A 115,343-nucleotide genomic window follows, 5' to 3' on the forward strand; every position below is an offset into this window, starting at 1 on the left:
AACATTCCTGTCTGCGCTAAGATTCCGTCTTAGACAAAAAAAGGGGCGCCTCGTATGATGGGGGTAGGGGAAATCGGAAGCCCTAATAACCCATCAGGAGGCGCTTACTATGAAGTCTACTGTAAGAAACGCAACAAATCAACGTATTGAACGAATTACCATGCAGCATGTTGTTGTGGGAATCGACATCGCCAAGGATGCGCACGCCGCGCAGATCACGGATTTCCGTGGACGTTCGCTCACTTCGAAACACCTGTCTTTCACCAATTCACTAGAAGGCTTTGAGAGGCTCCTCGATTGGATCAAGAAAGCGCAAGCGAAGCACAGTCTCACCTCTTTGCTTGTAGGACTGGAGCCAACAGGACATTACTGGTTCAATCTTGCAAACTGGCTTCTTCAGCAAGGGATTGAGGTCGTGCTGGTTAACCCGGTCACGACGCATCGCAATAAGGAAAATCGGGACAATAGTCCGTCCAAGAATGACCCTAAGGACGCCCTAGTCATCGCGGATGTAGTCAGCAGAGGCTATTACACCGAATATTCACCCCATGCAGCTGTGTTCAGGCGGTTAAAGACACTTATGAGTGACAGAGAATTTTGGGTAAAGCAGTCTGCCTGTTTTGCCAATCGCATCATTCGCTGGATTGACCTTTACTTTCCGGAATTCCGTCAGGTTTTCCCGAATTGGGCGACTCTCCGTTCACTGGCATCACTTAAGGCTTTCCCTTTGCCGAGCGACCTTGAAGGGCTGGATGTCGATGCTGTCATCGCCCAGTGGCGAGATCAAGGCATGAAGCGTGCCTCCGGTGTCAGCGGTAGAGCCAAGGCAGCAGAGCTTCTGGCGGCTGCAACGCGCAGCATTGGAGATAGACAAGCCCTGCAGGAAGCCAGAGATGACATTGACCGTCTGCTTGCTGCCTATGAGCATACGGCTGCCATGCTCGATGACATAGAACAGGCACTTGAGTTATTACTGGCAGACATCCCCTTAATAGAGCAACTGCGGAGCATCCAAGGGCTTGGCACCATTGCCTTGGCCGCCATTTTGAGTGGTACGGGCGATTTGCGTCATTACGCTCACGGTCAGCAAATACTGCGACGCGCCGGTCTCAATCTGGCTGAGCGAACATCTGGCAAGTTCAAGGGGCAGGTCAAGGTCTCCAAACGCGGAGACAGCACTTTGCGTAAACATCTATACTGGGGCATGTTGAGTTTGGTTCAGCGGCATCCTGACTTCAAGCAGTGGCATGCGAATAACCGGGCAAGGGGAATGAAGAAGCAAGCCTCACTTTTCAAACTAATCGGCAAACTGGCACGCATTCTCGTTGGTATGGCGCAACGGGGGGAGTCCTACCGTGAATGCGCAGACCTTGTAGCCGCTTAAAGACCGCAACCCACTACTAACCTCCAAGTTTCGCTTACGAGGATTGACTCATTCGCGGGATTTTCGGCATAACACGCACAAGAGAACCGAGTATGAGTTTCGGAAGGGCATAGACCCGTTATCTAAACGAGATCGGTCTCCACGCCATGGACAGGTATAACGAAGGAATGTGAGGGCATAGACCCGTCGAGATATGGGAGGGTGAACCTCCATGGGCCATGTGGGGTTGTGCAGGATAGCGTTTTCAAAGGGCACGTAAATCGCTGCCTCTGTTCCTGCATGTCCGCAAACCGATCCATGGGTCAATTGCCCCCCTCACGTCCAACCATCTAACCACTCCAAAACGTGAAATCCTGCGAATGAGTGAGCATTCGTGAGAAAACTCCTTAAATACGAGGGACGGAACTCAGCGCTGTTATTCGATCAATTTCTAGAGGATCTTTAATGATAAGAGGACATTAAAGCCTCTGAGTTCCGTAACAATTTATACATGACACTAATTCAATGGATAGCGTTTCTCAGTTCCGTTAAGAACTGCCTGCATGTAGCTGGTATGTACGATATCTCTTATTTCCTCCCGCCACCACCAGATGCGGCCCCTCCACCAAACCATGTCTGCTAACGGTTGGAACTAGCGAGTTAGTGGCCTGGGGGCCGATACAACGATGAAAGAATCCCCTGCTTTTGATGCAGTTCAGGGATTCTTTTTTTATTTTATATCGCTAGAGTGCATAGGAGCTGGACGGGACTTGCTGCTGCCAGTTGACCAACCGGCCAGGATGCCGGATTTTTGATGTTTATTGCAGAATTAGTGATGTATTTAAGCGTTTTCATGACGGATCAGGTGTGAGAAAATTAGGACCAGACAACGCATGGAAAGGGCTGGTTTCCTTATGTCGCTTACTCAGCGAACCTATGACCGCAAGCGGTTCAGCTTCAGCACCAAGCTGGTACTGACCCTAGCTGCCGCTAACCTGATTATCTTCAGTCTGGCAGGCTTCGCAACCTATCAGGTGCATCTCTCACTGTTCAATAAGGAGATCGGGCGCCAGTACAGCATGACAACCGAGCAGGTGCTTGCCAGGCTGGATTCCAGGGTCAACGACATGTACCGCATTACGGATTATATTACGCTTAACCCGGCGGTCGAGCTGGCGATCAGCGGGCAGGAGCCGAATGCCTCCTCCTACGCACGGATGAAGCTGGAAGAGATGCTTGACGATGAGCTGCGCCAGGTACGGCTTGATGCGCCTGAAGTTATGGGGATCCGGATTTATGATTTGAAGGGGAATGTCATCAATCTGGGTACAATGGCCAGTTCGTTTCACCGGCTGGACCCTTCGTTCCTTAATGATGCCATATATAAGCTGGAGGGCACAGGCGGGGAATATGTATGGATGCCGATTGACAAGGGGAGCTACGGGAACCCGGAGGAGGTGAACGGCATTCTCGCAGGAAGGCTGATGCGCTCCATTGATCTGGAGACCTACGGAATTATGCTGATCTTGTTTAATTCCTCCCTGTTCGAGTCCTACCTGAAGGATCTCAGGTCGCAAGGCGATTCGAATGCTTATCTGTTTGACCCTGGCGGCCAGCTGCTCTACACGATGGTGGAGGATGCTGAAGCGGGACAGCTGCCTGAGCTTAACCATTCGGGGAGCGTGATCCGCAGCGAGAACGGGATATCGTATTTGTATACGAAGCAGCGTTCTGACAAGGTTGGCTTCACGATGGTCAGCAGAGTGTCGCTGAAGCAGATCCAGAGCCGGGGCTGGGTGATTCTCCAGGTTGCAGTTGTCTCGGCACTGGCGAGCATTGTCTGCTCCTGGATCATTATCACCCTGGTCGGCAAGCGCCTGCTGCGCCCGCTCAACAGTCTGGTATTCGGCATGAAGCGGGTACGCGATGGTGCCTTCCATACCCGTGTAGATATTAAGACCCGTGATGAACTGGGTTTCATCGGAGACAGCTTCAACCAGATGGCCTCCCAGATTGAGACGCTGATCCGCGAGGTGTACCAGCGCGAGCTCAGCGAGAAGGAGGCGGAGCTGAAAGCAATTCAGGCGCAGCTTAACCCGCATTTTCTATACAACACGCTGGGCATGTTCTTCTGGAAGTTCTATGTCTTAAATGATGAGCCGTCAGCCAGGCTGGTCACTTCGCTGTCCGAGATGCTGCAGTATACGCTGGAGCCGGCCGGCAGGCTGACCACACTGCGGGATGAGGTGGCGCAAATGCAGAACTACTTCAATATCCAGCAGGCGAGATATCAAGAGGCTCTGACCACAACGATTGAGATTCCGGAAGAGCTGCTCGACTGCCGGGTCATTCGGCTGCTCCTGCAGCCCATAGCGGAGAACGCCTTCGTGCATGCTTTCCGCAATATGAGGGCAGACCGTCGGCTTATGATCCGCGGCTGGAGGCAGCAGACTTCCGCAGCAGCGCCAGCTTACCTGATGCTTGAGATTACGGACAATGGCTGTGGTATGGAGGAAGCTGCGGTTCAGCAGATATACTCGCAGGTACGCTTGGGGGAAGGCTCCCGGGAAAGGATAGGAACGAGCAGCGTCATGCGCCGTATTGCGCTCGTTCATGGAGAACCTTACGGAATGGACATACGCTCGGCAGTGGATCAGGGCACAACAGTGCTGCTTAGACTGCCGTATACAACTGCGGAGGAAGGGGATGCCGGATGATAGGCAGGCTGCTGTTGGTTGATGATGAGGGGTGGTTTCGTGAAGGCCTGAGCAAGCTGATCGGGAACAACCAGCTTGGCTGGGAGGTGGTCGGGGAAGCATCAGACGGGGAGGAGGCGCTTGCGATGATCGAGGCTGCCATGCCGGATCTTGTGATCACTGACATTAATATGCCAGTCATGGATGGGTTGGGGCTAGCCGGCAGGCTGTCTGGGCTGTACCCGGATATCATGGTTATCATCCTGACCGGCTACCGGGATTTCGAGTATGCACGCCAGGCCCTGAGGTACGGGGCGGTCGAGTTTCTGCTTAAGCCGCTTGCGTTGGATGAAACCTGCAGAGTGCTGCAGCAGACGTATGAGAAGCTTCGCTTGAAGGAGCTGGGTAAGCGGCTGCAGGAGAAGGAACGGCAGGCTTCGGTGCTGCAAGCAGCCCTTCTGCGGCTGCCCTGCAGCTCACCCGACATGGCGGCTTACCGTGCGGCCTGGGAAGGCTGCGAGCTGTGGCTGCTCAAGGTGGAAAGCTTCTGCCCGCCCGGTAAAGCCTATACGGATCGGGATGTTGGACTGCTGCATTATGCTGTATCCAACATGGCTGAGGAGCTGCTGCAGCTTCACAGGATCAGGGGGATTCTGCTGCCGATGAAGAGTGATGAATACGCATGTTTGCTTGCGTCTGGCAAGCCGGCCGCTGATTACCGCTCGCATGTAATGTCGGCAGTCCGAGAACTGATTGGTCTCCGCACGGTCTGGCTGGAAGGAGGCGTGGTTCGGCAGCTGGATGAAGCAGCAACTCTGTATGAGCGGATGCAGAACGCAGGAAAGGCTGACAGTCCTCCAGAGCATATAAGAGCGGGCAAAACCCATCAGCTGCGCGAAGAACTTCTGTCTACGCTCGCAACCGGCAACCTGCAGGGAGCCGGAGAACGGATTGAATCCTATATTAAACGGAGCTCCGGACTCGGCCTGCACGAGTGCAAGAAGGAGATTTATACCCTAATGACCGTCTTCTCGGATATTCTGATGACAGAATTCAAGCACTTGAATGCCAGCTCATATGAGGATCTGAATCCTGGATCGATTCTGCTGATGAGCTCGGTGAAGGAGCTTGCCGAATGGGCCTCAGCCAAGGGCCGGGACTTCATCGCCTTGTTTGCCGGGTGGATGCAGGAGAAGCAGGATAATGTGGTGCTGCGGGCGATCCGGTATATCGAGACCCATTACCGCGAGAGCTGCACGCTTCAAGCCGTTGCCGCCCATGTTCATGTAACTCCGAACTACCTCAGCAACCTATTCAAGAAGGAGACTGGCGTCGGCTTCACCAATTACGTCAGCAGATTAAGAGTGGAGAAGGCAAAGGCGCTGCTGTCCGGCAGCAGGCTGAAAATGATGGAGATCGCCGAGCAGACCGGCTTTGATAACGCCAGCTACTTCACCGCTGTGTTCAAGCAGCTGACGGGCAGGTCGCCCTCGGAATACCGCAAGGAGCAGTAAGCATAGTTGTGTAGAATTTCAATAGAAGAGCGGTAAATTTCAAATGTTTGGCTGCGCTTACATCGTTACAATACAACTAGGAAGCTTAAGGCCAAGTACATGAGAAAGGAGCCCGCCTATGAATATAGCCGAGACGGCTGTCCCCGAGCTTGCGCCCGAGCGTGCGGCGGAAGCGAAGCAGCGGCTCAAGCTGCAGAAGTGGCGGCGGTTCAAATCGAATGTTCCTCTGCTGATTATGTTTGTGCCAGTCGCTGTATTCTTCCTTGTCTTCCGTTACGCACCGATGGGCGGACTGGTCATCGCGTTCAAGGATTACAACTTCTTCGATGGTGTGCTTAACAGCCCCTGGGTCGGATTTCATTACTTCGAGATGCTGTTCCAGGACCCCAGGACGCTGGAGATTATCCGGAATACGCTGTTTCTCAGCGTGCTGAGCATCGTATTCGGATTCCCTGCTCCGATCATTCTGGCCATCATGCTTAATGAGGTCAGGAGTATGGTGTTCAAGCGGACGGTACAGACGATTGTGTATATGCCGCATTTCTTCTCCTGGGTCATCATTTCGATGATGGTGCTGACGGTGTTCTCGCTGGAGAACGGGGCGGTGAACCGGTGGGTGGAAGCCTTCTTTGGAGAACCGTATGCGTTCATGTACAACAAGGAGTCTTGGGTGGCCATCTTCGTTGGCTCCGGGATCTGGAAGGACATGGGCTTCAATGCCATTATTTTTCTGGCAGCGCTCACGACGATTGATCCAAGCCTCTATGAAGCCGCAGGAATGGACGGGGCCAGCAAGTTCAGGCAGATCTGGCATATCACCCTGCCGGGCATCCGCTCTACCATTATTCTGCTCCTGATTCTGTCGATGGGCCGGGTGATGGAGGTAGGGTTCGATCAGGTCTATATGCTGCAAAATTCCAATGTCAACGAGATTGCCGACGTCATCAGCACGTTTATTTACCGGACCGGTCTGCAGGGCGCACAGTTCAGCCTGACGACGGCGATGGGGCTGTTCGAGTCACTGGTGGCGCTGATCCTGATCGTAACGGCCAACTACATCGCACGTAAATTCAATGAGGGATTATGGTAAGGAGGGGCGGAGCTTGAGAGCTACGAGAGGCGAGAAAATCTTCTATGTCGTCAACTATATCCTGCTTATACTGGTTGCGCTGAGCTGCATTCTGCCGCTCCTGAACATTGTTGCACTGTCTCTAAGCGATGCCAAGGCGGTAATGGCGGGCCAGGTGGGCCTGTGGCCGGTGGATTTTTCACTCTTCTCGTATGAGAACCTGATTACCGGAACGCCTATCTTGAATGCCTTCTGGAACAGTGTCCAAATCACAGTCATCGGCACACTGCTCAGCATGGCCTTCACCATTATGGCGGCTTATCCCTTGTCAAGGAAGCAGTTTTACGCGAGGCGTTTCTTCACGATGGCGATCGTCTTCACGATGATCTTCAGCGGCGGGCTTATCCCGACCTATCTCATTATCCAGAGCCTGGGTCTTGTGAACAGCTACTATGCGTTATGGCTGCCCAGCCTTGTAAGTGCTTACAACATGCTGATCATGCGATCCTATTTTGCCAATATTCCATCAGAAATTGACGAGGCGGCCAGAATTGACGGCTGCGGGGAATGGCGCCTGTTGTTCCGCATTGTACTCCCGCTGTCTAAACCGCTGCTTGCAACCATTGCGCTCTTCTACGGCGTAGGCTTCTGGAATTCCTTCATGAACGTTCTGATCTACATCAACGAGACGAGCAAATACAATATGACGGTGCTGGTGCAGAACATGATTATGTCGAACTCGATGGTGCAGGATTTCTCCGATCCGGATCTAATAGCGAATCTGACGCCTGAAGGCATCCGGTCCGCGGCTGTTATTGTGATGGTGCTGCCGATTCTCGCAGTCTATCCGTTCCTGCAAAAATATTTTGTCAAGGGTGTCATGCTGGGTTCCATTAAAGGCTAACACGTGGACCCGCTTCCATTACTATGAAGAGAAAGAGGGTTGTATCATGCGTATGGGAAAATGGACGAAGCTGCCGCTGATCGCGGCGATGGCAGCAGGGCTGCTGGCAGGCTGCTCGGGCAACAGCGGGGGAACAGAGAATGGCGATACCCCGCAGACAGCATCGGACAAGGCGGAGAAGAAGGGCCATATTACCTCGACGATCTACGACCGGGGCAGCGTGCCGAACGGCATGGGAACCATTGAGGACAATATGTGGTCGGCGTGGATTAACGAGAACGGCCCTGCGAATGTGAAATTTACTGCTGTGCCGCGCTGGGAGTCGCAGTCCAAGCTTAATGTACTGTTCGCCTCCGGCAGCGCGCCCGATCTGATCTTCGAATTCGGCACCGGTCTGCGCAATACGTTCTTTGACCAGAAGCAGCTCATGCCGCTGGATGATCTGATCGCGAATCACAGCGTAGAATACAAGGCGCTGATGGAGAAGTTTCCGCAGCTGAAGCAGGCCGGCACGAAGACGGACGGCAAGCTGTACGAGGTCGGCCGGATTAATGAGGTGTATCCGCTTCTGAGCTTCTTCATTCGTGAAGACTGGCTGGAGAAGCTGAATCTTGAGGCGCCGAAGACTACCGAGGAGATGATAGCAGTTGCCAAGGCGTTCACCGAGAACGATCCGGACGGCAACGGCGTGAAGGATACCTACGGCATTGCCGGTCTGCAGTTCGGCGAGACGCCGGGCATTATCCGGTACATGTTCAACGCCAACTGGATTAACGTGAATGAGAATGATGAAATTGAGCTGGGGCTGCCTAATATGAAGGCGGCTGCAGAATTCAAGCGCCAGCTGTATGAGGCGGGAGTGGTTGACAAGGACTTCCTGACCGACAAGGACGGCGCGAAGACGAAGCAGGATTTTCTCAATGGCAAGATTGGCATGATCGGATGGATGACCGGAGACTACACCAGCTTTGCGACGAAGGAGCTCGATACGCTGCTGCATAATGTACCGGGTGCCAAGCTGAAGGTCATTGAACTTCCGGCAACACCGGTCGGCCACCATACGGTCGTGTGGAACAATCCGGTTCAGATGACGGCGGTCGTGAATGCCAGGGCGAAGGACCCGGAAACGGTGATGAAGCATATCGACTTCCTGACCCGCATCGAAACCGGCCGAATGTTCAAGCATGGCATGGAAGGCGTGCACTATACGAAGGGTGCCAATGGCTGCCCGGAAATTACCGACCAGGAGAAGTACAAGAACGAAGTGAGCTGGGCGGGAGATTACGCGATGCTCTACAGCAGGCTGGAGGAAGGCAAATGCGGCTATACGGAAACGTTCTTCAATGAATCGATACCGGTTCAGAAGGAAGGATTGCGCCTGTTCAAGGAAGCGCGTGATGTCTATATGACGGACCTGGTTGTCGGGGAGGGAATTACTCACTCCGAGCACATGCCTCAGCTTCCGAAGGAAATGCAGGTGAAGATGTCCAATCTGACGAAGGCCATTGACGACCTGTTTACACAGGCGATCATCGGCGGCAGCAAGTACACGGTCGAGCAGGCCATGAAGGATGCCGAAGCCAAATGGCAGAGCGGCGGCGGTGCGGAGATCGAAGCCTGGTACAAGGACTGGTGGAGCAGGGAGAAGGATAATCTGCTGCGGTGGGATGATTTCTATGAGATCTACAAGCAGCAGCAGGAGGAATTCGCCAAGGCTCAGTAATTCGCGTATGGAATATGACCGCTGATGGATGCGGACAGCGTGTTTCCCGGCAGGGTAGTTCTGGCCGGGAAACATGCTGTTTCATTCGCTTATTCGGATGCTGGAGGTGCGAAGGTGAGAGATACAGCTTATCCATTGGGGAGCTTGCGAACTGCACGGACGGAGGCGGCGCGGCTGCTGGCCAGCGGCCGTTCATGGAAGGAAGAGCGTGAGCGGATTATGAGGGAGGAAGCATGCCGCATCATGCTGCAGGAGCTGAAGACAGAGGCGGAAGTGATGCTGGAGGAGCAGGTGCCTATTCTTCCCTACTCGCTATTCCGGTTATATGGGGAGACAGGCTCCCGCAGCGAATATGAGGCCGTCTATTTCAAGAGACGGAAGAGGCTGACTGTGTTGGGTATACTCGCTTGGCTGGAGCCGGAGAACGCCGTCTACCGGGACGCGCTGGCCGATATCATCTGGTCAATATGCGACGAGTACACCTGGTGCCTGCCTGCCCATCTGCCGCAGCGGCCGGATTCGGAGCGGGGCAGCAGTATAGATCTAGATGACCGGTATACGATCGACCTGTTTGCGGCAGAGACGGCATTTGCGTTAGCCGAGATCATGATGATGAATGAGGAGAATCTGCCTCCGCTTGTGAAGCTGAGGCTGCGGGATGAGGTTGACCAGCGGGTGCTGTCGCCGTTCCTTGAACGAGGGCCGTATGGCTGGGAGCGGCTGCACAACAACTGGGCGGCCGTATGTGCCGGTTCGGTTGGGGCGGCGGCCATCTATATGCTGCAGGGAGAAACGGAGGCTGACCGTCTGACAGCCGTATGGGAGCGGGTGCTTCCGGCGCTTGACGCCTTCCTGGCAGGCTTTGCCGGGGATGGTGCCTGCACGGAGGGTTATTCTTACTGGCAGTATGGGTTCGGCTTCTTCGTCTATGCAGCTGATCTGCTGAAGCAGCGAACCGCTGGCGCTGTGAATTTGTTTGCATCCGATAAGGTCCGGTCAGTGGCATTGTTTCAGCAGAAATGCTTCCTTCATGAACGCAAGGTCGTCAATTTCTCGGATTCGCCAGCGGAATGCGGCGTGCTGCCGGGCTTAACCCATTATCTGGGTTTTCTATATAAGGACGTGCATATACCGGAAGCTTCGTTATATGCCGGTATGCTGGACGATCACTGCGGCAGATGGGCGCCTGCGGTACGGAATTTGCTGTGGGTTCGCTCGGAAGCAGCAGTAGGGCCGTGGCAGGAGGGCTCCTATTACTTGGCGGATGCCCAGTGGTTCATCGTGAGAAGCCGGAGGGGAGGAAGCGCTTATGCCTTCGCTGCCAAGGGCGGGCATAATGATGAGCCGCACAATCATAATGATCTTGGCCACTTCATATTAAGCGTTAACGGGGAGCAGCTGCTCTGTGATCTTGGCAGCGGCCAATATACGAAGGCCTATTTTGGACCAGCCCGGTACGACATCTTGTGCAACGGGTCCCAGGGGCATTCGGTTCCGGTTATTAATGGCCAACATCAACAGCCAGGCCGGCATGCGCAGGCTGTCGTTCAGACAGCGGAGGCCGGGGAGCAGCATGACCGGTTCAGCATCCAGCTGGCATCTGCTTACGAGGTGCCGGAGCTGGAGCAGCTGACAAGGTCCTTTCTGTGGTACCGGGAGGAGGCCGTCTTGCGTTTGCGGGACAGTTACAAGTTCAGTCAACGGCCTGAGTCCATTGTTGAGCGGTTCATATCAGCATATCCTCCGGTGGCTGACGGGGCGGGACGTTTAGTGGTTTCATGTCAAAGTCCGTTCATTCTGGCCTTTCGGGAGAATCAGCTGGATTGGCAGGTGGAGACGCTCGTACATAAGGGTCATTCCGGTGAAGAGCAGACCTATTATGCAATTGATTTTACGGTTAGAGAGGCTTGGCTCGAGCTTGATATGGAGCTGGAATTTACGTTACTCTCAGCGAGAGATTAAGGCGGTGATGGAAGTTACAAGCTAAGCCGGCGTCCTGGTGGACCGCAGGCTTCTGGCTGAACAGGTGAGTGGTACCGACCAGGTAAAAGATAAAGCAGCCCCTGGGAAAATGGATATAGGGACGGCCTTCGCTATTGTAACGGGCGATGGATTGATATACTAGATAGAGGATCACAAGTAATATATTCCCATTACTCTTCGTTTGCGATTTAAATAGATAGGAGGAGTATCAGATTGAGTCAAACCTATATCATTACTGGGGTATCCAGCGGTCTGGGACTCGAACTCGCAAAACAGCTGCTTGCGGATGGATGCCGTGTTATTGGCCTATCGAGGAGCAATAACGAGAACTTGCGGCAGTGTGCGCAGGAGACGGGCGGCGAATACAGCTTCTATCCTGTGGATTTGTCAGAACAAGATCAAGCATCATCTATCCTCGAACAGGTCATTGATGCCCTTGGAAGAGAAGCGTCGACCGGGAAAGCAGCGGAATCGAGCGATATCCTGCTTGTCAACAACGCTGCTGCCGTAAAGCCATTAAAGATGATTGAATCGTGTGTGCCGGAGGAGATTGCAGCAAGCATTCATCTGAATGTTATCGCGCCGATACAGCTTACAGCAAGCTTCATAAAATTAACAGAAGGCTGGAGCGGCGGGAGGAAAATTATTAATATATCATCAGGTTCAGCTAAGTATCCGGCACCGGGCATGAGTGTCTATTGCTGCAGTAAGTCGGCGTTAAATATGTTCTCGCAGTGCGTGGCAGCAGAGCAGGAAGGTAAGGAAAGACCGGTGCAGATTATGGTCGTCAATCCGGGGATGATGGAGACGGGCTTGCAGGATGAAGCCAGACATTCGGATATACCCGTTACGCCGTACTTCATCCAGGCCAAAGAGCAGGGTGCGCTTGCTGACCCGAGTGTTACAGCTGCGAAGCTGCTGTCTGCCATACGTTCTGCTGAACCAGCTGCTTATATGGAATTTTCTCTGTAAGCATCCACTCAAGATATTAGATTGCAGCCGGGGCGGGAAGGTGTCAGTTAAGGAGTATTATTCCCTGCTCCGCAATATCATTCAAGGTGGGTCGTCTTTGACCGAGCCTCGACCTAGCCGACCTAGCCTGGTTCGGACTTTTCCCGGGCAATGCCAGCCCCGAATCCGAATAGGAGTCAGCCTGCAGGCAGAAGCTAACTGCAAGCAATAGTGCAGTTACCGCAGGTGATTTTCTAGTCGAAACGGGGGTACTCACGTGATAAGACGAACAACGCTTGGTCTGGCAGCTATCCTCATCGGCGGATCGGTGCTGGCAGGCTGCTCGATGGAGCGGCTTGGCGATGTTGGAAACCGAAATATACGTCCGAACAGCGTACGCTTTGATGCCAATGGCAATCGGGTGATTGACAAGCGTTTTGCCAATGACCAGATGAATGAAATGAACCGTGTATACGGCCGGCACCTCAACAGCAACAATCTTATCGGCAATCATCAAAATTATCGCATCGAGCTTAGCCAGGATGTTGCCGAAAGGCTCAAGGGTATAACGGGTGTTGAGTCGGCAACGGTAATTCTGTCCAATGCCAACGCTTATGTTGGAATAGAGACGGCCGAAACATCAGGCGGTCCTGGTGCTAATGCAGATGGAAGCTCCAGAAGGAGCAACCGAATGGAGCCACAGGGTTATCCTTACATGCATGGGTCAACGAATCCGGGCAGGGATGCAGATCCCCTACGGAATGGCATGGGCTTGAAGAGCACGCGCACCGATACGCGGGATGCAAACGGCCTGCGGACACCGATTCAGGAGCCGGGCGGTTTGGATGTTCAGGGAAACAGGGACGAAGGGCGTAATTCAGCCTTGAGTCCTTCTCTCAAACAGCAGGTTGCAGCAGAAATCAAACGCATGGCCCCTCAGATTGAACGGGTCTACGTATCGTCGAGTCCAGATTTTCTGGGCAGAATGGACCGTTACAGAAGTGAAGGCGAAGGCGGCAAGCCTATCCAGGGATATATTGCCGAGTTCAACGCCATGGTGGAGCGGATGTTCCCGATTGATTCGGGACTCAGGATTAGTGATCGTGCCGACAGCTGGATCTACCGGTAACCCTTATAACACCGTACAAAAAATCCCCATACATGCCAATGGGCATCTGTATGGGGATTTTCCCGCTTTCGGTTTTATCGGATAGGTTTGTTCTTAGAGACAATTTCAATCTCTTCAAAATCCTCCGGCCAATCCATCTTGGACAGCGCTTTGGTGGCAGGTCCTTCAATGACATCACCGGTATAGGAGAAGCGTGAACCGTGACACGGGCAGTCCCAGCTTCTCTCTCCATTATTCCACTCAAGCTCACATCCCATATGCGTACAGGTCGTATCCACAACATGATAGTTGCCGTTCTCATCCTTGTAAGCGCCCGCGCGCTTGCCGTTCATGGTCACGACGGCGCCCTCGCATTTTTGCAGCTCGCCCGGATCGCGGTTGATGGTCTCCATCTTGCCTTTTACATAGTTCTTGGCAACATCCGCGTTTTGTACAACGAATGTCTTGATGTCAGAGCCGGCATGGAAACGGGATGGCGCAAACAGCTCGGCGTAGGAATTATCCCTCCCGGCAATCATATCGCGAAGCAAGAGTGCGGATAAGGTCCCATTGGACATCCCCCACTTGTGGAACCCTGTCGCGATATGAACATGAGGATGCTTGCCCGTAATAGGCCCGATATAAGGGACTCTGTCCAGTGTAACCACATCCTGTGCCGACCAGCGGTACGGGATGGCGATGTCTCCGAACTGTTCCTTCGCAAACTGCTCGAGCGCTCCGTACATTTTCAGGGTGTCCGTCTCGTGACCGGTCTTATGGCCTTCACCGCCTACGATGATAAGCTGCTGTCCGTTATACGCCGTACTTCGCAGCGAACGCTTCGGCTGGTCTGCGCTGATGTACATGCCCCCGGGATACGGGGTGTCCGTTGTCACGCCGACTACATAGGAACGCTCTGTATGCAGGCGGGAAAAATGCATGCCAAGGTTATCGCAGAAGGGGTAGTGCGTAGCAACGACGACGTTGCCGCAGGTTATCGTATGCCCCTGGGCCGTCTTGACCTTCGGCTTGTCCTCGTCGTCTGTATCGATGTCAACCGCTTTGGTATGAGTGAACACCCGCGCCCCAAACCGAACGGCTTCGTCGAGCAGCTTGTTCAGGTACTGCAGCGGGTGAAAGCGGGCCTGTCCGCTCATCTTGATGGCCGACTTCGCTCCAAGCTGCAGCGGAAGCTCCGGAAGCAGGGCGCCATTGATCCCCAGCTTGTCATAAGCTTTCATTTCCTTCTCGATCTTGCGGGTATATTCGTCAGTCGTTGCATAGACCACGTTATCTTCCTCATGCCAGTCACAGTCGATTTCATGCTGGGTCACGAGGTTCCGCATGAAGGATAGTGCTTCTTCATTGGCCAGGTAATACTGCTTCGCCTTCTCTTCCCCGAAGGTGCTAATCAGCTCATCATAGATCAGGTTATGCTGAGATGTAATTTTGGCCGTTGTATAGCCTGTTGTACCGCTCAAGATGTCTGCTGCCTCGATCAGCACAACATCCACGCCATCCATGGCAAGCACGTAGGCTGTGGTCAAACCGGCGATACCGGCTCCGACTATAGCTACTTCTGCACGGATGCTCTCCGACAGCGGCGGGAAGTCCGGCTGCACAGTGGAATCCCGCCAGTAGGATACGGAATGCTCGGGCAGTAGCGGCTTTAATGGATTGGGTTCATGCTCATGGTTCATGGTCTTAACGCTCCTTTCGAATGGCAAGCTGTTCTCATAGTCCATAATTACCACTTATTGCGAGCGGGAAACCATAATGTAGAACCAGCCATTTAACGGGGACCGGTGGCGTCCAGGAATAATTTATCTGAAGTGGAGACATTTTAATAGCTGATAAGGATCGGGAGGGGTGGATGAAGTGAGCGCGGATTCGAAACAGCCCATGCGATTTACCGGGGCTCTTGATGCGGACTGGGATATGATCAGGCAATCGCTGGACGGCATATCTGATGTTATCTACCGTGAACTCACAATCGGCGGCGTTCGCAGGGCTGTGCTCGTATTCATAAGTACGAATGTAAATACGGACCTGATCGCCAAGCACATCATTGAGCCGCTTCAGAAGCTTGACCGCAAGCTTGCTGAACAGCAGCAATCGTATGGTGTTTTTACTGGTATTCCGATTATTGATCCGGCTACAGAGCTGCGCCCCGCCATCATCGCCATCCTTTCCGGCAAGACCCTGATGCTGACAGAGGGACTGGCGGAAGCCTCCATCTTGAATACCAAGGGCGGGAAGCAGAGAAGTGTCCAGGAGCCAACCTCCGAGACGGTTGTGCGGGGCCCGAGGGAAGGTTTTACAGAGAGTCTGAATGTCAATGTGTCCCTGGTTCGCAATAAAATGAAAACAACGGCCTTTAAGACAACCTCCTTCTCCGTAGGGAGTCTGACGAAGACAAATGTGGTGGTCGGGTATCTGGAGCATCTCGCCGAACCGGAGATGATCAAGGAGATCAAGCGGCGCGTAGCCTCTATTGACATGGACGGTGTGTTGGAAACGGGTTACATTGAAGAGCTGATTGAGGATAATCCGCTGTCTCCTTTCCCGCAGTTCCAGTATACGGAGCGGCCGGATACTGCAGCGGCCCAGCTGCTTGAAGGGCGTTTTGTGATCTTTGTGGATGGAACGCCATTTGTGCTGATGGGTCCTGTTTCGGCCTGGCAGATGATCCAGTCCAGCGAGGATTATTATGAGCGAGCTTCGATCGGCACTTTCTTGAGATGGCTGCGTTATGGGTTTCTGATGATTGCCTTGTTTCTGCCAGCGATATATATCGCCACGATTACCTTTCATCATGATATGCTGCCGACCAATCTGATTCTGAGCATTGCCGCATCAAGGGAGGCGATACCTTTTCCCGCGCTTGTTGAGGCATTGATTATGGAGCTGTCCTTCGAAGCTCTCAGGGAAGCAGGTGTCAGACTGCCCAAGGCGGTCGGCTCTGCCGTCAGTATTCTGGGGGCACTGGTAATCGGGCAATCAGCCGTGCAGGCGGGGATTGTATCTGCGCCTATGGTTATTGTGGTCTCGCTCACCGGCATTGCCTCCTTCTGTCTGCCCCGATTTAATTTTGCAATCACCATCCGCCTGCTGCGGTTTCCGCTGATGTTTCTCGCAGGTATTATGGGACTTTACGGGATCATTGTCGGGGCAGTTCTGATTGCAGGTCATATGTGCAAGCTGCGTTCTGTAGGCGTCCCTTATCTAAGCGGAGTTGCGCCTTACAGGAAGTCGGATGAGGATGATATATTTGTGCGGTTGCCTTGGTGGAAGCAGGAGAAGCGTCCCACCTCCCTGACCAGCCGCAATCGCAAACGTATGGGCTCAACCACACAAATTGATAAACTGCGCAAGCGGGTACCGGGGTGGTGAACTGCGATGCGAAACAATTTTATCGGTGCAGTGATGATATCCTTGGTTGTGATCTTGACGACCGGCTGCTGGGACCGGAGGGAAGTCAATGATGTAGCGTTCGTCATGGGAACCGCATTAGATAAAGAAGGGGACAAGTACAGAGCCAGTATCCAGGTGGCGCTGCCTAGTCAGCTGGGCGGAAGCAGCTCGGGGGGAAGCGGCGGAGGAGGGGGAGGGAGCGGCAAAGCATGGGCGCTTTTCTCCAAGTCAGGGGAAACTATACGCATAGCCAACAATATGGAGCAGGCAGGCATACCCCGTCAGCTGTATTTTGCCCACAGGCGAACCTTTCTTGTTGGAGAAGACATGGCCAAGGAAGGAATAGCGCCGTTAATGGATATACTGGGCCGCTTGCCGCAGAACCGGCTGTCTGTCTTTATGGTTATAACTGAAGGGCCTGCTCTGCCTTATATGAAGGTAACCAGCGAGATCGAGCGGTTTCCCTCAGAGATTGTAAGGGAACTAGCGGCAGCTTATATGAAATCGCCGGCAATGGCCAAGACGGTTATCCATCGGCTGCTCTCTGAAGGGATGGACCTGGCCATACCCGCTGTGCGAATTGTATCGCAGGAGACCGGGCCAGGGGCTTCCGACAAGACAACCATCAAGATGGACGGCATGGCCGTGTTCAAGGACGACAAGCTGGTCAAACAGATATTCGGACAAGAAGCAGAAGCCCTGCTGCTTGCGATGGGTGAAGCTCAGATGGTTGAAGTCCCCATTAAGCCTCCAAGGGGTAAAGGGACCATTGTGCTTCGTGTTCAGCGGCCTAACGTCAAGCTGAACCCGAAGGTGAAGAGTCCTGATGATATCAAGTTCACCCTGACGCTGGAAGGCAATGTCTCAGTCGTAGAGAATGCTTCTGCATTTGATACGGCGAGTGACTCTCATCTGAACGAACTGGAGGAAGTGCTGAATACAGAGCTGGAAGGCCGCTTGAAAGATTTGATCAAGCAGCTTCAGACGGAATACCGGTCGGACCCGATTGGCTTCGCCCAAACGCTCTATTTCCATAAGCCACAGCTGTGGCGGCATATTAAGAACAAGTGGGAGATGATCTACCCGACTATTAAAGTGGAAGTCATATCCGCTATGCATATGGAGAATACCGGGACGGTATTAAAGCCCCTCGGCATCCAGGAGGAGGAGATGGTGGAATGAGCGGTTCTATAATGGCTATATTTGCCTGGCTGCTGTTCGTAGCTGTGGTAAATGGGCCGTATTGGGGCAGCACCAGCAGATGGAATCTATGGCTGTCTGTCCTGCTGTCGGGGGCGGCTGCATTGATTTGCTATCTGATGACTGCTCACCATGGCATGACAAGCCCGGCTGTCTGGATCATGCGAATGCTTAGTCCTCTTATGCCAAGCTCCTGAACAACTCTTCTGGGGAGGATACAATGGAAGAACGCTTATCAAAGCATCAGGTACTGCTCATTGGGATTTTGTACAGCTACACTAGTACCAATATTAGTGTGCAGGCACAGAGCGCCTACTATGTCAAACAGCATATCTGGCTGGCACAGATTATTCCGGCCGTGCTGATTCTGCTCGTGCTCTGGCTGCTGTCCTATATCATGAAGAAGTACCCTGACCATAACCTGTTCCAGATTTTCAAAATCAGGTTTCCAAGGCTGGGAAGACTGCTGATCGTCTGCTATATCCTGTTCTTCTTTTACGTGATGTTCCGGGATGTCAGAATGACCAGCGACTTTGTTAATGCAGCCCTGCTTCCAAGGACTCCGCTAATTCTGATTGGCTCTCTGATGGTGTTGACGGTTGTACTGATCGCAAGGGATGGAATTGTCCCGCTGGCCCGGATGACAGAGTTGTTCGGTTTCTCGATGCTCGCCATTGTTTTTCTGCTGCCGCTGCTGTTTGTGGGGGATCTACAATGGGACAACTTATTGCCCTTAACTGATGTGAATTTGGGGGATCTGTTCACCGGTACCTGGTACCTGATATCTTACACCGGCGAGATCATCGGGATTTTCTTTCTGGCAACCCATCGCAGCTTCCGGTTTCGGACAGCAGCCTTGGCGCTAGGGATTGCTCTGTACCAGCTGTTAAATATTGCGTTTCTCACTCTGCTGGTCCTGGGTGCTCCGATTATGGGCAGGATTGTGTATCCTAGCTTCGAGCTGGTAAGGCATATTCACCTTACAGACTTCCTGGACCGTATGGATCTCCCTATGGTAGGGATTTATATGCCTTCTCTGATCATTAAGATCGGCTACAGCCTTGTCATTGTATGCATGGGGCTGAAGGAGCTCTCGCCGAATATATCGGGGCGTATGATGACGGCGCCGGTCGGTTTCCTCGCCTTTTCATTTTCTTTCTGGTTTTATGAAAGCTTAATGCAGATGCTGAATTTCAATAGAACCTGGACCACGATTGCTTTGCTCTTCGAGGTTCTCATTCCCCTGCTTGTATTTCCCTTCTTCATTCCCAAGCACAAACTGGGCGCCCGCTAGCCGGGAACGCCCATTTTCTACTGCCAACCGCACCACCGGATGTCCCGGGTCATACTATATGTTGACTGTATCCCTGAACCTTGTAAACACCATAAAACCCGGCAAGGAGGGGTGACATCTTGAAGGGAGACGACCACAAGAGCAAGTTTTTACTGACGCATCGTGAACGCGAGGTTTTTGAGCTGCTGGTACAGGATAAAACAACACGAGACATTGCGCAGCAATTGTTCATCAGCGAGAAAACGGTACGCAACCATATCTCCAATGTCATGCAAAAACTGAACGTTAAAGGTCGTTCGCAAGCGGTTGTCGAGCTGATCAAGCTTGGTGAATTGAAAATTTGACCGGCGTTCGCCATCCGGCACTTCTAAACCTTCTGGCCGCTTTCGCAAGAAAGCCGGCGAGAAGGTTTTTTTGAGATGCGGAGGTGCTGTGGGGGATTTACTTTCTGAGAAACTTCGGTGGACTGGTCTGCTGGAGCCTCTGGAAGAAGACCGTTATCCAGACGGAGACGAGCATAATGACCATATACCCGCAGAACAGCAGCAGGTAATTCATCCATTCATGCAGCTTAAACAGCCCGATTGAGGTCATAATGGGCTTGAAAACAAAAGCGAAGCCTGCGCTCAGCAGGGTCAGGAACAGGTAGCGGCTCCTGCCATGATTAATGGCCCACTGATAGACAAGCATGTAGGAGACAGGCACGAGGGAGACATCAAGCATAAAACTGACCGGTGTAAAGGGGATGACCTGATAAGGGTACTCCCACAAGCCGTGAAGCACACCGTATGTGTCAATATGGGAAAACCACGTATGTACGTTAAACCCGAAGAAGCCGATGTGGAATGCCTTGCCCCGATCGATATATAGGTATACGACGATAAGAGGGACGATTAGAATTGCAGCGCAGAGCCAGAACTGCCATGTGCCTAGATGGGAGTAATTAATCCAATAATTAAGCAGTTCACTGGAATTGCTCTTGTAGCCTTGTCTTAGATGCTCAAGAATGCCCATCTGTTCCCGCATGCTCGACTGCCTCCAATTATCAGGATAATGTAGAGTATTTGCTTAGACAGTTAAGATCATTCACAAGAGCTTAAGCTGGCAGCGGTTACACATCGTAAAACCGCCGACGCCGGTCTTCACGGGAAATCGATGACAGGCGCGGCGGTTTTTCAAGGTCTTTCATCCTTTAGAGTCTGGTTTAACGGAGAGCTGCTCCTCCAGCCGGTCCAGCAGACGGAGATAAGGAAGGGGAGGACTGAGATCGGGCTTGCGCTTGCGCACCTCTTGAAGAGCGCGCTCTCTGCCGAGCCGGTAACGTACCATATAGAGGGCGGTCAGTACCAAGCCAGCCCGGTGTTTGCCGTTCGTACAGTGAACCAGTACAGTCTCACCTTTATCAAGCATCCTGTTAATCTTATAAACGAGATTAATCAGCCAGGGAAGCTTGGGCATCTGCCACATGGGAAGCGGCTCCCATAGAAGTAGAGTACCCTTCAGCCAATCCGGGGGCAGGTCCGGACGGAGACTTAAATTAACGACAACAGTCACCTGGCTGCTGACAAATTCCCAATCCTTGCCTCGCAGTGAGCCGCTGGCATACAGAATGTTATGAATCATTTCAGTCGCTGCCATGGTCTCCCTCCTGTTCGTATACTCTATAATATGGACACAAGCTGGCAGTGGTCTCCGCTCCCCGGCAAGAAGGGAAGGGATGGGCCAATGTCGGTCAACTGGATAGGGGAAAGAACAGGTTAAGGGGAAAGTCTGCGCTTCGGCCCCGGACTACAATATAGGTGTAGTCAATACAGCTAATAGAATATTCCGGAAGGGGCGGCTTGGATGGAGAATATAAGAGTAGGCATAATCGGGGTTGGCAATATGGGCTCCGCCCATGCTGCGCTGCTGGCTGAGGGACGGATTGAAGGCGCCGTACTCCGTGCGGTTGCCGACCTGCGCAAGGACAGGCTTGTCTGGGCGGCCGATAATTTGGGCAGCAGTATCAGGCGGTTCGAGCAGCCGGCAGAATTGTTCGGCTCGGGAGAGATCGATGCGGTGATTATCTGTACTCCGCACTATAGTCATCCGGCGCTTGCTAAGGAAGCTTTCGCGGCTGGCCTTCACGTGCTGGTGGAAAAGCCTGCCGGCGTCTATACGAAACAGGTGCGGGAAATGAATGAGGCGGCGGCAGCCAGCGGACGGGTATTCGGTATCATGTACAACCAGCGGACTAATCCGCTGTATGCCAAGCTCAGAGAGCTTGTTCAGGCCGGAGAATTGGGCGAGATCAGGCGGATCAACTGGATTATCACGAACTGGTACCGTTCCCAGAGCTATTATGATTCTGGAGGCTGGCGGGCCACATGGGCAGGCGAAGGAGGCGGTGTGCTTCTCAACCAAGATCCCCATCAGCTGGATCTGTGGCAGTGGATCACGGGCATGATGCCTTCGCGGATCCGGGCATTTTGCGGCTTTGGCAGGCATCGTGACATCGAGGTCGAGAATGATGTGACAGCCTATGCCGAATATCCGAACGGTGCAACCGCAGTATTCGTTACCTCCACCTTCGAGACGCCAGGTACAAACAGGCTTGAACTGTCGGGTGAGAAGGGGAAAATGGTGGTCGAGGATGGGAAGCTTACCTTCCATCGGCTTCGAGTCAGTGAACCGGAGTTCAACCGGACGTACACCGGCGGCTTTGGACAGCCGGAGTGCTGGACGATAGATGTGCCGGTCTCGGGGACGGCCTCTGATCATCCGGGCATCATCCGCAATTGGATAGAAGCCATCCGGCATGGCAGTCCTTTGCTCGCGCCAGGTGAGGAAGGGATCAAAGGCCTGATGCTCTCCAATGCAATGCTGCTGTCCTCTTGGACAGATGATTGGGTGACGCTGCCAATTGATGAAGAATTATTCTACACCAAACTGCAGGAACAGGTTAGAAATTCCTCCAGCCTCAAGGACAGCGGGAGCGCACGAACCCTGGATATTAGCGGAACCTACTAGTAATGATGTCGTGAAATTTAAGCCGGCCTTCGTTTTATACGGAGGACCGGTTCTTTTTTTTGCAAACTGGTTTCGAAAAGTGCACAAAGGTTGTATTTTTCCACTTGCTGGCCGATAAGAAGAATGACACCATTAATTGGGTTCTGAAAGTCTGGTGTACAAGCGCTCCATCCTGTCATACAATTTACAGACGACATAATCCGACAAGGCGGTTTCCGGCATGCCCAAACTTAATTTATTCACCAAGATCGTGACACTTATTGTGCTGATGGTTGTCCCCATTATTGTTCTGTATTTATATTCCAACAAGGTTAGTACCGATGTCCTTGCCACAGAACTGAGCAAATCCAATGCGGATCAGCTGTCTTTTTTTCAAACACAGGTAGACACACAGGTTGACCAGCTGACCATATGGCCGACGCTGCTCGTCCATGACCCTGACATTGCTGCCTTAAAGGAAGTACAGCTCGTTCAGCACTACCTTGATCTTGAACAAATATCCGTTATTAAACGGGTTCAGACCAAGCTGAGCATACAGGAGAGCTCTTCCAACTGGGACAGCGAATTAATCATCTACTCGCCTTCCATTAACCGTGCCGTTTCCATTAACGATGCAAAGCTTTATGACCGCGAGGATTTGAAGGCCCGGGTTCACCCGAATTGGCAGGTGCGCAAGGGTACGGGGGATGCTGAAGAGGAATTTGTGTTCTCAATGGTTACGGTTACGCCAATATCTACGTTGTACCGGCCGGATGAAGCAAATCTGATTATTGAGGTTCGTTTTGACAGCGGTAACATTGTAAAAATGCTCGATCAGTTTAAGAATGACGGGCGCCGTGATCCGATCTACTACAAGAAGGATACAGGCATCATCTACAACCGGACGGCTGACAAGGAACAGACCGCACAGATCATCAAGCAGCTGGAGCGGCAGAACAGCGGGTTAAGCGGCAGTCTGACGATGAATATAGATGGGGAGAAATATCTGGTTAATACGGTGATGTCCAGGTCTACCGGATGGTATTTGATTGATTATATGCCGCTCTCGGATATTTTACGTCCGATTCATAAGTCCAATGAGCTGTTTTATATTTCGGCCGGATCTCTGCTGGTGATGAGCTGCCTGGCGGCCTACCTGCTTTACGCTCAGGTGCAGGTGCCGCTGCGTCAGCTGGTTATAGCTTTTCAGCGGCTTAAGAATGCCGATTACAGCGTCAGGCTCCTGCCCAAGGGGCGGACGGAATTCAGCTTCCTCTTTGAGAGATTTAACTTGATGGTGGAGCAGATTCAGGAGCTGTTCCAGCACGTGTATAAGGAACAGCTGCATGTTAAGGAAGCCAGGCTGAAGCAGCTCCAGTCGCAGATCAATCCGCATTTCTTCTACAACTGCTTCTCCTTTATCTCCAGTATGGCCAAGCTTGAAAATCATCAGGCTGTTGTGGCCATGTCTCAAAGCCTGGCCCAATACTACCGATATACAACCAGACAAGAGAGGGACCTTGTGTCTCTCGGAGAAGAGCTGGATTTTGTCGACAACTATCTTGCGATTCAGAAAATGCGGATGAACCGGCTTCATTTTGAAATCATGGTTCCGGCCCGCTTAAGGCGCATAGAGATCCCGCCGCTGGTCATTCAGCCGCTGGTGGAGAATGCGGTGCTTCATGGCATCGAGCCCAATGCGGATGCTGGCGAGATCCGGGTTTTGTGTGAAGTTGACGGACAGCAGATCAAGGTAACGGTTGAGGACAACGGTAAAGGCATGACAGTAGAAGACAGAATGGCCCTGCAGTATAAGATGGATAAACCGATGGATGAGGAAATGGGCTGCGGATTATGGAACGTGCACCAACGGCTGCAGCTGGGCTTCGGCTCAGAGGCTGGTATCCGTTTCGAGCACTCTCAGCTCGGCGGCCTGAAGGTTACTCTGCAGTGGACTATACTAGATCAATGATGACATCACAGGAGGACATAGAGCTCAATGATTGAAATATTGCTTGTTGACGATGAATCCTACGTCACTGAAAGCTTGGCTAAGACGATTCCGTGGCAGAGCCTTGGTGTATCCAGTGTGCATCAGGCATCATCTGCCAAGAAGGCGATTGAGATATTAGAGGAACAGTCGGTTGATATTGTCGTTTCGGATATCCGGATGCCCGAGATGGACGGTTTGCGATTTATAGCAGAGATTACAGAGCGCTGGCCGAATATCCGGTGTGTGTTGTTAACCGGCCATGCTGATTTTGAATATGCCAAGAAAGCGATTCAGCTGCAGGTATTCGATTATCTGCTGAAGCCCGTTAATGATGACGAATTTATCCTTACCGTTACGAATGCGATTGAGTCGCTCAAGGATGAGTGGGAGCAGTCCGAGAAGTACGACAAGCTGGTACACAATCGTCATGCTGATATCGGTGTACTGCGTTCCAACCTGATGCATGATTTGGTGCTCGGACGCAAGCTTTCAAACCGGCTGATCAAACAGAAGCTGGCTGACTATGACATTCCGATTCCTGTAGAAGACCATGCTGTGATGCTGCTTATTCAGCTGGGCAAACCATTTTCGGCTGCCGATCATCACACACTGTCGCTTATGGAATATGCGGTTGGGAATATCGCGGAGGAAGTGTTTGGCGAGAACTTCTCGGTCTGGCACGCCAAGGCTCCGCATGATTGCCTGCTGTTGATTGTCTCGTTGAAGGCTGACAAGAAGGATGAGCTGGAGTTGTCCCGTAAGTTTGAAGCAGAACGACGGGAGCTGCTGGTTCAGACAGCCCATTGCCTGCGACAGAATGTCAGCAATTACCTGAAGGGCGATGTCTCGATTGTCATTACCGAATGGTTTACGTTCCCGGATGACATACCGCTAGCCTACCGGTCCGGTCTCAGCTCATTCTTCATGACCGAGCAGGACGAGGAGCGGCCTGTCGTATTTCTGGAAGACAAGCTGCAGGTTTATGGCACGGCGGTGAAATCGCTGGAGATTCTGTATAAGCCGCCCACACTGATTCATCTGCTGGAGTCCAAGCAGTGGGAAGCGGCCAGGGAGAAGCTGGACCATGTGTTCGCTGATTTCAAGCAGGCACGTTTCTCGCGCGAGCATATCTATGAAGTCTATCTGGTCATCACCAATGCCTTTATGTATATGGCCCATAAGCAAGGGGTGTACATGTACCAGATTGATCAGTCGGGCTTCGACCTATTAACGGATCCTAGTGTGATCTTGTCCGTCGACCGGCTCGAACAGTGGGCTTCCAGCATGATGGACAAGCTGCGTTCCGAGCTGTCCGAAAGCGATGAGCATACGAAGAGCTATATTATTAAACAGGTGCACGAGTTCGTCTCCAATGAGCTTGGGCAGGAAACCTCGGTGAAGACCATTGCGGACAAGGTGTTCCTTCACCCGGTATACCTCTCCAAAATTTATAAAGCAGAGACTGGCGAAAGTCTGGGCGACTATATCATCCGGATGCGTATGGAGCGGGCGCTGTATCTTCTAAAGCATTCAAATAAGAAAATCTATGAAATTACAGCAGAGCTGGGTTACCAGAATCCACAGTATTTTAGCAAAATGTTCAAAAAGCATTACGGGCTGACGCCAAATGAATTCCGGGACCAGTAAATGATCCATGATGTTGTAAAAGGTGCAGAAATGTTCGGTTTGTGTCATATGATCAACTTACGCCTCCGCCTATAATGTGAGTAAGACATACAACAAAGCATTAATTGAGGGGGAACAACATGAAGAGCAAGGCTTCGAAATCTTGGCTGACTATGCTGACGCTGACGCTTATCCTGTCACTACTGGCCGCTTGCAGCAACAACAGCAGTAGCAGCAATACAAACAGCGGTAACGCTGGGACAGCAGCTAACACTGGTAATTCCGAAAGCGTGTACAAAGAAAAATATGAGCCGCCAGTAACAATTAGCACGGTATGGGGCGTCGACCCGGCTCTTAAGTTCAAAAATGGCGAGTCCATTGAGAACAACGTTGCAACGAAGTGGGCACTCGATAAATTCGGAATTGATATTAAGTCACTGTGGTCCGTTACCGATACGAACGGCGCATTCGCAACAAAGCTTCGCCTGTCTCTGACCTCGGGTCAAGAGCTCCCTGATATTGTTGTGGTAGGCAACGACGATCCGCAGCTTGCCCAGGACCTCATTGATTCGGGTGCTTTCCAGGACGCTGGCGCACTGTTCGACAAGTATGCGAACGATACTTGGAAAGCTGCAATGGAGATGGACTCCAACGTGTGGAATCCTTACATCCGTGACGGTGTCCGTATGGGAATTCCGCTTCTGGACTATGCCTATAACCATGACTACCTGCTGTGGATCCGCCAAGATTGGCTGGACAAGCTGAACATGGAGGCTCCTAAGACAATTGAAGAACTGGAAGCAGTTCTCGAAGCATTCAAGAACAACAACCCGCAAGGCTTGAAGCCTGATCAGGTAACACCGCTGAGCATCGGCTTCAAGAGCTCGCTTAACACATGGATGGGCGATCCTTCCTGGATCTTTGGTGCATACGGAACCATCCCTGAGCAGTGGAACCTGGCTGCTGACGGTACGCTGGAGTATGGATCGGTTAATGAAGCAATGAAGCCGGGTCTTGTTAAGCTGAACGAGTGGTATAACAAGGGCTACATTCCTAGAGAAGCAGCGCTGTGGGACGAGAACAAGACAGCTGAGCCTGCCGTTGCAGGTACTGCTGGCATAATCCCAGGGCCTTACTGGATGAGCGGCTGGCCGCTGCTTGACACCGCGAAGAATGTTGAGGGTGCAGTATGGAAGCCGTATCCGATCCCAACTGGCCCGGATGGCAAAGCAGGCCGTCATGGCACACACTTCACGAACGGTGTTATCCTTATCAACAAAGACATGAAGCATCCTGAAGCACTCTTTACTTACCAGAACTATCTGTTTGATAACTACGCGAATCCGGCACCAGGCAGCGAATTTGACCTTGGTCTGTTCAAAGGCTATGACTACGACATCGACGAGAACGGCAACCCGGTGTTTGGCGATGATATTCCTGGCGGCCAGATTATCGCACCTGCACGTTACTTCCTGGTGCGTGACGGCGCCCGTATTCCTGATGCACAGATGAACGCATTGCTCGCGCTTGCTGATGGCAAAGAGCCTGAGACACGTCTTGAGAAGGACGTAGCAGTTAACTATGGTCCAGACACACCGGCAGCGGCTAAAGTACTGCTGTCTCAAGAAGATATCTCAATGAAGAATATGTTCACCGGCCCTACGACGCCAACCATGAAGATGAAGCTGGATTACCTGAACAAGCTTGAGCTTCAAACCTTCAACGAGATTATTTACGGCAAGAAACCAGTTGATGCATTCGATAAGTTTGTAGAGACTTGGAAGTCTTCCGGCGGTGCTGACATTACGAAAGAAGTTAATGAATGGTACCAAACTGTTAAGTAATAATAAGTGACAGGTTACATTTATGGCGGCTGCTTCGTGCAGCCGCTTTATTTTTTACATGTCATGAACGAATACTGCTGGTTGCATCTGCTGCATGAATGTAAGTGTTTACATTACTGTATTTGTACGTTTCAAAAGAGGTTGCAATAGTGCCATTTATATTGCTTTTGTTGGCTACTTGCTTTTTCGACATGTTGCTATAATCGCTTTAGAGATTGTAACTGGTAATAGGGGGACACATAATGAAGCTTTTAAAACGTAACTGGCCGTTTCATCTGATGATTCTTCCATCACTGATTTTCTTGATTGTGTTCAGTTATGTACCCATGGCATGGATTGTCATGGCATTTCAGGATTTCAAACCGAGACTCGGCATCAGCGGGTCGGAATGGATCGGGCTCGACAACTTCCGCTATCTGTTTGAACGGGAGGACAGTGTTCAGGTTATTATCAACACCCTGGTAATTGCTGTTCTCAAGATGGTGGCCAATCTGATTGCGCCGTTTACGTTTGCTATTTTTCTTAACGAGCTCCGCAAGATGTTCGTGAAGAGATTTGTCCAGACGCTCGTTTATCTGCCTCACTTCCTTTCCTGGGTTATTCTTGGCGGTATTCTGGTAGATATCCTGTCAACAGACGGCGGATTCGTGAACCGGATCATTACGAATGTGTTCGGTATAGAGCCGATCTTCTTCCTTGGAGACGGTACCTGGTTCAGGATAACAGTTGTCGTAACCGATATGTGGAAGGAATTCGGATTTGGTACAGTTGTGTTCCTGGCCGCGCTTGCCAATGTAAACCCGTCCTTGTATGAAGCTGCGGAAGTGGACGGGGCAAGCCGTTTCAAGCAGACTATGCATATTACGATACCATCAATGATTCCAATTACGATTGTTGTGGGTACACTGGCGCTCGGCAATATTCTGAACGCCGGTTTCGATCAAATCTTCAACCTGTACAACCCGCTTGTGTATGATAAGGGCGACATTATTGATACGTTCGTTTACCGCGCTGCCATCTTGAATGGACAGATGGGCTTCGGTACGGCAATCGGGCTTTTCAAATCCGTTATCGGCATGATTCTGATTGTCGTATCGTACCGTTTGGCCTACAAGCTTGCAGGCTATCGGATATTCTAAACTACGGGGTGAGCGTAAATGTATCATAAGACGTTATCATATCGAATCTTTAATACGCTCAATACGAGCGGCTTGATCCTGCTGGCTATCGTTTGTATCATACCTCTGTGGCATGTACTTGCGATTTCCTTCAGTGCCAAATCGGCAGCTGATGCCAACCTTGTCGGCTTATGGCCTGTCGATTTTACGACGGAAGCCTATAAGAAGACGATTAATAACCCGGTATTTCTCGGGTCAATCCTGGTATCGATCAAACGGACAATTATTGGTACAGCAATCACATTGGTGCTTGCATTCCTGGCAGCTTATCCGCTTTCCAAGGAAAGCACAGTGTTTAAGGCAAGAACGATCTATGCCTGGATCTTCGTCTTCACCATGGTCTTCAATGGCGGGCTGGTTCCCTTCTACATCGTGATACAGAAGCTGGAGCTGATGAACAGCTTCTGGGTGCTTGTACTTCCAGGCGCGGTCAATGTATACTTGACCATTCTGATGCTGAACTTCTTCAGAGGTATTCCGAAGGAGCTTGAAGAAGCGGCACTGATCGATGGAGCCGGCCATTTCCGGACACTATTTACGATCTTCCTGCCGGTTTCTCTGCCGGCGATAGCTACGTTGGCGTTGTTCAGCATGGTCTTCCACTGGAACTCCTGGTTTGATGGACTGCTCTATCTCCATGACGCCAAGAGCCAGCCGCTGGCAACCTTCCTGCAGACAGTCGTCATTCAACGTGACATGAGCACGATGAGCATGAGTCCTAAGGAAATGGAACTGCTGTCCCAGAAGACGGTTAACGCAGCGCAAATCTTTATCGGTGCACTTCCAATTCTGGTCGTATATCCGTTCCTTCAGAAGTATTTTGTCAAAGGTCTTGTTCTCGGATCTGTTAAAGAATAACGAAGATAGCTCACTAACAGCACGCGCCTCATGCTTAATGGATGGGGAGCGTGCTGTTATTTTGCGGTCGTATACTAAACGTTAATTGGAGTGAAAGGGGTAAGCCTGATGAAGAATCATGAAGGCTCAGCAGCACAAGCTCGTATAGCACCAAAATTTATTAACGGGATGGATGTTTCCTTCTTGGATGAAATAGAGCAAGGAGGAGGAACCTTCTCCGATCAAGGAGCCCAGGAAGACTGCATGGTTATCATGAAGAATAATGGAGTAAACTCCATTCGCTTGCGAATATGGAATGAGCCAGCAGGCGGATATTGCAATCTTGAACGAACGCTCTTGATGGCCAGAAGAATAAAGGATCTTGGCCTGCATTTCCTGCTTGATTTCCACTACTCAGACAAGTGGGCTGATCCGGGTCAGCAGTCGAAGCCAGCAGCCTGGGCGGAGCTTGGATACAATGAGCTTAAAGCAGCGGTCTATCAATATACCCGTGAAGTACTGGAGGCACTGCAGGCTCAAGGCACACTGCCTGACATGGTGCAGGTCGGTAATGAGATCACACCCGGCATGCTGTGGGATGACGGCAAGGTGGACGGGGATGAATATAACAATGACGCACAGTGGGAACGTTTCAGTGGATTAGTGAAATCGGGGATAAATGCTTGTAAAGACGTAGACGCCGCGATCAATGTAATGGTCCATATTGACCGGGGAGGCGACAATGCTTCCAGCATAGCATTCTATGACAGGTTTGAACAATTAGGGGTTCGGTTTGATACGATTGGGCTGTCATTTTATCCTTGGTGGCACGGTACGCTGGAGGATTTGAAGCATAACCTGAACGATCTGGCTGAGCGGTATGGCAAAGAAGTTATTGTCGTGGAAACAGCCTACCCGTGGACGCTGGACAAGACGGCAGGACATACCTTTGTGATGGAGAAGGAAGAACTGCTGCATGAAGGCTATCCGGCTACCCCGGAAGGCCAGACAAAGTACCTTCGGGACTTCATTACAATAGTGAAAGAAACAGCCGGCGGCCTAGGTGCTGGCTTCTACTGGTGGGAGCCAAGCTGGATTCCATGCAAGCAGGAGTGGTCAGTCGGCCATGAGAATAACTGGTCCAACCTAACGATGTTTGATTTTGAGGGCAGGAAGCTGCCTTCGCTGAAGTTCTAGCAGAAGTTCTAGCTGCAGTTCTGGTTGCAGTTCTGGTTGCAGTTCTGGTTGCAGTTCTAGGTGAAGAAACAGAGGTCTGGGTGGCATTGTCCCCTGGGCCTTTTACTTAATGTGCTAGTATGTACGAAAAGTGCCACGATATAAGTGGTTTCGCCTCATTTATGTGGTTTCTCCCCGTTTTGTGACTCCGATTACCTGAAGGCAGTACCGCAACTGTACTTGTCAGCAGCTGAATCTAATAAGCAGGCATAATCCCGACCAGCTTGGCAAGCAGAAGGCTCCAGCGCATCTTAAAGGTAGACCTCCGCATGATCCGGAAGTAGTACTCCTGACAATAGAGATGAAAATAACGCATTGTCACTTTATGCCCATAAGAACGCTTAACAAATTGGTGTGCCTGTCTGATAAAGCTATTTTGGGCTCTCCGGACAGCAGGTTCTAACTGAGCGGAAAACGCAGCATCCTTCCACCCGCTAACCGTGCTGGTGGGCTGCTTACTGCAGATATTACTGCTCACATTACTGCTCACATTACTGTATACACCTTCAGCCTGATCTACTTTAGTGGCAAGCTTTTCTTCGCTGTTCGCCTCACCAATTGAGCCGTCCGCTATATTGCCACAGGGAAGAGTATGATCAGGGTAATCAGGCGAACGGGTTTTATCGTGGGGAAGACTTGTGTCTTGGGTATTAGGGGGTTGCCTGTCTTGCATAATCACTGCTGAAACTCTTTCATTTGTTATGTATTGTAGAGATTTAACGCCATTTAGTTTACTCATCATAATTCTAGCGGTATGAAGCAGCCGGTAAGCGCTCCTATATTGAACGCCTAAAACCTTAGACAGCTCGGCGGCGGTGATAATATGCCCGGCAGCAATGTTGTGCACTACATACAGCCAATAGGACAGAGGCAGTCTTGTTCTATGCATCATTGTACCTGAAGTGACGGAGGTTTGGGCCCCGCATTCCAGACACTGATACAGACCGCGTGTTCCGATATAGTAATAATAAGAGAAGTCACACCGCGGGCAGCAAAAGCCATCAGGCCAGCGTATGCGTTCCAGCATACTGCGGCAGTTAGTCTCATCACCATATTCCTTCATAAACACGCTCAAAGATATCATACCCTGATTCCCCCGACAGCCCACTTTATACGCTTCACTAAACTATATAGGATCATATGTTCTCATTTATTATACCAAACAAACGTTCCTGTTTCAATGGGGGATCTTTCAATAATTTTTGCCGGAGGTGTAGATGCAGCGAGCAAATATGTGGTTGAACGCCGTCAAGTGACACCGAGTCTTAAGATTCGCTCATAATTGGTTTCTGAGCTAAATACATACTCTCTTTCTTTCGGAGTCAAGCGAAATTAATCGAAAGTTCTAGTTGCAGCTGATAGACACCGCCCGAATCTCAACAGCCCGGATCTCATCATCACAGGTCTCCAGTACAGATGAATTGATACGCTGCACAGGTTTACTGCCATCCGCTTAATTAGCGGAAATTAGCGCCAAGTTAGTCAGGGCTTCATATTTATTTACGGGCGGGTGGCGTTATCAATAGATATCCTCATCACTCATTTAATTTAGCAGCTGCTAGTAAGGCAATAGGCATTTAACTCAGAAGCATGATTGTGACATAATCGAAATGGTTATTGGTAAAATCTGGGTGTATGTGTGTGCTGATGAGGACTTCTAATGAGTTTTGTAAAGGATTACTGAAAATCCAGGATAGCGAGCGAACAGGTGAAATCAATCGGATGAGGGAGCGGAGGGCATATAGACTGGAACAACAGATAGACTAGAACAACAGATAGACTGCAACTACAGATGGACAGCAACATGCATATTGGAAAAAATGTACAGCAACATGTGGACTGTAAATAAAACAGCCGGGTTTGCCCTGAACAGGCGAGCCCGACTGTTTCGCTGTTATACGAATAAAAGTACATGCTTATTTGATTGTTAACCGTTAACGACAGTACCGCCATTCAGATGCAGGGTTTGACCGGACATGTAGGACGAATCGTCGCTGGCCAGGTAGACATAAGCGGCTGCCAGCTCGGAAGGCTGTCCTGCTCGCTTCATCGGGGTGCTGGCTCCGAACTTAGCAACCTGCTCCTTGCCAAAGGATGCCGGAATGAGTGGTGTCCAGATTGGACCTGGCGCTACTGCGTTAACGCGGATGCCTTTTTCGACTATGCTGTTCGATAATGCCCGTGTAAATGAGAGAATGGCACCTTTAGTTGACGAGTAATCAATCAGCATCGGGTTCCCCTCATAAGCAGTGATAGATGTCGTATTAATGATCGAGGCGCCCTCTTTCAGATGCGGCATCGCAGCACGTGTCAGATAGAACATGGAGAAGATATTAGTGCGGAATGTTCTCTCCAGCTGCTCGGACGTAATATCTTCAAAGTTCTGCTGAACATGCTGCTCAGCCGCGTTATTGACCAGAATATCCAGCTTGCCGAACTCCTTGATGACTTGGTCGATGACTTTCTTGCAGAAGGATTCATCACCAAGGTCACCGGATATCAGCAGGCAGCGCTTGCCAAGTTCTTCGATCCGCTTTTTGGTCGATTGGGCATCCTTTTCTTCGTCCAGGTATACGATCGCAACGTCTGCGCCTTCCTTCGCATAGGCAATGGCCGCTGCATGGCCAATACCGCTGTCCCCACCGGTAATAATGGCTGTTTTACCATTAAGCTTGCCTGCAGCTTTGTAATTCGGAGATTCAATCTCCGGCTTCGGGTTCATCTTCGTTTCGAGTCCTGGCTGCTTCTCCTGATGCTGCGGTGGAAACTTCTGTTCCTTAGTGCTTGTGCCTGTAGCCATAGTTAATCCCTCCTGAATTAGTATCAGTTTGTGATAACCAGCTTCATAAGCGTCAGCTTAGAACCTAGTTTAGGTTTACCCCTATTCTGGTATAGAAAAACAAGTTTCATGCATGGCTGCATTAGAAAACCATCATCTTGGAGATGGAAAGCCAGCGGTCTTTTGATATGCCTGACACAGCGTGTTAAAATGGCATAGTACATAAGGAGAAAGTGGGAGGGTATCGGATGAAATACAGACTTCTCGGAAAAACGGGCTTGAACGTTTCGGTTGTTGGCATTGGTACTTGGCAGTTCGGAGGCGAGTGGGGAATTAATTACACTCAGGAAGAGGCAAGCGCTGTGCTTCGCAGAGGCAAGGAACTGGGCATCAATTTAATTGATACAGCGGAATGCTACGGCGATCACCTGTCCGAGCGTCTGATTGGCGGTTACCTGAAGGAAGATAAGCGTGAGGACTGGATTCTTGCCACCAAGTTCGGGCATCACTTCCATGCGAATTTTACCCGTGATGATCGTGCTTCTACAGAAGACGTGCTCAAGCAGCTTGAGGATTCCCTTATTGCGCTGGGTACTGACTATATTGATCTCTATCAGTTCCATTCGCTGCCCAACGAGGCATTTGATAACGATGAGTTGTGGACGATGCTGGATAAGCAGAAACAGGCAGGCAAGATCTGCCACCTGGGAATTTCGATCGGATCAAACGAGAATATCCACCAAACCGACAGAGCTACAGAAGTGGGCGCAGATGTTATTCAGGTTGTCTATAACCGTCTGGACCGTAAACCGGAGAAGGAAGTTTTTCCTTCCTGCGAACGTCAAAATCTTGGCGTACTGGCCAGGGTACCGCTGGCCAGCGGATTCCTTAGCGGAAAATATAACAAATCCTCCGTATTCCCGGGCAACGATGTTCGCTCCCGTGCAGCAGGAACGGCGGAGCGCGAGCGCATGCTGGAGGAAGCGGAGGAAATTGCAAGAACAGAAGTGCCTGCTGGCGTGCCTATGGCGGAGTGGGCGCTGGCATGGTGTCTTCAAAATCCTGTTGTCAGCTGCGTTATACCGGGCTGCAAGAATCCAGAACAGGTGGAATCTAACGCTAGGGCTGCAGAGCTGTTGAAAGATTAAGATGCACTGGAATGCTGAAATGCATATAGCCTGACTTTTTCTGTTTATGGTACAATTGTGATTATGATTTCATGAACAGGATGGCGGTAGAAATATGTTCAAATTATTGTCGTTTGGCTTTCTCTGGTACTTTTTCGGAAATCCGATCATAGCCGTACTGGTGCTGCTGGCCATTCTTTATTTGCTTGACCGCAGGTTTGTAGGCTTGTCACCGAGCCTTGTCAAGCCGTTAAAACGGCGCAGCCGGATTGCAAAGCTGAAGCAGCAGCTGCTCCTTAATCCCAATGACAGGTCCTCCCGTATGGAGCTTGCTCATCTTCTAATCGAGAAGCGTTCTTATAACGCGGCCGGAAAAGTGCTCGCGGAGCTAGGTGATTCGATGGAGCATTCGGCGGAATACTGGGATGACCTTGGAAATGTATACCTGCATACCGATGAATTGGAAAAGGGTGAGGAAGCGGTGCTGCGCGCGTTGTCCATCAACCCGCGTGTTAAATACGGACAGCCGTATTTAAGACTGGCGGCTGCCTCGGCGAAGCGGGATACGGGGAAAGCATTGACTTATCTGAATGCGTTCCGGGACCTTCACTCCTCTTCCTGCGAGGCGTATTATCGGCTTGGCGTTATATACAAGCAGATGGACCAAAAGGATGAGGCAAAGCACGCTTTCCGTGAAGCTCTGGACATCTACAGAAGCCTTCCGAAGTATAAGAAACGGCAGGAGCGCGCATGGGCGGTTCGCAGCTTAATCAGCAGAGTGCTGCTAGGTTAGAGGGCTTGCTAAGCGCTGTTTGCTACAACAGAAGACCGGTTCCGGCTTGCCGGGGCCGGTTTTTTTAATCGAAAACATAACAGTGGTTTGTGCGATTGTACCCATTGTATTAAACTCGTAAATCGATGATAATTGAAATAACTGACAGAAAGTGTCGAAAATAAGAGTTTAGAATGTCGGGGGCTGGCGATGAATAAAAACATTTGGCTAATCGCCGCCGTTTTGCTGCTTCTACTGCTGGGAATCAACAATACGGTTTATTATTTCTACACTAAGAAATCGCTGGAGGATAGTTTAAGTCACGAGCTTTTGTCCGTCGCCAAGCAAATTGAGCTGTCCGTTGAGCAGTCCCGGTTGGGAGCGGAACGCTTTGAGGAGCAGATCGGACGGGAGCTGCGGGCGGCCGCTATAGCTGCTCAATTCGCGCTGGATCCCGATGTGGAGCTGGTGACCAATGAACAGCTAATGGAGCTGGCAAGAAGGCTCGATGTCTTGCATATCACTCTGCTCAAGGAAACAGAAGACAACATTGTGCTGTACCGCTCCTCTGATCCGCGGGAGATCGGGATCAAGACCGGCACCTGGCGTCCATGGCATCAAGCCTTCAGGCAGCTGTTTGAAGAACACAATGTATCCATTGACTGGGGGCAGTCACTGCCGAACTTCTGGACAGGACCTTACGATTTTGCTACATCTGACACAAGTAAATTGCGTAAATGGGGGTATTATTACGACGGCTCGACCAACTACATTATTGATCCCTATGTGAGCTATGAAGCTCTCCAGGCTTATGAGGAGAATACCGGAGTAGAAAGGCTGATAAGGAAAACACTTGAGGAAAACTCCTCCCTGCTTGAGATAGCCGGTATTAATCCAGTGATCTATGAGACAGGTGCCGTTCAGACGATCACTTTCTCAGGAGAGACACTGGATCACGAGACACAAAAGCCGGTAATTTTCGGAACGAACAATTACAAGACAGCCAAGGACCGCAAGGCTATCAGGAGAGCGTACGAAACTGGAACGAGTGTGACGGTTGATGGCCGGGTCAATGGTGTGCATGTTATGAAATCATTCATTCCCGTGGATATTGACAAGGTAACGAGCATCCTTGACGATGAGGGGCAGCCAATAAACCGGTACGTGCTGACGATTGTGTCCGACTACCAGGTTATTCAGTCCAAGCTGGACCGCCAATTCACCGGGATCGGTCTCGTCATCGGAGGTCTGACGCTGCTTAGTATTGCAATAGTATGGATCAGCATGCGGCTGCTGCAGCGCTCTAGAGAAAGAGTGGCGGCTGAGGCGCAGCGTACTTATGTAGAAGAGATTAACCAGATGTTCAACATGATCCGCGCGCAGCGGCATGATTTTCTGAACCATGTGCAGACGATCCATTCGCTGGTTCAATTGAACAAGCTGGACGCATTGAAACGGTATGCACAGGAGCTGATCGGCGAGATACGCCTGACTAACGATATCATCAATATTGGAAACCCTGCCATCGCAGCACTGGTTCGCTCCAAGCTGTCTCAAGCTGAATCTAACAAAATCACATTTGAGTGCCGTTTCAGCGGTCTGGAAAAACTGGATCTTGGAATGAAGTCACTCGATCTGACCCGGCTGATCGGCAACCTCACCGATAATGCCTTCGATGAGGTGTTGAAGTATCCTGAAGACGAGCGTTTTGTAGAACTGCATGGCTCTCTGGAAAGCGGACGACTCGTATTTACGATCACCAATACGGCCAAGAATGCCAAGGCGATTAGTGAAATGCCGCTCTTTGCCTCTGGTTATACGACCAAGAATGAAGGCGGGCATCAAGGGCTCGGACTCTCGATCGTGAAATCTATCGTTGAACATTACAAGGGAAGTGTTACGGTTGAGGCAGCGGGTGATGACCGAGTTTCGTTTATTATTGAAATACCGAATTAATCAAGCATTTGATTATATAAGCTGCCGCTGCTTGACTCTTCAGCCGTTTTTCCTTCGGCAGGAGAGTCATTTTTTTGTTATACTGTATGAATGACATAACGGACGGGGTGGGGGTAGATTGCGCAATGAACCGACTGGCGGATGAGCAAGTGGATTTTTTGCAGAGCGCGATTGCCACGCTGATCGTTCCAACCATAATGGAACGAGGGTGGGACTACTACCGCAAGCGGAAGGTAATGGTTACAGAGGTGGTCGAGGGAAACGCGGTATACGGCGCTGTCAGCGGTGAATCCGTCTATGGGGTCATGCTGGATGCCGATGATTTTGCTTACAGCACTTGTACTTGCCCGTATAAAGGTTACTGCAAGCATATGGCTGCTGTCTTCTTCCACTACTACGAGACGACAGGGGAGAATCCTGAGACCTGGTATAGGGACTATAAGGATCGGAATCTACCTGCAGGCATCAAGGGTAAAGCTGCTCTTGAAGCGGCTGCCTCCAGGGTGGAGGATGTGCCGGATCAAGAGTCGGGACCATCTGCATGGCGGGATTTTTTTGCGAAGGACTACGGGGATATATGGCGCCAGTGCCGGCACTCCCTTCATCCGCTCCAGCCAGTGCTGCAGGAGCTCAAGGGCAAGTCCAAGCTGTGGCCCGAGCCGCTGCGCCGGGTTCACTGGCTTCATGTTATCTCATTCGTGCTTGAGCAGGTTGAACTGGCCTATGCCTCAACGGATGCTTATAACCGTTATTATTATGAAATGTCGTTCAGCCGTTCGGTTGACCCGTGGATTGCTCATTTCAACGATCTCGTTGCGGAACTGAAGCCAACGGAAATGGCCGCAGGGGAACAGGAATGGATCGACAGCCTGAATCATGTGCTGCGTGAGAATGCACTCCGGGTGTCTTTCGTCCTTCTTAGATGGGATTATATGCTTCATGTGCTGTGGAAACAGCTTGCCGGAAACCCTGTGCTTGCGGCTGAAGAACGTGAAGCGCTTAACAAGCTGGCAGCAGCCGGAGATTGGGATGACAGGCAGCTCTCCGTGCTGCAGGCGGCTAAAGCGCAGCTCAGCTTCCGCGAGGGCGATGATGCAGAGGCGATTAAGCTGCTGGAGGACACACCGTTTGAACGCACCTCACTGTTCATTTACGAGTTTGCGGAGCAGCGTCTGGGAGCCCGCCATAAGGAAGGGTTGATCCGCTGGCTTGATTTTATTGGAAGCAAGCTGGCGGATTGCCGCAACTCTACAATGCTGCGGCCATTCATGAGGCTTTGCCGGGAAGCGGATCTGAACTGGCCGGATTCGGGACGCTGGCTGGATATGATGACGCAGCATCTTCCTTATTCTTATGCAGAATTGTCGGCTCATCTATTGGAACGGGGCAAATACGAAGAATGGGCGGATCTTCAGCTTCTGCTGACCATCCGTCCTGATGAGCTGGATGTACAGGATATCCGGCAGGTGGCCAAGTCGGCACCGGCTTATCTGCTTCCGCTCTACCATCAGGCGGTTGATGACTCCATTCAAACGCGCAACCGCCAGGGTTATAAGACAGCAGTCAAACTGCTGAAACGTCTTGAGAAACTGTACACGTCAAGCGGCCGAAGCGTCGTATGGAAACGATATATAACTCAACTGCATATGAAGCACTCAAGGCTTAGGGCGCTGCAGGAAGAGTTGAAGAAAGGGAAGCTGGTGCCATGAACGGGACGACAAGTATCCGGGCATGCAGTCTGGATGGGATCTGGCTGGCAGGAGAGGGGTTATGGCTCACTGCCGATGACTGGCATGGAACGGTTGAACGGCTGAGGAAGTCACTGTTTGGCTGGCACAGCGGCTCTTGGTTTGGCGAACAGATAACGAAAAAGGTTAATAGGCATACTGAAGGGCTTCTGCTCAGCCCCTTGATGGCGGTTGATTATATGTCGGAACCAAGACCGGTTCACCTGCTCAAAGTGGAGTGGAGTGAAAGGCTGGCGGTTCTTAGAGATGCAGCTGCCTGGATTCGCACTGCCATGATGCTTGGATGGTTTGCACCCGACCTACGGTATTGGTCGCAGGGGGAGAGAGCCTGGAAACCGTCGCCTCCGGAGAGCGATCCTGCGGCGGCGGAGCAGTGGCGGGAGCTTCTTGAGCGGGCTGATGCGCTTAAGCTGGAAGGCTTGGAGCAATGGCTCAGCGAAGCGCTGGAGGAGCTGTTTGCCTCGGATGAAGAAGCAGGTGAGGCGCTTCGCAGCCTCCTGGTTCGAACAGGTGCGGAGCTTTCGGGCAGGTCCGCGGCGGATGAAGAGGATTGGCTGGTCTCCATCGGCTGGAAGTCCGACGATACTCCGTTTCGAATTGCTCTGCAGCTGCTGGAACCGGATGAAGAACATCAATGGAAGCTTGCCGTACATCTGCAGGACAGGGAGTATCCTGAGCAGTCGTTTGTACTGCGTGAACGAACCTCTGCTGTGAGCGGGGCAGCCGGCACGGATAGCTGGCCGGGACTTGACGATTGCCCGCCCTCCTGGGAGCCATGGCTGTCACAACGGCTGGCAAAGGAAGAAGACAAGTGGCTCGCTGTGCTGCCCGAGATCGAAAATCCTGCTCATCCCGGTACAATCCGGCTGGCTGTAACAGAGCAGGAGGCATGGGAATTCCTTCAGCATGGAAGCCTTAAGCTTTTGCAAGCCGGCTGTGCCGTCATGCTGCCATCATGGTGGGAGGCGGTCCGTACAAGGCGTGTCCGCCTCAAGGCAAAGGTCAAGTCATCTGTCGGCTCCGGCGCGCAGCCGATGTTTGGATTGAATCAAATTGTACAGTTTGACTGGAAGCTCGCTGTTGGAAACCTTGACCTGACAGAAGAGGATTTCAGCAGGCTTGCTGAGGAAAACCGCAGGCTGCTCAAAATCGGCGGCGAATGGGTCCATCTTGATCCGAAGGACATCCAGCTGGTCAAGTCCTGGATTAAGAAAGCCGGTAAGACGAAGGGCATGACCTTCCGTGATGTGCTTGAGTGGCATCTCCGCGGCGAGCATCCGCTAGATGCAGGGGAAAACGCTGAAGATAATGGCATGGCAACGGCAGTCATTGAACTTAACGAGCATTTGGCTGCCTGGATTGACCAGCTGCAGCATGCTGCGGGTCTGCCGCCAGTGAACAAGCCGCAATCCTTCATGGGCGAACTCCGGCCTTACCAGCTCGAAGGTGTATCCTGGCTGGCCTTCCTCCGCAGGTTTGGGCTGGGAGGCTGTCTGGCTGACGATATGGGGCTTGGCAAGACCGTTCAATTTACTGCTTATCTGCTGCATATCAAGGAGCAGAATGAAGCAGCGGGGGTTACGGAATCCCACCCCTCACTCCTCATATGTCCTACCTCGGTCATCGGCAACTGGGAGAAGGAGCTGGAGAGATTTGCCCCTGATTTGACGGTATATGTGCACTATGGACCGCGGAGGACTAAGGGTGAGGCCTTCCGGGAAGCGGTACGCGGCGCGGATCTAGTCTTGACCTCATATGCGCTCGCACCGCTTGACGAGGAAGAGCTTACGATGATTGAGTGGGACGCGCTCTGTCTGGACGAAGCCCAGAATATCAAAAATGTGTATACGAAGCAGTCGTCCGCTATCCGCAGACTGCCTGCCCGCCACCGGATCGCCCTTACGGGCACGCCGATGGAGAATCGGCTGACTGAGCTCTGGTCTATTCATGACTTTATGAACCCCGGTTATCTCGGGAGCCTGGGGGAGTTTCGCAGCCAAGTCGTGCAGCCGATAGAGCGTTCGCGTGATGAAGCACTGATCCGCCAGCTTCAGCAATGGGTGAAACCATTCATGCTGCGGCGTCTGAAGAAGGACCCGGCTATACAGCTGTCTTTGCCTGATAAGAACGAAGCTAAGACCTTTGTCTCATTAACGGCCGAGCAGGGTGTCCTGTATGAGAACACGGTCAATGAGCTGCTCGAAGGTCTGGATGATCTGTCGCCGATGAAGCGCCGCGGCCTGATTCTCGCAACCTTGACGAGATTGAAGCAGATATGTAATCATCCGTCTCTGATGTTAGGCGATATACCAGGAGGTCCGGCCTCTTGGGAGGCAGGCCGCTCGGGTAAGGTAATCAGGCTCCTGGAGATGGTGGAGGAGCTGGCGGCCGAGGGAGACCGCTGCCTGATTTTCACCCAGTTTATTGATATGGGCGCCATGATCAAAGCCAAGCTTGAAGAGCAGCTGGGGATGCCTGTTCCCTATCTTCATGGCGGGGTGGCGAAGAATGAGCGTGATGCCATGATTCAGAACTTCCAGGACACCTCGAAGCCGGGCTGTGCGTTCGTGCTCTCCCTGAAGGCGGGGGGGACCGGGTTAAATCTGACAGCAGCCAATCATGTCTTTCACTTTGACAGATGGTGGAACCCGGCAGTGGAGAACCAGGCTACAGACCGGGCGTTCCGGATCGGCCAGACGAAGGATGTACAGGTTCATAAATTTGTTACCATCGGGACACTTGAAGAGCGGATTGACGATATGCTGACCCGGAAGCAATCGATGAACGACCAGGTGGTCGGACAGTCGGAAGGCTGGATAACGGAGCTTGGCAAGGATGAGCTGAAGGCATTGTTCACACTGCGCAGAACATGGTTCGATGGCTAAGTCCGTTGGCTAAGGTCAGGGAAGGCGAGGTGCCGTATTGATGAAGGATACAGATCATAGCGGGGATGTCCGGGCGGCTGGCAAACAAATCCCTGACCGGCTAAGCAGCCGGAGCAAGGAAGGAAGCACAAGCGCCACAGAAACGGAAACGAATCCGGCTCAGGGGAAAACGATAGAGCCTGCCGCTAGGCCCGGTGCAAGCGAGGATTGGCAGAAGCTGTTCGCAGCTGTCCGGAGCGGCTTGGAGCGGCTTCGCGAGTAGGGAGCAGCAAATAATAAGAACGGCAGGACTGGACAGGTAAGATGTCCGGGCTCTGCCGTTCTCTGGTTTAATGAAAGCTATCCCAGGCTTGTTTGCCGATTAGCGTGATGGTGACTATGATGAACAACGGACGGATATACGAAGCGCCCTTGCGGATCGCGAGCCGGGAGCCGGCCAGTGCTCCTGCTATCATGGCGATCCCCATGATGATGCCATACATATAATTGACCGAGCCCATCAGAATAAAGGTCATCAAGCTTGCCGCATTACTGGTGAAATTCAGCACTTTCGCATTGCCGGCAGCCGTTACAAAATCAAACCCCAGGAAAAGAAAAGCGAAAATCAGGAATGATCCCGTCCCCGGTCCGAAGAAGCCGTCATAGAAGCCGATAGCAAAAGCTGCTATGATGCTCAGCGCACGGGTCTTGTTCGTTAAGCCGGTATACGTCGAGATGCTCCCCCAGTCTTTCTTCAGCAGGGTATAAATGGTGACGCCAATCAGCAGAACAATGACGGCGGGCTTCAGCAGTTCTACCGGGACATGCCTGACCGTATAAGTGCCCAGCACCGCGCCCGTTAACGAGAAGGGGATAAGATACTTCACGACACTGTAATCGATTTTGCCCGAACGCGCGAAAGCGATTGTGCTTGTAAGGGAAGACATCGTAGAGGCCAGCTTGTTCGTTCCAAGCACCACCGGCACCGGCAGTCCGGTCAGCAGCAGTGCAGGAACCGATATCAACCCGCCTCCTCCGACCACTGAATCGAAGAAAGCAGCTAAAAATCCAAGAAGAAAGATTAATACAATGATCTGCAAACTTATATCATCCATGCGGGGACCCTCCGGCCTTAATACTCGGATAACTCGTCCAGCGTTCGGCCGAAGCTTGGTGCCATATGAGTTAAGAACCATTCAATTTCGGGCATGTCTAAATTTTGCAAAGCCAGCTCCGTCTGACCCTTGGCAACGGCGAATTCGCGGTTGCCGGCCGACAGCTCGGACATGCATTTCAAGTAGGCATCCAGCAGATCGGCGGCCTTAAGGTAGACAAGCAGCTCTGCCATCTCCTTATCATACCGCCCCTCAGCCTCCAGCTGCTTCGCACACAGAAGAGGCGAGTATGCCGGCTGAAGCGGCTCGGGCACCATGGCGAGCAGTCGTTCGGCGGCGAGCGCTTCGATTTCCCTGAAGCTCGTCAGCATCTTGGGGTTATGGTGCTTGACGGGGGTAGGAATGTCCCCTGTGAATACCTCTGTGGCATCGTGGAACAGGGACATCGTCACCACGCGGTCGGCGTTCAGCTGCTTGCCGAAAACACGATTGCCGATCTCACACAGCATGTGGGCCAGGAGGCCGACATGGTAGGAATGCTCAGCCACTGATTCACGGGTTGTGTTGCGCATAAGACTCCAGCGTTCAATGTAGCGGAGCCTGTACATATAAGCATAAAAATGGCTTTCCAAGTTATCGCTCCTTCTTGCGGACCCTTTCAAGGAAGGGAAACAGTAATGCGGATAAACCGCTTTCTATGCTATTATATAGCTAATGAATGGATGCGACCAGAGAGGAGCCAGCCGTAACGTGATGCAAAATTTTGAACAAAGCGTTTACAAGCTCATTGTAGAGACGTCCACAAACCTGCCGGGCGATGTCCGCCAGGCGATCAAGCGAGCGCAGGAGGCAGAGGACCGGGCAACCAGGTCAGGTTTGTCATTGTCCACCATAGCCTCGAACATCGAAATGGCGGAGACGAAAATTTCTCCGATCTGTCAGGATACCGGAATGCCTACGTTTGTCGTACACACCCCGGTGGGGGCGAATCAGCTCGTCATGAAGCAGCAAATCCGCAATGCAATTGCGCAGGCAACGAAGGACGGCAAGCTGCGCACGAATTCCGTAGACTCGCTTACCGGCGGCAACACCGGGGACAACCTGGGTCCCGGCACACCGGTCATCCATTTTGAACAGTGGGAGAAGGATACGATAGATGTCCGCCTGATTCTGAAGGGCGGCGGTTGTGAGAATAAGAATATCCAGTACAGCCTTCCGGCCGAGCTTGAAGGCCTCGGCAAGGCAGGAAGAGATCTGGATGGAATCCGCAAGTGCATCATGCATGCGGTATATCAGGCTCAAGGACAAGGGTGCAGCGCCGGATTTATTGGTGTCGGCATTGGCGGTGACCGGACGACAGGCTATGAGCTGGCGAAGCAGCAGCTGTTCCGGCGGACGGATGATACCAACCCGATCCCGGAGCTGCAGAAGCTTGAGGATTACGTAATGGAGCACGCTAACCAGCTGGGCATCGGCACGATGGGCTTCGGCGGACAGGTGACACTGCTCGGCTGCAAGGTAGGCGTTATGAACCGCCTGCCGGCAAGCTTCTTCGTATCGGTAGCCTACAACTGCTGGGCCTTCCGCAGACAAGGCGTGCTGCTGAGCGCGGAGACCGGCGATATCATCGATTGGGTGTACCCGCAGGGCAGCGAGCTGCCGATGAAGGATGAATCGGCTGTGAGCCAGGCGGCGGAAGCTGCGGCTTCCATGGCATCAGAGTCTTCGGAGCGCCGCGAAGTGCGGTTGAAGATGCCGCTTACCGAAGAGGAGGTTCGCTCGCTTCGTGTTGGCGATATCGTCATCCTGGACGGCGAAATGCACACCGGCAGGGATGCGCTTCACAAGCATCTGATGGATCATGATTCTCCGGTCGATCTGAATGGCGCTGTTATTTACCACTGCGGACCGGTTATGCTTAAGGACGAGCAGGGCTGGCAGGTTAAGGCGGCCGGACCGACGACCAGCATTCGCGAGGAGCCTTATCAGGGCGATATCATCAAGAAATTCGGTATTCGCGCCGTAATTGGCAAGGGCGGTATGGGAGCCAAGACACTGGCTGCCCTTCAGGAGCATGGAGCGGTTTACTTGAACGCAATAGGCGGCGCGGCGCAGTATTATGCGGAATGCTTCAAACGCGTCAATGGCGTTGATTTCATGGAGTTCGGCATCCCCGAGGCGATGTGGCATCTGCAAACCGAAGGCTTCGCAGCCATCGTGACGATGGATGCTCATGGCAACAGCCTGCATGCCGATGTCGAGAAAGATTCCTTTAACAAGCTTGCGCAGTTCAAGGAACCGGTCTTCACATCTTAAGCATCATGGAATTTGCCATAGAGAAAGAAGTGATCGGATGAGACGGTTCGGGCTGGCCTTCAACCGTAGATTTGAACAATGGATGTTTCTATTGATCCCTGGGACCCTGGTCCTGGGATTTCTTTTTGCCGGGGAGCTGCTCAGGTTCGTGGAGACGGTCCCTTATCTCTTTGCCTTCGTCACGTTCACAATGGGTCTTGGCTGCGGCTTCAAACAGCTGGCCCATGTGTTCCGCAGGCCGCTGCCGATGGCATGGACGCTGCTGATCGCGCATCTGGCCCTGCCGCTCGCCGCTTATGGACTCGGCAGTATGCTGTATGGAGCGGACTCGCCGTATGTCGTTGGCCTGGTGCTGTTTGCCCTGATTCCGCTGGGCGTTTCGTCTGTTATCTGGGTGGGCATGTCCGGGGGCAGTGTGCCAATGATTCTGAGTCTCGTCGTCATTGATTCCCTGCTCAGTCCGCTTGTCGTACCGGCAGGCATCCGTCTGTTCTTCGGTACGGCAGTCGATGTACATACATCCCAAATGATGATGGATCTGCTGCTCATCATCGTGCTTCCTACTGCTGCGGGCGTTCTGCTGAACCAGCTGACAGGAGGGCGAATTACACCGGCTGTCAAGCCTGTTACGGCCCCGGTCTCGAAGCTCTGCTTTGTCGCTGTAGTAGCGCTTAACGCTGCAGCGATTGAGCCCCACGTTTCGGCGCTTCAGTCGGACATGCCAAAGCTCGTGCCTGTAGTGGTGCTGCTGGTGGGAATCTGCTATGCCGCGGGGTATTTCGGAAGCAAGCCGCTCGGCAGCCGAGAGCTGGAAGCGACGGTTTCCTATGCGACAGGCATGCGCAACATCTCCCTTGGGATCGTGCTTGCGCTTGGATATTTCAGCCCGCTGGCCGCTGTACCGGTTGTACTGGCCATTCTGATTCAGCAGCCGGTTGCCACTCTTCACCATTACGCTTTACAAAAACTTCACAAAGTGAAATCTGGCGAAACTGTATCCCGGCAGGTACGATAGAACGAAGGCAGTGTCACTGGAATCAGACAGTGTAACTAGAAGAAGGCAGGTAACCAAAGGATGAACAGCTTTCGTGCAAGACTTGCAATCATTATGATCGTAACGGTTGGACTGGCCGTCTTCTTATCCGGTCTGTTCATGGCCAAGTCGGTGGAACGCAATTATTTAACGTCGAAGCAGGACAATATGGTCAGGGAAATGCGGCTGGTACTGGATGCCATGGAGTGGAGGCAGGGGCAGCCCGAGGAGCTGTATTATTATTTTACAAAAGAAGCGAACCGCATTAAGAATATTACCGGCTCGCGGGTAACGTTCATACGGGGTGACGGGACTGTGCTGGGCGAGTCCGATGAGGACCCGAGGAAGCTGCTTAATCATGCCGGCCGCCCGGAAGTGCTGGAGGCGAAACGGGATGGAATCGGCCGGGATATCAGGAAGAGTGAGTCCGTTGGCCATAATATGATGTATGTTGCCCTGGCGCTTGAGCCGGGCTCCGATAACTCAGACATTATTCGAATGGCTATGAGCATCGAGGATGTGGAAACCAGCATTCGGGAGCTGTGGTTCTTTCTGATTATGGGGCTGCTGGTGCTGTTCTTCGTCTCCGCGGTGGTCAGTTACCGGGTTGCTCTCGGATTGACACGACCGCTCGAACAGATTACCCGGGTGGCGAAGCGCATCCGAAATTCCGAATACCAGGCGAGAGTCACGGTGAGGAAGCAGGATGAAATAGGAGAGCTGGGTACGGCTATCAACGCGATGGCTGAAAGCCTGCAGGAGCATATGAAGCAGATCAGGCAGAAGGAAGGCCAGCTGGAGAGCGTTCTTGACAATATGATCAACGGCATTGTCATGATTGACCGCAAAGGCAAGATCTTGCTGCTGAACCGGATGGCGGAGGAAGTGCTTGGGTTCTCGGCACGCGAGCTTGTCGGCAGGCATTATGCGGAGGCAAAGCAGCAGTACGAGCTCGCGCAGATCATCCAGGAAGGCCTGGTCAAGAGGCAGCATCTGCATGATGAGATCACGTTTTATTTCCCGGAGGAGCGGCTGCTGGAAATTAACCTGGTGCCGGTCTTCCATTCGGTAGAGGAGTTTGGCGGAGTGCTGCTCGTGCTGCAGGACGTCTCGGCGATCCGCAGACTGGAGCGGATGCGCAGTGAGTTTGTTGCGAATGTGTCCCATGAGCTTAAGACGCCGATAGCGGCTGTTAAGGGATTCGCCGAGACACTGCTGGGCGGAGCTGTTAATGATCCTGAGGTCGCCAAGTCATTCCTGCAGATTATATACGATGAGAGCGAGCGCTTGAACAGGCTGATCGGCGATATTCTGGAGCTGTCCAAGGTGGAATCCAGGCGGGTCCCGCTGCAGTTCTCGCCAGTTGAGCTGTCGAGCTTTACGGCGAAGACTGTGGAGCTGCTCTCTGCGCAGGCTGCCAGTAAAGGGATTACGATCGAGACGGATGTTGAGAATGACTTGTACCTTGAGGCGGATGAGGACAGGCTCCGGCAGATTGTCATGAATCTTCTAGCCAATGGTATTAACTATACGCCGGAGGGCGGCAAGGTGACGATGAAGGTTGAGGCCGTATCCTTGGGCAAGCCGGCGCCAGTCCCGGATGGAGTAGAGAGTGATTATGACCATGTGAGAATCTGGATTACGGATACCGGAATTGGCATACCGAAGAAGGATCTGCCGCGTATCTTCGAACGCTTCTACCGGGTAGATAAAGCCAGGTCGCGCAGCTCAGGCGGCACGGGTCTGGGATTATCAATTGTAAAACATCTCGTTGATCTTCATAAAGGCTCAATCACGGTGGAAAGCACCGTTGGTGTAGGTTCGACCTTCATGATTGAGCTGCCGGTCATTCAGCAGTAAAACGGTCTGCACTTTTAGTCCTGAACAGGGACTGGAAGTGCCTTTCCGGCTGCCCAATTATTAAGATATTGTATAGATTTCGACTTTTTTTACAATACGTTTACCCTTCTCTAACAAAAACATGCTATGATGAACGTATCATAAATGAATATGCGGCCTAAGACGGTCCGCAAATCCTCGGGGGTTTTCATGTCTCATAAGATACTGGTTATAGAGGATGAACCGACATTAGCACGTCTATTGTCCTACAACCTGACACAGGAAGGCTATGAAACGACGGTCGCCGATCATGGCGCTGAAGGACTCCAGATCGCACTGCAGCGCCACTTCGATCTGATCATTCTCGACATTATGCTGCCGGGAATGAACGGGTTCGAAATTTTAACGAAGGTTCGTCAGAATGGCGTCAGAACGCCAATCATTATCTTGACGGCGCGCAATGCAGAAGAAGAAGTGGTGCAGGGCCTCAAGCACGGAGCGGATGACTACATTACGAAGCCGTTTGGCGTAGCTGAGCTGCTCGCCAGGGTATCGGCCGTTCTGCGGCGTACCCACAATGAGGACGTGAGGACAGCGGACGTATCAGAGAAAGTGATAGCTGTCGGTGAGCTGGCGATTTACCCGGAGAAGTATGAAGTGGTTATTGGCGGTGAGACCGTGCCGCTTCGGCCGAAGGAATTCGAGGTGCTGCTGTATCTGGTTCAGCGGCCGGGAATGGTTATCACAAGAGACGATCTGATGAATGTGGTATGGGGGTTTGACTACATAGGCGGCCAGCGAACGGTCGATGTGCATGTAAGCTCTCTGCGCAAGAAGCTGGAGCTCAGCCAGCAATCTGTTCAGATAGAATCCATCCGAGGGGTCGGATACAAGCTCGTTATGCCAAAGAAGCTCGGAGCACCTAAATAAAGGTGAACCGAGCTTCTTTTATTTGCGGTTCCAGGCCAGCATCCGCTTCTGATATTCCTTGGGGGAGCAGTCATTGTATTTCTTAAACATCTTGTAGAAATGCGCCATGTTGGGGATGCCGATTTTCTCGCCGATCTCGGAAATGCTCCGGTCCTCGGTGAGCAGAATGCGTTCAGCCCATTTGATTTTCCGGTAGTTCACGTATTCGGTGAAGGACAGCCCTACAGCTTTCTTGAAAAATTTGACGAAATAGTAATAGCTCATATTAGCCAGCTTGCAGACGTGATCGACATGAATGCGGCTGGTAAGATTCGCTTCGACATAATCGAACACAGGCTTGAGGCGTATGCGGTCGAAGTCCTCACCCTCCTCAAGGGCATGCTCGGGGTCATTGCGGAGAAGCAATAGCAGAATGTTCTTGATCAGGATGTTGACGGCCATCTCGTATCCGGGCGGCTTGGCTGCCGCTTCTTCAAATATCTCACGGATATAGCCGGCTACCTTTTCTTTGACATGAGGCCGTTCTTTAAAGATATAATTAATTCGGCTGAGCGGTTTCTTCGTTTCGGTAAAAAAACGGATATACTGCATCGTACTGTGATCAAAGAACTGGTCAATGTCAAATTGGAGCACATAGTAGTCCAGCGGTCCAGAGGTGCTCTTATCACGATGCAGCTGAGAAGAGCCGATCACGACGATATCTCCCGGAGTCAGATGATGGTATTCATCCTCTATATATACATCCAGTTCCCCTTGGTCGATCAGCAGCAGTTCAATTTCCCGGTGATAGTGCCAGCTGATGAACAGGTCATCCTCACGGATGCTCCGGAAGATCCGCAATGACAAGAGAGGGTTTTCAAAATCGACTTTCTCGTTGTAAGCTTCCACTCGTGCACTCCTCACTAACACAACATTGCATAACGTTCAGCGTCAATGCCGTCTGATAATAGTTAGACATTTACCTATTCTTTATTCTATGGTGATTGCCCGGTAAGAATCAAGTCCGAAGATGATTTTCCATCGATTCCAGCAGCAGGGAGGGAACAGTATGAGAAACCAGAGGGAGAGCATGAGCAGCAGACGGCTTGGCATCAAAGGGATTCTGCTGGTACTCGCAGCTGCCATCCTGCTCGCGGCGGCCGCCACAGCTTGCCAGCCGGACAGGACGGCTGGTTATAGAACGGCTGAATCAACCCGGCCTCCGTCGGAAAGCCAGCGGGAGCATACGCCGCAAGAATCAGCCGCAAGGGGGATTGTTGTCGAGCTGCGTAATCAAGCAGGCAGGCCTCTTGCCGGACTGTCGCTGCAGTATCCCGGCGGTCTGCTGGCCCTTGCGCCAATTGCGGCGGGAGAAGGCATCGAGGTGACAGTTATGCCTGACTTGGAGCAGGGAGGAGAACTGCGGCTCTTGTACCGCAATTCAGCGGATCAGGTGAAGTCGCTGGCACTGCCCGGACTCTTGTCACGGGAGACAGAGGGACCGGTCAGGCTTTCCATTCATGCTGACGATCCGGACGGGCTTCGGCTGCTCACTGTTTCGTGATGCCATCCATCAGACGCTGGAGGCTCTACTCGAAAGCCCGATTGTAAATATTCCATGAAACAGGTTGTACTTATCCGCCGGAAGCATTTACAATCTTGGGGAGCGGTAAGACTAACCGATGTAAGGAGCATATACTATGATAGCAAACAGCGGAGAAATTCCCCAGAATGGGAAGAAGGGCAGGCTTGCTTCATTATTAGAGGTGCTGGCTGTCTCTACCAGACTGGGCCTTACTTCCTTCGGAGGCCCAATTGCACATCTTGGCTATTTTCACGGAGAATACATACGTAAACGCAAATGGATGGATGAGCGGAGCTACGCGGACCTGACAGCTCTTTGCCAATTCCTTCCGGGGCCTGCCTCGAGTCAGGTGGGCATCGGGATTGGGATTGTAAGAGCTGGCTTGCTTGGCGGGCTTGTTGCCTGGCTCGGTTTTACCCTTCCCTCTGTTATCGCACTGGTTGCATTCGCTTACCTGATGCAGGGACTGGATATCGGAAGCGCCGGCTGGATTCATGGATTGAAGATAGCAGCTGTCGTGATCGTTGCGCATGCGGTTATGGGGATGGGACAAAAGCTGGCGCCGGACCGTGAGCGGATGACGGTGGCCGTCATAGCGGCGATCGTAACCTTGTCCTGGCAGACGACCTACAGTCAGGTGCTGACTATTCTGGCAGCAGGTGCGGCAGGACTGTGGATATACCGCCGAAAGCTGGTAGACCCGAGTCCGGCTTTGCCGATTGCTGTAAGCCGCTTAACAGCTGTAGTCTGCCTGGCTCTGTTCGCTATCCTGCTTATTGGCCTTCCGCTGCTCAGGCAGTGGAATGAAGCGCAGTGGCTTGCCATGTTCGACAGCTTCTACCGTTCGGGTTCGCTTGTATTCGGAGGCGGACATGTTATGCTGCCCCTGCTCGAGCGTGAAGTCGTTCCTTCCGGCTGGGTCAGCCAGCAGGATTTTCTGGCCGGCTACGGCGCCACACAGGCAATCCCCGGACCGCTATTCACCTTTGCGGGCTATCTGGGGGCGGTCGCTTCCGGAATCTCAGGTGCTGTGGTCGGCATAACCGCCATCTTCCTGCCGGCATTTCTGCTTGTTGTAGGAGCGCTCCCGTTCTGGAATGCTCTGAAGAGCAGTCCAAGGGTGCAGGGAGCCTTGATGGGCATCAATGCGGCTGTAGTCGGGATCCTGCTGGCTGCTTTATATGATCCGCTCTGGACGACAGCCATCCTTGCGCCGCTTGACTTTGCCCTAGCGCTGCTGCTGTTCGTTATGCTGGTCTTCTGGAAGCTGCCGCCGTGGGCTATCGTGCTGGCTGCTGCAGCCGGAGGCGTTCTGCTGGGTTATCTATAATTTACCGCTTATGAGCGAGCACCCGCCGGTCTACATTTCCCGGCAGCTTCTCCATCCAGCCGTATTTGATCAACAGCTCCGCACCTTCGTCGGCGTATGAACCAATTTCGGCTGAAAGTCGTGCATATGAGGCTGAGATATCACGCCGCATAGAGACGGATAGAGCTGCGCCATAGTTCGTCAGAGCAGCTGCATTTAATCCTGTGATATGGAAGAGCATGAGCTTGTCGGAGAAAGGCGCTTCTGTGGAGGCCATCACATCGGAATCCCAGGTCATCGGCGCTGGCAGATCCTCGTCACGCAGGTACGAAGAGAAAACCTCGATCTGCTTGTGGGCAATATCCTTGCCGCGCAAGAAATAGCCGCGGATTTCCTCCGACTGGGCGCATTGGGCGAATCCAGCTATGAATGCTTTGCCGAAGGCGTTGGTCTGGATATTATTATAGAGATGGTTGATTTCCGCAGCATTCAGCGGTCGCCTGTCCCCCAGCAGCCCGTTCAGGAAGCTGTCCTTATGGACGTATTCTACTGCTTCAGGTGTCGGAATATAAGGCGCACGAATAAATAATCCCTTCCGCAAGAGAACGTCAACCACTTTGTTGAACAGCTCCGCTGTGCTGGTCAAGCATTTGGTGAAATATTCCCTTACGTCGTCGCGGGCACAGCTTGCAAGTGCAACCGCATATAAGGAAAGCCCATGCTTTGCTGCATTTTTAAGGTAAATCAAAAACGCGGTATCCGAATACAGGCGCTCAGCATTCAGGTTCACATCATCGTCAGTAAAGCCGTGTGGAACCGGGTAATTGTCGCTGCGGAACAGCTCGGGCATCAGCTTAAGGTGCTTCTCGCTGATCCTGCGGGCAAATTCGAGGATATCCCTGACCTCAGTGTCTTCGACCTTTTCGAGGAAATAACCTAGCATACGGATTGCCATACTATCCCCCATATAGTTGGCCCACAGCTGGGCAATCTCAGCAGAGGTCAGCCGAATATTTTGCTCTGTGTACGACAAGGACATATCCCCCAGACATAATATTTTCCTATATCGTTCACACTTTATTCAGAAACTATACGGCTGTCATCCGGCTCATACAAAAAGACACCGGCCCTTCTGCAAAGCGCAGAGCAAGCGGGTGTCTTCTTGTGCTGTTCTAGTTGAGCGGGTTACTTGGAATTGCCTTCAGCTTCCTCAGACAGCTGGTGCAGTGATTTGATTTTGCCGTGAGGCTTCTGGTCCTGCTTTCGGATCTTCCACGCATTCTCCCTGCGGTTCTTGGATGAACTCATTGGCAGCTCAGCTCCCCTGTAATTAAAAATAACTTCAGCTATATCGTCTCCAGGGAAGGGCTCTGTTATGAGCGGATGTGAATGCCGGGCTACCAGTCTACAGGTTCAGCTGGTTCAGCTTGTCATTAAACAGCTTGCCCTGCTGCAGAAGATGAATGAAGCGCTGCAGCCACTCATAATATTCAAGCGCGTGCAGCAGTTTATGGTAGACAGCAAGTGCCTCCTTCCGCACCTCATCATTGGTGGATACATCCAGAATCACAGCCTGCACTTCAGGCAGGGCTTGTTCAGCAGCGGAGCGCATGACATCGACTTCACGCTGCAGCTTGGTAGTAAAGAAGGACTGAAAAGCTTGATAGAAATCTGTCTCCGCCTTGTAGAGAACCTTGCGCTCAAGCTTCTCATCCAGCTTGTGCACCATCCGCGAATCAATCAGGGAACGGACGGCATAGCTCATGCTGGACTTGCTCATCCCCATCGTATCCTTCATCTCCTCCAATGTCATCGGACGATCCTCGAAGAACATAATACCGTATAATTCCCCAACGGAAGGGGTGGCGCCGTATAAATCCATCGTGACGGATATCGCTTCAATCACGGAGCGCTTAAGCCGCTCCAGCTTGACCTCGCTGCTCGGGATGTCAGTCATCGTCATTATTTCCTTTCCCGGTAATAAATCTCAGGTAATAGTATACAGGTTTGCGGCCCAGGTTGATAGAACCGCGGGTCGTTTTTTTGCCTGCCGTCATCTTCGTTCTTAAAGAAATCAACATATGGCGTTAACACAGCGTTGACCTTTAAACTCGCAATCGAATGTACAATTATTTTTGAACACAGAGGTGTTTTTCTGAATATAGCAGGAATATACCAATGAAATTGACATCTGTTCAATAATTAATGAACGGTTGGGAGGAGTTAGCTTGAACTGGCGTAAAAAGCTCGGCGAACCCGCCGCATACGGCTATCTGCTGCCGGCTCTGATCCCGCTGGCCTTATTCTGGATCGCGCCGATGCTGTATGTTGTGTATCTCGGGTTTACGGACTGGGACTTCATGAGCCCGGACAAAACCTGGATGGGTCTCGAGAATTATAGAGAGCTTCTGCAAAATGAAGATTTCTACAAATCACTGCGCGTTACCCTGTTGTTCGGTCTCGGAACGGTGCTTCCCGTAATGGCCGGAGGCTTGGTGCTGGCTTCCCTGCTCCAGGGCAAGCTCAGAGGAAAAGCCATCTATCAGGCGATTGTCTTCTCGCCGTGGATCACAACCACTGTAGCAGTCTCCATCGTATGGTCCTGGATCTTCGAGCCGCGTGTCGGACTGGCCAACGGGGTGCTGAGAATGCTTGGGTTCGATGGAGTGGAATGGCTGCAGAGCTCGGTGTGGGCGCTGCCGGCTGTCATCATCGTCAGCGTATGGCAGAGCATGGGCTGGGCGATGGTCTTCTATCTGGCTGCCCTGCAGCAGGTGCCGCAGGATCTCAAGGAGGCGGCGGCGATTGATGGAGCGGGCAGATTGCGAACCTTCTGGAATGTGACGATTCCGCTCATATCGCCAACGTCCTTCTTCCTGTTTATCATTCTCTGGATTCAATCGTTCCAGGCCTATGACCAGATCAGCATCATGACGCAGGGCGGACCGGCAGGCTCGACACGTACCCTGCTGTACCTGTACTACCAATCGGCTTTCGAACGCTTCGATGTGGGCGAGGCATCGGCGGTTGCACTGGTGCTTGTGGTTCTGTCCGCGGCGTTCTCCCTGCTGTCCGGGTGGGTCAGCAGGCGGTTCGTCCATTATACGAATTAGGAGAGAGATTGCAATGAGAGAAACCGCTCTATGGGTCAGACCGCTGCGGCATCTGTTCTTGACTGCTCTGTGCAGCTTGATCGCCTTCCCGTTCTTCTGGATGATCACCAGCTCACTGAAGACTAACGACGAGATTTGGAGCGTGCCGCCTGTGCTGTGGCCGGAGGAGCCGCTTTGGGGGACCTTCCTCGCAGCATGGCAGGCGGCGCCATTTGGACAGTACCTGTTGAACAGCATTATGGTAGCAGCTGTTATTGTTCTGCTGCAGATGGTTAACTCCGCGATGATGGCTTACGCATTGACGCATATGCATTTTCCGTTTCGGGGCGCGCTCTTCGCGATCATTATCGTTACCTATATGCTCCCGGCTTCGGCAACCTACCTTCCGGCCTATGTCATCTTGTCAGAGCTTAACCTGATTGATACTTATGCCGGACTGATTATCTCGAATGCGGTCAGCGTGTTTGCGATCTTCCTGGTCAGACAAGCTTTCCTTCAGCTGCCCAAGGAGCTCGCTGAGGCCGCCAAGATTGATGGGGCACCGCATTGGCGGATTCTGTGGACGATTATGGTTCCGCTGACCCGTTCGACCTTTGTGGTCATGGGCCTGATCACCTTTATCGGGATGTATAACAACTATTTCTGGCCGTCGCTTATAACGAAGAGCCCGGAGCTTTATCTTGTCTCTGCCGGACTGCGAAGCTTCTTCGTTGAGGGAGGGGCGTACGGGATGAACTGGCCGCTTATTATGGCGGGCAGCACGATTACGATTTTACCGTTGCTGATCCTGTTCCTGTTCGCCCAGCGGCTGCTGATGAAGGGGGTGAGCCTCTCATTCGGTGTGAATAAATAGCGGCCGTGCAAGAGGTACAACATTGCGCCTAAGGGAGATATTCAGTGTTTACGTGCAATACCGGAAGACTTGTAGTGACAATATCGATATAAGGGAGAGAACAATGCAAATGAATTGGGTACGCAAGCCGCTCGTCATGATTATTATGCTGTCCGCCATGCTGGTAACGGCATGCTCGTCAGGCAATAACGGTAACCAGGGCAGCGGTAATACGAATGCAGGCAGCGCTGTGAACACAGCGGGAGCAAACGGATCCGCGTCTGCGAAGGAGCCTGTTCACATTGAGTTCTGGTACGGGCTGGGCGGCAAGCTTGGCGAACAGATGGAAGCGACCATCAAGGCATTTAATGAATCACAGGATGAAGTAGTTGTGAAAGGTGTCGTTCAAGGCAACTACACGGAAACCCAGCAGGCGCTGCAGGCTGCAATCGCCTCCAAGAAGGTGCCTGCCGCAGCGCTGATTCAGGAGAATTCCTGGGCGAGCAAAGGCTATTTTGCGCCGCTTGACGACTTCATTGCCGCTGATGCCGGGTTCAACAAGGATGACTTTATTCCGGCATTCCTGGAGCAGGGTGTCGTAGACGGCAAGCAGTATTTCCTGCCGCTGTATGGCACCACTCAAGTGCTTTACTACCGGAAGGACATGCTGGAGAAGGCGGGTTTGACACCCGATGCGCTGAACACGTGGGAAAGCTTATCCGAAGCGGCTAAGACGATGACAGTGGCAGACAGCGGCAAGCCGTCCGTATATGGCTGGATGCCCATGTGGGGCAGGGAAAATATGATTGATGCCGCACTAAGCCGCGGAGGCAAGATGGTCAGTGAAGACGGCAAAACCCTGCTTATTGACAGTCCCGAATGGATTGAGACATGGGAGCAGTTCCGCAAATGGATTCATGAAGACAAGATTATGGCCATCCATTCAGGCGGACAGGGCTGGGAATACTGGTATAAGACAATTGACGATGTAATCCAGGGCCGTGCAGCAGGTTATACCGGTTCAAGCGGCGATCAGGGCGATCTTGATTTCTCTATTGTAGCCGCTCATCCGCAGCCTGGCTGGGAAGGCCATCCGGCTGCACCGGTCGCTTCATCGCTTACAGCTGCCGTTCTGGCAGCGGCTCCGGCAGAGCAGCAGGAAGCGGCATACAAGTGGCTGACCTTCTTCTCTAACACATCCAATACAGCCCAGTGGTCGATTAACACAGGTTATATCGCTGTCCGCAAGTCTGCGCTTGACGATCCGGAGTTCAAGGCGTTTGCCGAACAGAATCCGCAGATCAGGGTACCGCTGGAGCAGGCGCAAACCGCTTCAAGCCCTTATATTGATCCGACAGGCGGCAAGATCAACGATGCACTGAAGATCGCAGCTGATAAAGTTCAGATTGAGAATATACCGGCTGAGAAAGCGCTGAAGGAAGCCAAGGAAAAGGCGCAAAAAGAGCTGGATAAGGTTACAGGAGCGTAACCGGATGAGCATGCAGACGAAGCTGGTAAAGGCTTCGGTTCGGGAAGAGCTGGTTCTTCCCGAACCGAAAGCCGTCTTCTATCCCTTTGAGGTAGAGGAAGCGGCAGAGTGGGTTCAGCTGACGGTCCGCTATGAGCATGCACTGTGGCTGCAGATATATGTGCGGGACCCGTTTGGAAGAGTGAGGATGCAGGTCATCGGCAAGAAACGTGCAGCTGCTGTTGTGCTTGGCCGGAAGCAGGAGCACTGCTCGATCGGCTCGGTGCCGGGACCGCTTCCCGCTGGCGCCTGGCAGGTTGAGCTGGTGTCCTATTCACGGGACGGAAGAGTAACGGTTGAGCTGGACTGGTCGTATGGCAATGGAGAACCGCCGTCATCAACAGAGCCTTTGCTGGACGGGAGCCTATGGATAGCTGCCGGGGAAGCTGGCAGCCTTGAGGAGCCGGAGTCTTTATACAATTGGCAGCAGGTCACGTCTGAGGGGGCAAGGTTTTACAAGGGAGACTTTCATATGCACACCCTGCTGTCGGACGGCAAACAGACACCAGGACAGCTGCATGATCTGGCTGCCTCGCGGAGCCTCGATTACATCGTTGTGACCGAGCATAATGCCGTGCATGCGGCTTGGCCGCAGGACAAGGAGCTGCTCGTGGTGCCGGGAGTAGAGGTAACGGCCTTTCGTGGACACTGCAATCTGCTGGGGCTGCACCGCAGCATTGACCTGCATGACCGGGGATCGGGTGCACTGATCCTGGAGGATGGCAGCGGGATCATGGCGATACTGAAGGAAGCCCGCAATCAGGGAGCAGTATGCAGCCTGAACCATCCTTTCCTGATGCCCTGGCATTGGCAGTTTGAGGATACGAGAATGGTCTTGTTCGACGCCATTGAAATCTGGAATGATCCGACATATGATGGTAATGCGGAAGCGGCAGAGAAGGCTCTCGCAGCCTGGGACCAATGCTGGACGCATGGCATCCGGCTGGCGGGAATCGGAGGAAGCGATACCCACATGCTCCCGGATGAGAGCTATACGGAAGGCGGTCCTCCGTCTATCGTAGGCGATCCGGCAACAATGGTCTGGAGTGATGGACTCACCCCGTCTAGTCTGCTGGATGGTGTACGCAGCCGCCGCTGTTATGTGACGAGGGGAGTCTCGCTGGAGCTGGAAATTCTAAGCGGCGGGGTTTCGTACCTGCCTGGTGATGAGCTTCAAACGGCTGCAGAGGGCAAGGAACGGGATATAACATTGGATTATGCCGTGCGGGCAGCACAGGAAGACGGTCCGCTTATCGCGGTCTGGATCGAGAACGGCCAAGAGACCGGGCGGCAGCAGCTTGCAGCCTGTGAAGCCCCCGAAGCCGATTGGCGGCAGCCCGGCATCACTGATGATGCTGGAAGAACTGTACAGGGCAGTATGCAGGAAGCCCAATTCACATGTGCCTGGCCGGAAGGTGATTACCGCTGGCTGCGCATGGAGCTGCGCCGTCCGGACGGTGAACTGGTCGCTTTTGTCAATCCGGTATTCGCCTGGCCGAATGAGGCCGATCAGACGATGACCTGGGGAAGGATACGGAAAGGGATTGCATAATGATGATAAACTTATACAGCGGATCGGCCAGCTGGCCGGTCCGCGGCATTATTTTTGACAAGGATGGAACTATACTGGACTTTCAGCATATGTGGGGCAGGTGGACCCAGATTCTGCTTGAGAAACTAACGGGATTCGGGGGAGAACCGGACTGGCATGCTGCATTAGGCATAAGGGCGGCCGGGGATACCGTGGTCCATGATCCAGACGGCCCGCTGGCCATGGCTTCAAACGAGCAGACAATCGCCATTCTTGCCTGGCATCTGTACCGTGAGGGCTTGCCGTGGAACCGGGCGGTGAGCCTTGTCTCGCAAGCGGTTATGGAGACCAACCGGGAGCTGGAGGAGCTGCGGCCCGTTCAGCCGATGCCGGGTCTGCTGTCCTTTCTCGAGCGCTGCAGGGAGGCGGGCATCAAGATGGCGGTTGCTACCTCCGACGATACGGCTATGGCCGAGCAGCATCTAGAATGGCTCGGCATCCGCCGATACTTCCAAGCGGTGGTTGGCGCTGACCGGGTGAAGCGGGGCAAGCCGCATCCCGATATGGCAGTGCTGGCCTGCCTGGAGCTGGGACTGCAGCCGGAGGAAGCGGTCATGATCGGAGACACGAAGGCGGATATCCAGATGGCTGCCGAGGCGGGAATGAAGGCGGGGATTATGATCGGCGGAGCAGACAGCAGCGGAGCGAGTGCGCATATCCTGTCTTATGACTCGCTCGGGATTAGCGGGGGAGGCGAGGAGAATGGATGATGCGGTCATGAGAGGCTGGCTGCTGCTGCTTGTCGCCATTGTTCTGGAGCTTTCAGGCACGGTTGCCTTAAAATATTCGGACGGCTTCAGCAGGCTGCTGCCTTCCATTCTGATGTTCGTCTTATACCTGCTGAGCTTCAGCGCCTTAAATCTAGCGGTTAAGACGATTGACGTCAGTATCGCTTATGCGGTATGGTCCGGCCTTGGCACGCTGCTGATCAGCATCGTTGGCTTCATGTGGTTTCAAGAGCATGTGACACCGTTCAAGGTCTTATCCATTGCGATCATTATCATAGGCGTGATCTGCTTGAACCTGGCTAATTCCGCCGCTTCCAAACCGGTGGAAGCGGGGGCGGATAGCCAGGAACAGCAGGTGCTAATGAAATAAGTGCAGCCGCTTGTCATTATTGGCCGTACAGCTCAAGCGGCAATCCGTCCGGATCCTTGAAGAAGGTATACTTCCTGCCGGTTACCGGATCAATTCGGACGGGCTCTACTTCTATTCCCTTATTCTGCAGCCAGTGTGCGGCGGCATCGACATCCTCCACAGCAAACGCTAGATGCCGAAGCCCTGCGGCTTCCGGTGCGTTCGTGCGTGCCGGCGGGTCAGGGAACGAGAACAGCTCGATCTGGCTTTCACCAATCTGCAGATCAAGCTTGTATGAATCCCGCTCTGCCCGGTATGACTCGTGAATGACAGGCAGCCCGAGCAGCTCCACGTAAAAATGTCTGGAACGTTCATAATTGCTGCAAATAATGGCCGCATGATGAATATGATTCAGCATCTCTACCTCTCCTTATCAAACTCCGAAATAGTTATCATTTCACTGCTTCAAAGCTTACTACCGATTGTAGCACAGTCCCTAAGCTTTGGGACAACCTGAAACGCAGGGCTTGCCGTCTATCAGCTCTTCCATTTCCTTGCTGTCCCATCTATTCCTGGCGTGGTATATTCTGATTAATGGTTCTTCGGACCTAATTACATACTACATCTTCAACAGGGGGAACAGGAAGGATATGGAGAACAGGGGTTGGCTTTTTGGAATCATTGTAACGGTACTCGCTTTATTATTGGGTTATTCCGCACCGCCTGCGTTTGGCGCGGCAGGAGCCAAGAACGGCTGGAGCGCAGTAGATAATCCGGATTTTGCAAGTACGGGGCATGCGGTAACCTACACTTCGGATGGCGGATGGCTGATGACGGGCAGCAAGGACCGTATGATCCACGTCAAGAAGGTTAGCGGGAAGGGCCAGGTTGAATGGGAACAGCAGTTTTACAATGGGCTGGCAGGATTTTCGGTTATTGAGACGCAAGACGGGGGATACCTGGCTGCGGGTCAGACCCGTTTTATATCCGATGAAGAAGGCGTACAGGCCTATATGGTCAAAATGGATCAAGAGGGCATGATGGAATGGGAGCAGATACACGGCGGCAAAGGCTTTGACAAGATCAACTCGGTAGTCGAGGTGCCGGAAGGCTATCTGCTCGATGGTACGCTGATGAATGAAGATAAAAGAATTCTGCTGGTCACAGACAAGGAAGGCGCTGTTCTAAGGCAGCTGGATATGTCTGCTTATTTCAAGAAGGGCCAAGGCTATAGTCCGGCGGTTATCAAGACAAGTGACGGCGGATTTGTCATTACAGGCGGTAATGATACGCTGTACCCCGATAACACAGTCGTTGCTGGCACAAGGATAATCAAGCTGAGCAAGAACTATACCAAGCAGTGGACCAAGGATGTGAAAGGGACTGTTCTGGATGGAGAGGCAGCAGGCAACGGTGATGTTCTGCTGTCCATGCATGGAGGCCAGGGCTCACTTCTTGTGTACCGTCTTGATGCACAGAAGGGTTCTATAAACTGGGAGAAGAAATTCTACTCTCCTAAAAAAGCCTATATCGAGGTGCGGGGCTACGATATTGTTGCAACCCTTGATGGAGGCGCGTTGATTGCCGGGGATCTTGGCGGTCTCAGCTCACAAATTGCATATGTGCTGAAGCTTAACGCTGCAGGCGCCAAGGAATGGGAGCAAACCTTCTTCTCGAACAACTCCTGGTTCACGGGAGCAGCTGCTGCAGAAGGTAAGGGCGAGTACCTGCTGACAGGTCATACCTACCCCCTTGGGACAGATAAACCGAAATCGGTCATGGTACAGCTGACGACCGGAGAGCTGCCGCCAGTGCAGGTGTGGCTGGACGAGCAGCAGCTCAAGCTCTCCCAGGATCCGGTGGTTATCTCGAACACGACCATGCTGCCGGTACGGGACATCTTTGCAGCGATTGGCGCGTCCGTTACGTATCAGTCTTCCACGAAGACCATCCGCGCGGTGAAGGGCGAGCGGACTGTGACGATGACGCTTGGAAGCATGCAGGCCACTATACAGATCGGACAGCAGACGGTGAGGGTGGCGCTTGCAGTGCCTGCGCAGGCCATTCGCGGTGTGACAGTTGTGCCGCTCCGTTTTGTTGGTGAAGCATTCGGCAATGAGATCCGGTGGGACGGGAAAGCAAGAATCGCGACCATTGTGACTGGAGCTTGATTGAATAGAAGCTTGTGTAAGCTATAGTTGGAAGCACGGCTGGACCATAGGTCCGGCCGTCTTTTTTTGCGATACAGGACTATCGGGGTGAAGGATGATTTCCGGATTGGAATGAAACGAAACTGTAAAATTGTCGTATTACCGCTTATATCTGGATATTATTTGGGAGGGGGCAGGAATGGAGACCTTCTTTTGGGCCTGCTTTGCCGGAGGAGTCCTGTATACGATTGTGGCGGTTATATTGGGAGATCTGATCGGGCAGGCCTTCGATGGACTGCTGGATTTTCTGTCACTGGATGGTGTGGATTGGCTGCAGCCGATGACGCTGGTGGGCGGAATCACGGTATTCGGCGGTGCAGGCATTGTCCTGCTGGAATACTCGCCCTTTAGTCAGGTTGTCATTCTGGGGCTCTCCGCCCTGACTGCAATCGCGGCCAGCATTGGTGTGTATTTCCTGTATGTCCGTCCCATGAAGAACAGTGAGAATTCTAGCGGATTCTCACTGCAGGATCTGTCAGGCAAGCTTGGCGAGGTATGGGTTGCGATTCCTTCCGCGGGCTATGGAGAAGTCGTTGTGAAGGTAGGGCCTGCCGGTGTAACGAGCCAGATTGCGGCCAGCTATGACGGCCAGCCGATAGCTGAAGGCAGCAAGGTGGTAGTCGTAGAGGTGAAGGAAAGCACATTGTATGTGGCGGCTGTTGATTTAGGAGAATGAAGATGAAGAATGAGGAGGAAATCTTATGCCGGAGTTTATGATTGTCCCTGTTATTGTAGTCGGTGTTATCGTGCTGCTTGGCTTGGCATTCTGGGCGCGCTACAAGACGGTAAGCCCGGATGAAGCGATGATTATTACGGGGTCATTCCTGGGCACGCGAAACGCGCTGGTGGACGAAACAGGACGCAGGATCAAGATTGTTAGAGGCGGGGGCGCATTCATTCTCCCGATCTTCCAGAAGGCGGAATTCTTATCTCTGTTATCCCATAAGCTTGATGTGTCAACGCCAGAGGTCTATACGGAGCAGGGCGTGCCGGTGCTGGCCGACGGGGTGGCAATCATTAAGATCGGGGGTTCGGTGGAGGATGTGGCGACGGCGGCCGAGCAGTTCATGGGCAAGCCGATTGAAGCCCTGAAGGGCGAGGCTCAGGAGGTTCTGGAGGGGCATCTCCGTGCTATTCTGGGGTCTATGACCGTAGAGGAGGTGTACCGCAACCGGGATAAGTTTGCCCAGGAGGTACAGGGGGTAGCGGCCAAGGACCTGAAGAAGATGGGTTTGCAGATCGTTTCCTTTACCATCAAGGATGTCCGTGACAAGCATGGTTATCTTGAAGCGCTTGGCAAACCGCGGATCGCAGTCGTGAAGCGGGATGCGGATATTGCTGAAGCCGAGGCGATCCGGGATGCCCGGATCCAGAAGGCGAGAGCCGAGGAGGAAGGCCAGAAGGCGGAGCTGCTGCGCGACACGAACATAGCCGAGGCTACGAAGGAAAAGGAGCTGAAGGTGGCATCCTTCAAGAAGGACCAGGATATGGCGAAGGCGGAAGCGGACCAGGCGTATTCGATTCAGGAAGCGCGTGCCAAGCAGAGTGTGGTTGAGGAGCAGATGAAGGTAGAGCTGGTCCGTAAGGAACGGGAGATTGATCTTGAAGGCAAGGAGATTCTGCGCCGTGAGAAGCAGTACGACGCGGAAGTGAAGAAGAAGGCGGATGCCGACAGGTATGCGGTTGTCCAGGCGGCTGAAGCGGATAAGGAGAAGCGACTCAGAGAAGCTGACGCGCTGCAGTATCGCATTGAGGCAGAGGCGAAAGCCCAGGCAGAGCAGAAACGCCTGGAGGGTCTGGCCACAGCAGACGCGGAGCGGGCTAAAGGTACAGCAGAAGCAGAGGTTATCCGGCTGCGCGGTCTGGCAGAGGCCGAAGCGAAGGAGAAGCTGGCAGAAGCGTTCGAGAAGTTTGGCGAGGCGGCAGTGCTTGACATCATCGTGAAGATGCTGCCAGAGCTGGCGGGCAAAGTGGCAGAGCCGATGAAAGGCATCGGCAAGCTGACGGTTGTCGATACAGGCCACGGTGAAGGTGCGGCGAGAGTCAGCAACTATGTTACGTCTCTGATGGCGACTGCTCCCGAGATGCTGAAGAATGTATCGGGAATAGATGTCGAAGGATTGATCAAAGGGCTGACGGCAGGTAAACAGACTTCAGCTGTCCGGGAAGGAATGGCGCCCCGCCCCGCCAGACAGACCGTGCAGGAAGTGAGCGCTGCTGCCGAAGAGGACATGAACACTTAGATAAAGCAAGTACCCGAATAAAGAAGGGCTGTCCCGTAAGTCGTTACGACTTATGGAACAGCCAGTTATGTGTGCCCATGATTGTTACACGATTGCCTTAGTAGATTTGCTCGAATTGTAGGTATGGTCATGGAGAGTCCGGATAATCCGCAGTGACTTGAGCGGTGTATTCTCCGGCTTCCTCGGCTTGAAGGTCATGCTGATAAAATCGCTGATGTCGACATCCAGCCCCGCCTTGCGGAAGGCTTCAGTAAAATCACCAATTGTCGGCTTCTTTCCAAGTTCTGCGTAGACGGTGAATTCCTTAATCGTTCTTCCGTACCGGTCGATGTGCTCTACAGTGGTGTAATAACGTTCTCTCATGTGTGTTGCCTCCTGTTCGATACAAAGTATAACCGCTTGATGGAACAGGTCCACAGCGATTGGCAGCTCAGCCGCCCTGGACAATTAGAGTTGTTGTCTGTAGGCCTGTCAGCTTTGCGTCTCCGCCTTTCAGCGGGTTTGCCTTTGTCATTCGTCTGATATAGGTATATCGTACTACAAGATTCGACAAAATTATAGTTTTTATGACGCAAAAACAGTTGCACAAAGTTAAGCAATTTAGAGGCTTGCACATGACTTAAAGGGCTGTCACAAAAGAGCGATTAATTGGGGAATTTTAAGTCCCGTCATCTTTTTAGCAGCAAAAATAGCGCCACTGGGTCCTTGTCCCAGCGGCGCTTTTCTCTGTTTGAATCAGCTTATGATTTACATCGTCTGTGTAAGAGACAGATAGGCAACCTTATCGTCCTCAAAGTATAAATGGAACTTCAGATAATCCCCGACTTTGTAGCTCCACTTTGTTTCCGTCGACAGGTTAGCGGGTCCTAGAATCTCGGTTACTTCTTCGCGGGTTGTACCAATGCCAATGCCATCGGGTGTGCGGTAGTCCTCCGAGGTGAAGATGATCTCAAGGGACAAGGTGAGAGCCCCCGCAACAAACCGGATCTGCTGAACCTCTCCGAGCAGATCATTATAGTAAGAGACCGTCCATTCAGCAGCATCTGCGGACTCGGCCAATTCTTTGGACCAACTCTCGTAATCCTTGCCGCCTACGGTCAGCTGTTCAAAATCATACTGGAAGGACTCATCGACCGAGCCTCCCTCGTTCGACTCCTGCTCCAGCCGGGCCTTCTCCTTGACCCTGTCCCATGCGGCGAGCGGAGATTCGAGATCAAGCACGTTATGCATCATCATCAGCACCGCATCATTAGCATAAAAGCGCTGTCCGGAGATGTCATACGTATTGGTCTCAACGTCGTATGGAATATCCCAGCTCCTGCCATTCGATGTATGGATGCGAAATATCGTTTGAGGGTTTCCGGAGGCTTCCGTCCTTGCCAGGGTCTTGTCAAGGTTTACCCAATAAAGGTCGTTGATGACCGTATACTTGCGTTCCACGGGTATTGGAATAGCAGCGGACTCCGCCGAATGGAGCCATTCCACTTCTGTCACGTCTTCACTCTTGAAAGGCAGCAGCTCGCCAAGCGTTCCCTGCGGTTCTCCCTCTGGAAAGTCAATTTCGAGCAAATTGCCAGCGGGCTGGTCTATGACAGGCGGCGCAATATCATCAGGATGGTCGACAGGCGGTCTATTGCCTCCGGGCGGCTGATTGCTCTGCTGCTCCAGGATCGGAAACACAAAGATCAAGAAGACAGCAGCACTTACCAGTGCCGCGGCAGGCCATAGGAGTAGGGATCTTCGGCGAGCCTGTCTCTTTCCTCCGCTGGCTGCAAGCAGCTCAATTTGTCTGATTTTTTCCGGTGTAAAGGTCTTGCGGGCATGCGGGTTCCCCTTAAGCCTGGTGTACCACTGCGGGTTAGGTTCCTTCAATGTGCTTCGCCTCCTTCCACTCGGTGTTCATTTTGCTGCGGGCCCTTGACAGGCGGGATTTCACCGTACCTTCCGGCAGCTCCAGCAGCTCACTTATTTCTTTGGTGGAGAGCTCATATTTTGCATGCAGAACAAGCACTTCCCTCAGCTTAAGCGGAAGCTTGAGCACAGCCGCCCATATCTCCTCGGACAATGCATGCTCCATTGCTGTATGCTCGGCCGATGGAACCGGGGTCTTGGGAGCCACGATATCCATAAGCGTCACCTTACGCATAAAAGCGGCGCGCAGCACATTAATAGATCGGTTGCGGGTTATGCTCAGCAGCCATGTCTTCATAGAGGAATGACCTCTGAAGCGGGTAATATTCTGGTATACATTCAGGAATACATCCTGGGTGATATCATCTGCCAGTTCATGCCGCCGTGTCAGCACGAAGGCAAGGTTCCATACATCCTGGCCGTAATCATTCATCAGCCTGCGGAAGCTCTCCGGGTCTAATTCGGTCAGGTATGAATAATAGGAATGCTCCACAATTTCACCTCCAACATATTAGACAGTGAAGGCTCGTATTGAGTTCCATTTTTGCACAATAAATCTTCGAGCATTCAGACAGGCTTGCGTTCTGCTTGCGGGGATAGCGGGTTGAAGGTAAGATAAAGGATATTTTCGGCAGACAGGCCGAACGGATTAGGGGAGTGGAGCAGATGCTGAAGAATGAGAAAATTAAAGCCAAAGAGGTACAGCTGACAGGCGTGGATGGAGAGGACCTGGGGGTGGTGTCAACCAAGGATGCCCTTGCGATGGCGAAGGAGCTGAAGGTTGACCTCGTCTGCACATCGATGATGAGCAGTCCGCCGCCATGCCGCCTGGTCCGTGCAGGTGCCGCCAAGGAAGAGGCGCAGCAGGCCCGCAAGCGGGAGAAGGCGCCGAAGGTGAAGGAAATCCGCCTGACGACGGGCATCGAAGAGCATGATTACGAGACAAAGAAGCAGCAGGCAGAGCGCATTCTGCAAAGCGGGGACGCCGTACTGCTTGTCGTTAAGGTGCAGGGCAAGGAAGGAGCACGGGCGAAGGAGCTGCTGGAGGAGCTGCGCCGTGACCTGAAGGCGTCCGGAACGCCGGCAACGGGCATTCAGGTCAGCGGCAAGCAGGCCGCTGTCCAGCTGAACCCGCTCACATAACCGGGTCTGTGGGTTAGCGGGGGATTCAGGTACTGCAGGCCAGCAGGTCTTCCACCTGGTTAACCCAGTGTCCCTCTGGATCGGCCAGAAGGGTACGCCAGCCGAGTGCGGCTGCAGGGAGCAGATTGCGCTCTGCATCATCGACGTAGAGCGTGTTCCGGCCAGGCAGCAGCTGAACCGCCGCCAGCCGGTACAAGGCAGGATCTGGCTTGCAGCAGCCCGCTTCACTTGAAATGGTAAGAGAAGTCAGATAGCTGCGGTACTGGGAAAGCCAGGGACGAAGCCATTCCGCACGATGGTTGCTCAAGATATGTATATCCGCTATACGATGCCAGCGCGGAAGCAGCGCAAGCGCAGGCAGCGGCTTCAGACAGTTCTGAAGCGCTGCCTGCGCTTGTTCGGTTTGTAGCAGCGGACAGGCTTCCGCAAGCCACTCCCAGAACGCCGCTTCACTAAGCTCGCCTGTCCACAGGCTGGTTCTCAGCTCTTGCTTGTACCGTGCCCGCAGCTCGTTGTAGGACATCCCTGCTGCGGAGGCTGCACTGGTCCAGAAATCCGTCAGATTGGCGGCTAGTACGCCGCCAACATCCAAGATGAGCTGGGGACGGCGGGGCTGTTTGCGGTCTTTCCCTTTCAGCTGATCAATGGCCCGTTCATGAGTTGTATCCATATCTAGTTCTCCTGTTACATCAGATGGTGACACGAATTACTTCTTCTGCAGCCAGGATGCTATTCCTTTTCCGGGATCGTAAATTATTCCATGTTTTTCAGGAAGATATTCGATGTCGCTTAATTTAGATAGCGCTTACAATTCAGATATAGCAATTGCAGGTCTATTAAACGACAGGTCAATTCAACATAACGAGGTGGTTTCAATGGACATACCGCTCGTCTTGATGGAAGGGATCGAGAAATCCTTCCCTGGTGTTCACGCACTGAAGAACTGCCGGTTCGAGCTTCGGGCAGGGGAGATCCATGCTCTTGTCGGTGAGAACGGCGCAGGCAAGTCAACGCTCATGAAGGTGCTGACTGGTGTTTACCGCAAGGACGCGGGCACCATCAGGTATAAGGGCAAGGAGGTTGAGATTCCAGATACGAAGGCGGCACAGCAGCTTGGCATCGGAATCATTCACCAGGAGCTGAACCTGATGCCTGATCTGACAGCTGCGCAGAACCTGTTCATCGGACGGGAGCCGCGCAAGCTGGGCGGACTGCTTCTGGATGACAGAAGACTGTATAAGGATGCTGAAAAGCTGTTCCGCCAGCTGAATCTCAATTTCAGCCCCGACACGAAGGTAGGAGACTTGACGGTCGCAAGGCAGCAGATGGTCGAGATCGCCAAAGCCTTGTCCTACAATTCTGAAGTGCTGATTATGGATGAGCCGACGGCTGCGCTGACAAGCGCGGAGATTGAGGAGCTGTTCCGGATGATGGGGCAGCTTCGGGAGCAGGGGGTTGGAATTGTCTATATCTCGCACCGGATGGAGGAGCTGAAACGGATGACGGACCGGATGACCGTCATGCGCGACGGCAGCTACATCGACACGCTGCAGACGGCTGACACCTCTATAAACCGGATTATTTCCCTGATGGTGGGCCGGGAGCTGTACGTGAACACGAAGCAGGCTGCTCCCCGGCTGAATGCCGACACGGTGCTGGAGGTGAAGGGGTTGTCCCGGGGCCGGGCAGTCCGGGATGTCAGCTTCAGCTTGAAGAAGGGCGAAATTCTAGGCATTGCCGGCCTGATGGGAGCCGGAAGGACGGAGACAGCCCGGCTGATCTTCGGTGCAGACCGGCCAGACGCTGGAGAGATCTTCGTACATGGACGCAAGCTTGTGATCCGGGGGCCGCATGATGCGGTCCGGCACGGAATCGGGTACCTGTCCGAGGACCGTAAGCGCTACGGGCTGATGACGGAAATGGATGTGCGGACGAATATCGCCGTGTCCTCCTACGGCCGATTCCGATCGGCGGCCGGCTGGATGCGGGATGCCAGCATGGATGAGAATGCCGAGAGGTATGTGGACTCGCTCCAGATCAAGACCCCCGGCGTCCACCAAATTGTAAAGTTTCTTTCCGGAGGCAATCAGCAGAAGGTCGTCATCGGCAAGTGGCTGACGCGGGACTGCGATATCCTGATCTTCGATGAGCCGACCAGAGGTATCGATGTTGGAGCGAAGACGGAAATTTACAAGCTGCTTGATGAGCTGGCCGCGCAGGGCAAAGGAATCATTATGATTTCGTCCGAATTGCCAGAAATTTTACGGATGAGCCACCGGATTCTCGTCATGTGCGAAGGCCGTCTCACGGGAGAGCTCAGCGGCGAGGAGGCCACCCAGGAGCTGATCATGAGATATGCCACCATGCGGATTACGGAGCCGGATGCGAAGCATGCATAACAGGCATAGGCCCTGGGACTGTTATACAGGCAGCTGTCTATATTGTCATTTCGAACAGGAGGGTAAGCGATGAGTGCTGTAACCGAAACGGCCCAAGCGGCCAAGCCGGCCCGTACGGTCTCGCTGCGCGGCGGCGCGACACAGAAGCTGCTCGCTTTTGCAAGCTTGATTCTGCTGGTGCTGTTCTTCTCTCTGGCATCGGAAAACTTCTTCCGGTTTGATAATTTGATCGGCATTATGCTGTCCACAGCCGTAATTGGCGTGCTGGCGCTTGGTTCAACGTTCGTCATTATAACCGGCGGGATCGACTTGTCGGTCGGTACCGTGATGACTTTCTCAGCGGTCATGACAGGTGTCGTGATCTCATTCTGGGGACTGCCGATCCCATTCGGGATAGCGGGGGGCATATTGACCGGCATGCTGTGCGGCTTCATCAGCGGCTGGTTCGTCGCCCGCATGCAAATTCCGCCCTTCATTGCGACGCTTGGCATGATGATGGTGACCAAGGGGCTGGCGCTGGTTGTGTCCGGAACAAGACCTATTTACTTCAATGATACACCGGGCTTCTCCAAGCTCGCGATGGGCACAATCCTCGGTATCCCCTATGCAGTCTTTGTTTTCTTCGGGCTTGCGATCTTGGCAGGCATCGTGCTGAACAAGACGATTATCGGGCGCTACAACTTTGCACTTGGCAGCAATGAGGAAGCAACCCGCTTATCGGGCGTAAACGTCCGCAACTGGAAAATCGCGATCTACGCGATGACCGGCATTTTCAGCGGCATAGCCGGTATTCTAATGGCCTCGCGGCTGAATTCCGCCCAGCCGGCACTGGGAGCGGGCTATGAGTTGGAAGCCATTGCAGCTGTTGTCATAGGCGGAACTTCCTTGAGCGGGGGAAGAGGCTCAATTCTGGGGACGGTAATTGGCGCGCTGATCATGAGTGTCATGACGAATGGCCTGCGGATTCTGTCGGTGCCGCAGGAGTGGCAGATCGTGCTCGTAGGTCTGGTAGTTGTACTCGCTGTGTACGCGGATATTCTGCGGCGGCGCAAGAAATAGCAGGCATCTACTATACGATAAGGGGAGATTGGAATGAAGAAGCTGACAGGATTCAAGCTGCTGGCAGTGTTTGCGGTAATGCTGCTCGCGGCATGCGGGAACGGGAACGGCAGCCCGGCGGATAAAGGTGGTACAGCTGCTGCAGGCAGCAATGCCGGTGCGGCCGATAGTCAGGGCAAACCCTATATTCCGGTTATCTCGAAAGGCTTCCAGCATCAGTTCTGGCAGGCGGTCAAGCAGGGGGCGGAGAAGGCGGCACAGGAGCTCGATGTGACCATTACGTTCGAAGGGCCGGAGACCGAATCGCAGGTCGATAAGCAGATTGAGATGCTACAGGCTGCGCTTGACAAGAAGCCGAGCGCAATCGCCTTCGCAGCGCTGGACAGCCAGGCTTCGCTTCCGCTGCTGCAGCGGGCACAGGAAGCCGGCATTCCAGTGGTCGGCTTTGACTCGGGCGTGGACAGTGATATCCCGGTAACAACGGCAGCGACGGACAACAAGGCAGCGGCTGCTCTCGCGGCTGATAAGATGGCGGAGCTCATCGGCGGTTCTGGCGATATTGCCCTTATTGTGCATGACCAGACGAGCCGGACGGGTGTAGACCGCCGGGACGGCTTCAAGGAACGCATTGAGTCGCAGTATCCGGACATCAAGATCGTGGATATCCAGTACGGCGGCGGCGACCAGCTGAAGTCTACTGACCTTGCGAAGGCGATCATGCAGGCGCATCCGGACATCAAGGGTTTCTTCGCGGCCAATGAAGGTTCGGCGATCGGAACCATTAACGCCGTGACGGAGGCGGGGAAGACCGGTGAAGTCACCATTGTGGGCTTTGATTCGGGCAAGCAGCAGATGGAGGCGATCAAGAGCGGCGTAATGGCAGGTGCCGTAACGCAGGACCCGATTGGCATTGGCTACTGGTCCGTCAAGGCCGCCGTGCAGGCTCTGAACGGAGAAGAGGTTGAGAAAATGATCGATACCGGCTTCCACTGGTATGACGCAGCAAATATGGATTCGGAAGAGATTAAGCCTCTGCTGTATGAATGAGCGAAGATAAGAGGGCTTGCCAGGAAGGAATAAGAGATTAACAGGGGGGCCGGCCGCTTCAGGCTGGTCTTTCCCGGCTTCCATGATTTGCGTTCTCCTTCTGTTCTGTAATATGCTCTTATTGGGATGCCGATCAATATAGAGTAGAGAAGGCATCTGGGAGGAGAGCAGGACATGAGCTTACATTATCCGATTGAGCAGTTCAAGCAGTTTAAGGAAAGCATCACACGGTTCATGATGGTATACAAGTTTGCGCTCGATGAAATGGAAACGAAAGTGAAAATCTTAAATGAGGAATTTCACCTTCTGCATGACTATAATCCGATTGAGCATACGAAGACCCGTATCAAGTCACCGGAGAGTATTATTGAGAAGCTGGTGAGGAAGGGCTGCGAAATGTCGCTTCCGAGCATTAAGCGCAATATTCAGGATATCGCTGGCATGCGGATTACCTGTTCCTTCGTCTCCGACATCTACCGGATCAGCGAGATGCTCGGAAGGCAGCATGACCTGAATATTCTGGAAGTAAAGGATTATATCAAGAATCCGAAGCCGAACGGCTACCGGAGCCTGCATCTGATTCTGGAGGTGCCGGTATACATGTCCGACCGCCAGGAGCATGTCTGCATGGAGGTTCAAATCCGGACGATTGCAATGGACTTCTGGGCGAGCTTGGAGCATAAGATCTTCTATAAATATAATCAGTCCGTGCCTGACCGGCTGCTGGATGAACTAAAGGCGGCCGCCGAATCATCGGCGTCACTGGACCTGCAGATGGAACGCCTGCACAAGGAGATCAGTGTCATGCGGGAAGAGCAGTCTGCATCTGAGCTTAACCTGATGGAACGCATCGTCATCAACAATCAGCAGTTCACCATTCCAACCGCACTGCTCGAGATGATCCGGGAAGACAAGTAATTCGCCTGTCGTTATTTCATGTCCGATATAAGCAGACTTACATAAACCTGTCCAGTTACCTGGTTCCCCGCACTGCTGTCATTGGTTGTGGCTCCCCAGCCGGCCGGAAATACGGCTGCCGGCACTGATCAGGCAGGTTTGTGCTGATCAAATTGTAAACGTTTACATTTATTCCTAGTCATAAAATGCCAGCAGGCAACAATACTTGGCCCGCAGGGATGGCTGAGGGAGGTGCGCGGAAATTGTATACGATTATGCTGGTGGATGATGAGGATGAAGTCAGGGAAGGCATGAAGCTCAAGACGGACTGGGAGGGTGCCGGGTTCAGGCTGGTGGGCGATTATGCCAACGGTGTTGATGCGCTCGAAGGGTATGAAGCGCTGAAGCCGGACGTTGTGATAACCGATATCTGTATGCCCTTCATGGATGGGCTCGAGCTGTCGCGGCGCATATTGGCACAGTCAAAGGATGTGAAGCTGGTTATAGTAACCGGCTATGAAGATTTTGAGTATGCGAAGCAGGCCATCAAGCTCAATGTGAAGGATTATCTGCTGAAGCCGGTGAACCTTGCAGAGTTTACAGCTTTCCTGGGTGGAATCAAGCAGGAGCTGGATGCTGACAGGGCTCACCGTGAGGATCTCAGTGCTCTGCGGCGCAAGCTGAATGAGAGCTTCCCGCTGCTGCGTGAACGGTTCCTTGACCGGCTGTCCATCACCCGGCTGTCTGCGGATGAAGTGGCGCGCAAGTTCGCTTACTTTCACCTGTCGCTGCCGGGGCCAACTTACCTGGCGCTGGTTGCCGACCTGGATGAGCCGGCGGGCAGAGGTAGCGAAGTGGAGAATGGAAGGGAAACAGCGGATGGCGAACTGCTGCGCTTCGCAGCTGCGAATATTTTCAAGGAGTGGTTCGAGGGAGATTTCGGCGGGATTGTATTCCAGACAAGGGAGGACCGGATTGCGGTCTTCGCAGGGGGTCTGCCGGGGCGTCTAGAAGCAGAAGCAGGTGCGCTGGCGGAGCATGCCAGAGACAGCGTGGCCAAGTATCTTAAGCTGTCTGTTACAGTGGGCATCGGGAGCCTGTGCGAGTCGCCCTGCCTGCTGTCCGATTCCTTCCGGGAGGCCTCTGCAGCGCTGGATTACCGTTTTCTAATGGGGCGGGGGGCTGTTATCTCCATCGGCGACCTGGAGTTCGGCAGAGGGAACGGACGCACCCAGGGGCAGTGGGAAGCAAGCCTGATTGCCGCCGTGAAGAGCGGGCAAATCATACAGGTTACGGATATAACCAGCCAGTGGATTAGTGAACAGAGACGCTCCGGCATGCAGGTAACCACCTGTATGCAGGGGCTTTACAAGGTGCTCGTCGCCTTAATGAACTGGGTAAGCGAAGCCGGCTTTGACGAGCAGGCGGTGCTGGGAAGTGATCCGTTCAGCCGTGTCCGCAGACTGCAGACGCTCGATGAGGCGGGAGAGTGGCTGCTGCAGACCTGCCGGCAGGTGATGGAGCATGTGACGGAGAAGCGGTCGCATGTCCATACCGGTCAGATTGAAGCGGCGCTCCATTATATTGAGCAGCGTTACACAGACCCGGCATTCTCACTTCAGGAGCTGTGCGGCCACCTGTACTTAAGCGTCAGCTATTTCAGCAGTCTCTTCAAGCAGGCAACCGGCGAGACATTCGTCGAGCGGCTGACACGGCTGCGAATTGAGAAGGCGAAGGAGCTGCTGGCCTTTTCCGCACTCAAAACCTATGAGATCGCAGGCAAGGTGGGCTATAACGATCCGCAGTATTTCAGCGTGCTGTTCAAGCGGCTCACAGGCGAGACGCCAAAGGCATTCCGCGCGTCCCGCAGGGGAAGCGTCCGTCTATGAAGCCGCTGCGCTGGTTCCAGTTCAAGAGTATCCACACCAGTATAGCGATCGCCTTCTCACTGCTGATCATCTGCACAACGCTGGTGCTCAGCTACAACACATACCGGGTCTCCTCAGGTGCTGTAACAGATAATTCCCTGCAGTATACGGCTCAGCTGGTGGAGCAGGTCAGCATGAATATCAATACGTACATAGCCAACATGCAGAGCATCTCTGAGCTTGCGGCCCGGCAGGAACCGCTGCGCCGGCTGAGCATGCTGGAGGAGGCTGGCGGGGGCGGAGCCGCGCGTCTTAAGGAAGAGACGGAACGGCTCTTCCAGTCCATTGTATCCTCGCGCAGTGACATTGCGGCCATCATGTTCGTGGGATCAAGCGGGATCGTTGCCAGCAGCAGGGAAGACGCTGTACCGAAGTCCTACAAGGAGCTGAGTGGTCAGGATTGGTACAGGCAGGCTATAGAAGCGGACGGGGAGACGGTGATTTCATCCTCCAGGGTCCAGCATCTGTTCGAGCAGGAGTACCGCTGGGTCGTGTCGCTCAGCCGCGCCCTGCCCGGGACAGAGAAGGGCATGCCAGGCGGCGTGCTGCTCGTAGATCTTAATTTCAGTGTTATTAATGACTTGTGCAGCCGCATTCATATGGGGAGCCGGGGGTATGTGTTCCTGCTGGACCCCGAAGGCAGCCTGGTTTATCATCCGCAGCAGCAGCTTGTCTATTCCGGCTTGAAGTCAGAAGCGGTGGATGCAATTCTGGCGTCCGATGACCGGACATTCGAGTTCGAGGCGGGCGGCGTCCGTAAAATCTATACGGTCCATTCATCCGGCTACGGATGGAAGACAGTCGGTGTCAATGATCCGGATGAGCTGGGCGGCAGCAAGGGCTATATGCAGCGGGCGGCTGCTCTCTGGGGCATCCTGTGCCTGGCTGTGGCGCTGGCCATCTCAGTTATCCTGTCCAGGCGGCTCATGAAACCGGTGAAGGCGCTGAACAGCAACATGAAGCTTGTGGAAAAAGGTCATTTCGACACCCGAACCGACTTTGACAGCCCGAACGAGTTTGGCCGGCTGGCGCGAACCTTCAACCTGATGACAGCCAAGATCAAGGAGCTGATGGAGCAGGTGGTGCAGGAGCAGGAGGACAAGCGGGTCAGCGAGCTGAAGGCTCTCCAGGCTCAGATCCATCCGCATTTTCTCTATAACACGCTGGACTCGATCATCTGGATGGCCGAAACGGGGAAAATGAACGAGGTGGTCCGCATGACCTCCGCACTCTCCAAGCTGCTGCGCACGAGCATCAGCAAAGGGGAGGAGAGGGTGCCAATCCGCCGTGAACTCGCTCACATTGAGCATTATCTCACCATTCAGTCCATCCGCTACCGGGACAAGTTCACGTACGAGGTGGATGTCGATCCGGATATTCTGGACTGCCTGATTCTCAAAATTGTGCTGCAGCCGCTGGTCGAGAACGCCATCTATCATGGCATCAAGAACATGGCTGACCCGGGCCATATCCGGATCAGCGGCTGCGCAGCTGGAGAGGATATTGTGCTCATCGTGGAGGACAACGGGACAGGAACCGATGCGGACCAGCTGAACCGGATGCTTGCACAGGCGGAAGAGGCGGCATCACGCACTGCTGCTGCGCCAGCTGGCGTAGGCGGCCAGGGCCAAGGCGGGGGCTCAACCGCAAGTAAGGGAGGCAGCGGAGGAGTAGGGCTGCATAATGTTAATCACAGGCTGCGGCTGAATTACGGCGAGGGCTACGGATTAAGGTTCGAGAGTGAATGGGAAGAAGGAACTACCGTCTATGTCCGGATCCCCCGGGTACCAAGGCAGGAGGAGTAGATGCGGAATATGCGTACAGGCAGAATACTTGTCATCGCAGCTCTGCTCGCTGCCGCAGCAGCCGCTGTGTGGTGGGCAGGCCAGCATTGGAGGCAGCAGCCGGCGCCGGTTATCTGGTTCATGCCGAAGACTGCAGCTCCGGAAATGGAATTCTGGCAGGTGATGCTGCAGGGCGTTCACACGGCTGCAGCAGAGGTCGGGGCGGAGATTCGTGTGGCGGGTACTGCGGAAGAAGCGGATGTGGAGGGCCAGATCACGCTGCTGGAGCAGGCCGTGCGGGAGAAGCCGCAGGCCATCATACTGGCGGCCACGGATTATAATCGCCTGATGCCGGCTGTCACACAGGTTAGAGAAGCAGGAATCACGCTGGTCACGGTTGATTCGGGTGTCAGCGGAGAGCCAGCCGCAAGCTTGATCGCAACCGATAACTATGAAGCGGGCCGCAAGGCGGGTGCGGTGCTTGGCAGCATGCTGGAGCCGGGTGATACGGCGGCGGTTATCAGCTTTGTGAAGGGGTCTACTACCGCCATGGAGAGGGAAGCGGGCGTCCGTGACAGCATGAGTGAAGTCAGCGGTCTGCGGCTGCTGGAGACGCGCTACAGTGACTCTTCAATCGAGCAGGCTTATCAGCTGACAAGAGATCTGCTTGAACAGGAGCCTGGCATAAAGGCAGTAGCGGCACTTAACGAGATGACGGTCGTCGGGGCAGCCAGGGCCATCGAGGAGGCTGGGCTGGCAGGCACTGTCCGGCTGGTCGGATTCGACAGCTCAATGGATGAGATCGCCTATATGGAGCGCGGCGTGCTTGATGCCACTGTCGTACAGCGTCCATTCAACATGGGCTATCTCGCCGTGCGGACGGCAGCATCGGCAGCCGCAGGCGACCGTGTGGAACCTTCAATTGACACAGGCTCAGTCGTCATTACCCGATCGAACATGTATACACAGGAGAACCAGAAGCTGCTGTTTCCGTTCGTGGAGTAGAGCTGCTAGTCTGCTGCAGGTGTCAGCCGCTTGACCGACCGGCGGATGAGCAGGTCTGCGGGCAGAACGATTTTGTTCCAGGGCGATGCCATCTCCCTTGTGATGATCCGGTCGATCAGCAGCTGTATGCCCAGGTAGCCGAATTGATAGGCCTGCTGGGCGGCTACCGTGAGGAACGGATCGATTTCGGCAAATGGTCCCAGGTCATCGAAGCAGACGACGGACAGGTCATCCGGCACCTTCAGCCCGCGTTCGCGCAGCAGCCGGATGATGGCCATCGCCAGTACGTTGTTGCCGGCCATGATGGCGGTTGGCTGCTCGGCAAGCCCTTCAAACCAGCATTCGATTCCGCGCGGGTCATGGGAAGGGCCGAAGCCTGCTTCGAACAGGTAATCGTCACGGTATTCGATCCCGCCGAGCTTGAGCGCCTCCTGGTACCCTTGAAGACGCAGCCTGGCGCTCGAGATGGAGGAGGACCCGTTAACTAGAGCGATGCGCTGGTGGCCCTCGCCTATGAGATGCTCGACAAGACGCCGGGCCCCGTCCTTGCTGTCGCCAAGCACAATGTCGCATTCAATGCCGGGCACCTCGCGGTCCAGCAGGACGAACGGCACATTGTGCTTCTTCAGCGCTTCCAGGTGCGGAAGGGAAGGGTCGCCTGCAGGAGCAACCAGAACACCGTCCACACGAGTTGTCAGAATGGTCTGGACATAATCGGCCTCCTTGGCCAGATTCTCATCGCTGTTGCCGAACAGCAGACGGTAGCCGTTCTTGCGTGCTGCATCCTCGGCTCCCCTGGCCAGTGTCGTATAGAACGGGTTCGCAATGTCCGTGATCAGCAGGAAGATGCTGCGGGTCTGCTGAAGCACCAGGCTGCGGGCATTGTGGTTCGGCACGTAGTTCAGCTCTTCCATCACTTTGCGGACCTTGGCCCGTGTCCGGTCACTGATTTTTCCGGTGTTATTGATAACCCTTGATACAGTCATGGCCGATACATTTGCCTTGGCCGCTATGTCGTAAATGGTAACCATGGTTAGCTCTCCTTGTCTGATGCTGGTTGTGTCTATCATACCGAAAAGAAAGCGTTGACATCAAGGGATGCTGTTGTTATGGTAAGGTTATCGGTAACATTCTTATGGCATCTTCGCAGGCAAGTCAGGCATTCTATCATTCTTCAGAACATTCGGGAGGGATTTGGAATGAACAAGGGTCAACAATCACGCTGGCTGGGGGGCTTCCCCAAGATCGGCATCCGGCCGACAATTGACGGCAGGCGCCAAGGGGTTCGAGAATCACTGGAGGAGCAGACCATGCGGATGGCGAAGGCGACCGCTGCGCTGCTGACAGAGCATCTTCGTTATCCAGACGGCACGCCGGTGGAATGCGTCATCGCCGATACAACAATCGGGGGCGTGGCAGAAGCGGCGGCCTGCGCGGATAAATTTACAAGGTCGGGAGTAGGGGTATCGATAACCGTAACGCCATGCTGGTGCTATGGTACGGAAACGATGGATATGGACCCTTCAATCCCCAAGGCGGTATGGGGCTTTAACGGCACCGAGCGGCCGGGAGCGGTATATTTGGCCGCTGTGCTCGCAGGCTACGCGCAGAAGGGGCTTCCGGCTTTCGGCATCTATGGGGAAGAGGTGCAGGATGCGGACGCAGACGGCGTGCCGGAGGATGTGAAGGATAAGCTGATCGGATTCGCACGGGCAGGCCTGGCGGCAGCCTACATGCGCGGCAAATCTTACCTGTCGATGGGTTCTGTCTCCATGGGCATCGCTGGCTCGATTGTCAGCGACAGCTTCTTCCAGGAGTACCTGGGCATGCGGACGGAGTATATTGACATGACCGAATTCGTCAGGCGGATGGATGAAGGCATATATGATCATGACGAATTTTCGAAAGCGCTGTCATGGGTGAAGGAGAACTGCAAGGAAGGACCGGACAACAACCCGGAGGAGCTGCAGTCCTCGCGTGAGCGCAAGGATCAGAATTGGGAGACGGTTGTGAAAATGACGATGATCGCGCGCGATCTGATGGTCGGCAACCCGCGGCTTGCCGAGCTGGGCTTCGGTGAAGAAGCGCTTGGCCATCATGCGGTCGCGGCAGGCTTCCAGGGGCAGCGCCAGTGGACGGATCATTTTCCCAATGGCGATTTCATGGAAGCGATGCTCAGCTCGTCCTTCGACTGGAATGGCATCCGTGCGCCATATATTGTGGCCACGGAGAATGACAGCCTGAATGCGGCAGTGATGCTGATGGGCTACCTGCTGACGAACACAGCCCAGATATTTGCTGATGTACGCACGTACTGGAGTCCGGATTCGGTTGAACGGGTGACCGGGCACAAGCTGGAGGGTGCGGCTGCGAACGGGCTGCTGCATCTGATTAACTCGGGGCCGGCTGCGCTGGACGGAACAGGCCAGATGATGAGCAGGGACGGCAGGCCGGTGATGAAGCCGTTCTGGGAGATTTCCGAGCAGGAAGCGCAGGCCTGCCTGGATGCCACGCAGTGGCGGGCGGCCACAACGGAATATTTCCGCGGCGGCGGCTACTCATCGGATTATCTCACTAAAGGCGGTATGCCGATGACCATGTCCCGCATCAACCTGGTGAAAGGGATCGGGCCCGTACTGCAGATTGCGGAAGGCTATTCGGTGGATCTGCCTGAAGACGTGCACGACGTGCTTGACAAGCGTACAGACCCGACTTGGCCGACGACCTGGTTTGCCCCGTCACTGACGGGAGAGGGCGCCTTCAAGAGTGTTTATGACGTGATGAACAACTGGGGAGCGAACCACGGCTCAATCAGCTATGGCCATATCGGGGCCGATCTGATCACGCTGGCTTCCATGCTGCGGATCCCCGTCAACATGCATAACGTTGCAGAAGAGAAGATTTTCCGGCCGCGTGCCTGGTCGCTGTTCGGAACAGCTGATCCAGAAGGTGCGGATTACCGGGCGTGCAGCAATTTTGGACCTTTGTATAAATAAGTGAGCGGGACAGGAGAGGAGAGGAATGGCAATGAACAGCAGCAGTATTCGTGAGGAGCTCTGCAAGTATGCGCGCAAGACGGTCGCCAACAAGCTGGTGGTCGGTCCCGGCGGCAACCTTAGTGCGAGATATGAGGGCTATATGTATCTGTCGCCAAGCGGTTTTGCGCTGGATGAGATTGAACCGGAGCAGTGGGTAGAGGTGAACATTGAGACAGGGGCTATAACGGACATCGGCCTGCGGCCTTCTTCCGAGGTGCTGATGCATCTGTATGCGTACCGGGCTAACCCGGATATCGGAGCGATTGTGCACACCCATCCGCCATACTGTATTGCGTTCACGCTGGTAGAGAAGGAGCTTCCGGTGATGTTCCCGGACCAGGCGGCGCTCGTCGGGCGGACGGTCTATGTCCCATACGTGCTGCCGACAACCGACAAGCTGGCGGATGCTGTTGTAGAGAAAGTAAACGAGGCCAGCTCCATTCTGCTCGGCAACCATGGACTGGTAACGACCGGCCGCAATCTGCGTGAGGCGTATTACCGGACCGAGGTGGTAGAGGAAAGCACGAAGATCTATCTGATCGCCAGTGCTATTCGCGAGCCGAAGGTGCTGACGAAGGAAGAGTATGAGGAGATTGCTTCACTCGAGAGTGAGGCTTACCGGATTGAGCTGCTTCAAAAGATGAAGTGAGATTGCAGGCAGATCACAGCCGAAGGGGATGGGGACGATGGGCAACACAGCAGCCGTTCTCGCCTTCGATCTGGGCGCGGGCAGCGGCCGCGCTCTGATCGGGGAGCTGCGAGAGGACGGAACGGGCGGGCGGCGGCTTGAGGTGACGGAGATTCACCGCTTCCCGAATCAGGCGGTAACGGCAGGCAGCCATCTGCATTGGGATTTCCTGCGGCTGCTGCATGAGGTGAAGACCGGAATCCGGCGGGCATTCCAGGCCGGGTATGCGCCGGAAACGCTTGGCATTGACACATGGGGTGTGGATTTTGGGCTGCTGGATGTGAACGGCGAGCTGCTCGGCAATCCTTACCATTACCGCGACTCGCAGACAGATGGCCTGGTTGAAGAGGTGGGGGAACTGGTCGGACCGGAGGAGCTGTATGCTCAGAGCGGCGTTCAGTTTATGCCGTTTAACACAGTCTATCAGCTCTATGCCATGCGCAAGGCAGCCTCACCCAAGCTGGACGCGGCCGAAACGCTGCTGCTGACGCCCGATCTGCTGGCTTATTATCTGACCGGCAGGAAGGTGTGCGAGTTTACGATGGCGACCACTACAGGGCTGTACAATCCGCTGGAAGAGAGCTGGAACAAAGAGCTGATGGGGCGGCTAGGCATCCCAGCAGGCATGTTCCTTGATCCTGTGAAACCGGGAGAGCTTGTAGGCCCGCTGACTGAAGAGGTGCGGGAAGAACTGGGTGTGCCTTCTACGGTAACGGTGGTGGCGGTTGGCACCCATGATACGGAATCGGCGATTGCAGCGGTTCCCGCTGTGAGCGGTGAGCCTTTTGCCTATCTGGTATGCGGCACCTGGTCACTGCTAGGGACCGAGCTGGCGCAGCCGAATGTGACGCCGGAGGCAAGGGCGCTGGATTTTTCCAATGAGGGCGGCGTAGGGAACACCTATCAGCTGCTGAAGAACATTATGGGCCTCTGGATTCTACAGGAATGCAAGCGGCAGTGGGAGGAGCGCGGCGAGTCGGCTGATTATCCCCAGCTCGTTGCTGAAGCCGAGTCTGCGGCTCCGTTCCGAAGCCTGATCAAACCGGATGACGCCCGGTTCTATGCACCCGCTGATATGCTTGCTGAGCTAAATGCCTATATGCGCGAGACCGGGCAGCCGGAGCTGCAGACGCGGGGACAGATGGTCCGCTGTATTCTGGAGAGCCTGGCCCTTCGCTACCGGGAAGCGCTGGAGCAGACCGAGCAGCTGACAGACCGCCGGTTCGGCGGGCTGCATATGGTCGGCGGCGGCATCCAGAATGAGCTGCTGTGCCGCTTCACAGCAGGAGCGCTGGGCCGGCCGGTATGGGGCGGACCGGTGGAAGCCAGCTCGATCGGCAATATGCTGGTGCAGCTGATGGCGGGCGGGCACTGTGCATCGCTTCGGGAGGCGAGACAGCTGGTTGCGGACTCTTTCGTTATTCGGACCTATGAGCCGGAGGAGACGGAGAGCTGGGAGCGGACGTTTGAGTCATACAGCAGGCTGTAGCTTGCAGCTAAGCCGGCGCTTGATTGGCATTCCTTGGGCTGCTGGAGGGGGCTGCAGGAGCAGCAATAGGAGGCGCTGTTGGCAAGCGGTGCTTCAGGCTGCGGGGCAGGCAGGCAAAGCTCCCAGAGCACGGTGCTCGACGTCACAAGACGGGGTCAGCCAGAGGAGCAAGCAGGCGAAGTCCCCGGAGCGCGGTGCCCGGCGTCACATGGCGATGCGAGCGGCAAGCGAAGGCATTTCGCGGGACAAAAGCCTGCGATTCTGCAGGTATTTTACGACCGAAGCTGAGCAGTGCCACAATGCCTGCAGAAGTGCAGGTATTTTACCTCGCGCAGCCCCAAGGCCTCCATAATCAGCGCAAAGGATGCACATTCGCAGGTATTTCACCCAGTAAGCTCTGTGAGCCCAGAAAAAGGCTGCACATTTGCAGGTATATGTACCTCTACCATTAAAAGGGGGAGTCGATGACATGCTGCATGGGATACCGAAGGTAATTTCACCAGAGCTGTTGAAGGTTCTTATGGAGATGGGGCACAGCGACGAGATTGTGCTGGCGGACGGCAATTTTCCCGCTGCGAGCCATGCTGTGCGCCTGATCCGCTGTGACGGTCACCGGGTGCCGGAGCTGCTGGACGCGATATTGCAGCTGCTGCCGCTGGATCAGTATGTGGATAAACCCGCATGCCTGATGCAGGTTGTGCCGGGAGATACGGCGAAGACGCCGATCTGGGAGGAGTACGGGCGTATTATCGCCAGACGAACGGGGCTGCAGTCTCCTTTCGAAGAGGCGGAACGGTTTGCGTTTTATGAGCGGGCGAGGAAGGCTTATGCGATTGTGGCAACCGGCGAGAGCGCCTTATATGCGAATCTGATTTTGAAGAAGGGTGTTATCGCTGAAGAGCAAGTAAGTGGATAGCCCGATGACAGGAGGCAGAATGAGGGAGTGTCCCATAAGTCATCGACATGACTGGGGCACCCCCTTAACACGGTGACTACAGGACTCAAAAGTCAAAGCTAATGAACCTTTGAAGCTCCCTTGCTTGCGGTCAGGCAGCCGCTGCAGCGTTACAGCCGCCGCTAGCTGTTGCCGGAAGACTTCTTGAACAGTCGAGCGGCCCGTTTTGCGAGATAGAGAAAGCCGTAAATGACGGTATAGATAACGATAAGAGCCAGAAGACTCTGAGCCCAATCGACCCAGCCGGACGGCAGTACCTCCATATCCCTGTACACTTTCCTCCAGCCTACATAGAGTGCGAATGCAATGAAGAATGTGACCTCATCGTGACGCTTTTCCTTCAACTCATCCGGTTCCAGCAGATCCTCGTCACGAATCCTGAAGCTTGTGTTGCGAATATATACGTACAGAATGAAGACCACAAAGACAGCAGCACTGAAAGCCCATTCCGACAGCGGCCTGTCAAGGAATACGCCTCGTATCACCATGTCGAGGAAGCAGATGACGGCTACCAGGAAGCCCGCCTCCGCATAGGATCTGTATTCCAGCGCCTGCACGCGTTCATCCTCGTGCTCCGTAATCCGCAGCCATTTTCTCACATTATCCTTCATGATGTCTTCCCTCCCAAAATAATTCATCAAGCGTCTTATCCAGTGCCTCTGCCAAATCGATGCACAGCTTCAAGGTAGGATTATAGCTGCCTGATTCAATTAAGCTGATCGTCTGTCTGGTGACATTCACCTTGCGCGCCAGCTCAATCTGAGTAATCCCCTTCTCCAGCCGGGCGAGCTTCACTTTACTGATAGGCATATCTGCTAGCCTCCATGTAAGTAAATTAAACCTTGCATATGTAAGATATAAATTACATCTGGTAGATATAGATTACGTTGCAGGTGGTGGAAATGTCAAGACTTTCCTTGGAGACCGCGGTATGTTTTACTGGCAGGAGGAAGATTCAATGTGTTTCAGCCTGAATGGCATGCTGTATGTGGTGCAGCCTGCAGCAGACAAGGTTGGAAGTTTTTGCTGTGAAATGGGGAGGAGCAGGAGATGATCCGGTCAGAGGAGCAACTATTGGAGGATATACTGGCAGCTTGTCAGCATCTCATTGGCAGGCAGCTGGATGCTAAGCCGGTTAAGCGCGGCTGGTTGAATTTGAAGTGGAAGGTTGTGACGGACTCAGGCACCTATTTGGTCAAGCAGTATAATCCCGAGAGGTACAGGCTGTATAAACAGGACAAATTATTGCTTGCGCTGAATGAGCAGGTAAGGCTGCATGCGGCAGGCCTGGCCTGCCCGCGGCTGCTGACGGAAGACCAGACGATTATGTTTGCATCAGAGAAGGGTGACTTATTCATTGTCATGGAGTACTGCAGCGGGGAGGTGATTCCGGCAGGCCAATCGAATGCCCGCCAGCTGTATGAGCTGGGCAAGGCCACAGGCAGAATGCATCGTCTCTTGAACGATGGAGCCCTTGGAAGCATTGCCTTACCGGTATTTGAACCTCCGCGGAAGCAGGTGCGGATTGATCATTGGAATACCTTGACGAACAAGCTTCCAGCGGGCATATCAAGCCATCTGGCAGATGAATTTGAGGTGCAGCGAAGAGCGACTGAAGCATTTAGCACGAAGTTGTTGGCAAGCTATCAGTCTGGTTGGGCGCATCGTGACCTATGGGCGGATAATTTATTGTTTGCAGGAGACAAGCTGACAGCAATTCTGGATTTTGACAGACTGGATTATGATTATCCGCAGGCGGATGCCGCCCGGGCAGTCATGTCCTGCGCATGGAATGAACAGGAGCTGGATATGCGGCTGGCTTATGCATTTATGGAGGGCTATACGGAAGAGAGGCAAACTGCAGAAGGGTACCTGACCAATGGCCTGCAGCTGCTGTGGTATATGGAAAGCACGTGGTGGATCACAGGAGACATGGACAACCACAGCGTGCCGCCTGCGCGTTTTGCCAGAGAGATGCGGTGGCTGGCCGAGAATATGGCATATCTGCCCGATATGCTGGATGGCCTATAAGTTGACTATAACATAGCAGGAAGTTATGGTGAATACTGGATGAGTGTTGTGTTGTATTAATTGCCTCACAGGAAAGGGGGAGCGGAATTGCAGATAAGGAAAGCTGATGAGACAGATTACGAAGAGCTTGTGCAGATTTGGCTTGAGGGGTCAATCGATGCACACCACTTCGTCGATCCGGAATACTGGAGGTCTATGTCGGAAGAGATGAGAACGAAGTATCTTCCCATGGCAAGCACTTATATAATCGAACAAGATGGAGCAGCGGCAGGGTTTGTGTCGATGGTTGACGATTATTTGGCCGCATTGTTCGTGGCTGCGGAATACCGGAATCAAGGATATGGAAGAGAGCTGATCCACCATGTCAAGCAGCTGTATGATCGCATTGAGTTAAAGGTCTATCGGCGGAACGATACGGCCCTGAATTTTTATAAACGCAGCGGATTTATAATCGGAGAAGAGGGAACCGACGAGCATACGAAGGAACAGGAATATGTGATGCTATGGCAAAAGAATAAGGCAGGAGGGGTTGCAGGATGCAGCAAGTGACACTTGGCAAGCCGGAGAGCTTTGAACGTTTGCCGGCGGAGGTAACAGTAGAGGGGCGCGAATATTATTTGACCCGCCATGAGGGAGCGTACGTGCTGTTATCACGCAGGTGCCCGCATGCGGGCTATACAGTAGAAGTGGAGGGCGGGGAGCTGTTCTGCCCGCTTCACGGCTGGACCTTTGACATGGAGAGCGGGCAATGTCTGAACGTGAAGTCTGCCGCTCTGGCTTCCTATAAAGTAGCGGTATGTGACGGGGTGCTCGTGGCTGAATTGGAGGAGCGCTGACGGCAGTCTGAGAAAAACGCTCCTCCCCGGTGTCATGATTCCCCCGCCGGGGAGGCAGTCTTACCCTTCAAGCCCGCCCTTCACCCGTTCGAAGAAACGGCTGATGGCATAGTAGGCAGCTCCCCGCACAGCTGAGCGCTCCTGCTGCTCGGCAAACAGAATCTGCATGCCGCTGCGGTGGTAAGGGAGTGTCCGCCTCGCTACGGTCTCCCGGACAGCTTCCCCAATCCAGCTTCCGGCCAGGCTCATCGTATTCCCGATAATGACGGCATCCGGGTTAAATACATTGACGATGTTGGCGATGCCGATCCCCAGGTACTGGCCTGTCTGGCTGAGCAGCTGGAGAACCTCAGGGTTGCCAGCCTCGGCTTCCGCGAGCACCGCTTCCATCGACTCAAAGCCAAGAGGGGCCGCGAGCTCAAGCAGCGCGTTCTCGGAGGCGTAGAGCTCCCAGCATCCCTTGTTGCCGCACCTGCACTGCTTGCCTTCAAGGGATATGGACAGATGGCCAAGCTCGCCGGAGAAGCCGGATGCTCCTTTGTACAGTTCTTTATTAATAATAATCCCCGTGCCGATGCCGATGCCGACACTGACATAGATTTGATGGGCGATGCCGCGGCCTGCTCCGTATTTTTGCTCCCCTTGGGCGCCTGCATTCGCTTCGTTATCAATGGTAACCGGCAGCTTGAACTCTTCCTCAACCAGCCGACTGAGCGGTGTCAGCTCCCATTCCAGATTAGGCGCGAACAGAATTGTTCCCGAGTCGTCCACGATCCCTGGAACGCCAATGCCAATTCCTATCACACCATACGGACTGGCTGGAGCGCTGCTGATTAATGACCGGATGCTCTCAGAGAGGCGGGGCAGCACCTCTTCCTGGCTTATGCCCGGAAGCTTAACGCGTCTTTCATGAATGATTTCCCCGCGAAGGTCAGTCAGGACACCCCGGATATAATTAACCCCGAGGTCGATGCCGACGGCATACCCTGCCTGGCTGTTGAACAGCAGCATGACGGGCTTGCGGCCGCCGCTTGATTCCCCCATGCCGATCTCCAGCACGAGATGGCTTGCAATCAGATCCTGGACAAGGCTGGATACCGTTGCTTTGTTCAGACCCGTTTTCTCGGATATTTGCGCTCTGGACAGCGGGGCGTGGGTGAGTACGCATTCCAGTACGATAGCGGTATTAATCTTCTTTATGAGTGCTGCGTCTCCTGTTGACTTCTGCATGGAATGACGTCGACCTCCAGTTAGGTAAGCTAGGACTAATATTCAGATAAAAGGCCATCTTAATAGTGTAGCATGACAGCTATGCAGCAACCAGTGAATATTGAAGCTCGGGCATTAGCTGATTTGAAGGCGGGGCCTGTAACAATTATAACACAAAAAAACTTAGTTTGTTTAGTAGACAAACTAAGTTTGGTGATGCTACAATACGGGTGAAACGTTTTCAAAACGTATATGACGACCATTTTAAATCCGGGAGGCGTGTCAAACTTATGGCATACTTTGATAATGTGGGCAAGATTCAGTTTGAAGGTAAAGGCTCCGATAATCCGTTTGCGTTCAAGCATTACAATCCGCAGGAAGTCGTTCTCGGCAAAACGATGGAAGAGCATCTCCGCTTCGCAGTTGCCTACTGGCATACCTTCACAGGCGAAGGCTCCGATCCGTTCGGCGTAGGCACGGCTGTCCGCAACTGGGACCGTTACAGCGGCATGGATCTGGCGAAAGCTCGCGTGGAAGCTAATTTTGAGTTCCTCGACAAGATCAACATTCCGTACTACTGCTTCCATGATCGTGACATCGCGCCTGAAGGCGAAACCCTGCAGGAGACGAACAAGAATCTCGATGTTATCGTCAGCATGCTGAAGGACAACATGGCCTCATCCGGCAAGAAGCTCCTCTGGAATACGGCAAACATGTTCACGAATCCGCGGTTCGTGTTCGGTGCTGCAACGGCTGTGAATGCGGATGTATATGCTTACGCTGCAGCGCAGGTGAAGAAAGGCCTAGAAGTCGGTAAAGAGCTCGGCGCTGAGAACTATGTCTTCTGGGGTGGCCGTGAAGGCTACGAAACGCTGCTCAACACGGATATGGCGCTGGAGCTTGATAACCTGGCCCGCTTCTTCCAGATGGCGCTTGCTTATGCGAAGGAAATTGGCTTTGACGCACAGTTCCTGATCGAGCCTAAGCCGAAGGAGCCGACAAAGCATCAGTATGACTTCGACGCAGCGACAACGATCGCATTTCTGCAAAAATACGGCCTGGCAGATAAGTTCAAGCTGAACCTGGAAGCAAACCATGCCACACTCGCTGGGCATACCTTCGAGCATGAAATCCGCGTAGCTGCAATTAACGGCATGCTGGGCTCGCTGGATGCGAACCAGGGCGACCTGCTGCTTGGCTGGGATACGGACGAATTCCCGACTGATCTGTACTCTACCACACTGACCATGTTCGAGATCGTGAAAGCCGGCGGCATCGGCCGCGGCGGCATTAACTTCGACGCTAAGGTTCGACGCGGCTCGTTTGAGCAGGACGATCTGTTCCTGGCTCACATCGCAGGCATGGACACTTACGCATGGGGCCTCAAGGCTGCAGCGAAGCTGATCGAAGAGCGTGTGCTGGACAGCATTGTGGAAGACCGCTATCGCACCTTCCGCGAAGGCATCGGAGCCGACATCGTATCCGGCAAGGCGACGCTTGCCAGCCTGGAGCAGTATGCACTTCAGAACAACCCGATCAAGAATCAATCGGGCCGCCAAGAGCGCATCAAGCTGATGATCAACGAGATCATCTACAGTGTGTAAACAATAGAGGCATATCATGGCAGGCATTAACAGACCTGCTGCAGCCAACCAACATGAACAGCCGGTCGCAAGGCCGGCTGTTTATGCCTTATTTTAACGCTTTCGGGAGGATGGCATCAGATGAGCTATGTAATCGGAATAGATTTAGGTACCAGTGCAGTCAAGGCACTGTTAATCGACCGTGACGGGAAGATCCGCGGTGAAGCTTCGGTAAGCTATCCGCTGTTTCACGAGCATTCCGGCTGGAGCGAGCAGAGGCCGGAGGATTGGGTGGAGGGTACACTCCAGGCGATTCGGGATGCGGTTGCTGCAGCCGGTATTGAGCCTTCGGAAGTGGAAGGCATCAGCTTCTCCGGACAGATGCATGGTCTTGTGCTGCTTGATGCTGACCGCAAGCCGGTACGCAATGCGATTCTCTGGAATGATACGCGGACAACCGAGCAGTGCCGGGAAATCGAGCGGACGCTTGGTGAAGATCTGCTTCATATCGCCCGCAATCCGGCGCTGGAAGGCTTCACGCTGCCCAAGATTCTGTGGGTGCGCGAGCATGAGAAGGAAGTGTTCGACCGTGCGAGCCTGTTCCTGCTGCCGAAGGATTATGTCCGTTACCGGCTGACTGGCGAGCTGCATATGGACTACTCGGACGCAGCCGGCACCCTGCTGCTGGATGTGGCGGGTAAAGTGTGGAGCAGGAGAGTGCTGGAGGCGTTCGATCTGCCGGAAAGCTTCTGCCCGGCGCTTATCGAATCGCATGGGCTTGCGGGCACGATGCTGCCGGACATTGCCGGGCAGTGCGGACTGACGCCTGTGACGAAGGTCTATGCCGGCGGAGCGGATAATGCCTGCGGCGCCATCGGCGCAGGCATTCTAAGCGAAGGCTTGACGCTCTGCAGCATCGGAACCTCGGGCGTCATTCTGGCTTATGAGAACAACAGGGATTCCGATTACAGCGGCAAGGTCCACTTCTTCAACCACGGCAAGGAAGATGCCTATTATGCAATGGGCGTTACGCTGGCGGCGGGGTACTCGCTCAGCTGGTTCAAGCAGACATTTGCCGCTGAAGAGTCCTTCAATGAGCTGCTTAAGGGAGTTGCCGACGTGAAGCCGGGCTCCGGCGGACTGCTCTTCACGCCGTATATCGTCGGCGAGCGTACGCCGCATGCGGATGCCCAAATCCGGGGCAGCTTCATTGGTATGGACGGCTCGCACAAGCGAGATCATTTTGCCAGAGCGGTTATGGAGGGTATTACATTCTCCTTGAATGAGTCGGTTGCTGTTTTCCGTGAGGCGGGCAAGACGGTGGATACAATCGTATCGATCGGCGGCGGGGCGCAGAATCCGGTCTGGCTGCAGATGCAGGCGGATATATTCGACGCCAGAGTCGTTGCGCTCGAGAACGAGCAGGGGCCAGGTCTTGGGGCAGCTATGCTGGCGGCTTATGGTGCAGGCTGGTTTGCAAGTCTGGAAGAATGTGCAGACAGGTTCGTCAAGCATGCTTCTGCTTATACGCCTAATCCGGATGCAGTTGAAACGTACAAGGGGCTGTTCGGCATCTATCGCGATGTCTACAGCAGCACCCGGGAGCTGAACAACCGCCTGGCAGCGTATAGAGGCTAAGGGCAGGCAATCGTAATAGAGCGGCCAACAGCCATCCGGAGTAAAATGCCGGATGGCTGCTGACCGTTCACGGAAAGCTAACGGTCTAGGCACAGTGCTGAAGGTTTAAACGGCATCCCGAATTATGGTATGCTAGACACGTACATAGCCAAGGGAGAGTGAACACGATGAGTTCATGCACTGCGTTTGAAGGAATTTATCAGGGAGAGAAGGCCATCTGGCTGAAGGCTGACCGCTATGAGGCTGCGTTCCTGCCTGGCGTTGGCGCCAATCTGATCGCGTTCCGCGATACGACGAGCGGAAGCCGCTTCCTCCATGAGCCGGCTGAGAACGAGATGCCGGCATTCAAGGCCAACCCCGGCATCCACGGCATTCCGGTGCTGTTCCCGCCTAACCGCTACGAGGACGGCAAGTTTCCATGGAACGGACGCGTTTACCAGCTTCCTGTGAATGAAGAAGCTACGGGCAACCATCTGCACGGCTTTGCCCACACAGCGGTATGGAAGGTGCTGCAGTTCGGCGGTTCGAACCGTGAGAGCTTTGTCGAAGCTGCGCTTGCTGTCGATGAACAGCATCCGATTTATCAGTATCTGCCGTTTCGCTTCACCATCCGCATCCGTTACGTGCTGAGTGAAGACGGCTTGTTCCAGCATATCTTCGTCCGTAATGACGGCGAGGAAACGATGCCGTGCCTGCTTGCGTTTCACACGGCGATTAATGCACCGTTCACGCCGAACGGCTCCGCGAAGGACTACCGTTTCAAGGCGACGATTGGCGAGCGCTGGGAGCTGAATGACCGCATGCTGCCGACTGGCAAATTCCAGCCGCTCTCTGCTCAGGAGGAGCAGATGAAAGGAGAAGGCATCTATCCTTTCTTCGAAGCGCTGGACAACCATTACACGGTACAACCCCAGAATGGACGGAACCTGATGGAGCTGACCGATGCCAAGGAAGGCATCACGCTTGTCTATGATGTCGGTACATCGTACAAGCAGTGGATGATCTGGAACAACGGCGCGACGGAAGGCTTCTTCTGTCCGGAGCCGCAGATTAATCTTGTCAATGCGCCTAATGTAGACCTGCCGGCGGATGAGATTGGCTTGTTCAGCCTTGCGCCGGGCGAAATTTGGGAAGAGCGTGCGCGTCTCTACATTAAGGGCTAACCGGGATGCCCAGATTGATTGGCGCCCGTGTGATGCTTCGGGAGTACCGCGCGGATGATTTTGCGGCGATGCGCAGGTGGGTGAATGATCCTGAAATCGTCAACCAGCTGTCGGACATCTTCCTCTACCCGCATACGGAGTCGTCCACGGAGTCCTTCATTCAAGGACAGATTGAAGGCGGCCCCGATCATAAAGGTTTCGTAATCGCCGACATCTCAACAGAGGCCTATATCGGCCAGATCGATCTGTTCCGGATTGACTGGAAGAACCGCAAGGCTGAGCTTGGCATCGTCATCGGTGCCAAAGAGCTTCAGGGCAAGGGCTACGGGTCGGAAGCGCTGCAGCTGCTTCAGGATTTCGTCTTTAACCGCTTGAACCTGAACCGGCTGCAGCTGGAGGTTTATGACTATAATGAGCAAGCTTATGCCTGCTATCGTAAGGTCGGCTTCAAGGAGGATGGACGTCTCCGACAGGCTTACTTTACGGAGGGCAGATATTGCGACATTATTGTCATGAGCCTGCTGAGAGAAGAGTATACGGATCGCCAGCAACTTGAACGAACAGACGCAGAGCAGTGAATATGGTGCAGAGAAACCAGCCGGGCTTCCGGCTGGTTTCTCTGTTTGCAGCGTGACTAATCGATTGAATGCGTGGATTTTTGGATGAAATTGTCGAAAGTTAACACTCCTTTTACAATTCTCTTGATTACAATTGATCTAATATACCTACGATTAGGGCATATAGGCGACTTAGGGCCTGAATCATGAATACGGCTGACGATCCAGTTAGATAGGGGAGATTGTAAGTGAAGGCAGTGTTAAATGCGGCAGCTTCAGCAGTACCGGCTCAACCGGGTAAGACCGTCTTATTCAGTGAAAAGGATCAAGGGAGGCTGGCCAGTACAGCCGCAGACTTTATCCGGAATACAGCAATAGCAACCCCGGAACATAAATGTGAGGAAGTGGCGAGAATATTCGGCAAGCATTCTGGCGCAGAGTGTGTTGTCGTCTGTGATGAACAGAAGCGGCCGGCAGGGCTAGTGATGCGGGACAAGTTCTTCCGGCAGCTCAGCCAGCGCTTTGGGGCGGCCCTGTATTACGAGAAGTCCATTGCTGTGCTAATGGATCATCAGCCTTTTGTGGTGGATGCGGATCTGCCGCCTCAGCAGCTTCTTCAGCAGGCGCTCGGCCGTGAGGATGACAGACTGTATGATTGCGTGGTTCTTGTGAAAGAAGGCAAGTATGCGGGCATTATGACGATGGCGGATTTGCTGGACCTCTCGGATACGCTTCAGAAGCAGGCGGTCACTCAGCAGGTGCAGACGATTCACCGGACGGAAAGGCTGATCGGGGAGATAGAGTCTGCAGTCCTGCAGGTTAATGAAGCGAGTACAGCTGTTGATGCCTTGTCTGAAAGGATGTCCGTCATGACAGTTACCGGCCAGAAGGAGCTTAATGGTGTCGCTAAGGCCTTTCAGGGGCTTTCAGAACGCACGCTTAAGCAGGAGGGACAAATTGGTGAGCTGCAGCTGCGTGCCAGGTCTGTCGGGGAAGTGTCCCACTTTATTCGTGAACTGGCCGAGCAGTGCGGGCTTCTGGCAATAAATGCGGCAATTGAAGCGGCACGCGCCGGTGAGCACGGGAGGGGCTTTGCGGTTGTGGCTGATGAAGTCGGAAAGCTGGCTTCACAGACGAAGAGCTCCGCTGATCGGATATCGGGTATGATCGATGCTATAGCTGAAGCAGTTGTCCATGCAGCTGACCTGGTTAGGGAGACCAGAGAAGACTCTCTGGCAGCTGAGCATTCGGTCATCCGCACCGTTGCTGTCTTCGATCAGCTGCTTGCTTCAGCAGAAGACAGCAGGAGAAGTGTGAAGCAGATGCTGGAACTTACGCGGCTTGCCTGCGGACAGACAACGGATGTCCAGGAAGGAATAAACCGCCTGGCGAAGCAGCTCGAAAGGGACCATCAGCTGTAACAGAGCTTCTGGCTTATACGACGGAGTCCGTAAGGCAGTCGAGCAATGTCCTGATGGACTCCATATTCACATGCTGATCTGACCACATGGCGTACTGATGCCATACTGGCAGGTCAGCTTCTTCCAAGCTGAGGCGGACTAACCGGCCCTTGCACCATTCTCCGAGCGCAGCCTCAGGCAGCAGGGTCAAATATCGCCCTCCCGACACAGTGTTAATAATGAAATCGATGGAATCCGAAGAAGCAGGCGAGTTGATAGTCAGATGATTGGCGGCTGCCCAGGTATGAAGCTGCTCGGTCAGAGCCTGATGAAGAACAAACTCATAACCGCTCAATTTACCTCCTTCAATAGAAGAATGGGCAGCAGCCAGCGGATGATCCGCTGCTGCAAACAAACAGAATGGCGATTGAAGGACTTCCTTTACCCCTATGCCGCCCGTGTCTTTCCCAGTCCTCTCTGTAAACAGCACATCAATTAAACCTTCTGCAAGGTTCTCCTGCAGTATATGTTCATACCCTGTCATTACCGAGACAGTAATTCCGGACTGTTCCATCCAGCGCGTTAACAACCCCATATGTCCCAGGGCTGCTGCCATGACGCTCGAGCAGCCGATCCGGAAATTCCGGCTTCGGGATCTAATATCCTCCATTCGTTCCAATGCCTCTGTATAAAGTGTGTCGATTTGTTTAGCATAAGGGAGAAGAAGCTGGCCTTCATCTGTTAACAGCACACGCCCGTTCCTGATCTGGAAGAGCTTGACTCCCCATTCATTCTCCATCTTCTTCATATGAAAGCTGACAGTTGGCTGCTTCATTCCGAGAGCATTCGCCACGGCTGTCACCTGCTTGTAGCGGCCAAGCAGCCGCAGTATTTTTAGTTTCAGTAAAGACATTTATCTTCTCCTTAACGAATGTATCATCATGTATTCAATTATTCTATATTATACTCAAATACATAGATAAACTGTATATATATTTTGCATTCAGTTAACATTACGTTAATAGTCCGCAAATGACAAGCTTCTACAATAAACATTGTAAACACACACAAAAAGGGATAAGGAAGGGGAAACACTTAAAAATGAAGAAGTCTTTGATGTTCGTGATGTCTATTGTATTGGTATTCACGCTTGCTGCATGCGGAGGCAACAATGGCGGCACTGCAGGAGGAAATAATAGCACGAATGGTACGAACGAGGGAGCAGGCACAAACACAAACACTGGTGCCGGTAATGAAGGAACGGACGCAGCTGCTGATCTGAGCGGCTCTTACCTGGCAACCGGATCTTCCGCGCTTCAGCCGCTGGTTGACCAAGCTGCCCAAATGTTCATGGAGAAGAACAGTGGTGTAACGATCCAAGTTCAAGGCGGCGGCAGCGGTACTGGCCTTGCACAGGTTTCCGAAGGACAAGCTAACATCGGTAACTCCGACGTATTCGCGGAAGAGAAGCTGGATGCTGACAAAGCAGCAGAGCTGAAGGATCATCAGGTAGCAGTCGTGGCAATGGCAGCAGTAGTTAACCCGGAAGTAACGGTTGATAACCTGACAAAGCAGCAGCTGGTTGACATCTTTACTGGAACTATCACGAACTGGAGCGAGGTTGGCGGTGCGGATCAGAAGATCGTTATCGTAAACCGTCCGGCAAGCTCCGGTACTCGCGCAACCTTCGAGAAATATGCGCTGGGTACAAAGGCAGAAGACCTGCAGGGTATGATTCAGGAAGATTCCTCAGGTACAGTTAAGAAGCTGGTTGGCGAAACACCGGGTGCTATTGGTTACCTTGCTCTGTCCTACCTTGATGACACTGTGAAAACAGTGAAGTATGAAGGTGTGGAAGCAACAGAAGAGAATGTTGCGAACGGTACTTATCCAGTATGGGCTTACGAGCACATGTACACGAAAGGCGAGCCTGACGCAGCTCTCCAAGCATTTCTTGACTACATGGTAAGTGACGAGGTTCAAAACGGTGTCGTTGTGGAACTCGGCTACATTCCAGTAAGCAAAATGCAGATCACTCGTGACATCGATGGTAACGTAACGAATAAATAAGCTCGATCATTTACGATCTACAAGAGGCGGACTCTATCCGCCTCTTGTTGGGCGTCTAAAGGAGAGGTATATGGCTCGGTCAGTCGAAAGAGAGAAGAGAAGTAAACATCTGGTGGAAGAATGGGTAGGCCGTGTATACACGCTGATCTGCGTTGGGCTCCTTGTACTAACGATCTTCTCTATGGTTTACTTCGTGGCATCCAAAGGTCTGAGTACATTTTTTAGAGATGGTGTAAACCCCATCGATCTGTTCACTGGTGTGAAATGGGCTCCTGAGAGCGAGCCGCCATTGTTTGGCGCACTGCCTTTCATTGTTGGCTCGTTCAGTACATCCATCCTTGCGGCCCTTATCGCGGCTCCGCTTGGTTTTTGCGCTGCAGTATTCATCGTTGAGCTTATGCCCAAATTCGGCAGGAAGGTGCTGCAGCCGGTTATTGAGCTGCTCGCAGGTATCCCCTCCGTCGTATACGGCTTTGTCGGTCTTAGTGTGATCGTCCCTTTCTTCCGGGATATATTCCCGGGACAAGGCCTTGGCCTGGCCGCAGGCGGCGTGGTGCTCTCCATCATGATCCTGCCGACGATCACGACAATTGCAACTGATGCGCTTGCAGCTCTTCCTTCAGGACTTAAGGAGGGCTCCTATGCGCTTGGGTCTACCCGCTGGCAGACCATATACAGAATCGTGCTTCCTACGACCCTTCCAGCCCTGCTGACAGGAATTGTTCTGGGAATCGCGAGGGCGTTCGGCGAGGCGCTCGCCGTACAGATGGTCATCGGTAACGCGCCTCATATCCCCAGATCCTTGTTTGAGTCGGCCTCGACGCTGACCAGTGCGATCACGCTAAGCATGGGGAATACCATTATGGGCACAGCACATAATAACGCGCTGTGGACGCTTGCGCTTATTTTGCTGACCATGACCTTCGTGTTCGTATTTATTGTCCGGTGGTTGGAAAGGAGATCGAAGGTATGAAGCCAAGAACAGTCGATAAAATTGCAACAGGAATCATCATGGCCGTGGCCGGCTTCATAATCCTTCTGCTGGCAGGTTTCTTATCCTATATTATTATCAGAGGCTTTGGCCATATCAGCTTCGACTTCCTGACCTCTCCTCCGCAGACATTCCGCGAGGGCGGCGGTATCGGACCGCAGCTGTTCAACTCGTTGTTCCTGCTGGTATTGACCATGATTATTACAATCCCCCTTGGTCTAGGTGCAGGTATTTATATGAGTGAATATGCCAAGCCAGGCCGGTTGACGGACTTTATCCGTCTTACGGTTGAGGTGTTATCATCCTTCCCGTCGATAGTAGTAGGCTTGTTCGGCCTGCTCGTATTTGTTAATGTATTTGAATTTGGCTTTTCGCTGTTTTCGGGTGCGCTTGCCTTGACGGTGTTCAATTTGCCGCTTATGGTAAGAATCACAGAGCAGGGCCTCAGAAGTGTGCCGCGTGAACAGAAGGAAGCGAGTCTTGCCCTCGGTATTTCCAAATGGAAGACGATCACCTCCGTCATGCTGCCAATGGCCGTTCCGGTTATCCTCACGGGTACCATATTGGCTTCGGGCCGTGTATTTGGTGAAGCGGCTGCGCTGCTGTTCACAGCTGGCATGAGCTCGCCGCGTCTTGATTTTACCAACTGGAATCCGCTCGACCCGACTTCACCGCTTAATCCGTTCCGGCCCGCCGAGACACTTGCTGTCCATATCTGGAAAATCAATTCGGAGGGAGTTGCTCCCGATGCCAGAGAAATTGCTGCCGGAGCATCTGCCGTTCTCGTTATGACGGTGCTGTCTTTCAACCTGATTGCAAGATGGCTTGGCCGAATGGTTTACCGCAAATTCACATCATCCAGGTAGTGGGAGGAACAACATGCAGGACGTTGGGCTTAAAGCCAAAAATTTAAGTGTCTTTTATGGGGAAAAACAAGCAGTCAAAGATATTTCCCTCGATTTCAATGCCCGGCAGGTGACCGCTCTAATCGGTCCGTCAGGATGCGGCAAATCGACGTTCCTCCGAAGCCTGAACCGGATGAACGATCTGATACCCGGCGCGAAAATTACGGGTGAGGTTTGGATTGGCGACCAGAACATTCTGAGCCCGCGTACAGATGTGGTGCTGCTGAGACAGAAGATTGGAATGGTATGGCAGCGGCCTAACCCCTTTCATAAATCGATCTACGAGAACATTGCCTTCGGCCCCCGTTATCACGGTATCCGTGATAAGAAGAAGCTGGACGAGATCGTCGAGCAATCCCTGCGCAAGGCGGCGTTATGGGAGGAAACCAAGGACCGGCTGCATAAATCGGCGCTTGCTCTCTCGGGCGGCCAGCAGCAGCGCCTCTGTATCGCACGCTCAATTGCGGTCAGGCCGGACATCATCCTGATGGACGAACCAGCTTCAGCACTGGATCCGGTCTCGACAGCGAAGATCGAGGAATTGATCGCAGAGCTTAAGCAGGAGTACTGTATTATTATTGTGACGCATAATATGCATCAGGCAGCAAGGGTCTCCGACCGTACCGCTTTCTTCCTGATGGGCGAATTGGTTGAGTTCGATCAGACAGACAAGATGTTCACTAACCCGGCGAATCAGCAGACGAGTGATTACATATCGGGCCGCTTTGGGTAAAAGGAACTATATTTTTACAATGAATTAATCAAATCCTGTCTTTGAGCAGACAATCGCCTGATATACTCAATAGCGCTGAATGGTCGTTTCCCTTTTGCGGGAAGCGATCTATATGAATTGAAGCCGGAGGAGAAGCGTGAATGCAGGTACTAATCGACATTAAAAACCTAGATTTGTTTTACGGTGAATTTCAAGCCTTGAAGAAGGTATCCATGAGTATTCCAGAGAAAGCCATTACAGCGTTCATTGGACCGTCGGGCTGCGGGAAGTCAACCCTGCTCAGGACGCTGAACCGGATGAACGATATGATACCGGGTACAAGGATTGAAGGCTCGATCAGAGTCGGGGACACGGATATTTACGGCTCGGATGTGGATGTGGAAACCCTGCGCAAGAAGGTAGGCATGGTATTCCAGCAGCCTAATCCGTTCCCAAAATCCATCTACGATAATGTAGCCTACGGACCCAGGCTGCATGGTGTTACCAAGAAGCATGAATTGGATGAAATTGTGGAGAAGAGCCTGCGTTCCGCAGCGCTGTGGGATGAGGTTAAGGATCATCTGAAGCGTTCGGCCCTCAGTATTTCAGGCGGCCAGCAGCAGCGTCTCTGTATCGCCCGGGCGCTTGCTGTCAACCCGGATGTGCTCTTGATGGATGAGGCAACCTCCGCCCTTGACCCGATTTCAACACTTAAGATCGAAGAACTTGCACAAGAGTTGAAAGACCGTTATACAATCGTGATGGTGACACATAATATGCATCAGGCAGCTCGTGTCTCCAATCAGACAGTGTTTTTCCTTAATGGTGAAGTGATTGAATACGCGGATACCGAGAAGCTCTTCTCTAATCCGACTGATCAGCGCACCGAAGACTACATCAGCGGCCGTTTTGGCTAACAGCGGAAGTGAAGGGGGCTATGCAGTTATGACAAGAAGAACGGAATTTGATCAACAGCTTGATGCCATGCAGCAGCTGCTGATCCAGATGGGGACGCAGGTAGAACAAGCAATTGCCAATTCAATGCGTGCCCTGCAGGATGTGGATGTGGTTTTGGCCAAATCGATCGTACGTGACGATGCGGAAGTAAACCAGATGGAAGAGCGGATAACGGAGATGGGCACCATGCTGATCGCTACTCAACAGCCGGTAGCCAAAGATCTGCGCCGCATCCTGGTTGCCTTTAAAATCTCCAATGACCTCGAACGGATGGCAGACCTTGCTGTTGATATCGCCAAGGTTGTACTGCGTCTGGAAGGCGAGGATTTAATAAAGCCGCTCATCGATCTTCCTCGGATGGCCGAAATCGTGCAGGTTATGACCTATGAATCGATCCAGTCCTTCATTAACGAGAATGTGGACTTGGCCTACAAGATGGCTAAGGATGACGATACGGTTGATGCTCTTTACAGCCAGATTCTGAGGGAGCTCTTCTCTCTGATGGTTGAGAACCCGAAGACTGCCAGCCAGGGAATGCTTCTGAGCTTTGTTGGCCGTTACATTGAGCGAATCGGTGATTATGCGACGAACATCGGGGAAAATGTTGTCTACCTCGTAACCGGCAAACGTCCGGACCTTAACGTGTAGCAGCATCATCAGCAATCAAGAAATCGATATAAGAGCCGTTGGCCGCTGTGCCAGCGGCTCTTCCTGTACAAAAGACCCAGAAAACAGGTCTAAATTCCCGTCCCTTTTTACACTGCTTTAATATTTACATAATTCGTATTTCACACTTGACTGGTAAAATATTCGTATATTATAGTCGTATGTTGACAATATCCGCGAGGAGATCGACAGTGGGCGAAATCGGATTTGGTTTATTAGACCGGGAAATGGTTCGAAGGATTACAGAGAGATGGCATCAAGGCGGAGTAGGTGTCCTATATGTACAGCTGCAGGATGCAACGGAGACCATTGTGCATTCACTTGGAGACTGGGCCCAGGAAGAGAAGCGTATCTTCTGGCACTGCCGGATGAACCGGGAATATTTCTTCTTCTTGAACCGTAAGCTTGGGGGAGAACGGCTGGAGGACCTGCTGAATAGTACAGCCCAAGAACTGCGCAAACGGATTGGTTGTGATGATAGTGATCGCTCTGTGAGCAGCCTCTACATTGGCATAAGCAAGATTGTCCCCACCCACACGGGCCGTTCCGCTGAGACACTTATCTATAACGCAGTCAAGGAAGCTTGGGGTGAAGCCCGCTCGATGAGCGGACAGACGGATTCAATTGCTGCTCCCTGGCGTGATGGCATGAGCCTGAAGGGGCCTGGTGTTGAATACTATGCTTCTCAGATCGGTGAACTGGCCACGCTTATTCCTGTCCTCCCCCTGCATACGAGAGTTGCGGATGCAGCGCGTCTGTTTGAGAATGATCCCACAGTACTGGGTGCTGTTGTAGTAGATGGCACACGGCCTGTCGGTCTGATCATGAAAGAAAAGCTGCATCAGCTGCTGGCAGGACAATTCGGGCTGCCGCTCTACTGGAACCGGTCCGTGGAGAAGGTGATGGATGCCGATCCGCTGATCGTAGAATACAGCATGCCGGTAGAGCAGGTGTCAACGCTGGCTATGAGCAGACACTTTACGAAGCTGTACGATGTGGTGACGATTACGAGAAACGGAGAGATGGCCGGAGCGGCAACAATCCGTTCGATACTGGAGTACATCACCAAGCTGCGCACGGAAGCTGCAATGACAGCGAACCCCATAACCGGACTGCCGGGAGGGCAGCGGATTCAGCAGGAGATCACGCGCCGGATAGAAGCGGGTAAGCCCTTTTCCGTGATATACGCAGATCTGGATTATTTCAAGTGGTTTAATGACTGCTTCGGATTTCGCAAAGGGGACGAGCTGATCCGCTATACGGCTGATTCCCTGCAGCAGGTTGTGGCCCTTCTGGGCTCGCCCGGCGACTTCATTGGTCATATCGGCGGTGATGACTACATTATGGTTACAGAGACAGAGGACCCTGAGGCGCTCTGCAGTCATCTAATCTGGCGATTTGACGGAGGAGTGCAGGCGTTCTATGGGGGGAAGGAAGTGTCGTGTGTAGTGGACCGGAGCGGTAACAGCATTGAATGCGACGGAGTTACCTTGTCACTCTCTGTTATGCAGTGGGACGGCAGTCTGCCGGTAACGCCAGAAACGTTCTCTGAGCTGTCGGCACGTCTGAAGAAGCAGGCCAAACGTACCAGGGGCAGTGTATATGTAATGGAAAAAATAAGCGATAACAGCATGGAGTTGAACGGGCATGTATAAACCATTTCGGGAAGCGGCGGGAAGTCAGGAAGCGGAATCGCATGAAGGACTGGTCGGGGTTATTTATTTTGGTTTGAAGACAGGTGAGGAGGATCAGGCGCCTGTATACAGCATACAGGCGATCCCCGGGTGGAGGCGATTCGCAGAAGCGGCGCTTAAGAATCTTCCCAGGCAGGATGTTATCATCCAGGCTGTCAGATGGATCGGGGATGACTTGTTTGTCCTGCTGCGGAGACCGGGCCATCATGAAGATGGCTTCTGGGAGTGGCTGCTCGAGCTGTCTCGCACAATTCGTTTGGAATGGGCTGAGGGCTGGAGAGCAGAATGCAGAAGCTCACTGGCTTACAAGGAGCCGGCCGCGCTTCACGCCGGGATTTCCGCTTACCGTGCTTCTCGAGATACAGAAGAGGATCTTCAGCTCCGCTATAACAGCATGAAGCGTGCATTAATCCACGGTCAGCATCCGATGGCCATCGAGCAGAGTTTGCGGAAGCTGGCATTGAAGAACATCCTCGGACAGGATGGGCTTTACCCGGTTTATCAGCCCATTATCTCGGTTCAGGATGGAAGCTGCTTCGGCTACGAGGCTCTTACAAGGCTGGTTGACAAAAGCTGGTTTGACGGACCGCTTCCGCTGTTCAAGTTTGCGGGAGAAGAGGGGGCGGTGTACACCCTCGACACACTGGCCAGAGAGAAGGCCATTCAAGGCTTCAGGGCCCCCGGTGAACAGAAGATCTTCATCAACCTGACGGCTCATATTATGGACGATCCCAGGTTTACAGCCGGCCAGACGCTGCAGCTGCTCAGCTGCAGAGGCCTTTCGCCTTCCAATGTCGTATTCGAGATTACAGAGCGGACATCGATCGAGGATTTTGAAGCGGCGAAGAAAGTGCTCTCCCATTATCGCAGCCAGGGGTATCAAATCGCCATTGACGACGTGGGTGCCGGGTATTCCTCGCTGCAATCCATTGTTGAACTGCGTCCGGATTATATCAAGATTGACCGTTCGCTCGTCCAGAATATACACCAGGACGAGATGAAGGAACAAATCATGAGTACGTTTGTGGAGTTCTCGGGCAGGATGGGAATCTCGGTTGTGGCCGAGGGGATCGAGCAGCAGGAAGAGCTGGACAAGGTAAAAGAAATGGGAGTCGGTTATGCGCAGGGTTATTTGCTTGGCCGCCCCCAGTCGTTTGCTGAGGATCCTGCCACCGCCTGAACTACATTCCTTTCAATAATTCAGCAGCAGGGCTGCTGCCGGAATCTGGACGCTGCAGGTCCAACCGGCGGCAGCCTTTTTGGCGCGCAGGTGATGGGCAACAAAGGTCGAAAGGATGCGTATCAGCCGGTTCGCAGCCCGTCCGCGTTGTATGGTATGATAAGGGAAGATGATCAAGGTGAGGTGCCAGGATGGAAAAATGGATGCTTATCGACGGAAACAGCATTGCGAACAGGGCTTTTTACGCGATGCCGCCGCTTACCAATTCCGCGGGTTTACATACGAATGCCGTTTATGGATTTACGACGATGCTGTTGCGGTTGATTGAGGAAGAAAAGCCGACTCATATACTCGTTGCCTTCGATGCGGGGAAGATCACGTTCCGCCACGAGGGTTACGAGGATTATAAGGGTGGACGGGCCAAGACACCGCCTGAGCTGTCCGAACAGTTCCCGGTTCTTAAGGATCTGCTCCAGGCTTTTGGCATCGCGCAGTTCGAGCTGTCGGGCTATGAGGCGGACGATATTATCGGGACGCTTACCCGCATGGCGGATGAATCGGGCCGGGAGACGCTTGTCGTGACCGGGGACAAGGATATGCTGCAGCTTGCCTCCGAGCACGTGACAGTCGCTATTACCCGTAAAGGGATCAGTGAGGTGGACCGGTTCACGCCCGAAGCCATCGGAGAGAAATATGGCCTGACGCCTGCCCAGATTGTGGATCTGAAAGGCCTGATGGGAGATGCTTCCGACAACATTCCGGGCATTCCGGGTGTCGGTGAGAAGACAGCGCTGAAGATGCTGCACGAGTTTGGCTCAGTTGAAGAGGTGCTGGCCAATACGGACAAGCTGAAGGGCAAGATGAAGGAAAAGGTAGAGACGCACAAGGAAGACGCGGTCATGAGCAAGAAGCTGGCCACAATTTTCCGTGAGGTTCCGCTTGAGAGCGGCGAAGATGAGATGGCTTACAAGGGCTACGACAAATCCATCTTGTCCGGGGCATTCCGCAAGCTGGAATTCAAGTCGCTGCTTGAACGGCTTGATTTGACGGGAGAAGCGGGCGGGGAGTCAGAAGACGGCGGAGCTGCGGCACAGTCAGCTGAGCTGGATATTGTCCTGCTCACAGAAGGCGATATGAGCCAGCTGAAGGATGAAGAGCTTGCTTCAATCGAGAGTATCTATGTGGAGGCAGCAGGAGAAAATCCGCATCATGCCGAGGTTCTCGGAATTGCTCTTGCGGCAGAAGGCAAGGTCTACGTCGTTCCCTATGATGTTATGGTCTCGGAAGCGGCCGCCAAGCTGAAGGGATGGCTCGCCGATGCGGAAGTGAACAAGCGGGGCTACGACCTGCATAAGGCGGCGCTTGCCTTGTCATGGAAGGGGATTACACTCTCTGGCGCCACCTTTGATGTGCTGCTTGCGGCTTATCTGCTTGATCCGACGGACAGCGGCCAATCGCTGAATGCCCTTGCGCTCCGGTACGGGCTTCCTGCCGTTCCGGCGGATGAAGAGGTATACGGCAAGGGTGCCAAATTCAAGGTGCCGCCGCTTGACCAGCTGGCCCTGCATCTGTCGCGCAAGGCGGATTCAGTGCGCCGGATCGCCAGACACCAGGAGCAGGAGCTGGAGAAGAACGGGATGAACCGGCTCTATTATGAGCTTGAGCAGCCGCTGTCCGATGTGCTGTGCGGTATGGAAAAACAGGGTATTACCGTTAACGCCGGTGAACTTGAGGCGCTGGGAAGTGAGCTCAGCACCCAGATCGCACGCTTGATGGAAGCGATTTACGCGCATGCCGGTGACACATTCAATATTAATTCTCCGAAGCAGCTCGGCGAAGTGCTCTTCGATAAGCTTGGCCTGCCGGTAATGAAGAAGACGAAGACCGGCTATTCAACCGATGCCGATGTGCTGGAGAAGCTGGAGCCCTACCATGAAATCGTTCGGCTTATTCTCGATTACCGCCAGCTTGCGAAGCTGCAATCGACCTATGTGGAAGGTCTGCTGAAGGAAATCCGCAAGGAGACCGGCAAGGTGCATACCTATTACCGCCAGACCATTGCCGCAACCGGACGCCTCAGCAGCCAGTTTCCGAATCTGCAGAATATTCCGATCCGGCTGGAGGAAGGCCGCAAGATCCGCAAGGCCTTCGTCCCGTCCGAGCCAGGCTGGTATATTCTGGCCGCTGACTACTCGCAGATCGAACTCCGGGTGCTTGCCCATATTTCGGGAGACGAAGGGCTGAAGGAAGCCTTCCTCACGGATATGGACATTCATACCAAGACAGCGATGGACGTCTTCGGCGTGCCAGCCGATGCCGTTGATGGCAATATGCGCAGGCAGGCCAAGGCGGTTAATTTTGGCATTGTTTATGGAATCAGCGATTTCGGTCTGTCCCAGAACTTAAACATTACCCGTAAGGAAGCGGCTGCTTTCATTGAGCAATATTTTGCTGCCTTCAAGGGCGTGCGCAAGTATATGGATGATATTGTGATGAAAGCTCGTCAGGACGGTTATGTTACCACGCTGCTGGAACGCCGCCGTTACCTGCCCGAGATTAAGGCCTCGAACTTTAACCTGCGCTCCTTCGCCGAGCGGACGGCCATGAACACGCCAATCCAGGGTACCGCAGCGGATATCATCAAGCTGGCAATGGTCAAGATGGACCAGACGCTGAGAGAGCGCGGGCTGAAGAGCCGGATGCTGCTGCAGGTGCATGACGAACTTGTCTTCGAGGTGCCGGAGGATGAGCTGGAGCTGATGAAGACGCTGGTTCCGGAAGTGATGGAATCGGCGCTTGAGCTCGACGTGCCGCTGAAGGCAGATGTCAACTATGGCGTCAATTGGTATGAGGCGAAATAATGTCTCTTTTGGCTTAAGGAAGCGGGAGAGACGGGTTTCCGGTATAATAGTCTTGAGGTGATTAGAATGCCGGAATTGCCGGAGGTAGAGACGGTCCGAAGGACCTTGACTGAATTAGTTGCTGGACGAACCATTGAACGGGTGACAGTTACGCTGCCCCGAATTATACAGCGCCCGGCGGAGCCGGAGCAGTTTGCAGACATGCTCGCAGGCCGCAGAATCGAGACGGTGGAACGCCGGGGCAAATTTTTGCGGATTGTACTGGATGAGCTTGTGCTTGTCTCCCATCTGCGGATGGAGGGTCGGTATGGGTTGTACCGGACGGATGAGCCGGTGGAGAAGCATACGCATGTCATTTTTCATTTTACAGATGGAACAGAGCTGCGGTATAAGGATGTCCGGCAATTTGGTACGATGCACATCTTTTTGCCGGGTGAGGAATTCATGTGTCCCCCGCTGAATAAACTGGGTATTGAACCGCTGGACGAGCTGTTCACACCCGAGTCGCTGCGTTGCACGCTTGGCCGCCGGACGACGAAGATCAAGCCGCTGCTGCTTAACCAGCAGTATATTGTGGGTCTTGGCAATATCTATGTCGATGAAGCCTTGTTTGCGGCAGGGATTCATCCGGAGCGGACAGCGGACACCCTCAAGAAGGACGAGTGGAGCCGTCTGCATGCGGCCATTGTGGAAACGCTTGGACGGGCTGTTGAAGCAGGCGGCTCATCGATTAAATCCTATGTTAACGGGCAGGGTGAGGTGGGGCTGTTCCAATACAGCCTGCAGGTGTACGGGCGTGAAGAAGAGCCCTGCCGGCGCTGTGGTTCCGTGATCAGCAAGAGCGTGGTTGGCGGGCGAGGCACACATGTCTGTATCAAGTGTCAGCCGCTGGGCAGATCGCGCAGGGCTGCTGCCGGAAAGCTTTCGGACGGTGTTCTGCCAGCACCGGGGTCAGGGAAAGGCCGGAAGGGCAAGCAGGCTGCCAACCCGGTTATGAAGCATTTTGGAAACCCGTGAATAGCTGATTGTCTGAAGGCTTAGCGATAGGCTTAGCGATAATGGAATGTCGTGAGCCGTTCTGCATCGGGCATAAGTCCGATTCACCACGTTCCACTCCCCGCATATGATGTTACCAAACATGTGGGCTTAGGCGCACAGCTTATCCGTTCCGGTGGAACCGGCGCTGCTGCAGCGACGGATGAGCTTATAGCGCCAGTCCCGGGGAGGGACATCAGTTGCTGTTGCATTTGCTATCGCTGCTGCTGTTGGCGCTGGCTGTCAGCCTGGACGGCTTCGGGGTTGGGATTACTTACGGGCTGAGGCAGATACGAATTCCCGTATTCTCGGTTGCGATTATCGTGATATGCTCGGGTCTTGTCATCTGGGTCTCCATGCTGGCAGGGGGCTGGTTGACAGCGCTGCTGTCACCTGCATTTGCCAATTATATGGGGGCAGGCATCTTGATTGCTATCGGGGGCTGGGCACTATTCCAGTTTTGGCGGCAGCACTTAATGGGAGCGTCAGATGAACAAGACTCGGAAGTGCCGGCCGCGCTTGGAGGAATGCCTCTGCATCCGGCGGAAAGGGCTGATGCATTGGCAGTCGAGCTGCCGGCTGCCGCTGCGTCGATGAAGGCGGAGAGTGACCGGGAAGCCATGCATAAGACTGGAGCAGGGGAACAGGTGTCGGCGGTCACGCTGATCAAGATCGAAATCAAGCGCTGGGGACTGGTTATTCAGATATTGCGTGCTCCTCAGGCGGCTGATATGGACCGTTCAGGCACGATTTCATCTTACGAAGCCGTCCTGCTCGGTGCAGCATTATCGCTGGATGCGTTTGGTGCGGGTCTCGGAGCTGCGATGCTGGGCTTCTCGCCGCTGTTAACTTCCATCCTGATCGCTTTCGCAAGCGGACTGTTCCTGCTGCTGGGTTTGCATGTAGGCTTTCGCCTTGCTCATTGGGACAGGATCCGTACACTTGCGGTTATGCCGGGATTGATTTTGATTGTACTGGGTATTACTAGACTGTTATGAGGTGAAGGCAATGAAGATCGGGTTGACCGGCGGAATCGCCTGCGGCAAAAGCACGGTTGCGGCCATGCTGAGGCAGCGGGGCGCTATGCTTGTCGATGCGGACCAGGTCGCCAGGGAGATCGTTCTCCCTGGTGAGCCTGCGCTCTCAAGGGTGACCGCTGTGTTTGGACAAGCCGTCATAAATCCGGATGGGACGTTGAACAGGGCCAAGTTAGGGGGAATTGTCTTTGCGGACAAGGACAAGCTGCGACAGCTTGAAGGGATCCTGCATCCTGCTATCCGGGAACGGATGTGGGCCGTTATTAACGCAGCGGAGCAGGAGGACCCCGGGAGATTAATCGCAGCGGATATTCCCTTGCTGTATGAGACCGGACAGCAGGATCTGTACGACGGTATTCTCGTCGTCTATATACCGAGAGAGCTGCAGCTGAAGCGCCTGCAGGATCGGAATCCGGATTTGTCGGAAGAGCAGGCGAAGCAGCGTATAGATTCACAGATGGACATTGACAGGAAGAGGGAGCTTGCAGACTGGGTTATTGACAATAGCGGAACACTGGACCAAACCGAGCAGCAGGTCGATGCGCTCTGGACGAAATGGGGGCTGCGATGAGCTGGCTCCTGAAGAAGCGTGTCATGCTGATCCTCTTCATTGGCCTGCTGGTTCTGCTGTTCGTTAACTCAAGCTGGATGGGAAGAATGCTCTACCCGATTTATTATAAGAGCGACATTACTGCCAGTGCTGAAAATTATGGCGTTGACCCTTACCTGGTTGCGGCAATCATACGAGCAGAATCCAATTATAAGACAGGCAAGGAATCGAAGAAGGGTGCGCTTGGCATTATGCAGATCATGCCGGATACCGCCAAATGGATTGTAGAGAAGGCAGAGTTCACAGAGGTTTCAATGGAAGAGCTGCGCGACAGGGCAGATGTCGGAATTGAACTGGGAACCTGGTACCTGCACTCTCTCCATGAACAGTTTGAGAACAATCCTATAGCGGTTGTTGCAGCTTATAATGCAGGACCCGGCAATGTGCGAAGCTGGCTGCGTGACGGGATATGGGATGGAACCCGCGAATCCAGCAGCCAGATCCCTTTTGGCGAAACAAGACACTATGTACAGAAGGTTATTTATTACTATAATAAGTACAAGGAGCTTTATCCCGTGATGTAGCTGCTTGGCAGTATAGAAAAAGCCTCAGCGCAGCCGTCCGTGCGGGACGGCATGCGCCGAAGCTTTCCTGTATTAAGCCTGAATTATTTAAATTGACCTGCCAGCGATTGCTCGGCGATTTGGACCAGCTTACGAGTGATGTAACCCCCGAGGGAACCTGCATCACGTGTAGCCATGTTACCGTAGTAACCGTCCTGCGGGATCGAAATACCCAGCTCTTGAGCGACCTCAAATTTCATTTGGTCCAGAGCAGCTGTAGCTTGCGGTACTACCAACTGGTTGCTGTTACGGTTAGATGCCATTGCGTTTCACCTCCTTGCGGTTGGTAACTGTATTATGTGCGTAATTCCGAATCTCATTACACGAATTTATGGGCAATTGTTTCCAAGTGCCCGCAAAACCTTACCGGATACCAAGATGGAGGCTCTGTAAAACCATGAAATGCCCCTACTGTGATTACGCCGGCACGAAGGTTCTTGATTCAAGACCGGCTAACGAGAACAAGTCAATAAGAAGAAGACGCGAATGCGAACAATGCAGCAGACGGTTCACGACCTTCGAGATGGTTGAGGAGACGCCCCTGATCATTATTAAGAAGGATGGAAGCCGGGAAGAATTCAGCCGGGATAAGATTCTTCGCGGACTGATCCGGGCTTGCGAGAAGCGTCCCGTGTCCATCGAACAGCTTGAGGTTATTGTGTCCGAAGTTGAGAAAGAACTCCGCACGACAGCCCAAGCCGAGGTGGAGAGCCGCGATATCGGCGAGATCGTCATGGAACAGCTGTACCCTGTGGATGAGGTGGCGTATGTGCGGTTTGCAAGCGTGTACCGCCAGTTCAAGGACATCAATATGTTCATGAAGGAGCTTAACAATTTGCTGTCCAAGCATACCTTCCCAGGCGGCGAAAATAACAGTTGACACGGCCTGAATAACCGTGCTATTATCTATCTTGTCGTCACGCTGAATGGCCTGCTTAGCTAAGTAGCTCATGCATGGACGGCAGTAACCTTTTCCTTCAATTGAGGGAAATCTGGGGCCTTAGCTCAGCTGGGAGAGCGCATCGCTGGCAGCGATGAGGTCAGGGGTTCGATCCCCCTAGGCTCCACCATACATAAGAACCCGTAAACCCTTGATGATCAAGGGTTTTTTTGTTTTTTTATGCTGAGTTGATTAAAGCAGGGTATACTGAGTAGGAAAAATGCGTTATTTACTTACTACTGCATCACGTATCGACGCTTTTTAGTGATTACAAGAAGGAGGCAGTTAATGGATGGGATTAAATAAAGGTTTTGATGTCAATTTCTTAGGAGAGGAACATCCCATTCCTTTTCCCCGGCTTAGGGAAGATATTGCTCAAACAGCCTTAGAAGGAGGGAGAGTGTTTCCTTTTACTCATTTTTCAATTGTCATGAATAAAGCGAGGAAATTTGCTGTGTACGGAGCAAACAATACAGATGTAAATCTTGATTTACGGCTAAGAAGATGTAATGACTGGCATCTGGATAACCGGATTGGTGAAGAGAATCAAGTTGGAAACTGGCTTTATGCAGGCGGCAATGAAGATTTGTGGGATCGAGGTCATCTGGTTAGAAGAGATGATGTAGGCTGGGGAGAAGAAGCGGAAGGAAGAGATGCTGATTGTGACTCCTTCTGCTTTGCGAATATTGCTCCCCAGCATAAGGAATTTCATCACACGGAATGGGGAGAAATTGAGAAGTGGATTATTGAAAAAACAAAGAGTAAAAACAAAAAGCTGTCTATTTTCACAGGGCCCATATTTACAGACAATGACCGGGAGTATTGTGGCTTTCGAAAACCTCTAGGCTGTGGAATTCATATACCAGCTGGTTTTTGGAAAGTTGCTTTTTATATTGGGAACGACGAACAACTTCATTCTGCTGCGTTTAAAATACTTCAAGATGACTTTTGGAGAAATGGGGTTGACTTCCACCACGCTTCAGGACCCCTTAGTCTCTTGGCAAGAATGGATATTTTGACAAAATATCAGGTTCCTTTAACCTCGATTACTGAAGTTACCGGCCTTGAGTTTGAGGACCATCTTTACGAAACGAACCCGCTATTTTTTGAAGCAAGTGATTTCACGGAGAGGATGAACATAATAACTCCAGAAATACACATGATTCGTGGTCCGGCGGATTTGATCCTTGATCGGTCCTAATCCGTTTGGTAGTGAAATACCCTGACTCTTGATCATCTCACTGCAGCTTAATACGGCCGGCGTTATTAGTTCCACCCTGGTATGATGAGATGGGATTGTTGTTAAAACTCTTCCAAAACCTTGGATTTGTCGCCATGAACCTTTTCCAGGTGTTCCTCACCCCAATAGCATAGAAGGTCTAGCGCCGGCTTTAATCCCCAGCCGTAGGAAGTTAACTCATACTCGACTCTAGGGGGGATCTCGTTGTAAACCTTTCGTGCAACAATCTCATCCTTTTCTAGACCTCTTAGTTGCGTGGTCAGCATTTTTTGCGTAATGTCGGGCATTAACCGTCGAAGCTCAGACGTTCGTTTCCGGCCTGCCATCAAATGATAGATGATTAAAGGCTTCCATTTACCCCCCATTACTTCTAATGCCGCCTCCACCCCAACTCTATACTTCTTTTGAACGCTATTATTTCTTTCTTCAGTCATTGCTGATGCCTCCGTATAAAGGGCACTTCCATGTTCCTATGGCACCTGTATCATCCTATAGAACTTGAAAGTGCGTACTTCCAGATTGTTGTAACACTGTTTATAATAGCATCAGCCATTGATCATGACTACATGGCGCTGATGAGAAAGGAAGTGAAGATGTAGAAATGAGAGTATTATGTGTTGTTTCGCATCCGAGAAAAGATTCCCTGACCTTTAAGGTTGCCGATCGTTTTGTACAAGGACTTTCCGAGGCTGGGCACGACTACGAGATATTGGATTTACACGGGATTGGCTTTGACCCTGTTCTAAAAGGAATAGATGAACCTGACTGGTCAGTTGCGGAACAATCCTTTTCCCCCGAGGTCGAAATGGAAATAAGGCGAATGAAAGAGCATGATGCCTTGGCTTATATTTTCCCGATTTGGTGGTGGCATTTGCCGGCCATGCTTAAAGGTTATATTGACCGCGTATGGAACAACGGTTTTGCGTACGGTTCGAACCAGCTCCATCATCAGCATGTCTTGTGGATCGGTTTGGCGGGGGTTTCCAAGGAACAGATGAAAAAGCGTAACTATGATGAAATGATTACTCATCTGCTCAATGTGGGCATCGCAGATTATTGCGGTGTTTCCAATTCCAAGGTTGAATTTATATACGAAACGTTGGACTCCAATCCCAAGCATCATGAGATGCTGCTAAACCAAGCCCATCGCTTAGGGTTGAATTATGCCAAGGAAAAGTGAGAGTACGAAGAAGTTGCCTTAAAGGTTGTTAGCCTTAAGGGAGCTGCGCTTTGGATATGCTTCAAAACTTAGAGCACAATCCCTTGCCACCGAGGTTTGCGGCAACTACCTGGATGCGAAAAGGGGTTATGATACTGGAAAGGTATTATGCGAAGTCATCGTAATCACGATAGTAAAGAGCACATTGCCAGATATGAGACAAACACAGCTGTGGAGCAGTAAACATTAAGAAATTCTTATAATTGAAAAATCCCTTTAAAAACAGCCGAAACGGCTGTTTTTTTATATAAAGATGGTGAAATCATAGCATGTACTTAATATTTCTGTGAAAATGTTAATCTTACAGGTCCAATTGACCATGTTATAATGAGCCGGTAAACCAGAAGTTAGTTATTTAGAACCACTTGCTGAACTGGGAGGTAATTTATGAACAGAGTAAGCAAGCCGGGCTGCAGGTCTATTACCGGCATAATTATGATGGGGCTGCTGCTTGCCTGCATCGGACCGTTCTCCCTGTTGGCGGCGGATACCGCTGCTGCAGCTGATATTGTAACGATTAAAGTCGATGGCGATACGGTTAAGTTGGCAGATCCTGCCTTCGTATCCCAAGGAAGATTATATGTACCAGTGGCACAAATAGCTGAGAAGCTTGGTGCGACGTCTAGCTGGGATAAAGACGAAGAAGAGACCACCATACATACGGCATTTAACGATAAGGCAGTACTGGGAAATGGAGTTCCAGTCGTGTATTTTAACGAGGTACGTTATGTGATGGATACGCTTCCAGTCTTCAAGGACGGCAGGCTCTATATGCCTCTTATCCATCTTGCAGAACTCTTGCATGCGGATATGACAGTGAAGTCGGAGGGAAATCTGATTGAGTTGAATCAGGTGGAGCGTGCTGTTATAACCGATAAATATGGTCTTAATGAGATTAGTAAGGAAGCCGGTATTGGCAAGTCTGAGCTGCTGGAACGAAACGGTCTCAATAGCAAGTCCACAATTAAGCCGGGGACCAAGCTTAAGGTAATCGTTCCTTCCTTCTTCGATAATCCTGCTGATCCATACACAGAAGCCGAGCTTAACCTGCTGGCGAAGATTACGATGGTGGAAGCAGGCTATGAGAGCTATGAAGGCCAGCTGGCTATAGCCAATGTAATCTTGAACCGGGTGAAGGATACAAGATTCCCGAATACCATCCGCGATGTAATTTATTCGGGCAGGCAGTTTCCGCCAGCCCATAATGGATTGCTAGACAAGAGTAAGCCGCATGCTACAGCGCTGCGAGCAGCGAAGGATGCTCTCAACGGGAAGAACAACGTCAAGAACGCGGTATATTTCTTTAATCCTAAGATTTCCAAGGGCTCCTTCTGGTCCAGCATGGATGTTATTGTGACGATTGGCCACCACAGCTTTGCCAAATAAGATAAGACTGTTATGAGACCGATGTGGATACAGCCTCCATATCGGTCTTTTTGTAATGAGTGCTTTAGTCGAGCTGTTCTTCTATAGCCGTAGTTATCTGGACTCCGGACTGTTGGAAGCGTGTCATTGCCGTGTCCGCCGAAACAAGGAGTTCCGGAAGCTGTATACCGCCAGCAGCAGGAGGCTGCCCCAGCCCAAGCACACCTTCTACAGCAACAAAAACGCCTAACGCAGTAAGATGAGCCTGACCTTTGGGGTCTGTCACGATTATTCTCCTCTGTACGGGCTCCCCCGTGGTCAAGACGCCCTCGATATCGACATAGATGTCATGAGACGCTTGGCCTCCAGCACGTGTGCCTATCGAGTCTCCTTGCATGAGGTCAAAGCGTATGTCCGGGGCATGAGTGGCTGCTGCAAGGCTTGGAACGTCAAGAACGCCGAGAGGGAAACCTGTACAATCTGTTCCATCCGAAAGCCGGATTGTCCTGGCGTGCTGACGAGCGTCAACCCACTTCCAGGCTCCTTCTTCGCGTAATAAAGCTCTGCCAAGGAATCCGCTGCTGTCTTCAGCGGTCATTGGACCAATCGGATCTTGAGGATCATAAAGCGCGGCCAGCTTGATGGATTTAATTCTGCTGAATGACTCGCTT

General features: G+C 53.0%; 104 protein-coding genes, 1 tRNA gene and 1 riboswitch (1 of these 106 running past the window's edge). Of the genes, 81 read left to right on the forward strand and 24 right to left on the reverse strand.

Annotated elements, in window-relative coordinates; genetic code table 11:
* Positions 1–109 precede the first annotated feature (109 nt).
* The 9 genes from DNH61_RS09870 (at position 110) to DNH61_RS09910 (ending at position 13,332) form a co-directional block, all read left to right on the forward strand.
* Positions 110–1,384, forward strand: coding sequence for an IS110 family RNA-guided transposase (locus DNH61_RS09870; protein WP_111145096.1), 1,275 nt, complete (start codon positions 110–112; stop codon positions 1,382–1,384).
* Positions 1,385–2,277: 893 nt separating this feature from the next.
* On the forward strand, positions 2,278–4,080 hold the full coding sequence (locus tag DNH61_RS09875) for a sensor histidine kinase (protein WP_181438641.1): 1,803 nt from the start codon (positions 2,278–2,280) through the stop codon (positions 4,078–4,080).
* Entirely contained in the window at positions 4,077–5,573 is a 1,497-nt protein-coding gene (locus DNH61_RS09880) for a response regulator transcription factor (protein ID WP_111146505.1), read from the forward strand. Before DNH61_RS09875 ends, DNH61_RS09880 begins: the two co-directional genes overlap by 4 nt.
* A gap of 118 nt (positions 5,574–5,691) precedes the next feature.
* Positions 5,692–6,663: an ABC transporter permease gene (locus tag DNH61_RS09885; protein ID WP_111146506.1), complete on the forward strand. Its 972-nt coding sequence runs from the start codon at positions 5,692–5,694 to the stop codon at positions 6,661–6,663.
* Positions 6,664–6,676: 13 nt separating this feature from the next.
* The gene (locus DNH61_RS09890) at positions 6,677–7,546 is read left to right on the forward strand and encodes a carbohydrate ABC transporter permease (protein WP_111146507.1); all 870 of its coding nucleotides are present in this window, start codon (positions 6,677–6,679) and stop codon (positions 7,544–7,546) included.
* Positions 7,547–7,592: 46 nt separating this feature from the next.
* A complete protein-coding gene (locus DNH61_RS09895) occupies positions 7,593–9,269 on the forward strand; it encodes an extracellular solute-binding protein (protein ID WP_111146508.1) in 1,677 nt (558 codons plus the stop codon).
* Between the two features lie 114 nt (positions 9,270–9,383).
* Positions 9,384–11,231 (forward strand): heparinase II/III domain-containing protein, encoded by a 1,848-nt coding sequence (locus DNH61_RS09900; protein ID WP_181438642.1) that lies wholly within the window; start codon positions 9,384–9,386, stop codon positions 11,229–11,231.
* A gap of 234 nt (positions 11,232–11,465) precedes the next feature.
* Positions 11,466–12,224: an SDR family NAD(P)-dependent oxidoreductase gene (locus DNH61_RS09905; RefSeq protein ID WP_181438643.1), complete on the forward strand. Its 759-nt coding sequence runs from the start codon at positions 11,466–11,468 to the stop codon at positions 12,222–12,224.
* A gap of 256 nt (positions 12,225–12,480) precedes the next feature.
* Positions 12,481–13,332 carry a YhcN/YlaJ family sporulation lipoprotein gene (locus DNH61_RS09910; protein ID WP_111146511.1) on the forward strand — a complete coding sequence of 284 codons (852 nt, stop codon included), beginning with the start codon at positions 12,481–12,483 and terminating at the stop codon, positions 13,330–13,332.
* A 74-nt stretch (positions 13,333–13,406) separates the two neighbouring features.
* On the opposite strand, the gene DNH61_RS09915 is transcribed toward DNH61_RS09910, so the two are convergent.
* Positions 13,407–15,011, reverse strand: a complete 1,605-nt coding sequence (locus tag DNH61_RS09915) for an FAD-dependent oxidoreductase (RefSeq protein WP_111146755.1) — start codon at positions 15,009–15,011, stop codon at positions 13,407–13,409.
* 202 nt (positions 15,012–15,213) lie between these two features.
* On the opposite strand from DNH61_RS09915, the gene DNH61_RS09920 reads away from it, so the two are divergent.
* From DNH61_RS09920 to DNH61_RS09940, 5 genes are all read left to right on the forward strand, one after another.
* Positions 15,214–16,704, forward strand: coding sequence for a spore germination protein (locus tag DNH61_RS09920; protein WP_111146756.1), 1,491 nt, complete (start codon positions 15,214–15,216; stop codon positions 16,702–16,704).
* A gap of 6 nt (positions 16,705–16,710) precedes the next feature.
* Positions 16,711–17,907 carry a Ger(x)C family spore germination protein gene (locus tag DNH61_RS09925; RefSeq protein WP_111146512.1) on the forward strand — a complete coding sequence of 399 codons (1,197 nt, stop codon included), beginning with the start codon at positions 16,711–16,713 and terminating at the stop codon, positions 17,905–17,907.
* A complete protein-coding gene (locus DNH61_RS09930; RefSeq protein WP_111146513.1) occupies positions 17,904–18,122 on the forward strand; it encodes a hypothetical protein in 219 nt (72 codons plus the stop codon). Before DNH61_RS09925 ends, DNH61_RS09930 begins: the two co-directional genes overlap by 4 nt.
* Positions 18,123–18,145: 23 nt before the next feature.
* On the forward strand, positions 18,146–19,219 hold the full coding sequence (locus DNH61_RS09935; RefSeq protein ID WP_111146514.1) for a GerAB/ArcD/ProY family transporter: 1,074 nt from the start codon (positions 18,146–18,148) through the stop codon (positions 19,217–19,219).
* 119 nt (positions 19,220–19,338) lie between these two features.
* Positions 19,339–19,563, forward strand: a complete 225-nt coding sequence (locus DNH61_RS09940) for a helix-turn-helix domain-containing protein (protein ID WP_111146515.1) — start codon at positions 19,339–19,341, stop codon at positions 19,561–19,563.
* 97 nt (positions 19,564–19,660) lie between these two features.
* Here DNH61_RS09940 and DNH61_RS09945 read toward each other — a convergent pair whose 3' ends face one another.
* A complete protein-coding gene (locus tag DNH61_RS09945) occupies positions 19,661–20,245 on the reverse strand; it encodes a CBO0543 family protein (RefSeq protein ID WP_111146516.1) in 585 nt (194 codons plus the stop codon).
* A gap of 159 nt (positions 20,246–20,404) precedes the next feature.
* On the reverse strand, positions 20,405–20,857 hold the full coding sequence (locus DNH61_RS09950) for a protein-tyrosine phosphatase family protein (protein WP_111146517.1): 453 nt from the start codon (positions 20,855–20,857) through the stop codon (positions 20,405–20,407).
* A 207-nt stretch (positions 20,858–21,064) separates the two neighbouring features.
* Between DNH61_RS09950 and DNH61_RS09955 the strand changes: the two genes are divergently transcribed.
* From DNH61_RS09955 to DNH61_RS09985, 7 genes are all read left to right on the forward strand, one after another.
* Complete coding sequence (locus tag DNH61_RS09955) at positions 21,065–22,228, forward strand: Gfo/Idh/MocA family protein (protein WP_111146518.1); 1,164 nt, start codon at positions 21,065–21,067, stop codon at positions 22,226–22,228.
* A 220-nt stretch (positions 22,229–22,448) separates the two neighbouring features.
* Complete coding sequence (locus DNH61_RS09960; RefSeq protein ID WP_111146519.1) at positions 22,449–24,179, forward strand: sensor histidine kinase; 1,731 nt, start codon at positions 22,449–22,451, stop codon at positions 24,177–24,179.
* A gap of 27 nt (positions 24,180–24,206) precedes the next feature.
* Positions 24,207–25,847, forward strand: a complete 1,641-nt coding sequence (locus DNH61_RS09965; RefSeq protein ID WP_111146520.1) for a response regulator transcription factor — start codon at positions 24,207–24,209, stop codon at positions 25,845–25,847.
* Between the two features lie 119 nt (positions 25,848–25,966).
* Entirely contained in the window at positions 25,967–27,670 is a 1,704-nt protein-coding gene (locus DNH61_RS09970) for a type 2 periplasmic-binding domain-containing protein (protein WP_111146521.1), read from the forward strand.
* Between the two features lie 242 nt (positions 27,671–27,912).
* Complete coding sequence (locus tag DNH61_RS09975; RefSeq protein WP_111146522.1) at positions 27,913–28,809, forward strand: ABC transporter permease; 897 nt, start codon at positions 27,913–27,915, stop codon at positions 28,807–28,809.
* 18 nt (positions 28,810–28,827) lie between these two features.
* Positions 28,828–29,706 (forward strand): carbohydrate ABC transporter permease, encoded by an 879-nt coding sequence (locus DNH61_RS09980; protein WP_111146523.1) that lies wholly within the window; start codon positions 28,828–28,830, stop codon positions 29,704–29,706.
* 108 nt (positions 29,707–29,814) lie between these two features.
* Positions 29,815–30,882 (forward strand): glycoside hydrolase family 53 protein, encoded by a 1,068-nt coding sequence (locus DNH61_RS09985; RefSeq protein ID WP_111146524.1) that lies wholly within the window; start codon positions 29,815–29,817, stop codon positions 30,880–30,882.
* A gap of 235 nt (positions 30,883–31,117) precedes the next feature.
* Here DNH61_RS09985 and DNH61_RS09990 read toward each other — a convergent pair whose 3' ends face one another.
* A complete protein-coding gene (locus DNH61_RS09990) occupies positions 31,118–32,005 on the reverse strand; it encodes a transposase (RefSeq protein WP_111146525.1) in 888 nt (295 codons plus the stop codon).
* 843 nt (positions 32,006–32,848) lie between these two features.
* Positions 32,849–33,721: an SDR family oxidoreductase gene (locus DNH61_RS09995; protein WP_111146526.1), complete on the reverse strand. Its 873-nt coding sequence runs from the start codon at positions 33,719–33,721 to the stop codon at positions 32,849–32,851.
* Positions 33,722–33,948: 227 nt separating this feature from the next.
* Here DNH61_RS09995 and DNH61_RS10000 point away from each other — a divergent pair, with 227 nt between their 5' ends.
* The 6 genes from DNH61_RS10000 to DNH61_RS10025 all read left to right on the forward strand — a co-directional run bounded on the left by DNH61_RS10000 (position 33,949) and on the right by DNH61_RS10025 (position 42,450).
* Entirely contained in the window at positions 33,949–34,848 is a 900-nt protein-coding gene (locus DNH61_RS10000; protein ID WP_111146527.1) for an aldo/keto reductase, read from the forward strand.
* Positions 34,849–34,942: 94 nt separating this feature from the next.
* On the forward strand, positions 34,943–35,620 hold the full coding sequence (locus DNH61_RS10005; RefSeq protein WP_111146528.1) for a tetratricopeptide repeat protein: 678 nt from the start codon (positions 34,943–34,945) through the stop codon (positions 35,618–35,620).
* 189 nt (positions 35,621–35,809) lie between these two features.
* Positions 35,810–37,555 (forward strand): sensor histidine kinase, encoded by a 1,746-nt coding sequence (locus DNH61_RS10010; protein WP_111146529.1) that lies wholly within the window; start codon positions 35,810–35,812, stop codon positions 37,553–37,555.
* Positions 37,556–37,680: 125 nt separating this feature from the next.
* The gene (locus DNH61_RS10015) at positions 37,681–39,264 is read left to right on the forward strand and encodes an SWIM zinc finger family protein (protein ID WP_181438644.1); all 1,584 of its coding nucleotides are present in this window, start codon (positions 37,681–37,683) and stop codon (positions 39,262–39,264) included.
* Positions 39,261–42,188 (forward strand): DEAD/DEAH box helicase, encoded by a 2,928-nt coding sequence (locus DNH61_RS10020; protein WP_111146531.1) that lies wholly within the window; start codon positions 39,261–39,263, stop codon positions 42,186–42,188. Before DNH61_RS10015 ends, DNH61_RS10020 begins: the two co-directional genes overlap by 4 nt.
* A gap of 40 nt (positions 42,189–42,228) precedes the next feature.
* Positions 42,229–42,450: a hypothetical protein gene (locus tag DNH61_RS10025; RefSeq protein ID WP_111146532.1), complete on the forward strand. Its 222-nt coding sequence runs from the start codon at positions 42,229–42,231 to the stop codon at positions 42,448–42,450.
* A gap of 67 nt (positions 42,451–42,517) precedes the next feature.
* Here the strand turns inward: DNH61_RS10025 and DNH61_RS10030 are convergent, their stop codons facing one another.
* Positions 42,518–43,282, reverse strand: coding sequence for a TSUP family transporter (locus DNH61_RS10030; RefSeq protein WP_111146533.1), 765 nt, complete (start codon positions 43,280–43,282; stop codon positions 42,518–42,520).
* Between the two features lie 17 nt (positions 43,283–43,299).
* Positions 43,300–43,914, reverse strand: a complete 615-nt coding sequence (yfbR, locus tag DNH61_RS10035) for a 5'-deoxynucleotidase (protein WP_111146534.1) — start codon at positions 43,912–43,914, stop codon at positions 43,300–43,302.
* Positions 43,915–44,035: 121 nt separating this feature from the next.
* Between yfbR and DNH61_RS10040 the strand changes: the two genes are divergently transcribed.
* From DNH61_RS10040 to DNH61_RS10055, 4 genes are all read left to right on the forward strand, one after another.
* On the forward strand, positions 44,036–45,598 hold the full coding sequence (locus tag DNH61_RS10040; RefSeq protein WP_111146535.1) for a fumarate hydratase: 1,563 nt from the start codon (positions 44,036–44,038) through the stop codon (positions 45,596–45,598).
* 37 nt (positions 45,599–45,635) lie between these two features.
* Complete coding sequence (locus DNH61_RS10045; RefSeq protein ID WP_111146536.1) at positions 45,636–46,613, forward strand: bile acid:sodium symporter family protein; 978 nt, start codon at positions 45,636–45,638, stop codon at positions 46,611–46,613.
* A 60-nt stretch (positions 46,614–46,673) separates the two neighbouring features.
* Positions 46,674–48,491, forward strand: coding sequence for a two-component system histidine kinase PnpS (gene pnpS / locus DNH61_RS10050; protein ID WP_111146537.1), 1,818 nt, complete (start codon positions 46,674–46,676; stop codon positions 48,489–48,491).
* Positions 48,492–48,680: 189 nt separating this feature from the next.
* Complete coding sequence (locus DNH61_RS10055; protein WP_111146538.1) at positions 48,681–49,400, forward strand: response regulator transcription factor; 720 nt, start codon at positions 48,681–48,683, stop codon at positions 49,398–49,400.
* Positions 49,401–49,418: 18 nt separating this feature from the next.
* Here DNH61_RS10055 and DNH61_RS10060 read toward each other — a convergent pair whose 3' ends face one another.
* Positions 49,419–50,288, reverse strand: a complete 870-nt coding sequence (locus DNH61_RS10060; RefSeq protein WP_111146539.1) for an AraC family transcriptional regulator — start codon at positions 50,286–50,288, stop codon at positions 49,419–49,421.
* Positions 50,289–50,448: 160 nt separating this feature from the next.
* Here DNH61_RS10060 and DNH61_RS10065 point away from each other — a divergent pair, with 160 nt between their 5' ends.
* Together DNH61_RS10065 and DNH61_RS10070 are read left to right on the forward strand one after the other, a co-directional pair.
* Positions 50,449–50,943, forward strand: coding sequence for a hypothetical protein (locus DNH61_RS10065; RefSeq protein WP_111146540.1), 495 nt, complete (start codon positions 50,449–50,451; stop codon positions 50,941–50,943).
* A gap of 136 nt (positions 50,944–51,079) precedes the next feature.
* On the forward strand, positions 51,080–52,294 hold the full coding sequence (locus DNH61_RS10070; protein WP_111146541.1) for a chromate transporter: 1,215 nt from the start codon (positions 51,080–51,082) through the stop codon (positions 52,292–52,294).
* Position 52,295: 1 nt separating this feature from the next.
* Here the strand turns inward: DNH61_RS10070 and DNH61_RS10075 are convergent, their stop codons facing one another.
* From DNH61_RS10075 to DNH61_RS10080, 3 genes are all read right to left on the reverse strand, one after another.
* A complete protein-coding gene (locus DNH61_RS10075; protein WP_111146542.1) occupies positions 52,296–53,312 on the reverse strand; it encodes a DUF3231 family protein in 1,017 nt (338 codons plus the stop codon).
* Positions 53,313–53,458: 146 nt separating this feature from the next.
* A complete protein-coding gene (locus DNH61_RS26605; protein WP_220036931.1) occupies positions 53,459–53,581 on the reverse strand; it encodes a DUF6254 family protein in 123 nt (40 codons plus the stop codon).
* A gap of 97 nt (positions 53,582–53,678) precedes the next feature.
* On the reverse strand, positions 53,679–54,236 hold the full coding sequence (locus DNH61_RS10080; protein ID WP_245948115.1) for a GbsR/MarR family transcriptional regulator: 558 nt from the start codon (positions 54,234–54,236) through the stop codon (positions 53,679–53,681).
* A gap of 265 nt (positions 54,237–54,501) precedes the next feature.
* On the opposite strand from DNH61_RS10080, the gene DNH61_RS10085 reads away from it, so the two are divergent.
* The 6 genes from DNH61_RS10085 (at position 54,502) to DNH61_RS10110 (ending at position 60,435) form a co-directional block, all read left to right on the forward strand.
* Entirely contained in the window at positions 54,502–55,386 is an 885-nt protein-coding gene (locus tag DNH61_RS10085) for a carbohydrate ABC transporter permease (RefSeq protein ID WP_111146544.1), read from the forward strand.
* Between the two features lie 13 nt (positions 55,387–55,399).
* Entirely contained in the window at positions 55,400–56,239 is an 840-nt protein-coding gene (locus DNH61_RS10090) for a carbohydrate ABC transporter permease (protein ID WP_111146545.1), read from the forward strand.
* Between the two features lie 103 nt (positions 56,240–56,342).
* Positions 56,343–57,707: an ABC transporter substrate-binding protein gene (locus DNH61_RS10095; protein WP_425452233.1), complete on the forward strand. Its 1,365-nt coding sequence runs from the start codon at positions 56,343–56,345 to the stop codon at positions 57,705–57,707.
* Between the two features lie 4 nt (positions 57,708–57,711).
* Positions 57,712–59,298: a CehA/McbA family metallohydrolase gene (locus DNH61_RS10100; protein WP_245948116.1), complete on the forward strand. Its 1,587-nt coding sequence runs from the start codon at positions 57,712–57,714 to the stop codon at positions 59,296–59,298.
* Complete coding sequence (locus DNH61_RS10105) at positions 59,298–60,047, forward strand: HAD family hydrolase (protein ID WP_245948118.1); 750 nt, start codon at positions 59,298–59,300, stop codon at positions 60,045–60,047. The genes DNH61_RS10100 and DNH61_RS10105 overlap by 1 nt, the downstream gene beginning before the upstream one ends.
* The gene (locus tag DNH61_RS10110) at positions 60,040–60,435 is read left to right on the forward strand and encodes a DMT family transporter (RefSeq protein ID WP_245948120.1); all 396 of its coding nucleotides are present in this window, start codon (positions 60,040–60,042) and stop codon (positions 60,433–60,435) included. Before DNH61_RS10105 ends, DNH61_RS10110 begins: the two co-directional genes overlap by 8 nt.
* A gap of 16 nt (positions 60,436–60,451) precedes the next feature.
* Here DNH61_RS10110 and gloA2 read toward each other — a convergent pair whose 3' ends face one another.
* The gene (gene gloA2, locus DNH61_RS10115; RefSeq protein ID WP_111146547.1) at positions 60,452–60,832 is read right to left on the reverse strand and encodes an SMU1112c/YaeR family gloxylase I-like metalloprotein; all 381 of its coding nucleotides are present in this window, start codon (positions 60,830–60,832) and stop codon (positions 60,452–60,454) included.
* Between the two features lie 232 nt (positions 60,833–61,064).
* Here gloA2 and DNH61_RS10120 point away from each other — a divergent pair, with 232 nt between their 5' ends.
* The 3 genes from DNH61_RS10120 (at position 61,065) to DNH61_RS10130 (ending at position 64,867) form a co-directional block, all read left to right on the forward strand.
* A complete protein-coding gene (locus DNH61_RS10120) occupies positions 61,065–62,585 on the forward strand; it encodes a stalk domain-containing protein (RefSeq protein ID WP_111146548.1) in 1,521 nt (506 codons plus the stop codon).
* A 178-nt stretch (positions 62,586–62,763) separates the two neighbouring features.
* Complete coding sequence (locus DNH61_RS10125; protein ID WP_111146549.1) at positions 62,764–63,300, forward strand: NfeD family membrane protein; 537 nt, start codon at positions 62,764–62,766, stop codon at positions 63,298–63,300.
* A gap of 25 nt (positions 63,301–63,325) precedes the next feature.
* Positions 63,326–64,867 (forward strand): flotillin lipid rafts scaffold protein FloT, encoded by a 1,542-nt coding sequence (locus tag DNH61_RS10130; protein WP_281272375.1) that lies wholly within the window; start codon positions 63,326–63,328, stop codon positions 64,865–64,867.
* Positions 64,868–64,951: 84 nt separating this feature from the next.
* Here the strand turns inward: DNH61_RS10130 and DNH61_RS26090 are convergent, their stop codons facing one another.
* The 3 genes from DNH61_RS26090 to DNH61_RS10140 form a co-directional block, all read right to left on the reverse strand.
* A complete protein-coding gene (locus tag DNH61_RS26090) occupies positions 64,952–65,230 on the reverse strand; it encodes a hypothetical protein (protein ID WP_146240986.1) in 279 nt (92 codons plus the stop codon).
* 58 nt (positions 65,231–65,288) lie between these two features.
* A riboswitch (cyclic di-GMP riboswitch) is annotated at positions 65,289–65,383 on the reverse strand.
* A gap of 231 nt (positions 65,384–65,614) precedes the next feature.
* Complete coding sequence (locus DNH61_RS10135; protein ID WP_111146550.1) at positions 65,615–66,739, reverse strand: hypothetical protein; 1,125 nt, start codon at positions 66,737–66,739, stop codon at positions 65,615–65,617.
* Positions 66,726–67,271, reverse strand: coding sequence for an RNA polymerase sigma factor (locus tag DNH61_RS10140; RefSeq protein ID WP_245948122.1), 546 nt, complete (start codon positions 67,269–67,271; stop codon positions 66,726–66,728). Before DNH61_RS10140 ends, DNH61_RS10135 begins: the two co-directional genes overlap by 14 nt.
* A 173-nt stretch (positions 67,272–67,444) precedes the next feature.
* Here DNH61_RS10140 and infC point away from each other — a divergent pair, with 173 nt between their 5' ends.
* Entirely contained in the window at positions 67,445–67,921 is a 477-nt protein-coding gene (gene infC / locus DNH61_RS10145) for a translation initiation factor IF-3 (protein WP_111146551.1), read from the forward strand.
* 25 nt (positions 67,922–67,946) lie between these two features.
* Here infC and DNH61_RS10150 read toward each other — a convergent pair whose 3' ends face one another.
* Positions 67,947–68,591 carry an HAD-IA family hydrolase gene (locus tag DNH61_RS10150; RefSeq protein WP_111146552.1) on the reverse strand — a complete coding sequence of 215 codons (645 nt, stop codon included), beginning with the start codon at positions 68,589–68,591 and terminating at the stop codon, positions 67,947–67,949.
* A gap of 205 nt (positions 68,592–68,796) precedes the next feature.
* Here DNH61_RS10150 and DNH61_RS10155 point away from each other — a divergent pair, with 205 nt between their 5' ends.
* From DNH61_RS10155 to DNH61_RS10185, 7 genes are all read left to right on the forward strand, one after another.
* A complete protein-coding gene (locus DNH61_RS10155) occupies positions 68,797–70,320 on the forward strand; it encodes a sugar ABC transporter ATP-binding protein (RefSeq protein ID WP_111146553.1) in 1,524 nt (507 codons plus the stop codon).
* Positions 70,321–70,389: 69 nt separating this feature from the next.
* The gene (locus tag DNH61_RS10160; RefSeq protein ID WP_111146554.1) at positions 70,390–71,379 is read left to right on the forward strand and encodes an ABC transporter permease; all 990 of its coding nucleotides are present in this window, start codon (positions 70,390–70,392) and stop codon (positions 71,377–71,379) included.
* A 33-nt stretch (positions 71,380–71,412) separates the two neighbouring features.
* Positions 71,413–72,426 carry an ABC transporter substrate-binding protein gene (locus DNH61_RS10165; RefSeq protein WP_111146555.1) on the forward strand — a complete coding sequence of 338 codons (1,014 nt, stop codon included), beginning with the start codon at positions 71,413–71,415 and terminating at the stop codon, positions 72,424–72,426.
* A 174-nt stretch (positions 72,427–72,600) separates the two neighbouring features.
* The gene (locus DNH61_RS10170; RefSeq protein ID WP_111146556.1) at positions 72,601–73,344 is read left to right on the forward strand and encodes a GTP pyrophosphokinase; all 744 of its coding nucleotides are present in this window, start codon (positions 72,601–72,603) and stop codon (positions 73,342–73,344) included.
* Positions 73,345–73,586: 242 nt separating this feature from the next.
* A complete protein-coding gene (locus DNH61_RS10175) occupies positions 73,587–75,212 on the forward strand; it encodes a response regulator (RefSeq protein ID WP_111146557.1) in 1,626 nt (541 codons plus the stop codon).
* Positions 75,209–77,056 carry a cache domain-containing sensor histidine kinase gene (locus tag DNH61_RS10180; protein ID WP_111146558.1) on the forward strand — a complete coding sequence of 616 codons (1,848 nt, stop codon included), beginning with the start codon at positions 75,209–75,211 and terminating at the stop codon, positions 77,054–77,056. Before DNH61_RS10175 ends, DNH61_RS10180 begins: the two co-directional genes overlap by 4 nt.
* Positions 77,057–78,040: a substrate-binding domain-containing protein gene (locus tag DNH61_RS10185; RefSeq protein WP_111146559.1), complete on the forward strand. Its 984-nt coding sequence runs from the start codon at positions 77,057–77,059 to the stop codon at positions 78,038–78,040.
* Between the two features lie 5 nt (positions 78,041–78,045).
* Here DNH61_RS10185 and DNH61_RS10190 read toward each other — a convergent pair whose 3' ends face one another.
* On the reverse strand, positions 78,046–79,071 hold the full coding sequence (locus DNH61_RS10190; RefSeq protein ID WP_111146560.1) for a LacI family DNA-binding transcriptional regulator: 1,026 nt from the start codon (positions 79,069–79,071) through the stop codon (positions 78,046–78,048).
* 168 nt (positions 79,072–79,239) lie between these two features.
* Here DNH61_RS10190 and DNH61_RS10195 point away from each other — a divergent pair, with 168 nt between their 5' ends.
* From DNH61_RS10195 to DNH61_RS10215, 5 genes are all read left to right on the forward strand, one after another.
* Complete coding sequence (locus DNH61_RS10195; RefSeq protein ID WP_111146561.1) at positions 79,240–81,036, forward strand: L-fucose isomerase; 1,797 nt, start codon at positions 79,240–79,242, stop codon at positions 81,034–81,036.
* Positions 81,037–81,067: 31 nt separating this feature from the next.
* Positions 81,068–81,727: a class II aldolase/adducin family protein gene (locus DNH61_RS10200; RefSeq protein WP_111146761.1), complete on the forward strand. Its 660-nt coding sequence runs from the start codon at positions 81,068–81,070 to the stop codon at positions 81,725–81,727.
* Between the two features lie 37 nt (positions 81,728–81,764).
* A complete protein-coding gene (locus DNH61_RS10205; protein WP_111146562.1) occupies positions 81,765–83,255 on the forward strand; it encodes a rhamnulokinase in 1,491 nt (496 codons plus the stop codon).
* Between the two features lie 78 nt (positions 83,256–83,333).
* On the forward strand, positions 83,334–83,543 hold the full coding sequence (locus DNH61_RS10210) for a hypothetical protein (protein WP_111146563.1): 210 nt from the start codon (positions 83,334–83,336) through the stop codon (positions 83,541–83,543).
* A 181-nt stretch (positions 83,544–83,724) separates the two neighbouring features.
* On the forward strand, positions 83,725–84,171 hold the full coding sequence (locus tag DNH61_RS10215; protein ID WP_111146564.1) for an RbsD/FucU family protein: 447 nt from the start codon (positions 83,725–83,727) through the stop codon (positions 84,169–84,171).
* Between the two features lie 161 nt (positions 84,172–84,332).
* On the opposite strand, the gene DNH61_RS10220 is transcribed toward DNH61_RS10215, so the two are convergent.
* Together DNH61_RS10220 and DNH61_RS10225 are read right to left on the reverse strand one after the other, a co-directional pair.
* Entirely contained in the window at positions 84,333–84,821 is a 489-nt protein-coding gene (locus DNH61_RS10220; RefSeq protein WP_111146565.1) for a DUF6773 family protein, read from the reverse strand.
* Positions 84,811–85,020 carry a helix-turn-helix transcriptional regulator gene (locus tag DNH61_RS10225; RefSeq protein ID WP_111146566.1) on the reverse strand — a complete coding sequence of 70 codons (210 nt, stop codon included), beginning with the start codon at positions 85,018–85,020 and terminating at the stop codon, positions 84,811–84,813. The genes DNH61_RS10220 and DNH61_RS10225 overlap by 11 nt, the downstream gene beginning before the upstream one ends.
* Positions 85,021–85,260: 240 nt before the next feature.
* Between DNH61_RS10225 and DNH61_RS10230 the strand changes: the two genes are divergently transcribed.
* The 3 genes from DNH61_RS10230 to DNH61_RS10240 all read left to right on the forward strand — a co-directional run bounded on the left by DNH61_RS10230 (position 85,261) and on the right by DNH61_RS10240 (position 87,077).
* A complete protein-coding gene (locus DNH61_RS10230; protein ID WP_111146567.1) occupies positions 85,261–86,241 on the forward strand; it encodes a phosphotransferase in 981 nt (326 codons plus the stop codon).
* A gap of 87 nt (positions 86,242–86,328) precedes the next feature.
* The gene (locus DNH61_RS10235; protein WP_111146568.1) at positions 86,329–86,790 is read left to right on the forward strand and encodes an N-acetyltransferase; all 462 of its coding nucleotides are present in this window, start codon (positions 86,329–86,331) and stop codon (positions 86,788–86,790) included.
* Positions 86,778–87,077: a Rieske (2Fe-2S) protein gene (locus tag DNH61_RS10240; RefSeq protein WP_111146569.1), complete on the forward strand. Its 300-nt coding sequence runs from the start codon at positions 86,778–86,780 to the stop codon at positions 87,075–87,077. Before DNH61_RS10235 ends, DNH61_RS10240 begins: the two co-directional genes overlap by 13 nt.
* A gap of 60 nt (positions 87,078–87,137) precedes the next feature.
* On the opposite strand, the gene DNH61_RS10245 is transcribed toward DNH61_RS10240, so the two are convergent.
* Positions 87,138–88,307: an ROK family protein gene (locus tag DNH61_RS10245; RefSeq protein ID WP_111146570.1), complete on the reverse strand. Its 1,170-nt coding sequence runs from the start codon at positions 88,305–88,307 to the stop codon at positions 87,138–87,140.
* A 269-nt stretch (positions 88,308–88,576) separates the two neighbouring features.
* Here DNH61_RS10245 and xylA point away from each other — a divergent pair, with 269 nt between their 5' ends.
* The 5 genes from xylA to DNH61_RS10270 all read left to right on the forward strand — a co-directional run bounded on the left by xylA (position 88,577) and on the right by DNH61_RS10270 (position 94,648).
* The gene (gene xylA, locus DNH61_RS10250; RefSeq protein WP_111146571.1) at positions 88,577–89,890 is read left to right on the forward strand and encodes a xylose isomerase; all 1,314 of its coding nucleotides are present in this window, start codon (positions 88,577–88,579) and stop codon (positions 89,888–89,890) included.
* A 120-nt stretch (positions 89,891–90,010) separates the two neighbouring features.
* On the forward strand, positions 90,011–91,507 hold the full coding sequence (gene xylB, locus DNH61_RS10255; RefSeq protein WP_111146572.1) for a xylulokinase: 1,497 nt from the start codon (positions 90,011–90,013) through the stop codon (positions 91,505–91,507).
* Between the two features lie 167 nt (positions 91,508–91,674).
* Entirely contained in the window at positions 91,675–92,670 is a 996-nt protein-coding gene (locus tag DNH61_RS10260; RefSeq protein ID WP_111146573.1) for an aldose 1-epimerase, read from the forward strand.
* Positions 92,671–92,675: 5 nt separating this feature from the next.
* Entirely contained in the window at positions 92,676–93,248 is a 573-nt protein-coding gene (locus tag DNH61_RS10265; RefSeq protein WP_111146574.1) for a GNAT family N-acetyltransferase, read from the forward strand.
* A 227-nt stretch (positions 93,249–93,475) separates the two neighbouring features.
* On the forward strand, positions 93,476–94,648 hold the full coding sequence (locus DNH61_RS10270) for a methyl-accepting chemotaxis protein (RefSeq protein ID WP_111146575.1): 1,173 nt from the start codon (positions 93,476–93,478) through the stop codon (positions 94,646–94,648).
* Between the two features lie 13 nt (positions 94,649–94,661).
* Here DNH61_RS10270 and DNH61_RS10275 read toward each other — a convergent pair whose 3' ends face one another.
* Positions 94,662–95,540 (reverse strand): LysR family transcriptional regulator, encoded by an 879-nt coding sequence (locus DNH61_RS10275; RefSeq protein ID WP_111146576.1) that lies wholly within the window; start codon positions 95,538–95,540, stop codon positions 94,662–94,664.
* Between the two features lie 188 nt (positions 95,541–95,728).
* Between DNH61_RS10275 and DNH61_RS10280 the strand changes: the two genes are divergently transcribed.
* The 13 genes from DNH61_RS10280 to DNH61_RS10340 all read left to right on the forward strand — a co-directional run bounded on the left by DNH61_RS10280 (position 95,729) and on the right by DNH61_RS10340 (position 109,869).
* Positions 95,729–96,697 carry a phosphate ABC transporter substrate-binding protein gene (locus DNH61_RS10280; RefSeq protein WP_111146577.1) on the forward strand — a complete coding sequence of 323 codons (969 nt, stop codon included), beginning with the start codon at positions 95,729–95,731 and terminating at the stop codon, positions 96,695–96,697.
* 70 nt (positions 96,698–96,767) lie between these two features.
* Positions 96,768–97,670: a phosphate ABC transporter permease subunit PstC gene (pstC, locus tag DNH61_RS10285; RefSeq protein WP_111146578.1), complete on the forward strand. Its 903-nt coding sequence runs from the start codon at positions 96,768–96,770 to the stop codon at positions 97,668–97,670.
* Positions 97,667–98,554 (forward strand): phosphate ABC transporter permease PstA, encoded by an 888-nt coding sequence (gene pstA, locus DNH61_RS10290; protein WP_111146579.1) that lies wholly within the window; start codon positions 97,667–97,669, stop codon positions 98,552–98,554. Before pstC ends, pstA begins: the two co-directional genes overlap by 4 nt.
* A gap of 13 nt (positions 98,555–98,567) precedes the next feature.
* On the forward strand, positions 98,568–99,326 hold the full coding sequence (gene pstB, locus DNH61_RS10295; protein WP_111146580.1) for a phosphate ABC transporter ATP-binding protein PstB: 759 nt from the start codon (positions 98,568–98,570) through the stop codon (positions 99,324–99,326).
* A 140-nt stretch (positions 99,327–99,466) separates the two neighbouring features.
* Positions 99,467–100,222, forward strand: coding sequence for a phosphate ABC transporter ATP-binding protein PstB (gene pstB / locus DNH61_RS10300; RefSeq protein WP_111146581.1), 756 nt, complete (start codon positions 99,467–99,469; stop codon positions 100,220–100,222).
* Positions 100,223–100,250: 28 nt separating this feature from the next.
* Complete coding sequence (gene phoU, locus DNH61_RS10305; RefSeq protein WP_111146582.1) at positions 100,251–100,910, forward strand: phosphate signaling complex protein PhoU; 660 nt, start codon at positions 100,251–100,253, stop codon at positions 100,908–100,910.
* Positions 100,911–101,119: 209 nt separating this feature from the next.
* Complete coding sequence (locus DNH61_RS10310) at positions 101,120–102,583, forward strand: GGDEF domain-containing protein (protein WP_181438645.1); 1,464 nt, start codon at positions 101,120–101,122, stop codon at positions 102,581–102,583.
* Positions 102,576–103,802, forward strand: a complete 1,227-nt coding sequence (locus DNH61_RS10315) for an EAL domain-containing protein (protein ID WP_111146584.1) — start codon at positions 102,576–102,578, stop codon at positions 103,800–103,802. The genes DNH61_RS10310 and DNH61_RS10315 overlap by 8 nt, the downstream gene beginning before the upstream one ends.
* Positions 103,803–103,993: 191 nt before the next feature.
* The gene (polA, locus tag DNH61_RS10320) at positions 103,994–106,663 is read left to right on the forward strand and encodes a DNA polymerase I (RefSeq protein ID WP_111146585.1); all 2,670 of its coding nucleotides are present in this window, start codon (positions 103,994–103,996) and stop codon (positions 106,661–106,663) included.
* A 66-nt stretch (positions 106,664–106,729) separates the two neighbouring features.
* Positions 106,730–107,680 carry a DNA-formamidopyrimidine glycosylase gene (gene mutM / locus DNH61_RS10325; RefSeq protein ID WP_111146586.1) on the forward strand — a complete coding sequence of 317 codons (951 nt, stop codon included), beginning with the start codon at positions 106,730–106,732 and terminating at the stop codon, positions 107,678–107,680.
* A 221-nt stretch (positions 107,681–107,901) separates the two neighbouring features.
* Entirely contained in the window at positions 107,902–108,696 is a 795-nt protein-coding gene (locus DNH61_RS10330) for an MntP/YtaF family protein (protein ID WP_111146762.1), read from the forward strand.
* Between the two features lie 10 nt (positions 108,697–108,706).
* Positions 108,707–109,306 carry a dephospho-CoA kinase gene (coaE, locus tag DNH61_RS10335; protein ID WP_111146587.1) on the forward strand — a complete coding sequence of 200 codons (600 nt, stop codon included), beginning with the start codon at positions 108,707–108,709 and terminating at the stop codon, positions 109,304–109,306.
* The gene (locus DNH61_RS10340) at positions 109,303–109,869 is read left to right on the forward strand and encodes a lytic transglycosylase domain-containing protein (protein WP_111146588.1); all 567 of its coding nucleotides are present in this window, start codon (positions 109,303–109,305) and stop codon (positions 109,867–109,869) included. The genes coaE and DNH61_RS10340 overlap by 4 nt, the downstream gene beginning before the upstream one ends.
* An 83-nt stretch (positions 109,870–109,952) precedes the next feature.
* On the opposite strand, the gene DNH61_RS10345 is transcribed toward DNH61_RS10340, so the two are convergent.
* Entirely contained in the window at positions 109,953–110,171 is a 219-nt protein-coding gene (locus tag DNH61_RS10345; RefSeq protein ID WP_111146589.1) for an alpha/beta-type small acid-soluble spore protein, read from the reverse strand.
* Positions 110,172–110,305: 134 nt separating this feature from the next.
* Here DNH61_RS10345 and nrdR point away from each other — a divergent pair, with 134 nt between their 5' ends.
* The 3 genes from nrdR to DNH61_RS10360 all read left to right on the forward strand — a co-directional run bounded on the left by nrdR (position 110,306) and on the right by DNH61_RS10360 (position 112,049).
* Positions 110,306–110,788: a transcriptional regulator NrdR gene (gene nrdR, locus DNH61_RS10350; RefSeq protein WP_111146590.1), complete on the forward strand. Its 483-nt coding sequence runs from the start codon at positions 110,306–110,308 to the stop codon at positions 110,786–110,788.
* A gap of 114 nt (positions 110,789–110,902) precedes the next feature.
* Positions 110,903–110,978 (forward strand) — tRNA-Ala (locus DNH61_RS10355).
* 162 nt (positions 110,979–111,140) lie between these two features.
* Positions 111,141–112,049, forward strand: a complete 909-nt coding sequence (locus DNH61_RS10360; protein ID WP_111146591.1) for a DNA/RNA non-specific endonuclease — start codon at positions 111,141–111,143, stop codon at positions 112,047–112,049.
* Positions 112,050–112,150: 101 nt separating this feature from the next.
* Here the strand turns inward: DNH61_RS10360 and DNH61_RS10365 are convergent, their stop codons facing one another.
* On the reverse strand, positions 112,151–112,522 hold the full coding sequence (locus DNH61_RS10365) for a winged helix-turn-helix transcriptional regulator (protein WP_111146592.1): 372 nt from the start codon (positions 112,520–112,522) through the stop codon (positions 112,151–112,153).
* A 167-nt stretch (positions 112,523–112,689) separates the two neighbouring features.
* On the opposite strand from DNH61_RS10365, the gene DNH61_RS10370 reads away from it, so the two are divergent.
* Both DNH61_RS10370 and DNH61_RS10375 read left to right on the forward strand, forming a co-directional pair.
* The gene (locus DNH61_RS10370) at positions 112,690–113,268 is read left to right on the forward strand and encodes an NAD(P)H oxidoreductase (protein WP_111146593.1); all 579 of its coding nucleotides are present in this window, start codon (positions 112,690–112,692) and stop codon (positions 113,266–113,268) included.
* Between the two features lie 426 nt (positions 113,269–113,694).
* Positions 113,695–114,693, forward strand: coding sequence for a cell wall hydrolase (locus DNH61_RS10375; protein ID WP_245948124.1), 999 nt, complete (start codon positions 113,695–113,697; stop codon positions 114,691–114,693).
* A 64-nt stretch (positions 114,694–114,757) separates the two neighbouring features.
* Here the strand turns inward: DNH61_RS10375 and DNH61_RS10380 are convergent, their stop codons facing one another.
* Positions 114,758–115,343: the 3' portion of a hypothetical protein gene (locus DNH61_RS10380; protein WP_111146594.1), read on the reverse strand. The gene runs 413 nt beyond the window's last position; only the last 586 of its 999 coding nucleotides appear in the window; its start codon lies beyond the right edge, outside the window; its stop codon occupies positions 114,758–114,760.

The organism is Paenibacillus sambharensis (assembly GCF_003233845.1).
GTDB lineage: Bacteria > Bacillota > Bacilli > Paenibacillales > Paenibacillaceae > Paenibacillus_I > Paenibacillus_I sambharensis.

Coding starts and splice junctions, on each gene's coding strand:
- DNH61_RS10370 (WP_111146593.1), top strand. CDS start 112,690: ATGAGAGTATTATGTGTTGTTTCGCATCCGAGAAAAGATTCCCTGACC.
- DNH61_RS09960 (WP_111146519.1), top strand. CDS start 22,449: ATGCCCAAACTTAATTTATTCACCAAGATCGTGACACTTATTGTGCTG.
- DNH61_RS10260 (WP_111146573.1), top strand. CDS start 91,675: ATGAGTTCATGCACTGCGTTTGAAGGAATTTATCAGGGAGAGAAGGCC.
- pstB (WP_111146580.1), top strand. CDS start 98,568: ATGCAGGACGTTGGGCTTAAAGCCAAAAATTTAAGTGTCTTTTATGGG.
- pstB (WP_111146581.1), top strand. CDS start 99,467: ATGCAGGTACTAATCGACATTAAAAACCTAGATTTGTTTTACGGTGAA.
- pstC (WP_111146578.1), top strand. CDS start 96,768: ATGGCTCGGTCAGTCGAAAGAGAGAAGAGAAGTAAACATCTGGTGGAA.
- DNH61_RS09925 (WP_111146512.1), top strand. CDS start 16,711: ATGCGAAACAATTTTATCGGTGCAGTGATGATATCCTTGGTTGTGATC.
- DNH61_RS09875 (WP_181438641.1), top strand. CDS start 2,278: ATGTCGCTTACTCAGCGAACCTATGACCGCAAGCGGTTCAGCTTCAGC.
- DNH61_RS09935 (WP_111146514.1), top strand. CDS start 18,146: ATGGAAGAACGCTTATCAAAGCATCAGGTACTGCTCATTGGGATTTTG.
- DNH61_RS10000 (WP_111146527.1), top strand. CDS start 33,949: ATGAAATACAGACTTCTCGGAAAAACGGGCTTGAACGTTTCGGTTGTT.
- xylA (WP_111146571.1), top strand. CDS start 88,577: ATGGCATACTTTGATAATGTGGGCAAGATTCAGTTTGAAGGTAAAGGC.
- DNH61_RS10125 (WP_111146549.1), top strand. CDS start 62,764: ATGGAGACCTTCTTTTGGGCCTGCTTTGCCGGAGGAGTCCTGTATACG.
- DNH61_RS09950 (WP_111146517.1), bottom strand. CDS start 20,857: ATGGCAGCGACTGAAATGATTCATAACATTCTGTATGCCAGCGGCTCA.
- DNH61_RS09930 (WP_111146513.1), top strand. CDS start 17,904: ATGAGCGGTTCTATAATGGCTATATTTGCCTGGCTGCTGTTCGTAGCT.
- DNH61_RS10030 (WP_111146533.1), bottom strand. CDS start 43,282: ATGGATGATATAAGTTTGCAGATCATTGTATTAATCTTTCTTCTTGGA.
- DNH61_RS10055 (WP_111146538.1), top strand. CDS start 48,681: ATGTCTCATAAGATACTGGTTATAGAGGATGAACCGACATTAGCACGT.
- DNH61_RS09955 (WP_111146518.1), top strand. CDS start 21,065: ATGGAGAATATAAGAGTAGGCATAATCGGGGTTGGCAATATGGGCTCC.
- DNH61_RS10025 (WP_111146532.1), top strand. CDS start 42,229: ATGAAGGATACAGATCATAGCGGGGATGTCCGGGCGGCTGGCAAACAA.
- DNH61_RS09880 (WP_111146505.1), top strand. CDS start 4,077: ATGATAGGCAGGCTGCTGTTGGTTGATGATGAGGGGTGGTTTCGTGAA.
- DNH61_RS10230 (WP_111146567.1), top strand. CDS start 85,261: ATGATCCGGTCAGAGGAGCAACTATTGGAGGATATACTGGCAGCTTGT.
- DNH61_RS10090 (WP_111146545.1), top strand. CDS start 55,400: ATGAGAGAAACCGCTCTATGGGTCAGACCGCTGCGGCATCTGTTCTTG.
- DNH61_RS10190 (WP_111146560.1), bottom strand. CDS start 79,071: ATGGTTACCATTTACGACATAGCGGCCAAGGCAAATGTATCGGCCATG.
- DNH61_RS10205 (WP_111146562.1), top strand. CDS start 81,765: ATGGGCAACACAGCAGCCGTTCTCGCCTTCGATCTGGGCGCGGGCAGC.
- nrdR (WP_111146590.1), top strand. CDS start 110,306: ATGAAATGCCCCTACTGTGATTACGCCGGCACGAAGGTTCTTGATTCA.
- DNH61_RS10070 (WP_111146541.1), top strand. CDS start 51,080: ATGATAGCAAACAGCGGAGAAATTCCCCAGAATGGGAAGAAGGGCAGG.
- DNH61_RS10130 (WP_281272375.1), top strand. CDS start 63,326: ATGCCGGAGTTTATGATTGTCCCTGTTATTGTAGTCGGTGTTATCGTG.
- DNH61_RS09995 (WP_111146526.1), bottom strand. CDS start 33,721: ATGGCTACAGGCACAAGCACTAAGGAACAGAAGTTTCCACCGCAGCAT.
- pstA (WP_111146579.1), top strand. CDS start 97,667: ATGAAGCCAAGAACAGTCGATAAAATTGCAACAGGAATCATCATGGCC.
- mutM (WP_111146586.1), top strand. CDS start 106,730: ATGCCGGAATTGCCGGAGGTAGAGACGGTCCGAAGGACCTTGACTGAA.
- DNH61_RS10150 (WP_111146552.1), bottom strand. CDS start 68,591: ATGGATACAACTCATGAACGGGCCATTGATCAGCTGAAAGGGAAAGAC.
- DNH61_RS10195 (WP_111146561.1), top strand. CDS start 79,240: ATGAACAAGGGTCAACAATCACGCTGGCTGGGGGGCTTCCCCAAGATC.
- DNH61_RS10160 (WP_111146554.1), top strand. CDS start 70,390: ATGAGTGCTGTAACCGAAACGGCCCAAGCGGCCAAGCCGGCCCGTACG.
- infC (WP_111146551.1), top strand. CDS start 67,445: ATGCTGAAGAATGAGAAAATTAAAGCCAAAGAGGTACAGCTGACAGGC.
- DNH61_RS10170 (WP_111146556.1), top strand. CDS start 72,601: ATGAGCTTACATTATCCGATTGAGCAGTTCAAGCAGTTTAAGGAAAGC.
- coaE (WP_111146587.1), top strand. CDS start 108,707: ATGAAGATCGGGTTGACCGGCGGAATCGCCTGCGGCAAAAGCACGGTT.
- DNH61_RS10095 (WP_425452233.1), top strand. CDS start 56,343: ATGCAAATGAATTGGGTACGCAAGCCGCTCGTCATGATTATTATGCTG.
- DNH61_RS10020 (WP_111146531.1), top strand. CDS start 39,261: ATGAACGGGACGACAAGTATCCGGGCATGCAGTCTGGATGGGATCTGG.
- DNH61_RS10120 (WP_111146548.1), top strand. CDS start 61,065: ATGGAGAACAGGGGTTGGCTTTTTGGAATCATTGTAACGGTACTCGCT.
- DNH61_RS10110 (WP_245948120.1), top strand. CDS start 60,040: ATGGATGATGCGGTCATGAGAGGCTGGCTGCTGCTGCTTGTCGCCATT.
- DNH61_RS10225 (WP_111146566.1), bottom strand. CDS start 85,020: ATGCCTATCAGTAAAGTGAAGCTCGCCCGGCTGGAGAAGGGGATTACT.
- DNH61_RS09885 (WP_111146506.1), top strand. CDS start 5,692: ATGAATATAGCCGAGACGGCTGTCCCCGAGCTTGCGCCCGAGCGTGCG.
- DNH61_RS09990 (WP_111146525.1), bottom strand. CDS start 32,005: ATGATATCTTTGAGCGTGTTTATGAAGGAATATGGTGATGAGACTAAC.
- DNH61_RS10345 (WP_111146589.1), bottom strand. CDS start 110,171: ATGGCATCTAACCGTAACAGCAACCAGTTGGTAGTACCGCAAGCTACA.
- DNH61_RS10040 (WP_111146535.1), top strand. CDS start 44,036: ATGCAAAATTTTGAACAAAGCGTTTACAAGCTCATTGTAGAGACGTCC.
- DNH61_RS10365 (WP_111146592.1), bottom strand. CDS start 112,522: ATGACTGAAGAAAGAAATAATAGCGTTCAAAAGAAGTATAGAGTTGGG.
- polA (WP_111146585.1), top strand. CDS start 103,994: ATGGAAAAATGGATGCTTATCGACGGAAACAGCATTGCGAACAGGGCT.
- DNH61_RS09945 (WP_111146516.1), bottom strand. CDS start 20,245: ATGCGGGAACAGATGGGCATTCTTGAGCATCTAAGACAAGGCTACAAG.
- DNH61_RS10185 (WP_111146559.1), top strand. CDS start 77,057: ATGCGGAATATGCGTACAGGCAGAATACTTGTCATCGCAGCTCTGCTC.
- DNH61_RS10100 (WP_245948116.1), top strand. CDS start 57,712: ATGAGCATGCAGACGAAGCTGGTAAAGGCTTCGGTTCGGGAAGAGCTG.
- DNH61_RS10215 (WP_111146564.1), top strand. CDS start 83,725: ATGCTGCATGGGATACCGAAGGTAATTTCACCAGAGCTGTTGAAGGTT.
- DNH61_RS09970 (WP_111146521.1), top strand. CDS start 25,967: ATGAAGAGCAAGGCTTCGAAATCTTGGCTGACTATGCTGACGCTGACG.
- DNH61_RS10180 (WP_111146558.1), top strand. CDS start 75,209: ATGAAGCCGCTGCGCTGGTTCCAGTTCAAGAGTATCCACACCAGTATA.
- DNH61_RS10080 (WP_245948115.1), bottom strand. CDS start 54,236: ATGACGATGACTGACATCCCGAGCAGCGAGGTCAAGCTGGAGCGGCTT.
- DNH61_RS10265 (WP_111146574.1), top strand. CDS start 92,676: ATGCCCAGATTGATTGGCGCCCGTGTGATGCTTCGGGAGTACCGCGCG.
- DNH61_RS10075 (WP_111146542.1), bottom strand. CDS start 53,312: ATGTCCTTGTCGTACACAGAGCAAAATATTCGGCTGACCTCTGCTGAG.
- DNH61_RS10280 (WP_111146577.1), top strand. CDS start 95,729: ATGAAGAAGTCTTTGATGTTCGTGATGTCTATTGTATTGGTATTCACG.
- DNH61_RS10105 (WP_245948118.1), top strand. CDS start 59,298: ATGATGATAAACTTATACAGCGGATCGGCCAGCTGGCCGGTCCGCGGC.
- DNH61_RS10375 (WP_245948124.1), top strand. CDS start 113,695: ATGAACAGAGTAAGCAAGCCGGGCTGCAGGTCTATTACCGGCATAATT.
- DNH61_RS10220 (WP_111146565.1), bottom strand. CDS start 84,821: ATGAAGGATAATGTGAGAAAATGGCTGCGGATTACGGAGCACGAGGAT.
- DNH61_RS10275 (WP_111146576.1), bottom strand. CDS start 95,540: ATGTCTTTACTGAAACTAAAAATACTGCGGCTGCTTGGCCGCTACAAG.
- DNH61_RS10005 (WP_111146528.1), top strand. CDS start 34,943: ATGTTCAAATTATTGTCGTTTGGCTTTCTCTGGTACTTTTTCGGAAAT.
- DNH61_RS10340 (WP_111146588.1), top strand. CDS start 109,303: ATGAGCTGGCTCCTGAAGAAGCGTGTCATGCTGATCCTCTTCATTGGC.
- phoU (WP_111146582.1), top strand. CDS start 100,251: ATGACAAGAAGAACGGAATTTGATCAACAGCTTGATGCCATGCAGCAG.
- DNH61_RS10245 (WP_111146570.1), bottom strand. CDS start 88,307: ATGCAGAAGTCAACAGGAGACGCAGCACTCATAAAGAAGATTAATACC.
- DNH61_RS10240 (WP_111146569.1), top strand. CDS start 86,778: ATGCAGCAAGTGACACTTGGCAAGCCGGAGAGCTTTGAACGTTTGCCG.
- DNH61_RS10315 (WP_111146584.1), top strand. CDS start 102,576: ATGTATAAACCATTTCGGGAAGCGGCGGGAAGTCAGGAAGCGGAATCG.
- DNH61_RS10200 (WP_111146761.1), top strand. CDS start 81,068: ATGAACAGCAGCAGTATTCGTGAGGAGCTCTGCAAGTATGCGCGCAAG.
- DNH61_RS26090 (WP_146240986.1), bottom strand. CDS start 65,230: ATGAGAGAACGTTATTACACCACTGTAGAGCACATCGACCGGTACGGA.
- DNH61_RS09980 (WP_111146523.1), top strand. CDS start 28,828: ATGTATCATAAGACGTTATCATATCGAATCTTTAATACGCTCAATACG.
- DNH61_RS10065 (WP_111146540.1), top strand. CDS start 50,449: ATGAGAAACCAGAGGGAGAGCATGAGCAGCAGACGGCTTGGCATCAAA.
- DNH61_RS09895 (WP_111146508.1), top strand. CDS start 7,593: ATGCGTATGGGAAAATGGACGAAGCTGCCGCTGATCGCGGCGATGGCA.
- DNH61_RS09985 (WP_111146524.1), top strand. CDS start 29,815: ATGAAGAATCATGAAGGCTCAGCAGCACAAGCTCGTATAGCACCAAAA.
- DNH61_RS10045 (WP_111146536.1), top strand. CDS start 45,636: ATGAGACGGTTCGGGCTGGCCTTCAACCGTAGATTTGAACAATGGATG.
- pnpS (WP_111146537.1), top strand. CDS start 46,674: ATGAACAGCTTTCGTGCAAGACTTGCAATCATTATGATCGTAACGGTT.
- DNH61_RS26605 (WP_220036931.1), bottom strand. CDS start 53,581: ATGAGTTCATCCAAGAACCGCAGGGAGAATGCGTGGAAGATCCGAAAG.
- DNH61_RS09920 (WP_111146756.1), top strand. CDS start 15,214: ATGCGATTTACCGGGGCTCTTGATGCGGACTGGGATATGATCAGGCAA.
- DNH61_RS09870 (WP_111145096.1), top strand. CDS start 110: ATGAAGTCTACTGTAAGAAACGCAACAAATCAACGTATTGAACGAATT.
- xylB (WP_111146572.1), top strand. CDS start 90,011: ATGAGCTATGTAATCGGAATAGATTTAGGTACCAGTGCAGTCAAGGCA.
- DNH61_RS10165 (WP_111146555.1), top strand. CDS start 71,413: ATGAAGAAGCTGACAGGATTCAAGCTGCTGGCAGTGTTTGCGGTAATG.
- DNH61_RS10360 (WP_111146591.1), top strand. CDS start 111,141: ATGGGATTAAATAAAGGTTTTGATGTCAATTTCTTAGGAGAGGAACAT.
- DNH61_RS09965 (WP_111146520.1), top strand. CDS start 24,207: ATGATTGAAATATTGCTTGTTGACGATGAATCCTACGTCACTGAAAGC.
- DNH61_RS09975 (WP_111146522.1), top strand. CDS start 27,913: ATGAAGCTTTTAAAACGTAACTGGCCGTTTCATCTGATGATTCTTCCA.
- DNH61_RS10155 (WP_111146553.1), top strand. CDS start 68,797: ATGGACATACCGCTCGTCTTGATGGAAGGGATCGAGAAATCCTTCCCT.
- DNH61_RS09915 (WP_111146755.1), bottom strand. CDS start 15,011: ATGAACCATGAGCATGAACCCAATCCATTAAAGCCGCTACTGCCCGAG.
- gloA2 (WP_111146547.1), bottom strand. CDS start 60,832: ATGCTGAATCATATTCATCATGCGGCCATTATTTGCAGCAATTATGAA.
- DNH61_RS10010 (WP_111146529.1), top strand. CDS start 35,810: ATGAATAAAAACATTTGGCTAATCGCCGCCGTTTTGCTGCTTCTACTG.
- DNH61_RS10015 (WP_181438644.1), top strand. CDS start 37,681: ATGAACCGACTGGCGGATGAGCAAGTGGATTTTTTGCAGAGCGCGATT.